Below are 115,343 nucleotides of genomic sequence, written 5' to 3' on the forward strand. Positions count from 1 at the left end.
TTGTAAAGGACCAGCCAGTTTTAATAAAATGGTTTTCATTTTATTCACCTACTCTTAAATTAACTGTGACACTTCTTTAGAAAAATCACTCAACAGTTCGGATACAGAATTCTTTTCAATACCTTCAATGTTTTTTAATTCTTCTACATCTTCCAAAGTAATATAGAAGGTCAGCATTGGTTTATTGACAAACTTCTCTACCTTAACGAATTCATTTGCTAATTTTTCAATGGATTGAACCACATAGCCTTCTGTTGATTTCACCGGTTTTTCAAAGGCACTGACAAGACTAATTGGACGGTCATTTCTCAACGTCACAACCAGAGCTTGCGGTAATGTTTGATTGGCAAATGATGTTACCTTCCCTGTCGGAAGAGACTTAACAAAGGCTTCAATAAACAGACTTAAAGAATTAACGAGACTTTCCTTATCACCTAGCTGCTTCATCAAGTCGTGAACAGCTACATTGGCATAACGGTATAAAGTTGAGGAGTTAAACTCAATCGTTCCCAGCATTCCGGCTCCCGCATTATTTTCGGGAGCTAAATCATCCACTGCCGTATAGAAGTCAAATTCCGTCTGCACGGCATGTGTCGAAATGGCGTGAGCAACCTGTGATGAAGCGTCTTCATTCAAAGATGGATCATCTGCCACCATTCGGCCAAATAGAGCGATATCAACAGCTGGAGTGGATTTCATGATTTTTTTCAATTCTTTTTTGTCAGTAATATTATCAATTGCAGCTTGAGCTAATTTTTTGGCTTGAACATCACTTAAAAAGAATAATGCTTTTGCTTTAAAGTCTTTAGTCTTAATCCCTGCTCCATCGTGTAAAATCTTATTAGCTTTGTTCAAAGCATCTTCATCAACAATTGATGAATCCAGTCCAATAATCTTATCTGCTACATATCTAACGATATCCTTAGTTCTCACACCAATATTGTTTTGTTCACTATTATCAGAAAAATACTTTCTAATTGCTCTCTTCCACGATTGCGAACTAACTCTGGCACGTCTGACACCGCCATATTGAGCTGTTTTAGGGCTTCCTGTATCATCTCTGTTAATATTTGATGGTGGAAGTGTTTGAATAGCATGAATGTCTAAAAATAAGTGTTGGTTAGTTGTCATTGTCTTTTTCTCCTTTAAAATTGCGTTTATAGTAGTCCCTTGCCCAAGATAAGCGGACTCTTTCCTGATAACCTCTTAAAAACCAATATAGATCTTCTGATAACTTGGCATAAGCCACCTTGGTTTCAGGTGATTTTGATTTTAATAAGGTGATTAGATGTCTTAAATGATAAACTAATTCTTCAAATGTCGATGATGTTGTTGTGACATTAAATCTTCTGTCTAGTGCTGTCGTATCCTCACCTTGACGAAGCTGTCTAAATGAACAGCCAATATTTTGATACTTATTTTCGTCTCCAGCAAGTACGCTGTAAGATAGACTTTGTTGATGCAAGGCATAGAGTTGTAGTGTGGTCAAAATAGCCCATTCTTCATAGCTAGTATGTCCATTACATCCTAAAAATTCCTCTGGTAAATCTTCAAACAAAATAGGCCAAACAGCCACTGTCTCACTGATTGGCTTTCCAATAGATTGACGCAATCTTGCCAACATAGCTTTTCCTGATGATGTATTCTTTTGCTTACTTAATTTTATTAGAATTTTACTCGTTGTTGAAGCAACCTTTACTTTCTTTTGTTCTGGCATCTTATCCCTCCTTTATTTTAAATTTTGACTGAGCCAATAACTAAATTCATTGTAGGCTGTTGCGATATTCTTCACAGATTTACCTTCAACAATTCCGATATAATCTCTATTTCCGCCATTAGACAACAGCGTCTTGGCTTCATCTTCTACAAGATTTTTTAAGGTTTTTCGCCAATCCATCACTTTCACATCTTTTTCATCATTAGGCTGAATACTGGCTAGCCACTGTCTGAAAGGCTGATCAATTTTGAAATATAACTCTTCGATTTTCTGACTTGTAAATGAATTTGAGGAGATATTGCGTATTTCCTTTATATCATCAATATATTTTTTATAAGTTTTGGAGATGACTTTTTTAGTTTCTTCCACAGTATCATTAATTCGAGGAACCCAACCGCCTTCCTCTAAATCAGCCAGTACAAGTTCATTGATGGAAAGATAGTCAGTGATTTCGTCAGTGGGAACCCATGATGTAGCATTACCATCTTCCTGCATACTAACAGCATAAATAATGATATTCTTATTTCCAATTTCTTTTTCAATCCCCTTTAGCCAATCAATTATTCCAGGCTTTCTTAAATTACTTGCAGTATCTTTAATTGCCAAAAGCCCAAAAGAGCGCCATAAAGATTGATTTAATGAATGTTTTTGCGGTGTATAAGTATCTTTATTCCCACCGGTCTGATTATATCTCCATAGACTCATAGGTTCCAAAAAATTATCTTGATGATTAATATCTGGTAATTTTACTATCTCAAATGAAAACGGAGAACTTAAATCTATATCAGGATTAATATAGACCCCTCTACTCCAAATTGTATACAAGCTAGCAATATTGCTCATTTTATTATGGTAAAGATAACCATCTATTAAATCACTGCTGCTGTTTTCCCAGCAAGGCAGCTGAATATGAATAAGATTATCCTTTTCGTCATAATCCAAAATACAGTTTAGCATCAAGGTTTCAAATAAACTATTTCCTTTAATATAAAGCCCTCCGATATCAAACAGCCAGCCTTTTGAGGATTTATATTTTTCCTGTCCAAAAATAACTTTATCAGATAATCCTGAATATCCTTGAAAAGTAAGCAGCCATCTTGCTACTTCAGACGCCCTTAATACTTCCTTATTTTTATTAGTTTTAGGAGAAAACAGGGCAATTTTATTTCCACTTTCTGAAATTGTTCTATCAATATTTTTACCTGAAATAGAACTTGCCTTCGCTTTGCTGATTTTATCTTTATCAATATCCTCTTTCCTCACCTGAAAAAAAGGATGGTCTTCATCAAAAAGATAAAATCGGTCACGCCACTTTTCTAAGTATTGGCTGACAATTTCTGGGAATTGTCCTTGTTCCCAAAGATTTACCCAAGTTTCATACAAAGCATCGCTGTAGTCCTCAATATCTTCCTCATCAACTTTTTCAATTTGTCTTAAACGCTCATCTACTTCGAGACAGTCATAAGGGTTCCCATCTGCATCAAATCTTGAGAAAACTGTATGTAAGACGGCCAAAAGAACTCTCAACACAGCAAAATCCTGCGTTTTTGTATCGCCAGCTAAGTCCTTATATTGGTGAGCATGAGCAAATAATTCCAAGAAAGACACCTCTTTGGTATGTCCTCTCTCATCATAAACAACTGAAATCCAAGGCTCATCTAGTAAATTAAAGCGGCTCAAACCCATCACACCCTTTCTGCTTGCAGCCCATATTTTTCGTCATATTTTAACCTAAAACCATTTAGCGTAAACTCATTATCTTCGTTAAAGATAACCCCCAGCGAACCTTTTAGCCATGAAGAGTTGCTCCAATCAGGCAAATGTCTCATATGATATTCTTCAAGCTCTTTAATTGTTTTATCAGCATTATAAGATTTGGATAAGGCTAAAGGTAATCGCAATGTATTCTGTGCGACCTGTTTGGCTAGATTAGAGGCCGTAATATCAGCTGAAATATCTTTATTTTCTCCAAATAAACCATACCCACTCTCCACTACTTTTAAAGCAACAACTTCAATGGTATCTTCACTATCTCTGACCTGCGCATATGCTTTTTCCTCACTCTCGTCAGGATTAGGTTTTTTTAGCCAGCCTATAAGATTTTCTGGACGTCTTCTAGACGGCTTCAAAACGGGATTGTCAATTCGATAATTCTTAGCCTTGGTTTCTTTACTTTCAATTTTAACTTTGTATTCCTTCTGTGCCTCAATGTATCTGACATTTAATTTATCCCCGAAGTTAATCTCTTGTTCAAAATCATATGCCTTCTGAACAAGTGGAGAAATATCTGCGGGTAAATGGATAGAATCTGGCAAGAAATACTGTGTTCTGGCTAAGAGATAATCACCGTAAACAAAGGAAGACCCTTCTTCAAAATCCAAACTCTCACTAGTTCCCAATACATAGAATCGAGGCTCTTTGTGCTTTGTTGGCCTTTTTATATCATGTCGGTGCAGTCGTCCCACCCGCTGAATTAACAAATCCATCGGTGCTAAGTCACTAATCAATACGTCAAAATCAATATCTAAAGACTGCTCAATGACCTGCGTTCCAATAATAATTTTTCGTTTAGGCCTTTGGGCTTTTTTGCCAATTATCTTCAGGAGTTCCTTTTCTTTTTGCATTCTCTGTGTTGCAATAAAGCCTGAGTGCAAGAGATCTACCATATCTTCACCAAATTTTTCTGCAAAAGTTTTGGCTAGTTCCTGAGCTCTCTTCACTGTATTGATAATAAGACCAAGGACTCCTCCATCCAGAAGTTCTTTTTCTACGGTCTCCAGTAACTCCTCTTCTTTCAGCCTTTCAACTGTAATCGTTTTGTTTTCACTCTGTCGGAAGTCTTTTATTTGATAAACGTCATTCCCATCGTTATAGGTAACCAAAGGGTAAGCATCGGTTTTTAAATTTTCAGCTAGCTCTTTTCTTTCTTTTTTATTAAACTCTTTCCCCAGACCAAGCATATAGTTTTTTAACAGTTCCACTCTTCTTTCAGCAGGCAAGGTTGCCGATAAAATGATAACTGGTACACCATAGGCACCCATCCAGCGGATTGCTTCCAGCAAATACTGGTTCATGTAGGAATCATAGGCATGCACCTCATCAATAATCACGACTTTTTTACTAAAGCCCAAGTGCCGTAAAGCAAGATGTTTTTGTTTTAAGGCTACCATCAAAAACTGATCAACTGTACCGATAACAAAGTCATCTAATGAAGCAGTCTTTCTGCCGGAAAACCACTGATTAACAATAACGCTACCATTCTCTTCAAAGTAATCGCTATTGATATTACTAGCAGTTGGTAACTCTGAAAAGGCTTCGTTCAGTTGGGCTTTACCATGCACGAGATGAATAGAAACATTTTCATTTTCTTCTAGGTCTTTTCGGATGCTTTCAAGCCACTTTTCTATTCTGCGAAAAATCCCATTGGAAGTTGCTTGAGTAGGTAAGCCAAAAAAGATCCCATTTCTTCCTGTTTTAGCTGCCAGCTGTTCTGTTGCTATTAAAGCGGCTTCTGTTTTCCCTACACCCATCGGAGCTTCTAAAATAAAGATCCCAGGTTTTCTTGTATTAACGATCGTATCCGCAAGTACAGTCTGCACATCTCTAGGCTTAAAACCAAAACGGCTTTTATAAACCTTTTCAAAGTCAATAAGATCTGCGGGTTCCCACAAACGCGTTTTCTTCCACTCAGAAAAACCAATTTGTATTCTGTTTGATGGATCACTTACTTCTGCATCATCAACCGATAACAAAGGAAAATAATCTTCATTGCTAGCAATCCAGTCAGCCATAATGAGAACTCCAGATAAAATAACCTGAGCAGGCTGTTTAACCTTAGGCAAATCCTCAACGCTTGTAAAGCCGCTAACCTCTAATCCCCAGTTAAAAATATTTCTCTGGGCTTGCTCCCATTTTTGATGAATTTTATTCTCCGAGTCTTGAATTTGAAAATAATTAGTTGGATACGATTGACCCTGACTTTTATAATCTTCAGTAGAATCAATCGGTTTGCCATGGTGGCCGCCAATGATGGTCGCAAGGTCTTCCCTGACTCCATATCTATATAAAAGGTACTGACCGGCAATACTATGGTGACTTTGCCTAGGTTTAGCCAATTGAAGAGAACTGATTCCTTCAAAACCCGATCGTTCTAACTTTTCTAAAAGTTGCAGATCTAAATCCTCAGAATTTGAATAGCCTTTTTGAGTCTGAAAAGCTGGTGTAGCCTTTCCTATGTCATGCACTGCAGCTAAAAATTGAGCAACTCGTTTGCCTAAATCTTCTGCTTTATAAGCACTTTCTAATGACTCTTCAATCAATCGCTTTTGCCCGTCTCCTAACCAATGTTCCCACAACAGGCCAGCTACATTCTTTGTGTCTTCTAAATGCTGCATCAGAGAAAGCCAAAGCAGTCGACCGCTGTCTTCACGCTTTTTTGCCCAAAAATAAGACTTTCTTTTCATAGATAAAAATCCTTTATCCTTTATAATATCAACTAGTCAGAATATTACAAAAATTTCTATTCTGCTACGATTATACCATATAATACCACATAAAAAACAGTTTTTTATCCCAATTTGTATAATTAAGCTAGACAGAAAAAGCCATCTATGTTAGGCTCAGATAAACTACCACATTTGTCTGAAAGGAACTAACATAAATGACCTACACTCATCTTACCACAAATGAACTCGTAATGATAGAGGCATATTACCAAGCAGGGAAGAAAGTTTGCGATATTTCCAAGTCACTTGTCAGAGCACGTCAAACGATTTATAATGTTCTTTCTTTCCTAAAAGCTGGTCATTCGGCTTATGACTATTATGAACGCTACAAAGCCAACAAGAAGCGTTGTGGTCGGAAAAACACCCAACTCACAAAGCCAGTACAAGACTTTATCCAATCACGTTTAGAATTGGGGTGGAGTCTCGATGTGATAAAAGGGACTCATCCTGATAAAATTCCTTGTTCTATGAGAACCCTTTATTGCTTAGCTGACCGGGGTATCATCGATAAAAAAGATTTACCTTGGCAAGGGAAACGAAAGTCCAATGGGAAGAAAGAAACTCGCGGAAAACAAGCGTTTCGCAGAGATATTCGTCAACGTGCTGAAATGTATCCAGAGTTTGATACTGAATTTGGTCATCTTGAAGGGGATACCATTGTTGGTAAGAATCACAAAAGTGCCGTTATTACGCTAGTTGAGAAGCAGTCAAAACGATTATCACACTTCAAACCAATGGACGAAAAGCTAGTGATATTGAGTATTCAGTCAGTAAGTAGATGTCACAGTTTCCAAAACATCTCTTTAAGTCCATTACTTTTGATTGCGGGAAAGAATTCTCGAATTGGCAGTCCATTTCCAATAAACATGACATTGACATATTCTTTGCGGATCCAGGATGTCCGGGTTAACGCGTTCTAAATGAACATTCTAATGACTTATTAAGACGACACGGACTTCCTAAGCAAATGGACTTCAGCGGCATTTCTCAAAAATGTTTATCAGCTATAGCTGATAAGAGAAATAGAATTTCAAGAAAATCATTGAACTACAAAACACCTTATCACGTTTTTCTGACTAACATCAAAATGTCTAACTTAATTTGACAAATGAGGTATTTAAAACAATCTTATAATTTGGCTCTATAATTTCTGTAGTGGGGACACCCCGACAGAGATTGTGGAGTCTTTTTGACTACACAAAAAATCCCATATAATCTATAACTCAAAGCAACCGAACACACATTGAAATCCGTTCTAAGTCAGACTATGCTATACTTCTGTATCTTACCCTCCTTATCAAAGACAAACGGCAAAGTCTGGCTTTCTAAAGCCGCCATTCGTAAGCTGAAGGAATTAACCTTTAAGCCTGGGCTTTCCTTCCTTTCACTTTCAGGAGAAAAATCTGACTGCTTCTTTGACTTAATAGGCGATAGCTTTGAAGCGGTCAATCCAGTTTTTCAGACTGTCTTTAAAACGTTTAAAAATAGGGACTCAAGATAATCAATGCCTTTGGACAGTCTTACTCCAGCGCTAAACCTAGAAGTCACAAACAATCTTATTAAGGTCATCAAACGCATATGTTTGGCCTTAGGAAGAGGCATACTTTAAGACACGGCTTTTAGCGCCCTCAACATCAAAAGAGAGAACCAATCTGGCCCTCTCTCTAGTCTTATGATTAAATCACTTGTCATCTAGTCTCTACAGTTGATAATGAGCCGTTTTTTCTTATCAGTATGGCATGACATCGTAGGATTCAGTGTGCAGTGCTTGTTCTCTGCACGTATTGTTACCGATAAGTGCCTACTCGATACCAATTTCTGCTTGAACTACTTCTGCGATAGTATCGACATAATAAGCGACTTGTTCGTCTGTCGGAGCTTCTGCCATCACGCGCAGAAGCGGCTCAGTTCCGCTTGGCCTGACCAAAATCCGGCCGTTGCCGCCCATCTCTGCTTCCATTTTTTCTATAACAGCAGCAATAGCAGGCACTTCTGTCGCTTTTTCCTTCATTTTGTTATCGACACGGATATTGACAAGTTTTTGCGGATAGATGGTCACTTCTGCAGCTAGTTCAGATAATTTTTTACCTGTCTCCCGCATGACTTTTGTCAGCTGAATAGCCGTCAGCTGGCCATCACCGGTTGTGTTGTAATCCATAATAATCACATGGCCTGACTGTTCACCGCCAAGATTATAGCCTGATTTACGCATTTCTTCCACAACATAACGGTCACCCACTGCTGTAATCACTTTATTGATTCCTTGGCTGTCCAGAGCTTTATGGAAGCCCAGATTAGACATGACCGTTGTCACAATGGTATTTTGAACCAGCTCACCTTTTTCTGAAAGATATTTGCCGATAATATACATGACCTTATCGCCGTCAACAATCTGACCGTTCTCATCGATTGCTATAAGGCGGTCGCTGTCTCCATCAAAGGCCAGACCAACATCAGCAGCTGTTTTTTGAACTGTTTCCTGAAGCTGTTCAGGGTGGGTAGAGCCGATGCCGTCATTGATATTGAGGCCGTCTGGTTTTTCCCCGATCACTGTAATATCAGCGTTTAAATCGAGAAAAATATCTCTGGCTGTCACAGCAGCAGCTCCGTTGGCAGTATCCAGAGCCACTTTCATACCGGCTAAGTCACTGCCTGTTGAAATCAGAAATTTTTCGTACTTACGCAGACCTTCCGGATAGTCGACTACTCTTCCCAGTCCCTGAGCTGACGGACGCGGCAGAAGATCAGTCTCGGCTTCTAAAAGCGTTTCGATTTCCAGTTCACGGTCATCATCCAGTTTAAAACCGTCACTTCCAAAAAATTTGATACCGTTATCCAAGGCCGGGTTATGGCTGGCAGAAATCATGACACCCGCACTGGCTTTTTCAGTACGCACAAGATAAGACACACCTGGTGTCGCTAAAACACCTAACTTGTAGACTTCTATCCCAACAGACAGCAAACCTGCAACAAGGGCAGATTCCAACATTTCACCCGATATTCGGGTATCGCGTGCAACAAAAACACGCGGACGGTCTGCTTCGTGCTGGCTGAGAACGTAGCCGCCGAAACGTCCGAGTTTAAAAGCTAATTCCGGTGTCAATTCCACATTAGCTTCACCGCGTACACCGTCTGTGCCAAAGTATTTTCCCATAATTTTTCAGCGAATTTTTCGCTTCCTCCATTCAATAGTCTTTGTTATTATCTATTATTTTTTCTTGGTTGTCAACTCAACAGTAACCGCCGAAGGATCGACAGTGACATTATCAGCAGACAGATTGAGTGTCTTGCTGGTATCCTTTGTCACATCAGAAATATCAATTTCAGCCACAACCTGATCAACAGCATCCAAAGCTTCCTGAGTCCCCGAAATCGTTACTGTATCCTGACTTAGTTTATAGTCAACGGACTCTAAATTACTGGCCAAGGTCCCTGTAGTTTTGACCGTCAGCGGCACCGTTTTGGTTAATTTCTTAACATTGACTGTCAGAGTAGCCTTAGCAGGTTCAATAACACTGGCTAAAATTTTTCCGTCTGAAGCAACGGCCTGCAGCGTAACTCTGCCGCTGTAGTCACTGTCCAGCACCTCATCTTCCGGGAGACGGGCAATGACATGGTCAACCTGTTCGATAGTGGTTTCGTCGCTGGTCACCTCTACTTCTGTCAGATTAACCGAAACTTTTTTCAGAGCATAGCCAGCAGCAAATTGATTGCTTTCCACCTGGCCCTGAACAGGGAAGGTTTTTGTCTTTTTTTTGCCAATGGTTACCGAGATATTCTCCGGTAAAACCGCTGCTGTCATTCCGGAAGGCAAATCGGTCACCTGCAGGGGAGCAGTTGTCGTCCCAGTTGAAAGTCCTGTTAAATCAGCCACAACTTTGAAACTTCTTGTATCACTGTTTATTTCAGAATCTAGTTTAACACGGTTGGTTGAGGTTAAATAGACCTCTGCTTCGTAGGAATAACCGCTGATAAAGTACTGATCACTGTCATACTTGATATCTATCGGAACATCAGACAAGGTATGCGTATAGGTTTCCGCAAGACCGGAGGTCTGAGTGCCAGAATTGTTATACTGACTGGCAGCAGCTGTTAAAAAAAGAAGCACAGAGAGAAAAATGGAAACAAGCGCTAGCCAGACATGGCTGTTAAAAAGCTTTTTCATCTTTTTTTCCTCCTTCTTAATAACCGTTTATACCACGTTTTTTGTTCGTCCTGCTCAACCATGAATTGGGTTCGCAGAACAGCCGCAAAATTGTCCAAACTTAAATCATGCAGAAACTCCCCTTTCGCAGCAACTGATATGGCACCTGTTTCTTCGGAAACAATAACTGTCAGGGCATCAGAATGCTCGGATAAGCCGATTGCTGCCCGGTGACGTGTCCCAAATTCTTTTGAAATGGCTGTTGATTCGGACAAAGGGAGATAGGCTGAAGATACAGCAATTTTATTTCCCCGGATAATCACCGCTCCATCATGAAGCGGTGTGTTGGGAATAAAAATATTGATTAACAATTGGCTGGAAATATCTGCATCCAACGGTATCCCAGTCAAAATATATTCTTGCAGGGTCTGCGTCCGTTCAATTGAAATCAGAGCTCCGATTTTACGGGGGCTCATATAAGCCGCAGCATCAACTAAGGCCTCAATCATTTTCTCTTCATCACTGAGCTGCTGCTTCTGCAGAAAGACCTGTGTCGTCCGTCCGAATCTCTCTAAGCCTGAACGGATTTCCGGAGCGAAAATGACAACTGCGGCAATCACACCGTAAGTGATAACCTGATTCATCAAGTAGGTAATCGTTGTAAAGCCAATCCACTCTGCCACAAATCTAAAAACAATAAACAGTAAAACTCCCTGAACCAGAGACATAATCTTAGTACCGGCCAAAACCTTAATAAATTTGTAAATCAGCCAAGCGACAATTAGAATATCCAAGACATGAATGACAAAAAGCCAGGGGCTTTCAAACAGGCTCGCCCAAAACTTAGCGTCAATAGATGTTAAATGACTCATACGTTTATCTCTTTCTTTTAATATGCATTTCTATTATAACACGATATGTTGAGATTTTCTGTATCAACAAATATTATTTTGTGATAAAATGAAATTATGAAGTTAAATACTATTATGGGAATAACGGCTGGTCGGGCAGCCAATTTTATTTTGAAAAAATTAGGACGCGGTTCAACTTTTCCCGGTCGTCTGGCTCTTAAATTTGATAAACACATTTTAGATACTATTGCCAAAGATTATGAGATTGTTGTCATAACCGGTACTAACGGCAAAACACTGACAACTGCACTGACTGTCGGTATTTTAAAAGAGGCATTTGGCAGTATCGTCACCAATCCAAGTGGTGCCAACATGATTTCAGGGATTGTTTCAACCTTTTTGACCGCTAAAGCGCATGCCGGTGCCAAAAAAATAGCTGTATTAGAGATTGACGAGGCTAGTTTGGCTAAAGTGACACAGTACATCACACCCAGCCTCTTTGTATTTACTAATATTTTTCGTGATCAGATGGATCGTTATGGGGAAATTTACACAACCTACCAAATGATTTTAGCTGGCGCTGCAAAGGCTCCTCAGGCGACAATACTGGCTAATGGGGACAGTCCGCTCTTTAATTCTCAGAAGCTGATTAATCCTGTTAAATATTATGGTTTCGCAACAAAAATGCAGTCACCCCAGCTGGCTCATTATAATACCGAAGGAGTGCTCTGCCCGAATTGTCAGCATATTTTAAAATTCAAACTCAGCACCTATGCTAATTTAGGCGATTATATCTGTGAAAACTGCGGTTTCCGGCGACCTGAACTGGATTATAAACTGACTGAACTAACAGCAGTTACCAATACCAGCTCTGAATTTATCATTGATGGTCAGACCTACTCGGTCAATGTGGGCGGGCTTTATAATGTCTACAACGCTTTGGCTGCCGTTTCTGTTGCAGAATTTTTCGGTATTGAGCCAGATCAGATTAAATCCGGTTTCAATAAAAGCCGGGCAGTATTTGGCCGGCAGGAAACATTCAAAATCGGTAATAAATCTTGTACCCTTGTTCTTATTAAAAATCCGGTCGGAGCCAGTCAGGCTCTTGAAATGATTGAGCTGGCTCCTTATCCCTTCACACTTTCTGTTCTGCTAAATGCGAATTATGCAGATGGTATCGATACCAGCTGGATTTGGGATGCAGACTTTGAGCGCATTGTGAAGATGCCTATTCCCCAAATTTTTGCCGGCGGTGTCCGCCATTCAGAAATCGCCAGACGGCTGCGAGTCACCGGTTATGCCGAGGACAGTATTACAGAAGCGCCTCAGCTGACCGATATTATAACACTTATTGAAGCACAGGACTGTCAGCATGCCTATATTTTAGCAACCTATACGGCGATGCTGGAATTCCGCGAACTGCTGGCCAACCGACACGCTGTAAGAAAGGAGATGGACTGATGACCTACACTTCTCTGCAGTCTCCTGATAACAAGGAATATCTTTATGAATTAAGGCTTGCCCATCTTTACGGTAACCTTCTTAATACTTACGGAGATAACGGCAATGTTCTCATGCTCAAATATGTTGCTGAAAAATTAGGCGCTAAGATGACTGTTGATATCATCTCCTTAGGGGATGACTTCCCAGCCGATAAGTATGATTTAGCTTTCTTTGGCGGCGGTCAGGATTATGAACAGGCCATTGTTGCTCACGATTTACCGTCCAAGAAAGAGTCTATCAGCCGCTTCATTCACAATGACGGTGTGATGCTGGCAATTTGCGGCGGTTTTCAGCTGTTGGGACAGTATTATATACAAGCTGACGGCCGAAAAATAGACGGTATAGGGGTAATGGGGCACTATACGCTTAATCAGGATAATAACCGCTATATCGGTGATATCAAAATTTATAATGACGAGTTTGATGAAACCTATTACGGTTTTGAAAACCATCAAGGACGCACTTTTCTGGCCGATGATGAAAAACCGCTAGGCATGTGTGTCTACGGCAAAGGCAATAATCATGAAGACGGTACTGAAGGGATGCACTATAAGAATGTTTTCGGCAGTTATTTTCACGGTCCCCTTCTGTCGCGCAATGCAAACTTGGCTTACCGTCTTGTGACCACTGCGCTGAAAAATAAATACGGTCAAAACATCGAGTTGCCGTCTTATGATACTGTTTTGGCTAAAGAAGTCCCTGAAGAATATGCTGACATCAAAAACAAAGCTGACTTCGAATAATTATTATAGCAAGATACAAAGCCCGTTAAAAACACAAAGTGAAAATGGCGGTAAGCCAGAAATCTCTGATTTCGTCTGCGCACCCCTGCCAAAACGACTAGAAGGGTGCGGCAGGCTGTAAAGACTGCAAAGCCTCAGTCATCTGGGGCCCTCTAATTGATTGCTGCCATCATGATGACAGCAATCTTTTTACTGTTACCATATCAAAAAACTTCTGTTTAGTTAAAATTAAAACAGAAGTTTTTTGATATTAAGAATTTTAGAAAGTCTATAGTTAGTAATTGAGTCTGTAAGGGAACAGCTTACCTAAGAGGAAGCATTTCCCTTTACTCCGTTTTGAGTAATGCTGCTAATGTAGACCAAAGCATATAGGTTTGGGTAGGAAAAGACATGATCAGGCTGTTTAAATCCTTAGCAGTCATCCTCTTCTCAATAACTGGCGCTAACCAGTCTAACCATGCCCCAACCTGACTTGAAATAGCTCCTGCTCCTACTAGATAGGATTCATTGTCAAAAATCAAAGCCAACTCTGAATCTAATTCATGATTATTGACCCAATCCTTTTGTTTGCCCCATGGAATCTCAACCAACTTATATTTATCTGGCTTGGCCTTTGCTTGGGCAATAGTAACCCCTACTTGTCCGATTCGAGGAAGAGTGAATACCAGATTTGGTATAACTGGATAGTGGATTTCAGGACCTTGAGGATTTAAGATATCGCGCCCAATATAGTTCGATTCAAATTCAGCAGTTGGTGTCAGCTTAGGAATCGTTTTATCTACAATATCACCGGAGGCATAAATAGTTGGCACAGATGTCCGCATATGGTTATCAACCTTAATTCCGCGAGGACTGGCCTCAATCCCCAATTCTTCTAAGCCTATATTTTCAATATTTAACACACGGCCTGTCGCGTCCAAGACAAAATCACCGACTGCGCGTGTGCCATCTTTAGTTGATACGCGCAAACCACCTTCTACTTCTTCAACTGACGAGACCGCTTGTTCAAAATGGAAGGCTGCGCCTTGCGATTCAAATTTATCCACAATCACTTGAACATATTTTTCAGGGTAGGCCAGCAGTGGACGGTCCGCATATTCAAAGAAAGTAACTTTTTTACCTGCTAACAAAGCCATTGAAGCAAACTCCATTCCAATGACTCCTGCTCCAATCACTATCATGTGTTCAGGCAGCCGGTCTAAATCTAAAAATTCCGTACTGCCTTTTGTTAATTCTTTTCCAGGAATATTCAGTTTGGCATTGCGCGCGCCTGTTCCGATAACAATATTTTTGGTCGAATAGGTCTGACCATCGACAGAAACAGTGTGTTCATCTTCAATACGTCCACGCCCATAAATGATATCAATTCCAAGGGATTTAAACATTGCAGCTGCCCCAGTTTGGAAACCTGCGAGAGTCTTCCTCTTGTGAGCCATAAGCTGCTCCCAGTCAATGTGCACATCTGCTTTAAGACCTAAGTCTTAATAATTGAGCAGGCCATCTAAAAGCTCAAATGGCCCATCTAAAAGAATTTTCGCATCGCATCCATAGTTAGTACAAACTCCGCCGATTTTGTCAGCTTCAACCATAGCAACCTTTTTCCCTGCTGCCGCAAGAATACGGGCTCCGTGATTATTAGCATGACCACTTCCGATAAAGATGACATCATAGTCCATATTGGTATCCTCTACTTCTAATTAGCTTATTCACTGCCAATTTTCTCAATTTACTGCTTGTCTTTAGCTTCAGCTTACAGCTGTATTTTCTTCTAATAGTTTGACAAGGCTTCCCTGATCTGCTTAATATCCTCAGCCGTCCCGGAACCATTGACCTTAGCAAGCACCGGAACATGGTAGGCCTCACTAATTTTATCTGCCGCAAAGCTAAAGGTTTCCGCATGGTTTTCCAGACTCCCGCTTCCTACTACAGCCTTAACCCCAGGGTTAGCCTCTAGGAAGGTCCTAACGGGCTTTGGAACAGCACCCTTTCCTGTTGAATAAGTAAAAATCACATAATCGCCTTCTACCCTTTCGGTACCGTCTGTAATCTTAAGACTATCATCAGTCCAGTTAAGTGATTTAACAATCTTTTCCCCATTCCCGCTGCGTGTTGCATATACGATTCTAACCATTTAAACAACTCCTTTATTTTCATATTTTAACAACATTACACTTTACTTTTTCGTCTATTTTGAAAAACCGTCACCATCTGCTGAAGCAACTGATTCAGTTCTTCTTTTTGCTTAATCTCTGAAAACAATTGCCTCATGCCCTCAGGAAATTCTTGAGCCTCTTTTTGCATGGCTTTTCCTGTTTCCGTCAGTGTGACCACTACATCTCTCGCATCGTTTTTTGATCTTTCTTTAGTGACTAAACCTTTTTCTTCAAGCTTTTTCAAAACAGGCGTTAATGTTCCGCTATCGAGAAATAGTCTTTCTTTTAGATGCTTTGTCAATGCTTGATGCTCTTCCCACAGTACCGTCATTGTCACATACTGTGTATAGGTGAGATTAAGCTTTGAAAGAAAGGGATCATAAGAATTGATAAACTCACGCGAACAGACATAAAGCGAAAAGCAAAGGTGATTATCCAATGTAAAAGAAGAGCTCCAATTATCATCTTTTTTCCCAACCATAACTTTCCTCCTTTTCAAACCAATTTTGCTAAATCGATTTAACAAAATTAGTTTACCTCATCTATTTCGATAAAACAACTATTCTGCCCAAAAGCATTACTGAGATTAAAAAAAATAACATGCAGCAGCAAAGAGCTATGCATGTTATTTGTGATATCAAGGCCAGTTTACTGCATACGAGAAAGAAGATTCTTTAAATTGACTTCAGGATATTTTTTCTCTCGCCAGCTTAGACCTCTATTTTCTTCAATAGCAAAATAGTTAAAAAGAAGACAGGTAAATATCAGACAGCTAACCCCGTAGTCCTCAATCATGGCTGTCAAAAAAGCAGAAAGAATCAGAATGGCGTGGTAAAGCTTAAAGCGCCTCCCCAGTGTCTGCAGGGCAATCAAAGCAGGGAAAAGACAATAGAGAAGCAAACCTTGGCGCAGAAGCGAGTCAACATAAAAATTTTCATTGAAAATCGTCGCTCCATTAGCATAATGCAAGGAATCGATGCTTCTAGGGAAAAGGGAGAGACCGTATTCCTCCAAATAGGTATGAGCATTGCTGAGACGACTGGAAAAAATACGGTTAAAAAAGGTCAAAACAGCAGAATTTGGACTGTAGACAGCAGATAAGAGCAAACCTAACAGAAAAATAGTCAGAATGGCAATAAATAAATCACGGCCCAAAATTTCGTAGTCATTTAGGGGATGGTAAAGTACCGTACAAAACAGAATCAGCAAACCAGCAATAAATCCGGTTCTTGAGTCAGTAACGGCATACAGCATCATGACTGCCAAGGCAAAGATTAGTGTCTCTAAAAAGCGAAACGGTTTTTTTCTAATCAAAGATAAATCCAAGAAAATACTCGTCATAAACATACTTAGAGAATTAGGATGACCGAAGCCGTATGAATGACGGACAAGCTCCTTAGCCGGCCTAAAAAGTGTCACATCAGGGATTTTCCCATTGATATAAAGCAAAAAGACAGCTAAAGCTAAAAACAGTTTAGCATATAAAACAAAAGAGACAAAATCCTCCTGCTTAGGATCAACCGAAACAGAAAGCAGAAAGAAAGAAAGCACGGAGAAATCTGATACAAAAGTCTGAAGATAGGCTTGATGGGGCATAAGCAGAGCAAAAAGCCCCGCACTTATCAAGGCTAAAACACTTTGCCGCGACCAGCCGCATAGGTAGGTGTGCCAAACAAAAACAGCCACATTCAGCAGCAAAGCCATGACTGTAACGATGATATAATCAGCATCTACCAGATAACGTTTGATAAAGTAAGCATAAATAGAAAACATAAAAGCAACAGTATAAACAATCTGATAGGTTTCTTTGTGCCGTAAAAAATTAAAGGTCATATATTTCATTAGCTATCTCTCCCAAAACTATCACACTTCAATCATATCATAAAAAGAAAAGCTAAGCAAAAGGAGAAAAAAATAAAAGCTGCTGGATATTGCTACTGTAGCCCTAAGTTTGAGACTTGCTTTTTTCGAAAGACTCAAACAAAAAAGAGGCTTTGTCCCAACCTCTTTTCTCTTTTGAATGAAGGACTGCAGAATTTTGTCACTGGAATTTTACTATATTCAGTAAAAAATGATATCCTGTTTTCTGATTGTTTCGATAGCATTTAGGCTACAATGGCTCTAGCGACTTCTTCTTCAGTCATTCCTGCAAAATAGTCAGTGATTGTGACCGTCTGAAGTTTAGCTAGAACAGTCTGATAGTCATAGCGTAAACCAACCAGAAGCTTTTCAATATCGGCTGCATCTTTGACACCGAAGAAATCACCATACAGTTTGACACTCTTAATAAGGGACTGATCGACATCAGCATAAGTCGAAATCTTACCTGCTGGATAGCGTACGGCACGTGAAATCGTATACTGCGGTGATTTCCCGAAAGTCCACTCCCAGGTTCCAAATTGTTCAGCAGCTGATTGCTTAATTGCAGCTAATTCGGATTCTGAAAGCTTATATTCTGTCATATCGGGATAAGTCTCTTTCATTTGGCTAAGAAGAGCGTCGCTGAATTCTTGAACAGTCATTTTTTCCGGCAGTTCATCTAAGATATTCGTCACACGCGCTCTAACAGATTTGACTCCTTTGGACTCAATCTTATCTTTGCTGACTTTTAACGCATTGCCCAGTACGGTCATATCAACATCAAATAAGAGACAGCCATGGTGCATCATGCGTCCTTTATAATAAGCTTGAGCATTGCCGCAGAATTTCTTGCCATCAATTTCAAGATCATTGCGGCCTGTAAAATCAGCCTTAACCCCCATTTTAGCCAAGGTATCAATGACAGGTTTGGAAAAAGTTTTAAAGTCAAAAGCTCCCTCTTCACCTGATTTAGCAGAAATAATAGTGTAATTAAGGTTATTGAGATCATGGTAAACAGCTCCGCCGCCGGACAAGCGGCGTACAATCTGGATACCGTGCTTATCTGTATACTCTTTATTAATTTCCTCAATTGCGTTTTGATGACGGCCGATAATGATGGCTGGTTTGTTAATCCAAAGAATAAAAATTTCTTCTTCATCCATTAGTTCTTTAAAAGCATAGGCTTCCAGAGCAACATTGAAAGCCGGATCATGACTTGTATTAACAATATATTTCATAGTTTCTCCAAAAAGCGAGAGTCCGGGAAAAATTCCAGACTTCTTTGATAGGTTAAAATTAGTAAAAAGGCGACATAGGACATCAACCCTTAAATCCTGTAAGAGCCAGTCAAATCCCCAGCGGCACACTGCAAAAGCAGGTGATGCCACTGGGAACAAGAAAATGATAAGGTGACAGCAGTATACTGGTCTTCTGTCTTTTGAATCATTTATCAACAAATTGCCTGCTAACTGTTTATTTGCTTTGACAGCTTGCTGAACTAATCAAATGTCTAAAACAGCCTGTTTGCAGATAATATTTTTTTATGACTTAGCGACGTTTAGGCGGATTATGGATTGCTTCACCCAGCACGTCCATAATAGCTTCGTACATGTTTTCTGAAAAAGTAGGGTGGCCGTGAATAGATTGTGCGACATCATCTACCGTTAATTCGGCTTCCATGATTGTTGACGCTTCGTTAGCCAATTCTGCTGCTGCCGGACCAATGATGTGTATGCCTAAAATTTCGTGGTATTTAGGATCAGCAATCACCTTAACAAAACCTTGTGCTTCACCGGAAGCGATAGCCCGACCGTTACCGGCAAAATTAGAACGGCCGATCAAGACATTGCCATACTGTTCACGGGCCTGTTCTTCTGTTATTCCGACCATAGCTACTTCCGGATGCGTGTAAACAGCTGCCGGCGTGTATTTAAGGTTTGCCTTGCGGACATTGCCGGAAAGAGCATTTTCAGCAGCAACTTCCCCCATTCTGTAAGCAGCATGGGCCAGCATCTTTCGGCCATTAACATCTCCCGGAGCATAGATACCTGGGATAGACGTTTCTTGATAGTCATTAACCTTGATTCGGTTGCCATCCATCTCAAGATTAAGATTCTCCAAACCATTCATCTGCGGCACACGGCCGATTGAAAGCAGGGCTTTTTCAGCAACCACTTCCGATCCATCATTCAGTTTCAGGGTCAGCTGGTTATTGGCTTCAATAATTTCAGAAACACCGACTGATGTTTTAATGTTCATGCCTTTTTTAGTCAGAATTTTTTGCAGCTCCAGTGAGACTTCCTTATCCATAGCCGGAATAATGCGATCAGCCATTTCAATGACGGTCACTTCAACGCCGTAAGAAGCCCAAACCAAGCCGAGCTCGATACCGACAACACCGCCTCCCATAACAGCGAGCGATTTTGGTATTTCTTTTAAATCCAGGATATCATCAGATGTCAGTACAAGCTGGGAATCAATGCCTGGAATATTGATACGAGAAACTTTAGAACCGGTCGCCAACACAATGCTGCGGCCTTTGATTGTTGTGCTGCCGATTGAAACAGTCTTATCGGGATTAACCTGTCCAAGTCCGTTAAACATAGTGACTTTGTTGGCTTTCAAAAGACTGGCGACTCCACTGGTTAATTTTTTAACGACTGTGTTTTTAAAATCAATCGTCTTATCCATATCGATGGAATAGTTGGTGGACGCTAGGTTGATACCCCGTCCGGCTGCTTCTTTCAGACCATCAAGAATTTCAGCATTTTTCAAATAAGTTTTGGTCGGGATACAGCCGACATTCAGGCAGGTTCCGCCATATTCTGATTTTTCTACAATGGCCACCTTACCGCCAAGCTGAGCACCGCGAATAGCAGCATAATAGCCCGCAGGACCGCCGCCTACAACAATAAGATCATACTCATCATCAGCTAAAGCCGTTTGTTTTGTCTGTACTGGTTCAGCAGCTGCTTTAGGGATTTCAAGTCCGGCTGCCTGTAAATCAGCGGCAGCCTGCTTTGCTTCTGCAGGGGCTCCTGCATCATCAACAACTTCGCCTTCAGCACCAATATAACCGATAATTTCTGTGACAGGAACCACTTCACCTGCTTTGCGGGTAATTTTCAAAAGCACGCCTGAGTCTTCAGCTTCTAATTCCATATTGGTTTTATCTGACATGATTTCCAAAAGGATATCACCTTCGTTGACAGAATCGCCTTCTTGTTTTTTCCACTCAATGATTTCGCCTTCCTGCATGTCGACGCCGAGTTTAGGCATAATAATTTCAACAGCCATAATTAAGATCCTAAGGACCGCTCAGTTTTAAAAAACTTCTTTTTTGTCCAGCACGGTTTAAAGCCGATCTCTGACTTCTCGGAGGAGACGTCCGTGGCTTTTGCCCGCGGACAGATGATGAGCGGTCTGTCCTTTCTGTTTTTTATATAAGATACAAAGCCCGTTAAAAGAGCAAAGCAAAAATAGGAAAATTGACGAAGAGTCGTTAAGACTCTAGGAAATTTTATCTTTTTTGCACAGCTCTTAGGGCGTGTTCAGTTCAATAAGATACAAAGCCCGTTAAGAAATCCGTATGAAAATAGGGACAGACGAGCGATGACTTGCATCGCGACGGATGTCATCTTTTTCACTAGGATTTTAGGGTGTGTTCAGTTCAATAATAGACTAAATTAAATCAATAATTCCATTGGGTTTTCTAATAAATTTTTGAGATCGACCATAAATTTGGCACCATTCATGCCATCGACCAGGCGGTGGTCAATGGTCAGGCTCAGTCCCATAATCGGCCGAATAGCCACCTGGCCGTCGAGAACAACTGGAGTCTGAACCGTTGCCGATACACCAAGAATAGCCGAATTAGGCTGATTGATAATCGGATTAAATGATTTTGTCCCAAACATTCCCAAATTGGTAATCGAGAAGGTCGATCCGGACATTTCAGCCGCTTTGAGTTTCCCAGACTGAGCTTTTTTGATGACCTCTTTTGAGGCCACAACAAAGTCTGACAAACTCATTTTATCTGCTCCGTGGACAACAGGAACAATAAGCCCGTCATCTAAACCAACAGCAATACCAAGATTAACAAATTGATGCAGTTCGATTTCCTGTGCGTCGTTGATTAAGGAAGCATTCATATAGCGGTGTTCAGGCTTCATCAAGGTTTTAACAGTCGCCATACCGATCAAATCGGTGAATGTGACCTTAAAGCCTGTTTTGTTCATTATCGGCTCAAGTATCTGTTTGCGCAGTGCCATGAGATTAGTCATGTCAATATCATAATTGAGCGTAAAGGTGGGAGCAGTTAGGTAAGAATGCGTCATGCCTTTAGAAATCGCCTTGCGCATAGCAGACATTTTGATAATTTCAACCCCTTCTGGGAGCTCTGCTTCTTTTTTCTCAACCGCTTTGGCCGGAGCTGCTTCTTCTTTCTGCTCAGCTGACAGAACAGCTAAAATATCGTCTTTTACAATTTTACCATTAACGCCGGTTCCCTTAATAGTGTCAAGTGCGACGCCCTTATCTAAAGCGATTCTGTGAGCAAGTGGAGTTGCTTTAGGCTGGGCAGATTTGAAGTTTTCAACATCTTCCTTATGAATACGACCGTTAGCGCCGGTTCCCGGAACCAATTCAAGCGCCAGACCGAGCGTTTCGGCAGCTTTACGTGCAGCCGGTGTCGCACGGACACTGTTCTCATTGCTGTGAAGCTCTGGAGCAGCCGGAGCTGGGCTGACAGGTTCTTTAACTGCAGTTGTCAGGCCATCTTCTGCCGCCTGATCTTTTTGAGCAGGGACAGAATCCGTCTCAGTCTCTACCGTTTCGCCTTCGGCTCCAATATAGCCGATGACTTCTGTAACCGGAACTACTTCGCCTGCTTTGCGGGTTATCTTTACCAGCACACCCGATTCTTCAGCTTCCAGTTCCATGTTTGTTTTATCTGACATGATTTCAAGAAGAATATCCCCTTCACTGACGGCATCACCTTCCTGCTTTTTCCATTCAATGATTTCGCCTTCTTGCATGTCAACGCCTAGTTTAGGCATTATAATTTCGACAGCCATTTGCATTTCCTTTCATGTGATTTGCTTTTAAAGCCTAGTTCCCTTTGTTTATCATCTTATAGATAGCAGCTTTAATTTTAGAAACATCCGGCAGAATGCCTTGCTCAAGCACACGTGCATATGGTACCGGCACATCCTCTGAAGCCAAGCGTACAATTGGATAATCAAGGTAGTCAAAGGCCTCGCTTTCCGTTACCATCGCTGCAATTTCACCGATAAAGCCGCCGGTTTTATAAGCATCGTTGACAAGCATAAGTTTGCCGGTTTTCTTGACAGAATTAATAATCAATTCTTTATCAAGCGGAATTAGCGTACGCGGATCAACGACTTCAACTTTGATGCCTTCTGCAGCAACTTCTTCAGCTGCTTGCAGCACTCGCTCAAGCATACGTCCGTAAGAGACAATCGTCAAATCAGTCCCCTCACGCTTAATCTCTCCTGTTCCAAGAGGAATATAGAAATCCGGATCTTGACTGACTTCTTCTTTTTTGCCATAAAGTGCCTTAGGCTCCATAAAAATAACAATATTGTTGTCTTGAATGGAAGATTTTAACAGGCCCTTAGCGTCATTGGCATTCCCCGGAGCGACCACCTTTATGCCCGGAATATGTGTCAGCCAAGCTTCCAAAGACTGAGAGTGCTGAGCTGCAGAGCCAATGCCAGATCCGGAAGCAACACGGAAGGTCACCGGTGTTTTTAAACCGCCGCCAAACATATAGTTATTCTTGGCGCCATTATTGACAATGGCATCAAGTGCTATTGTAATAAAATCCATAAAAGTCACATCGACAATCGGACGCAGTCCAGTAATGGCTGACCCGATAGCAGCACCTGCAATAGCTGCTTCCGAAATTGGTGTATCTTTTACGCGTTTTTCACCAAATTCAGCCAGCATTCCGACAGATGTTCCGAAGTCACCTCCGTAAACACCGACATCTTCTCCCATTAAATAAATGCTGTCGTCTTTCCGCATTTCTTCGCTCATTGCAAGATTGACCGCCTCACGCAAGGCCATTAGTTTTGTTTCTGTCATAGTTGATTTTCTCCGAAATAAATAATTTTTAAATAGTGATTACATGGGTTTATTTAGCTTATTTGCCAAAGAGGGAAATGGTCTCTAGTGCCTGAGCCTTAAACGACGGCATCGGCTATTATCAGCAGCTTTAACAAGATGGCAGCAGCACTCTCTAATCGACCCAGACATCCTCAAAAGCTACCGATAAGTCGGGATCTGGACTGTTTTGCGCAAACTCATAAGCATCATCAATTTCTTTGACAACTTGCTCACGGATAGCATCTAATTCTTTAGCATCGGCTATGTTTTCAGAGGTTAAATAATCCCGGTATTTAAGGATTGGATCTTTAGCTTTCCATGTATCGACTTCTTCTTTCGTACGATATTTGCCCGCATCCGCTGTAGAATGTCCAAACCAGCGATAGGACTCAACCTCAACAATTGCCGGCCCCTTGCCGCTCCGAACATAGTCGACAGCTTGACCCATCGTTTCATAAACTGCAATAACATCATTGCCGTCTTCACAGTAGAATCCGGGGATACCGTAAGCTTCAGCCCGTGTATAAAGATGAGGTGTATTGGTAGCTTTAGTGATATCCATAGAGATACCGTACCGGTTGTTGATAATGAAAAAGATTACTGGCAGTTTCCACACCGCTGCCATATTGACAGATTCATGGAAAGACCCTTCATTAGTCGCTCCGTCACCCGAAAAAGCAACAACAATATTGTCAGTTCCTTTATACTGTTGGGTCAAAGCTGCTCCGACAGCCATAGCATAGCCGCCGCCGACAATACCATTGGTGCCGTAATTCCCCTTGGCAAAATCTGCCAAATGCATCGACCCGCCGCGTCCTTTGGAAACGCCAGTAACTTTACCGGCCAGTTCCGCCATCATGCCATTTAAATCCATATCTTTAGCGATTGACTGACCGTGTCCGCGATGGTTGGAAAAAATAAGATCATCGTAGCTCAAATGGGCAACAGCCCCGACATTGGCTGCCTCTTCACCCACTGAAAAATGGGTCATCCCCTGAACAAAGCCGCGCCTTACTAATTTATTGATACGCATATCAAATTCACGGATGCGCTCCATTTTTAAATACATCTCCAGATGCTGTTCTTTTGACAGAGTTACCATATTGTCCTCCAAAAATCTTTTTTACTCTTACATTCTAGGATATTTTTTCACAAAGTGCAACTAATTGAACCGCTTTCCAACTGCCTTATAACAGTCTTTTCCTTTTATATAAAATATTTTATTCACAAACTTTTTTGAGCCAGTATTCCCTAACAGAATAGAACAGGCCCAGTGCTAGAGAGCCATATAAACTAAGGTCTCGCATCACTCTTTGCCAGCCGTAGATGTCGGGAAATGGGACAGATGTCAAGAATAAAAAGTTCGATGCCCCACCCCCGCAAGACTTAGTAGGCTTTTTAAAGCTTTATTGTCTTGACAGAGGGGCGCCTACGAAATCAAAGATTTCTGGCTTACCGTCATTTTTGCTTTGCTCTTTTGACGGGCTTTGTATCTTGTCAATTGAACACGGCCTAAGAGCTGTGCAAAAAAGACAGGGTTAAGTTGAAAATCGATTTTAAGTTAGCCAGCCGTAAACGTCTGAAAGCTTTGTCTCCTTAACAGTCGACCGCACCTTTCTAGTCGTTCTGGCAGGGGGCGTCTACGAAATCAAAGATTTCTGGCTTACCGTCAGCCGTAAACGTCTGAAAGCTTTGTCGCCTTAACAGTCGACCGCACCTTTCTAGTCGTTCTGGCAGGGGGCGTCTACGAAATCAAAGATTTCTGGCTTACCGTCAGCCGTAAACGTCTGAAAGCTTTGTCGCCTTAACAGTCGACCGCACCTTTCTAGTCGTTCTGGCAGAGGTGCGCCTACGAAATCAAAGATTTCGGACTTACCGTCAGCCGTAAACGTCTGAAAGCTTTGTCGCCTTAACAGTCGACCGCACCTTTCTAGTCGTTCTGGCAGGGGGCGTCTACGAAATCAAAGATTTCTGGCTTACCGTCAGCCGTAAACGTCTGAAAGCTTTGTCGCCTTAACAGTCGACCGCACCTTTCTAGTCGTTCTGGCAGGGGTGCGCCTACGAAATCGTAGATTTCGGACTTACCGTCTTTTTGCTTTGCTTTTTAAGGGTTTTTGTATTTAAAAAAAGAAGGAAAGTCGCTTTCCTTCTGATTATTTTATCCAGTTATTGTAGCTTATTATAAAATCTGTTATACAGCAGGGCAGTCTTACCTAAAATAAAACAGCGATATAATTTCTGCAAGGCAAGCTGTCAAGTCGTCTAATGCGTTTTGATAAAAGTTTTTGACACTATTCTTCGGCCTGCTCGCTTAGCAGTGTCCATTCTTCAATCAGCTGCTCTTCCTCTTTGCCGATTTCTTCCAGTTTTTCCTGCAAGTCTGCCAGCTCATCCGCTTCATTTGTGGCAGCCATCTGAGTCTGAACGGCTTGGCCTGCTGCCGCCAAACTGTCCAGCTGCTGTTCAAGGTCACTGATGCGCCTTTTTATCCTGCGCTGTTCTTTTTGACTGGCTTTCTGTTTTTGATAATCCACAGAGGCGGATGATTCAGAGCTCTTGTCAGAAGCATCTCTTGGTTCTTTTTGTGATTCTGATTCTGCCTTTTTGCTGAGATAATAATCATAGTCCCCCAAATAAAGTTGGGAGCCTGCCGCAGAAATTTCTAAAACTTTAGTGGCCACACGATTAATAAAATAGCGATCATGGCTGACAAAGATTAAAGTTCCCTCAAAATCAATAAGAGCATTTTCCAAAACCTCTTTGCTGTCAATGTCTAAATGATTGGTCGGCTCATCAAGAAGGAGAAAATTATTATTTTCCATAGACAATTTAGCTAAAAGCAAGCGAGCACGTTCACCGCCTGAAAGCATGGCTACTGATTTTTTGACATCCTCACCTGAGAAAAGAAAGGCTCCCAAACGGTTTCTGATTTCCAGTTCAGAACTGGTCGGGAAAGCTTGCCAGAGCTCCTCAAGGACTGTATTTGTTTTTGTTAAATGCGACTGGTTTTGATCATAGTAGCCTGTGCTGACATTCGCTCCGTAACGGGCTCCTCCCTTTAGAAAAGGAATCTCGCCTGCAATGGATTTGATAAAGGTGGACTTCCCGATACCATTTGGTCCGACAACTGCAATGGCATCAAGCTTGCGGACTTCCAAATTAAGCGGCTGGGATAAAACCTTGCCGTTATAGCCAATAGCGGCATCACTTACAGTTAAAACAACATTTCCCGAGGCCTTATCTGCCCGAAAGGTCATATTAGCTGATTTTTGAGCAGATTGAGGCTTTTCCAGAGTTTGCATTTTTTCTAATTGCTTGCGTCTGGCTTGGGCACGTTTGGTCGTAGAAGCACGCACGATATTGCGCTGAACAAAATCTTCTAACTTAGCAATCGTTTGAGACTGTTTTTCATAACGTTTCGTCTCAGCGGCCAGCCTTTCAGCTTTCAAATCAACGAACCTAGAATAATTGCCTGCATAACGATCCAGCGAATGGCGTGTCAGATCCAGTGTTGTAGTTGCCACTTTATCCAAAAAGTAACGGTCATGACTGACGATAAGCAGAGCCCCCGGATAAGTGCTCAGATAATTTTCTAGCCAGGCGATTGTTTCAACGTCCAGATGATTCGTCGGCTCATCCAAAACCAGTAACTCAGGCTTTTCCAGAAGCATTTTAGCTAAAGCCAAACGTGTATTTTGACCGCCGGACAAGTCAGAAATCTTCATCTCCCACATTGAAGCATCAAATTTAAAACCGTTAAGAATCGTTTTAATATCAGCTTCATAAGTAAAACCGCCCTGGGAACGGAAATCTTCTGTCAGCTGGTCATAATCAGCCATCAGCTTTTCTAAATCACTGCCGGACAGCTCTTCCATTTTAGTTTCCATGGTGCGCAACTGCTGCTCTGATTCCCGTAAACCAGCAAAAACCTGCAGCATTTCTTCAAAAATTGTTTTCTCAGATTCAAAACGGCTGTCCTGGGCCAAATAGGAAACCGATAAATCTCGCTTTCGGCTGATTTCCCCGCTGGTCGGTTCTTCCTCACCGACCAGCATTTTAAGCAAGGTTGTTTTTCCAGCACCGTTGCGGCCAACCAAAGCTAAGCGATCCCGTTCAGCAATCCGAATAGTGATATTATCAAAGAGCAGCTCACCAGAAAATGAGCGCTCCAGCTTATTCCCTTGTAAAATAATCATATCTTTATTTTATCAAAACTTCCATATTTAACAAGGTACAGAGACCATATGCCAATGATGTCTGGTCACACAAGAAATTAAATTTTCCGCAATATTCCATTCACCATTCATTATTTAGTGCAATCTGGCACAGAATTTTGGCTGTATTTTTAGAAAGCAAAAAAGCCAGACTTCCATTTGGAAATCCGACTCGTACAGCGGCACTCAGTCAGCATACAATTGCTGTACAGCTGAAATATCAGCTTCCTGAATACCGTAGTAAGAACCCGATGACTGCATAACCGATGTTTCACTGTCATCGTGAGCCAAACCGATAGCATGACCCAGCTCATGCTCAGCAGTATGGATAATCCGATCCAGAGTGTAGCTGTAACTATCATTTAATAGGTAATAAGTATTTAACTTCACCTCAACATGGCTAATCTGATTCGTCACCGCATTGATTTCTGTTTCAGCAAGTCCGGCCGCTTGGCTGCTGCTGTCTGAATAATCAGTAGCTATAATATCAGCTTCTTCCGGATTTGTTACAATGGTAAAAGTGAAAGCTCCTGTAGCATTCCAATTGGCAATCGCTGTCTCATAAGCATTTATTAGTGTTGGTACTTCTGTGTCTATGTAGACTGTGGCTGAATTTTGCGCCCAGCGGGCACCGCTGTAATAGGTAAAATCCTCTGTTGACAAATTAGCCAGCTTATTCTGAAGACCATCGCTCTTCGTATCAGCGAAAAATGCTGCGACATTGTCCATCATACCTGAGAAACTCTGAGCTAAGTCAGACCCACTGTGGTTGGCATAATAGGCTAGGGCAAACAAGATAATGGCAATGACAAGGGCTGTTTTAACAATCCCCCAGAAGAGATGCCAAATCATCCGGAAAATCAGTCTGGGAATAAATAAAATCATTCTAAAAAGGTTTTTCATGACCTACCCTCGCTTCTTCATTGAAAGATCAAAACTCCTAAAACCTTAGAGCTTCAGTATAACAGGCAAAAAGGCAAAAAGCAAGCCAAAATCAGACTGTTACAAAACTGTAAACAGAAGCAGCAACAGCTGTTGATTATCCTAAAAAAACGGAGCTCTTTCAGCTGTGCTGAATTTTTTCGAAACGAAAAACCGAGAAACAGTTCCCGGCTTTTATCAGTTATTGGTTATTGGTTTTGTAATTCCTGAAACTTATTATCGCTTACTTTTTCAAAACCTGCATTTTTTAGGTTTTCTTCGGTTTGCTTAATACTGAGATAATCTGCCTGTTTTAAGTCAGGATTCTCATCGGCATCCGCCAACTGACTGAGATCAACCTTTGTATAATCAAGAACCATCGTCATGGTGGCTTTTGTATCACTGTAATCAAAAGAAAGATCAACACCGTCTAGATTCTTATAAGCCCGATAAATGTCATTCTCAAAAAGATCTTTAGCCTCGTCTTTACCAGCTACTTCCATTCCCTGATAAGTGACTGTATAAACTGTAACCTGTTTAATCATTTCATCGCTTCCCTCTTTAAAATAGAGCGTTTCCCGCGAATCATCATTGTCACTGATCCTTTGATAAGACACCGATTCAGTTTGCTTGCTTCCGCAGGCCGTCAAAGTAAAGACCGCCAAAAGAGAAAGAGCCAGACCTAAAAACAAGTATAATCTTTTTTTCATCATAAAACCTCACACAAGATACAAAGCCCGTCAAAAGAGCAAAGCAAAAATAGGAGCCTGACTGATGAGTCACTAAAGACTCAAGGGAGGGCTATCTTTTTTGCACAGCTCTTAGGGCGTGTTCAATTCTCAAGATACAAAGCCCGTCAAAAGAGCAAAGCAAAAATAGGAGCCTGACTGATGAGTCACTAAAGACTCAAGGGAGGGCTATCTTTTTTGCACAGCTCTTAGGGCGTGTTCAATTCTCAAGATACAAAGGGCGTGAAAAACGCAAAAGGAAAATGGCGGTAAGTCCGAAATCTACGATTTCGCAGACGCACCCCTGCCAAGACGACTAGAAGGGTGCGGTCGACTGCTAAGGCGACAAAGCCTTCAGACGTCTACGGCTGGATAGTAATAATACAGCACTCAGCTTGACTAGTTTTTCCCGCAGCGTTTAGCCCGTGTTCAATTCTCAAGATACAAAGCCCGTCGAAAGGCAAAGCTTTCAGACGTCTAGGGATTCCTAAACAATTGTACTAAGTAAGCGTATCTTTTATTCTAAATTTCATCATACGTTATTTAGGTTGCTTTGTAAAGCGCTTCCTTCATTTTGTTATAAAAAAGTTACCTAATGGTAACTTTTAAATCAGTCTTTCTTCTTTCACATAATCAATAGGAAGCCACTCAAAAAGCTTATCCAGCTGCAGATTCCAGTAATACCACTCATGCTTGCCGTGACTGGTATGATAATCGATATCCAGACCGAGTGCTGTCAGTTCTTTTACTGCCGTTTCATTGGACTGGTAAAGGTAGTCTTCATAACCGCACCAGGCATAAAATTTTGTTTTTTTATCTGACTTTTCAGCTACATGCGTCAAAAGGTGCTGAGCCGTTTTTTCTGATTTCAAATCACCAAAAATCCCTTCCCAGTAGGCCTTTTTCTCTCCTGTGTTTTCAGCAATTTCCTGCCCGTCCAGGCCTAATCCCAAAGCTCCGGAAAAAGAAGCGGCATAAGAAAACTTATCTGTAGCCAGAGCGATTTTATAGGCACCGTAGCCGCCCATGGAAAGACCGGCAATAAACGTTTTTTCCCGCTTCTTGCTCATATAGGGAAAGAAACGCTGCAAGACCTGCGGCAGTTCAACAGCAATAGCTGTAAAGTAGGACATCCCGTAGGCTGTGTCGGTATACCAGCCTAAATCAGTCGACGGCATCACAACAATTAAATTAGTATGCCGCAGGAGGCGTTCAATATTAGTTCGCTTCTGCCAAGAATTCTCATTGCCCCCCATACCGTGCAGCAAATACAACACCGGTATATCTGTGTCTTTGGCTTCAGTCTCAGAGAGTTCAGCAGCATCGGGATAAATCACATTGACCTGCCGTTCCATGCCTAAAACCTGAGAATGGTATTCAATTTGCAAAAAAGCCATCGTTATTTCCTTTCTTCATCGCGGTTTCAAGAAAGGCCCGGAACATGATTCCAAGCCTTGAGCCAATTTTAAACTGTCAGCGGACTTCCATAACAACAGGAAGAATCGCTGGCCGGCGTTTGGTCTGTTCAAACAGGAAGCGGCCGACTTCGTCGCGGACAATACCTTTAAGTTCACCCCAGTCAAAACTGTCTTTCGCTAAATAGTCAGCAACTGCTCCATTGACCAGCTCCGCACTTTCACGCAGAATATCCCGGCTTTTCTTGATATAAACAAAACCTCGCGTATTAACTTTGGCCCTGGAGACAATTTTCTTTTCCTTTTTATTAACCGTGATAGCGACAATGAAAATACCGTCTTCAGAGAGAACCTTGCGGTCACGCAGGACAATATTGCCAACATCGCCGATGGCATTACCGTCAATCATGACATCACCGGCTGCTACCCCACCTTCATGCAGGAAACCTTGGTCACCGAGCGTCATAATGTCCCCCCGCTTCATAATATAAATGTTTTCAGGGAACATGCCGATTTCTTCTGCTAATTCGGCATGGGCGGCCAAATCACGGTATTCTCCCTGAACTGGGAACAAATACTGAGGTTTAAGCAGATTCATCAGCAGCTGCAAATCGCGGGCATTGGCATGACCGGATACATGGAGATTCTGGGTAATCAATTTGACCGACCCGCCGGCCTTGTAAATCAAATTTTCAACACGGGCTACAACGGCTTCTTTAGCAACACTTGGTGTGGTGACAATATAAACCAGATCACCTTCTTTTATCTGTACATAGCGGTGGCGGCCGACAGCCATTTTTTCCAGACTGTTGATAGGCTCACCCATCCGTCCGGCTTCCAGCACAATCAGCTCACGGTCAGCAAACTTGCCGATATCTTTAGGCTTGACAATCAGCTTTTCATCGGCAATACGCAGTTTTTTCAGCCGGATGGCGGTCCGCACAATATTCTCAGCATCAAAACCAGTCAAAACCACACGGCGGCCGTGGTCAGCAGCCGAATCAAAAACTTGCTGAATTCGCACAAGATTGGAGGCTACCGCAGCAACAATAACTCGGCCGTCTGCATCCGATATGACACTGTCAATTTCCTTGCCGACTTCCGACTCGCTGGCTGTCTGAACCCTGCTGCCGGCATTAGCCGAATCAGCAAGAAGAGCCAGTACGCCTTCACTGCCGATTTCAGACAGCCGCCCTAAATCCGTTTTGTAGGCTGCTCTGGCTGCTTGGTCAAATTTAAAATCACCGGTATAAACAATGTTTCCTTGATCAGTACCGACAACAACACCCAGACTTTCCGGAATAGAGTGGGTTGTTTTGAAAAAGGAAACAACCGCATCACCGAATTCGATTTCTGTGTTGCTGTCCACCACATGAAAATTATGGAATTTTTTCGGTCCGTTATTTTTGACAAACAGTTTAGCCAGTTCAATTGTCAGCTCTGATCCAAAGACAGGGGCCTTCACTTCGGAAATCAAATAAGGCAGAGCACCGATCGCATCTGCGTGCCCATGTGTCAGAAAAATTCCCTGCACGCGCCGCTTATTTTCAATTAAGTAGTCCAGATTAGGAACAACGAAGTCAACCCCAAGCTGCTCATTTTCGGGATATTTGAGACCCGCATCAAGCACAAAAATAGAATCGTTGACTTCTGCTATGTAAAAGTTCTTCCCGTTTTCACGGACACCGCCCAAGGCGATAATTTTTATATCACTCATGATACTCCTTTAATTCTTTAGTTGTCATCGTTTCATTGTTTTTTTATTATAGTAGCTAATCTCCTATAGTATAACATATTTTTTTATTTTTTTCCGGGATAAAGCCGGATAGCTTAAAGCTTAATAGTGGAAGCGGTATAACTTGCTTTTTAAGCGGCCAAACAAAAAAGGGCTGTCTCTGTTCAATACAGAACACAGCCCTTAGACCAGTTAATTTTTACAGAACAAAATGAGTGGTTATCAGCTTGATTCTACTCTGCATGCAAAGCTTCAACCGGATCTTTTTTCGCAGCAAAGCGTGAAGGGATAATCCCTGCTGTGACAGTTAAAAAGATGGAAATTGCAATCAGCACGGCTCCTGCCCAAATAGGCAGGACAGAGATATGGGCAACATCGGTGATATTTTCAATAACTTTATTAATGGGAATATTAAGAAGCAGAGTGATTAAAATTCCCATAAGACCGGAAATAAGGCCTTCAATTGCCGTTTCAGCCGTGAAAATACGGCGGACATCTTTTTTCGATGCTCCAATAGCACGTAAAATTCCGATTTCCTTGGTCCGCTCCAGAACCGAAATATAGGTAATAATGGCAATCATAATAGAGGAGACAACCAAGGAAATGGCTACAAAACCGATTAGGACATAGGTTATCATATTAATCATGGTGGTCACCGATGACATCACTAAGGCGATGTCATCAGTATAACTGATAATCTGCGCCTCCTTGTCAGCCTTTTTCATCTGTCTGTTATAATCATCAATCAAGTCTTTTAAGTTTTCCTTATTCTCAAAAGAAGCAGCATAAAAGTCGATACTGGAGGGAGCATTTAAATCAATGATACCAATCGTTTTTAGATTGTCTTCATAGCTGGCATCGGCATTTTGATTGTACTGAGACACATAAGCGGCTAATTCTTCTGCCGTCATTCCCGCCAAAGCCTGCCTTTGTTCGTCAGTCAGATTTTGTGAAGAAAATGCAGCCACATCAGCAGAAAAAGGCTGTCCGGTAAAAACATTTGTTCCCTTATCATCTGTTTGTTCCTTGGCAATCTGGCTGGCATTAACAGCTTTTGAAATATGCTTTGTCAGCGCCTGCGTATAGCCAATTCCCCCAACAGAAGCGTTATTAGATGTTCCTTCCTGCGGTTTAACAATACCGACTATTGTGATGTCTTTTCCCTTATTAATAAGATCTGTCATATAGGCTGTATCCGACGATTTATCCACCCAGAGACCATTTTCCTTTTGAAAAATATCGGATTGGATAACCAGCTTAAAGGACCGTCCGAGCAAGTCATCGTAGGTGTAAGTCTGTTCATCGTCTTTTGTTTCTTGGGATAAGCGGCTGAGTTCGTCCCTATCTTCCAGTCCGAGACTATAGAGCACCAAGTCATTGACATTATGGTTTTCATCAACCATCAAAATGACCTCATCAGCTTTTTGGGGCAAATGACCGGCGAGAAGCTGATACTGAGACTTGAGCATCTCTTTGTCACTGCTGATTTCTGACCAAATTTCCATGTTATCAGCCATTGTTTTAACCATCACATTATCAGTATCTAATTCCTGACTCAAATCTGATGGATTGACAGCTTTGACGCCGTTAGATGTGTCTGCGGCATAGATCTGCGGAGACAGGTCATAAGAATAATGAATATCTTTAGTGAGTGTGTCAAAGTCTTTTTGATGATTCTCCAAATAAACTTTAAAGGCTTCTAAATCATTATCCGACGTTTCAGAGGTCAACAGGCTTTTTAAGGTGTCGTTAACGCCAATATTTTCCGACTGAGAATGGTCTGATCCGTCTTCAAAGGCCTCCATTCTGGCTGAAAAAAGACTGGTCAGAGAATTGCTATCATTCTTTTTTAAAGATAAAGGATAGGCTACCAAGGTATCTTCCTGCACCTGATCAATATAATCCTGAACACCGTTGGACAGAGACAAAATTAAGGCAATTCCGATAATGCCGATAGATCCTGCAAAAGCCGTCAGGAAGGTTCTGCCCTTTTTAGTCAGAAGATTATTAAAAGACAGGTTCAGGGCTGTCCAAAAACGCATTTTGGTTTTCTTAAAAGCAGCCTTAGCTCCTGCCGCCTGCAGTCTGGCAGGGTCGTAAGGGTCTGAATCACTGATAATATGACCATCTAATACTTTTATAATACGGGTCGAATACCGCGCAGCTAAATCAGGATTGTGCGTCACCATGATGACCAGACGGTCTTTGGCTATCTCCTTAAGCAGCTCCATGATCTGTACCGACGTTTCCGAATCTAAGGCACCTGTCGGCTCATCTGCCAAAAGAATATCCGGATTGTTGACCAAAGCTCTGGCTATGGCAATCCGCTGCATCTGACCGCCTGACATTTGGTTGGGCCGTTTATGAGCCTGTTTTGCTAAACCGACATGCTCTAAGGCCTCCATAGCGCGTTTGCGCCGCTCAGATTTTGCCACCCCTGAAAGGGTCAGAGCCATCTCTACATTACTCAAAGCTGTTTGGTGGGAAATCAAATTGTATGACTGAAAAACAAAACCGATGGTATGGTTGCGGTAAGCATCCCAGTCGCGGTCCTTAAATGTCTTGGTAGACTGCCCGTTAATCAGCAAATCACCTGATGTATACTGATCCAGTCCGCCAATAATATTAAGCAGAGTGGTCTTGCCGGAGCCGGACTGCCCTAAAACAGAAACAAATTCATTGGCACGAAAAGCCAGATTGATGTCCTCAAGAGCAGCAAGGCTCTGCCCGCCCGTTTGGTAAATTTTTGTAACATGCTGCAGTTCTAACATAACCTCTCCAATAAAATAACCAAAAACATTTGCCGATAGTTTCTTGGTAACCAAGGAACACAGCCCGTTTAAACTTTCTAAACGGCTCTATTATACCACCAGCCTGTCACTTTGTCTTAAAAAAAGAGTTAGTTGATTAAAAGCAGCTTTTTCGAATATAGTAATAGACTCTTAAACTTTAGTCATTATCCTGTTGCTTTTTAAGTATATCTTAAGTTGTAGAGGAGTAAAATATGGTAACGGTAAAAGCAAGAAAGGTTGGTAACTCAATGATTGTAACGCTTCCAAAAACGTTTGATATTAAAGCAGGAACAGAATTTTTCGTTTATAAAGGTGTTGATGGTGCCCTTGTTTTGGCGCCTAAAATAGAGAATCCTTTTGATGGAGAAGCAGATTTAACGATGACAGACGATTTTAAAGAGGTCGTTTTTCTAGATAATGAGTAAGGCTTACATTCCTAAAAAGCAAGACCTTGTTTGGATTGATTTTGACCCAGCTGCTGGAAGGGAAATTCAAAAGCGCCGACCGGCTTTAGTCATTTCAAGTCAAAACTATGCCAAACAAACCGGATTTGTAGCTGTCTGCCCCATCACTCAAGGCCAGCAAAAACTAAAAGACAGAGGACTCTTGGTGACTGTCCGTCACAAAGCAATCCGAGGGGCAGTCAATCCCTTTCAACTGCACACTTTTAATTTTCGGGACAGAAATATCCAAAAAATCGGTCAGCTTGATACCCAGCTCTTTCAAAAGGTAGCACAGCTCTATCCTTATATTTTTGGAGAATAAATCGTAAACAAGAATGTAAGACCCACTCCAGTAAAGAGACTAAGCTATTTAATAAAAAATACTCAGGACCGAAATGTCCTGAGTATTTTTAATAGTAATAGTTATTATCGGATAAGACTTTACTCAAACAATTGATAATAATCAGCAATGGTCATCTGGGCTTTTTCTTCCTGGTTTAAGTCCTGTATGATGGAGCCGTCTTTCATAACAATCAGACGGTTGCCGTATTTGAGAGCATCTTCCATATGGTGGGTAATCATCAGGCTGGTCAGCTTTTGCTGTCTGATAAAGGTATCCGTCAGCTCCATCAGCGCAACACTGGTTTTAGGATCCAGTGCTGCTGTATGCTCATCAAGCAGGAGAAGCTCCGGACGTTTCAGCGTCGCCATCAAAAGACTGAGAGCCTGGCGCTGACCGCCTGAGAGAAGACCGGTAGGAGTATCCAGATGTTTTTCCAGTCCATTGCCGGTTTGACCGGTTAAGTCTGTAAATTTTTCGCTATAATGGTGGATTTTCCGAGCGGCCAGTCCCCGCTTCTCACCGCGGTGCAGGGCTATCAGAAGATTTTCAGCAACGGTCATGCGCGGAGCCGTTCCCATTTTAGGATCCTGAAAGACACGGGATAGATATTTAGCTCTCTTTTCAGCAGGAAGAGCAGTCACATCTTCGCCTAAAATGGTGATACTGCCGCTGCTTAAAGGCAGGGTTCCGGCGATAACGTTAAAGAGTGTTGATTTCCCGGCGCCGTTGCCGCCCAAAATCGTTAGAAAATCATGTTCATATATTGTCAGACTGACATCATCAAGAATCGTTTTGACATCAGTAAAGCCGTTATTGACTTGGACGGTCGCTTTTTTTAATTGAACAATTTCTTTCATCGCGACAAGGTCACCCCCTTGAAGAATTTATCTTTGAGAACCGGTATGATCAGGCAGGTAGCCAGGACAACTGCACTGAAGAGTTTCAGATAATTCGTATTGAAACCGAGGGCAATAACAGCCGCAATCAAAAATTGGTAAAGAATAGAACCGACAATGATAGCAATCAAGCGCTCCAGTAAGGTCAGGCCGGTAGAGTAAAGAACTTCTCCGATAATGATGCTGGCTAAGCCGATGACAATAACACCGATTCCTTTTGAAACGTCAGCGTAGCCGTCCTGCTGGCTGACCAAGGCACCGGACAGGGCGATTAAGCCGTTTGAAATCACCAGTCCCATAACTTCCATACGATCGGTATTGATACCGAAACTCTTTGCCATATCCGGATTGTCCCCTGTAGCAATATAAGCCTGTCCCAGATGCGTATACAAGAAATAAATCAAGAGACTGATAACCAAAACAACAGTTAAAAATCCAATAATCAGTAAGTTTATATCTGTACTAAAAGGAAGCAAATCCTGAACAGAGCGGATATCCAAAAGCCCGAGATTGGCGCGGCGCATGATAAGGAGCATAATGGAATTGCAGGAAGTCATCACCAAAATTCCAGCCAAAATAGTCGGAATTTTCCCTTTGGTATAGAGCAGACCAGTTATAAGTCCAGCCAAACAGCCGGCAATCATTCCGGCAGCAGTGGCCAAAAGCGGATGGCTTCCGTGATTCATGAGCGTCACGGCTACCGCTCCTCCCAAGGGGAAAGAACCTTCTGTTGTCATATCAGGAAAATTCAAGATACGAAAAGTCAGATAAATTCCCAAGCCCAAAATTCCCCAGAGCAGACCTTGCGATACGGACGAAATAATCATATTTTTACCACTCCTTTATTGACTTTGTCAGCTGCAAGTATCAAGCCGGCAGACTGACTAGTCTGTTTAATCATTGGCTGCAATCACAGTATCCGCCTCAGAGATTACACTGTCAGGAACTGTGATATCCAGTGTCTTAGCCGCTTGAAGGTTAACTATCGGAGTACCGCTGTCAACGATTTTAACTGGAACATCTTTGACTTCCTTTCCAGCTAAAAGCTTAACCACTATTTTAGCTGTTTCGACTCCCAGTTCATATTGGCTTTGCGCAACTGAAGCGATGCTGCCCTGCTCAACCATCGTGTCAACACTGGAGTACACCGGCAGTTTTGCGGCATTAGCAGCTGACACGACTGTCGTAAAGGCACTGGCGATTGTATTGTCCTGAGGAACAAAAACAGCATCCACTTTGCCAGTCATAACAGACATAGTTGTTGAGATTTCGTTCGTTGAAGGTACTGCATATTCCGCAACCGTCAGGCCTGCCGCTTCTGCTTCTTCCTTGAATTCTTTAACCTGCGAGGCTGAATTGTCTTCGCTGCTGGCATAAAGAACACCTACCGTTTTAACCTCAGGAGTAATATCTGTTATCAGCTTGACAGTCTGTTTTGTCGGTACCTGATTAGAAACACCTGTTACATTGGCTTCAGGCTTTTCCAGATTGGCAACAAGTTTGGCTCCTACAGGATCCGAAATTGCCCCCATAACCACCGGAATATCTTTAGTGGCGGAGGCCAGTCCCTGTGCAGCTGGTGTAGCAATACCAACCAGCACATCATTATCGCTATTGGCCAATTGTTTACTCATGGTCTGAATCTTACTTTGGTCGCCTTCGGCATTCATATCGGTAATCTCAATATTGTCTCCGGAGTAGCCCGCCTCTTCAAGACCGTCAACAATTCCCTGATGAATTTCATCCAGAGCATCATGGGTCACATACTGCAAAATCCCTACCTTGACAACCTTCTTATCATTTGTTCCAGCCTGATTGTTCACATTCTGATAAATCAGCGCTCCCGCAGCTAAAACCAGAAGTGCCGCAAGCGTAACCATTAAACCTTTATTTTTCATACAACTCCCTCACACAAGATACAAAGGGCGGTAAGAACGCAAAAGGAAAATAGGAGACTGACCGATGAATCCAAAAAGATTCGAGGTCAGGCTATCTTTTTCCCGCAGCGTTTAGCCCGTGTTCAATTCACAAGATACAAAGCCCGTCTAAAAATCCGTATGAAAATAGGGGATGGCAAGTGATGCCTAAGCATCACGCTGACAGCCATCTTTTTCACTAGGATTTTAGGGCGTGTTCAATTCATCAAGATACAAAGCCCGTTAAAAGAGCAAAGCAAAAAGGCGGTAAGCCAGAAATCTATGATTTCGTAGGCGCACCCCTGCCAGAACGACTAGAAAGCTGCGGTCGACTGTTAAGACAACAAAGCTTTCAGACGTTTACGGCTGGCGGTAAGTCCGAAATCTTTGATTTCGCAGACGCACCTCTGCCAAGACGACTAGAAGGGTGCGGTCGGCCGCAGGACGATAAAGCTTTCAGACGTTTACGGCTGGCGGTAAGTCCGAAATCTTTGATTTCGCAGACGCACCTCTGCCAAGACGACTAGAAGAGGGCAATAAAAGTTTCTAACTTTCAAATTGTTTCTAACCTACTCTGCAGATCTCAGATTTTGCTAAGCAGGCAGAGAAAGATTTGCTGCCCGGGGTAGGCAGAATCCGCAGCAGCTGTCCTTCAGCCTTGCTCCCTCCGGCTTCTGTTTCTTTTTTCAACAAGAACAAGTCTTTGCCAAAAAGAAAAGCGCTCAGTAAGAAAATCTCACCACGCGCTTCTGTTTTCAGACTAAGACTCAAAGCGCATAGATACCATTTAGAATGTATTCTAAAAGCTGTATCTATGCTGTTACATAAATACAAGCTTACCTATGCCAACTTTGCCACGCTGTTAACGTTTGAATCGCCATCGCCTTAGTCTTCCTTTCTGCCTTTTTTATTATTATATCCTAAATTCTGAAAATTGCAAGCGGTTTTTCAAATGTTTCTAAAAATCGGACTAAAGACAGCTAAATAAGTATTTTGGCTGGTCTTATGATATAATAAGACCAGCTAAATTTTAGAGAGGAAAGATGGTCAGGCCTGATTGTCGTCACTTTTTGTCAGTCAGGACAGATAGCTTTTCACAAGAGCTTTCGCCATATTTTTGGTGCCCTAATTATGTCTTTTGACGGCTTTTTTTTACATCATCTAACAAAGGAATTACAGGAGCAGCTCCTTAACGGCCGTATCCAAAAGGTTAACCAGCCTTTCGACCGGGAGCTTGTCTTAACTATCCGCAATAAACGGCAAAATTACAAGCTTCTTCTGTCTGCTCACTCGGTATTTGGGCGTATTCAAATCACTCAGACAGATTTTCAAAATCCCCAGACTCCCAATACTTACACCATGATTATGAGAAAATATCTGCAGGGAGCGGTTATTGAACGGATTGAGCAAATTGAGAATGACCGTATATTAGAAATCACTGTTTCAAATAAAAATGAAATCGGAGATGCCAGCAAAACAACGCTTATTGCTGAAATTATGGGCAAGCATAGTAACATCATTCTGGTTGATAAAGGCCAGAATAAAATCATTGAATCCATCAAGCATGTCGGTTTCTCTCAAAACAGCTACCGGACAATTCTGCCCGGTTCAGCATACATTGCACCGCCAAAATCTAATCAGTTCAATCCTTATGCTATTTCCGATGAAAAGCTATTTGAAATTCTGCAGACAGAGGACCTAACTGCTAAAAATCTGCAAAAGCTTTTTCAGGGTTTGGGACGTGACACAGCTGAGGAATTGTCAGCCTCCCTCACAACTGATAAGCTGAAAACATTTCATGCCTTTTTTCAGCGTAGTTTAGTTCCTAATCTGACTAAAAAAGGCTTTTCTGCCGTTCTTTTTACTGACTCAAACCAGACTTTTACCAGTCTTGGTGAGCTGCTGGATTATTTTTATCAGGAAAAAGCAGAACGGGACCGAGTAGCAAAACGAGCTGGAGAGCTCATTCACCGCGTCCAAAATGAAAAAGATAAAAATAAGAAAAAACTTCTTAAACAGCAAAAAGAACTGGCTACAACCAATGAAGCAGAAAGCTACCGGCAGAAAGGGGAGCTGCTGACAACCTATCTCGGTCAGGTTCCAAACAATCAGGATTATGTTGAGCTGGATAATTATTATACAAATGAGAAAATCAGAATTGCTTTGAATAAAGCCCTGTCACCCAGCCAAAATGCTCAGCGTTACTTCAAGAAATATCAAAAATTAAAAGAAGCTGTCAAGCATTTAAAGGGTGTGATCCAGCAGACTAAGGACACTATAACCTACCTCGAAAGTGTGGAAACAGCTCTTAATCAGGCATCTCTAAATGATATTGCAGATATTGAAACAGAGTTGGCACAAACCGGCTTTATCAAAAAACGGCGGGCAGCTAAGCAGCAGAAGCGGAAAAAACCTGAACAGTACTTAGCTTCTGACGGCCAAACAGTCATTATGGTCGGCCGGAATAATCTGCAAAATGATGAGTTGACCTTTAAAATAGCTAAAAAAGGGGAGCTTTGGTTTCATGCCAAAGATATTCCGGGGAGCCATGTCCTTATTAAAAATAACTTACAGCCCAGCGATCAGGTTAAAACCGATGCAGCGGAACTGGCGGCTTATTTTTCCAAAGCCAGACTGTCCAATCTTGTGCCAGTCGATATGATTGAAGCCAAAAAACTCAAGAAGCCGGCCGGCAGTCGGCCAGGTTTTGTCACCTATACCGGACAGAAAACACTGCGGGTCACACCTAATCAGGATAAAATTGCTAAAATGAAGCTGAAATTCGACAGCTAAAACTAGTAAAACACCGGTCTAACTGCTTTTTTGAAAAGCAGTTAGACCGGTGTTTTAGTTGGCAATATGAGGATTTGTTTCAAAAAGAAATCAAGCCAGCCAAAAACATTATTCTGATTTATCAATGTCCTCTTTTAATTCATCCATATTCAGTTTAGCAAAAAGGTATTTACGGTCCTGAACAGGAAAACGCTGATCCAGCTGATCAACTGCCCCTACTTCAACCGTTCCTTCAGAAATCACAAAATCAATGACATGGCCACCAAAACTGAAATCATCTGAAATAAAGTGCAGGTGATACCCGGCAACACTGACACCATGAAACATTTCCGGTGTCCAAAAACCGACAATCGTCCCTGACAAATTTTCCCGTGTATACTCGGGCTGATGGGTTGCTACCTCAGCAAACTTCGTATCAGGAGCAGATTTGGGAATCATCCGAACATGCATTTTAGCGAAGTCACCCTTTATCTTTATCGAGCGAAAAAGATTGACCCCATCATAGTAAGATTCAATCCGTTTCTCAAGCTCTTTCGCCGTCATAGCAAAGCGCTGACGAAAGATGACCTCTGCCTTATGCGGAACAACCGCTGCATAAGGAACCGTCACCTCGTTTGACAGCTCGACAACCTTAGGCACACCATCAGACCCCTTAGCCTGATAGGCCTTACCATCAAGGACAATCAATTCACCATCGATTGAGTCCAGAGTCCCAATCCCTAAATCCCCATGCTCCAGCAGCTCGCCGATAGTCAGAGTGCCGCCGTACAAACCAGCCATCAAAGCTCCTAGGGTATTGTACTGAAATAATTTAATCGCTTCAACCATAAAGTCACCACACAAAAATACAAAGCCTGTATAAACCACAAAGGAAAATGATGGTAAGCTAGAAAGCTGCGGCAGACTGTCAAGACTGCAAAGCCTTCAGACATCTGCCGCTCTCATGAAATGAAATAGCTAAGCAGAGCATGCTCTTTTTCACTAGGTTTTTAGGCCATGTTCAATTAACAAGATACAAAGCCCGTTAAGAACGCAAAAGGAAAATAGGAGACTGACTGACGAATCACCAGATTCTAAGTCAGGATATCTTTTTCCCGCAGCGTTTAGGGCGTGTTCAATCAACAAGATACAAAGGGCGTCTCAATATAAAAATTTCGCTGGATTCAGTAAAATTCATCAGGCAGAATCGTTTCTCCCAGCTTGATATTATCCTTGTAGTCAATCGGGACATCAATTAAAACCGGACCGCTTTTCGAATCGCTGAGGGCCTGCCTGAACAGCTCCTCAAAATCCTTTTTGCTCTTAGCACGGTAGCCTTTGGCACCGAAACTTTCTGCATATTTAACAAAATCAACCGAACCCAAATCAACCCCTGATGACCGGCCGTATTTCATTTCTTCCTGAAAGGCCACCATATTATAACTGCCATCATTCCAAATGATATGAATAATCGGCAGCTGCAGCCGAACAGCTGTTTCCAGTTCTTGGGCTGAAAAGAGAAAGCCACCGTCTCCGGATACGGATATAACTTTGGTATTAGGGCGGACTAAGGCCGCTGCTATGGCCCAAGGAAGAGCCACACCTAAGGTCTGCATCCCATTAGAAAAAAGGAGGTGGCGCGACTCATAGGATTTAAAATAGCGGGCCATCCAGATATAGTGGCTGCCAACATCAACTGTTACCGTCATAGTATCATCGGTATGAGTCTGCAATACTTCAATGACATCAAGCGGATGGACTAGATTCTCTTTAGAAGAGCGATGAAATTTCACGTCATCGACAACATTGTCTCTCAAACCCTTGAGATAGGCTATTGAACCTTCAGGCAGCTGGTAGCCGGATACTGCAGGAAGAAGCAAATCCAATGTATCTTCAATACTGCCAATCAGCTCGCGTTCAGGCTGAAAGTAGGTATCAATCTCAGCTTGGGCAACATCTATTACAATGATGCGGGCCGAAATTTCAGCATTCCAGTTGCGGGCTTCATATTCAATCGGATCATAACCGATAGCTATCACTAAATCAGCTTTTTTCAGCAGCATATCACCGGGCTGGTTGCGAAACAGACCCACACGGCCAAAAAAGGTATCGGCTTCCAAATCCCGTGAGACAATTCCGGCCCCCTGAAAGGTTTCAACAACCGGGAGTTTAACCGCAGTCAGCAGACCCCGGATGGCCGCTGTGACATTTGCTGAAGAAGCACCGTTACCCAGCAGTAAAACCGGTAAAACAGAATTGCGGATCGCCTGAGCTAAATAATTGATATCAGCTACCGAAGCTGACCCCAGCTGCGGATCCGTTAACGGTTTGATAGCCTTAACGGTCACCTGGCTGTCTGTTACATCCTGCGGAACTGAAATGAAACTGGCTCCGGGTTTGCCTGCTTTTGCTATACGGTAGGCATTGGCAATGGTTTCCGATAAGGTATCGGCATCATGCACTTCAGCAGCGTATTTTGTTATGGGCTCAAGCATGGCCACATTGTTCATAGACTGGTGAGACCGCTTAAGGAGGTCGCTGCGCTTAACCTGACCGCCGATAGCAAGAACCGGATCACCCTCATCAGTTGCAGTGACGAGACCTGTTGCTAGATTAGCAATCCCCGGCCCGCTGGTAACCAGAACTAGTCCAGGCTCTCCTGTAATACGTCCGATTCCTTGCGCCATAAAAACAGCATTTTGTTCATGCCGGGCAACAATCAGCTCCGGACCCTTATCCTTAAGAGTATCAAAGACACGGTCAATCTTAGCACCCGGAATACCAAAGACATACTTGACATTATGATTAAGAAGGCTGTCTACAATCAAATCAGCACCATAATCCATATTTTCTTCCGACATTCTTCATCCCTTCTTTACAACAAGGCTAAATTCATTATATCACAGTTTAATAAAAAGCGGCTTTGGAGCTGTCTTTCAAAATGAAATCCACTATTTTCTTAGCCTTTTATAATAACTGCTGTCCCCAAGGCAATTCCTGTCAGAGAAATTCATCATCTAAAAACCGAGCCATATTAACATCATCAGGAACCAGCTCTAAATAACGTTTAGCATAGTTTGCTGCCTGCTCTTGCTGGCCGCACTCTTTCAGCAGATCAATATAATCCTGCAGAAATTCTGGATTATCCCCTAAGTCTCTGGCTAAATCCTGATAAACAGCCAGTGCCTGTTCAAGCTCTTCTAAAGCATGGTAGGCCTTGGCAAGATTCCATCTGGTTAACACACTGACAATATCCTGATCTGAGGCAAGAGCAATTATTTCTGCGAAACGCTCTTCCTCGAGATAGAGATTAGTCAAACGCAGCAAAACTTCTTCTTGATCTTCTGCTACTTCTTTTGCTTTTAACAAGTAGCTTTCTGCCTGAGACGGCTCATGCAGTTCATAAGAAAATTGAGAGGCCGCCAATAAAAGTTCTTCATCAAACTGGTTTTTAGCTAGACCCTGCTGGATAATCCGGAGCGCTTCTGCCGTTTTATGTTCAGCATGAAGAGAAAGAGCATAGCGATATTCATAGCCCTCAAAATCGGGATTCATCGTATCCAGCTGCTTAAAATAAAGACTTGCCTTTTGATAGTCGGATTCTTCATAAAGGATAGAGGCCAGCTCAAAAGCTGTCTGGTCATCGTAGTCAATCTCCAGCGCTTTTTCTAAAAATTCAACAGCAGCCTCAAATTTGCCTAAATGCGCATAAGAACGGCCAATACGCTGATAGGTAGAAAGGCCTGTTTCGGCAAGCGTGTCACGGTTGTCCAATTTCGCATACTCTTGAATAGCCTGCTGGTAATTTCCTAATTTAAATTCAATTTCTGCTAAAGCCAAGACAACTAAGGGTTCCTGACTCAGACTTCTCGCCTCTAAAAGTTTTTCTCTTGCGACTTCTGTCAGGCCTTCCATATCGTAAAGATCAGCCTTAACCAAGAGGGCATTGACATAGTATTCGCTGTGAGGCTGGATTGCCTCTACATATAGAAAAGCATCTTCGATATCACCATCTTCAGCAGCAATTTGAGCCAGATTCAGATAGCTTTCAGGATAATCGTCCTTGATCTGCAGGTAAATCTGCTTTGCCTGCGGTAAAAAACCAATGCTCTCCAAATATGCAGCTAATTCAAGCAAAACAGCTGAACTGTCTTCTTTTAAAGCTTTTTGTAAATAATTATCAGCTTCTAGCAGATTTTGCTGTTCAATAGCAGCAAGTACTTTTTCACTGTTTAACATCTTATCCGTCACTGTCCTCCTTATTGGCCGCTTCATCAGTATACAAACCGCTGATTGACTTATACCAGTCAAAAATCTCTTTGATTACTACCTTTAACGAAGCATAAATTGGAATACCTAAGAAAACACCCCAAACCCCGAACATGGAACCTGCTGTCAGTAAAATAAACATAATCGTAATGGGATGAATATTTAATTTGCTGCCGATAACCAGAGGTGTCACAAATCGCCCCTCAATAGTCTGCTCAACCACAAAAACCAGCAAAGCTTTAATCAGCATCAAAGGTCCCTGAACCATTGCCATTATCACTACTGGAATCATAGCCAGAAAACTTCCTAAATAAGGAATCATATTTAAAAGACCGGCGATTATCCCAAAAGTAAGCGGATAGCGCAGACCAACTAAACTGAACATGACAGAAAACATCAGCCCCACAACAACTGCTACAGTAACCTGACCCTGCACATAGCCTGACAACTGCTTATTGATATCTCCCATAACACGGGAAATCGGCTGGCGGGTTTTTGTCGGCAGCGCTTTTAGCAGCCCTTCCTTCATCTTCTTGCTGTCTCTGAGAAAATAAAAGAGGATAAAAGGTGAAATTATGATAGCTACTGTAACTCGGGCAATTGTACTGGCAAAATTGCTGGCCCAGTCTAAGGCATTTCTTGAAAAGCTTTCTGCATAATCAATCGCCTTGCTGCTGATGTTGCTGAGCATCTCCTCCAGCTCTGCCTGATAATTGCGCAGCCAGGGATTTTCCAGCAGCTTATTGGCTTCTTTATTTACAGTTTCAACATAATCCGGTAAATTTTCGACAAAAGACAGCAGCTGGTCCCGGACAGTCGGCAGAAATCCTGATACGCCCCAGGTGATGAGGGCCACAATAGCAGCGAATACGATAAAAATAGAACTGGTCCTGCCTATTCCCCTGGCTTCCAGAAAATCAACCATCGGTTTGGTCAGATAGTAAAGCAAAGTCGAGATAACTACTGGCAAAAGCAAAACAGCACCAAATGACAAAACCGGAATAAAAAGAAAAGAAATTTTTGTAAAAACGTAAAGAGTCAGAAAAACGAGTAGGGTAATCAAAGTCACAATAACGGCTTGATTATTTAAAAACCACTTAAAAAACCAGCTATCTGTAAATTTTTTAGGATTTGAATGATTCATAGAAACTCCTTAAATACGAGGAACAGTCACTTCTCAAAATTTTAGGCTGACTGACAGCCATCCTAACAGACTAAAATCTAAAACACAGTCCTGTTCAAATATTATACCATTTTTGCCTGTTTGGACTGATGAATAAACATTTAAAATTAGCAGCCATTCTATACAGCAAAACAAATACGGCTGACGCTAAGAATAACTAGCGATCATAAAAAGTGACAGAACGATCGATTAACTGCTGTTTTTGATTGTAGGTAAATTTAGCTGAAAAGAAGGGAACATCATCCAAAATCCATTTAAAAAGCTCGTAATCGCCTTCCCAGGTTGGCTTAGTTAAAACCTGATCATAGGGAACCCACTCAAGAGTCCCTTCCCGAGAGTCTTCATCAGCAATCAAATCCCCTGTAAAATCCGTCACCTTAAACACATAGGTGTACCAGTCATGACCCGGAGTAAACTCAGGAAAAGTTACAACTCCCTTGAAATCCATCTGTTTGACCAGCAAGTGAGTTTCTTCCAGAATTTCCCGTTTAGCACATTCATCAGGCGTCTCCCCCTGCTCCAACTTTCCTCCGACAGAAATCCATTTCCCCGCATGGACATCATTTTCTTTTTTATTGCGATGAAGCAGTAAAAGCTCCCTGCCATTATCAATATAACAAATCGTTGCCAACTTTGTCATTCACATCCCCCTAACACCAAGATACAAAGGGCGTTCAAGCTCACAGCAAAAATAGGAGCCTGACCGCTGAGTCACTATAGACTCAAGGGAGGGCTATCTTTTTTGCAAAGAGCTTAGCCCGTGTTCAGTTCTACCAAGATACAAAGCCCGTGAAAAAATCCGTATGAAAATAGGGGATGGCAAGTGATGCTGGCATCACGCTGACAGCCATCTTTTTCACTAGGATTTTAGGGCGTGTTCAATTCACAAGATACAAAGCCCGTGAAAAAATCCGTATGAAAATAGGGGATGGCAAGTGATGCTGGCATCACGCTGACAGCCATCTTTTTCACTAGGATTTTAGGGCGTGTTCAATTCACAAGATACAAAGCCCGTGAAAAAATCCGTATGAAAATAGGGGATGGCAAGTGATGCTGGCATCACGCTGACAGCCATCTTTTTCACTAGGATTTTAGGGCGTGTTCAATTCACAAGATACAAAGCCCGTTTAAAGAGCAAAGCAAAAATGACGGTAAGTCCGAAATCTTTGATTTGACAGACGCACCTCTGCCAAGACGACTAGAAGGGTGCGATCGGCCGCAGGACGACAAAGCCTTCAGACGTCTACGGCTGGCGGTAAGCCAGAAATCTTTGATTTGACAGACGCCCCCCTGCCAAGACGACTAGGGAGCGAGACAGAACCCAGACCGTAAAATTCGATGTCTCGCCCCCCTCAAAGCCTAGCAGAAATTCTAAAGCTTTGAAAAAGCGACTAAAATGCCGCTAGATAACTAGCGTCTTGTTTATACTACAAGCAATGATTTGGGAAGCTAGGATTTTTGTCTGTTTTAAGACGGCTACGGCTGGCAAGTAAGAAGGAAAATCTCAAATTATAGATTCCTCTCATTCTCCAATTTTCAAGTTCGGGCTAACTCACTCACTAGATAAGCTCACTCTCGCAGTTTTTCAGGCCGTGTTCTGTTTTTACTATTCTTTTATTATAACAAAATCTTATGGTATAATCTCTTTAAGAATAGGAGGGCGATTATGGAAACTATCTATTTTGGGACCTATACAAAGCGTCAGTCGCAGGGGATTTACAGGGCTGACTTCGATACCAAAGACGGCAGTCTCAGTAAGCTTCAGCTGGCCGCAAAAGAAACCAATCCGACTTATTTGGCTTTTTCTGATAGCAACTGCTACAGTGCAGGAAGCTGTAACGGAATGGGAGGAATGGCTAATTTTGACAGTCGCTTCCAACTCATTAATCACGTCGTCGAAGAGGGGCCGGCTCTTTGCTATGTTGCGGTGGATAAAGGACGCCGTCTGGTTTATGGCGCCAACTATCACAAAGGCGAAGTACTCATCTATAAGCAAAACAATCAGGAGCAGCTGACCTTAGCCAATAAAATACACCATCACGGATCAGGGCCTCATAAAAATCAAGCCAGCCCCCATCCTCATTTTGCTGACTTGACGCCTGATAATTATTTAGTGACATGTGATTTGGGAACGGACTCGGTCACAACTTATGCCGTTACTGATTCAGGGCAGGCAGAGAAAATAGCCAATTACCAAGCTGCCCCCGGTGCTGGCAGCCGGCATTTAGCTTTTCATCCTGATGGCAAAACTGCTTACTTAGTCTGTGAACTTAATGCCAGTGTTGAAGTGCTTAATTACAGCGGACAGGGAAAATTTGAAAAACAGCAGACAATCTCTACTCTGCCTGCTGATTATAAAGATTTTAATGCCTGTGGGGCTATCCGAATAACAAAAGACGGACGGTTTTTATATGTTTCCAATCGTGGCCATGATTCTATTGCTGTTTTTGCAATTCTGCCAGACGGAAGACTTGAAAACCGGCAGATCATTTCAAGCGCCGGCCAAACACCGCGTGATTTCTGTCTGTCTCCCAACGAAGACTATCTTATCGCTGTTCATCAGGATTCGGACAATGCCGCTGTTTTTAGACGCGATTCAAAAACAGGACTGCTGGTTGAAAAAAGCCGTGATTTCACTGTGCCGGAAGCTGTCTGTGTTCTCTTTAATGACTGGAAGGAAAAATAACAGGGCAGGCTTGTTGTCTTCTGAAGCAGACCACCCAAAAAACAAAACGCTTGGTTAAGCTGAGGCTGCAACAGTTCGCTTTTCTTTAGCTTATGAATCGTGAGTTTATCTCCATAAGTTAATTTCATACAAAAAAGCACCCCAATCGTTAGATTTGTTGTCTAACTTTTGGGGTGCAGTTCAGTTTACAGCTCGGTTTTTTATATTATTTAATCACTTCCTGTGTTTTAGCATAGTTAGCTTCAACTGCTTCTTTTTCAGCCTGCCACCAATCTTTATGTTCTGTATACCACTTGATGGTATCTTCCAAACCTTGTTCAAAATTAGTGAATGCCGGCTGCCAGCCGAGTTCCTCACGTAATTTTGTCGAGTCGATAGCATAGCGCAGGTCGTGTCCGGCACGATCTGTTACATGATCGTAAGCATCCTTTGGCTGACCCATTTTTTCAAGGATAAGCTCGAGAACTTCCTTATTATTCTTTTCCCCGTCAGCACCGATTAGATAGGTTTCGCCGATACGGCCTTTGGTCAGAATGGCCCATACCCCTGTTGAATGGTCATTGGTATGAATCCAGTCTCGGACATTTTTTCCTTCACCGTAAAGCTTAGGCTTGATCCCGGACAAGATATTAGTAATTTGGCGCGGTATGAATTTTTCAATGTGCTGATAAGGCCCATAATTGTTGGAACAATTAGAAATGGTAGCTTTGACACCAAAAGAACGGACCCAAGCCTTTACAATTAGGTCTGAGGCGGCCTTGGTTGAAGAGTAAGGTGATGAAGGATTGTATTTGGTTTCAGCAGTGAATTTTTCACCCGGACCGTCACCGTGGCCCGGCAAGTCCTCACGCAAAGGCAAATCGCCATAGACTTCGTCAGTTGAGACATGGTGGAAACGAATACCGTATTTGCGTGCGGCTTCCAAAAGCGTATATGTTCCGATGAAGTTGGTATGAATAAAAGGACTGGGATCATTGAGGGAATTATCATTGTGGCTTTCTGCTGCGTAGTGGACAATCGCATCTGCTTGGGCAGCCAATTTATCAACTAATTCAGCATCAGCAATATCACCAACAACTAATTCCACACGGTTGCCAAGGATTTCTTCAATATTGGCACGGTTGCCGGCATAAGTAAGTTTATCAAGGACAGTCACATGTACGTCCGGATGGTTATTGTAAATATAGTGAACAAAATTTGAACCGATGAAACCGGCCCCGCCAGTTACGATAATATTTTTAAATTCTGACACGGTTATCTCCTGTAATTGTCTTTTTAAATAGTCGATTTTACAAAATCTTTGTGGTTTTTTTATCTGCCCGGTAGGAAGCGTGGGAGATTTTCAAGTATTGCTCAAGTGTCGGTAAATAATAGCAGACAGCTTGAGTTTCAATTTCTTATAAATTTTCTAACTCCGCCTCCACAAATTCAGGGAGGATGAATCCCACCAAATTCAACAGACAGGCCATCCTTTTGAAACTCATATTCATGGCGGTCAACTAGCTGAAAGTCTAGTCTTTCCATGATAACATTGAATTCATCAAAACGGTAAATTCGCTCCTCGTCTGGAGCTTGCCAATCTCTGGGGCACTGGAAACGTGAATGTCCAGGTCCTGTACTTGCCAATATCGGCCAGTCCGCCTTTCCAAACCAACAGAACTCAGTAAGAAAGGCCTGATTCCTAGCTTATTTAACTGTTCTGCCATTTCCAAAAGAACTCGGATATTAGAGGTCTTCTTCCCCCAAAGGCTTGACATCCTTCAAGAGCGGATGATTTTTATCTGCTTCTGACACTTCCGCTTGTTCCAAGTTTTCCCATTGGATATCAAGATTTGGATCAGCAAAATTGACAAAGGCATACTTCGGCTTAAGCTCTAATGCCCAGTAATCGTTAACCAAATAACTATAGGCAACGTTATCGGACAGGACTTGAAAGCCGTTGGCTACACCGCGCGGTACAAAAATACCTTTGGACGCATCAATAACTGTTTGATAGGTGTGGCCAAAAGTCGGTCCCTGACGCAAATCAACCCAAGCTCCCAGCACTTTACCGTCATCAGCTACAGAAATATACTTGTCCCACGGTTCAGCGTGAAGACCGCGCAGAACATTTTTACGCGAAAAGGACACATTATTCTGCAGTTTTCCTTCTGCAAAAAAACGTTCAGGGAAACCGAGAGGCAGCATTTTTTCCTTTTGGAAATTTTCTTTAAACCACCCTCGGCTGTCCCCGTGAACCGGAATATCAAATTCAATCATTCCCGGAATTGCTTCAATCTGACGGGCCGCTAATTCTTTTTCAAAAAACTGTTCTGTCATTAAGCTTCTCCAATCAAGCGGAGCAGATACTGTCCGTATTCATTTTTCTTAAGCGGCTGTGCCAGCTCACGAACCTGTTCCTTTGTAATGTAACCCATGCGGTAGGCAATCTCTTCAAGGTTGGCTACTTGCAAATTTTGCATACGCTGAACGGTTTCAATATATTGAGATGCTTCCAGCAAACTTTCGTGTGTCCCCGTATCCAGCCAGGCAAAACCGCGCTCCATCACTTCTACTGATAAGTCGCCGCGCTCCAGATAAGCTTTGTTAACATCTGTAATTTCAAGCTCACCGCGAGGCGACGGTTTGATATTTTTGGCAATAGCCACCACATCATTATCGTAAAAATACAGACCCGTCACGGCAAAATTAGATTTCGGCACTGCCGGCTTTTCTTCAATAGAAACGGCATTCATCTTCTCATCAAATTCGACAACCCCAAAACGTTCAGGATCCTTAACCTGATAACCAAAGACAGTTGCACCTTTTTCTTTGGCCGCTGCTTTCTGCAGCATTCGTGACAGACCCGGCCCATAATAAATATTGTCCCCCAAAATGAGAGCCACACGGTCATCTCCGATAAATTCTTCCCCGATAATAAAGGCTTGAGCAAGACCGTCCGGACTGGGCTGTTCAGCATAGGACAGTTGAATTCCAAATTCTGAACCGTCTTGCAGCAGTTCTTGAAAACGCGGCAAGTCCTGCGGTGTTGAAATAATCAAAATTTCCTTGATTCCAGCCAGCATCAAAGTTGAGAGCGGGTAGTAAATCATGGGCTTATCATAAATCGGCATGAGTTGCTTTGAAGCCGCACGAGTCAGCGGATAAAGACGCGTCCCTGAACCGCCGGCAAGAATTATTCCCTTCATAAAAGTTCCTCTCTTTGTCATTTCTGTCACTTTATTCTAACATAAATAAAAAAGGCTGTCACTCACTATCTGACAGCCGGCCCGCTAAACAGATAAAAAACAGATGAACTGCCTAATCTTTTAAAAAAACCGGTTCTTTTGAGCAAAGCCTTATTTTATAAGTGAACGATCAATGCTTTTTGGCAATATAATTCTCTGCAGCGTAGTCCTTGGGATGCAAAAGCAGTTCCTGGCCTTGAAGCAGCCGAGCCAGCTGGCAGCCAAGCAAAGGCCCTGTGGTCAGGCCTGTTGATCCAAGACCGCTTGCAGTGTAAACATTTTCCAAATTCGGTACTGGACCGAAAAATGGCGAAAAATCGCTCGTATAAGCGCGAATCCCCACTCTCTCGTTAAAAAAAGAGGCTTTTTTTGAGGTGAGGAAGGTAATGTTGTGCCTGAACTCGGAAATCATCCAGCAAAGCCCTATCAACTGATAAGTCAAAACCCTTATGATTTTCATGCGTCGCTCCGATACTGATTTGACCAGCAGGAAAAGGAATAATGTCCAGTTCTCCTTCTGGCATGACCACCGGATAGGAAGCTGTCTCCAAACCTGTGAAATAATAATCGCAAAGCTCCCCTTTTTGAGGACGTAAATCAAGTGTATAGCCTAATGGAATCAAAATGGAACTGAGCCAAGCTCCGGCAGCAAGAATGACCGCATCAAAATTCTGCCCGCCTAATCTATACTGCCTGCCGGCTAACTCCAAGCTGACTTTCTCTCTAATCACTTCAGACTGACTGGCCTCAAGCAGGGTTTTGACCAACCCCGCCCCATCAACACGGGCACCCCCGCTGGCATAGAGCAGGTTTTCAAAACCTTGCAGACCAGGGAAATGCTTGGCCGCCTCAGCTTTTGACAGTAAAGCTAGTTTTCCTATCAGCGGAGCTTCCTCCCGGCGTGAAAGCGCTAAGTCATAGAGTTCCTGCAGCTTGCTATCATCTTTTCTAAGGACATAAACACCTGTTTGCTGGTAAAAATCTGCCCGATAGCCATCTGCCTGCAAATCAGCAGTTAAATCCTGATAAAAATCCGCCCCCAATCGAGCCAGACGGTACCAGGCCCGATTGCGCCGCTTGGAAAACCAAGGGCTGATAATACCGGCCGCTGCCTTAGTAGCCTGACCCCTCCCTTCATCAAAAACGGTCACACTGATACGCTTATTTTTAGCCAGATAATAAGCAGCCGCAGCTCCGACTGCCCCGGCACCAACCACAGCAACTTTCAAACCTCTCTCCTTCCATCAAGATACAAAGGCCGTTTAAAAATCCGTATGAAAATAGGGGATGGCAAGTGATGCTGGCATCACGATGACAGCCATCTTTTTCACTAGGATTTTAGGCCGTGTTCAATTCCATCAAGATACAAAGGGCGTTTAAAAATCCGTATGAAAATAGGGGATGGCAAGTGATGTCTTGCATCACGATGACAGCCATCTTTTTCACTAGGATTTTAGGCCGTGTTCAATTCCATCAAGATACAAAGGCCGTTTAAAAATCCGTATGAAAATAGGGGATGGCAAGTGATGTCTTGCATCACGATGACAGCCATCTTTTTCACTAGGATTTTAGGCCGTGTTCAATTCCATCAAGATACAAAGGCCGTTTAAAAATCCGTATGAAAATAGGGGATGGCAAGTGATGTCTTGCATCACGCTGACAGTCATCTTTTTCACTAGGATTTTAGGCCGTGTTCAATTCCATCAAGATACAAAGGCCGTTTAAAAATCCGTATGAAAATAGGGGATGGCAAGTGATGTCTTGCATCACGATGACAACCATCTTTTTCACTAGGATTTTAGGCCGTGTTCAATTCATCAAGATACAAAGGCCGTTTAAAGAGCAAAGCAAAAATGGCGGTAAGCCAGAAATCTTTGATTTCGTCGGCGCACCCCTGCCAGAACGACTAGAAAGGTGCGGGCGGCCGCAGGACGACAAAGCTTTCAGACGTTTACGGCTGGCGGTAAGTCCGAAATCTCTGATTTCGCAGACGCACCCCTGTCAGAACGGCTAGAAAGGTGCGGTCGACTGTTAAGGCGACAAAGCTTTCAGACGTTTACGGCTGGCAGTAACTAAGTAACGACACAGACTTCCGGCCCCCTCACTCTCCCTTTTCTGGGTTCGGACTGCTCTTTCTGATAGGAAATATTTAGCCCCAAAAAATTCTAAATCCTAGATATGGCTAAATGGATTGGTGTCAGCCTGACTGCCGATAACAGTAATGTCCCAGCTGTTTTCATGCTGCCAAGCTTGAAATTTTTCTGTTAGCTTCTCTACAAAAAGAACTTCAATATGGTGCCCCGGATCAATAGCTAAAAGACCGTTTGTCAGCATTTCCTGAGCTGTGTGGTAATAAATATCGCCGGTAATGTAGACATCGGCACCTTTTGCCAAAGCATCATGATAGAAGCCCGATCCGCTTCCGCCGCAGATAGCCACTCGCTGAATACGTTTTTCAGCACTGCCATAATGAATGAGACGGACCGCATCCAAATGAAAAGCTTTTTTGACCTTGCTGGCTAATGCTGCCAGTGTCTGCGGTTCAACCGACCCGATACGGCCGATTCCATAGCTCTTATCAGTAGGCGTGAGGATATCTGTATCAAAAATCCCAAGTGCATCACAAAACCAGTCATTCAGGCCGTCAGGAACCACATCAATATTCGTATGGCTGACATAGACAGCGATATCATGCCTGATTAAGTCCAGATAGATTTGATTTCGCGGACTGGCAGTCAAATCGGTCAGCGGCTTAAAAATCGGTGCATGTTTGACAATAATTAAATCAACTTTCTTAGCTATCGCCTCGGCAACCGTCGCTTCACGAATATCCAAAGCCAGCATCAGGGTTTTGACCTCCTTATCGGGTCGTCCAATCTGCCAACCTGAGATATCACCTTCCAAAGAAAGCTCTTGTGGGCAGTATGCTTCATAAAACGCTGTAATATCACTTGCTTTCATTGACAACCTCCTTAATAGCCTTTATTTTCTGGCTGACAACCGCCCGCTCAGTATGTTCTTCCGGAAGTTCTGATAAGACAGTTTCCAGCTTTCTTAGTTCGGTCAGCCATTTTTCCTTAAACACAGCCGGCTGCTCCCGCCGGAGAATGGGACCAAAGCGCAAATCCTGTGAAGACAGTTCCATTTTCCCCGGTTCAGCCACTAAAATTTCATAAAATTTTTGACTATCTTTGATCAGTTTCTCGTCTTTTAGCAGAAAACTATTTGCTGCAAGCCAAGAGCGCACAGTATCTTCACAATTATTGGGCTGCAAAATAAGCCGGGATACAGGAGCTAATTTCTGCTTTCCAGCCTCCAAAATAGAGGTAATGAGACGGCCTCCCATACCGCAAATGGACACAACTGAAATCTGGTCGGAAGCGTCTAAAGCTGCTAAACCGTCCGCCAAACGAACAGCAGCCTTATCCGCTAAACCATATTCAGTCATATTTTTCAAAGCTGCTTCATAAGGCCCGGCAGCTACCTCACTGGCGACTGCAAAATCAAGCTGGTGATTTTGCAGCAGAAAGATTGGCAAGTAGGCATGATCGCTCCCGATATCCAAAAGCCTGCTGCCCTGAGGAACACACTCAGAGACTGCTTTTAAACGCGGTGATAACCTTAATTCCATCCTTAATCCTCATTCAATGTATTTGTCTGCACATAAGAAAAAGTCCCCAATATCTATTCTAAGCTCAGCTCAACCTGCTGCCTGCTGCAAATCAGCATTGACTAAAACCTCAGCCCATTCTAAACAGATGACTCTTAAATCAATGAAAAGGAGCTGTCAACAGATTGCTTTGAATCCGAAAGACAGCTCCCGAATAATAACCAGCCTCAAGCAGGAACAGCTGCCTGGCCTGCTAATCGCCCCAAAGATCCATGGCCTGCAGGAAATCATCAGAAACAGCGACATCCGCCTCATTGTTTTCCTGACGCTTGCGGCGATGCTCCTCGACCTGTCGGAGTGTTGTCAGGCCTTCGCGGCGCCAATTGCGCAGAATCGCATTGATATAGTTCCAATTAGTTTTCCCATTGAAGACAGCCTCCCGCAAAGCGGCCCGCACCAGATCAGGATCTGTTTTATCTTCTTCAACCGTCTTTTGCAGATCCTCTAGTTCAAAGGGACTGAGGAGCCGGCCCAATTCACGCTCAAAGTCCTGAATTAAATCTTTAAGGGCATTGACAGGCTGAGCCTGCTTCTTCGGTTCAGCATTTTCCTGCAGCAGGCTGTCCAGCTTTGCAAAGGCCGGACTAGTATCAAAAATGACCTCAATCTCTCCGTCAAGCTCTATGGTTTTCATATCCAGCAGTTCCTGAGCGGTTAAAGCAGAGATGGAGCGGTTAATTTCAGCAACTGTTTTTCCTAAAGCTGAAGCAATCTGACTGGGGGCTAAGTCATCCATTTTACTTGTATTTTGCAAATAAAAAAACTGCCAGACCACAAAATCATCAGCCTTGGGAAAGATATCCTTAAAATGAAATAATAAGGCCCCAGGCAAGACTAAGTTCCCCGTTTTATAATATTCTGAAAAACCCATAGTTCTCCCCTCCTGCTTTAAAATGAAAAAGAACAGGGGCAGTGCAGCTTGACGGCTATCGACCTCTTTCATTCCAGACAGCCTGCTTCCTTCTCATTATTTTTTCAGTTCTTCTAAGCGATAAGGTGTTTCCTGATAGACCGCATAATTAATCCAATTGCTAAAGAAAGTAGTTGCGGCTAAATTCCAAGTCATGACAGGGTTTTTTTCTGGATTGTCATTAGGGAAATAATGTTCCGGTACAAAAGCCGGTTTGCCGGCCTGCACATCACGCTGATACTCTTTTTGCAGCGTATCCCTGTCATACTCCAAATGGCCAAAACTATAGACCTCACGCAAATCTTTGCTGGCTAAAATAGACAAGCCGACCTCTTTGCCGGCAGCTAAAATATCCAAATCTGTCTGGGCTGCAATTTCCTCAGCTGCAACTTCTGTATAACGTGAATGCGGTGCAGTAAAGACATCATCAAACCCGCGCATTAGCGGATTCTGTGCTTCCAGTACATCCTGCTGATAAATACCGGATAATTTCTTTTTCAGCATCACTTTATCAAGACCGTATTTATAATAAAGACCGGCCTGCGCCCCCCAGCACAGGTGCAAGGTAGAATAAACATGCCTTTTCGCCCAGACAAAAATCTGGCAGAGTTCCTGCCAGTAGTCCACCTCTTCAAAGGGCAGCGTTTCTACGGGTGCGCCGGTAATTATTAAGCCGTCATAATAGTTATGCTTAATATCGGCAAAGGTTTTGTAAAAAGCCGTCAGATAGTCCGCTTTGGTGTTTTTGGACTTATGGCTGGTCATATGCAGAAAATCAATATTTATTTGCAGGGGGGTGTTGGCCAGCAGACGCAGAAGCTGTGTTTCAGTCGCTTCTTTAGTCGGCATTAAGTTAACAATAACAACCTCTATGGGTCGGATATCCTGCTGAAGAGCCCTTTTATCATCCATGATAAAGACGTTTTCGGAACGTAGGGCAGCGAGCGCTGGCAAATCTCTATCAAGTTTAATCGGCATAACGGCATCTCCATTTCTATAATCTGTTACTTAAGATTATAAGATATGCCGATATAGTTTTCAATTATGTTATTTTTCTAGTCAGATATAGCTTTAGGCTATAACCTAGCTGGGGAATTTCATTAAAACCTTAGTGTCATAACCGGAAATCGCCTCACGGCCATTCAAGCCATCCAGCTCAATCAAAAAAGCACAGCCTGCCACGACACCGCCCAGCTTTTCAATCATTTCAATCGTCGCTTTGACTGTTCCTCCGGTTGCCAGCAAGTCATCAACTATCAGGACACGCTGTCCCGGTTTAATAGCATCTGCATGCATAGTCAGCGTATCCAGCCCGTATTCTTTCTGATAATCTGCAGAAACCACTTCACGCGGGAGTTTTCCGGGTTTACGAACAGGCGCAAAACCGATACCTAGCTCAAAAGCAACAGGACAGCCGACGATGAAACCGCGTGCTTCAGGTCCCACAACCATGTCAATTTTCTTATCCGTTGCATACTGGACAATCTCGCGCACAGCATAACTGTAAGCATTGCCGTCAGCCATCAGAGGGCTGATATCACGGAAAAGGACACCCTTTTGCGGGTAATCCTTAATTGTTGCAATATAATTTTCTAAATCCATTATCTTACTTTCTAGGACATCTGCCAAAAAATCATTTACTCTTTATTATAGCACGAAATCTTTTTTTACACATCTTTAATGTAAAAAATCAGTCTTTTTCTGTTTTCAGTATAACCCCTAACAAAAGTGCAGGGCCGGTTTGAAACAGCTCAGCAAATAATTTCAGCACAAACCTAAAACCTGAAAGAGGAAAAGCTGCAGCTTTCTTGCTTCTTCAGTTTAATCATCTTCCTTTAAAAAGGCATACATTTCCTGCGGCGTTCCTAAGGCCATCAGCTCCTGAAGTTTAACAAGTTTTTTTAGGTCCTGATAAATACGGCTGTCAGTAATTTCATGTTTTTCTGCCTCCTTATTGACAGTCATCACACCGTCTGTGATGGCTACAAAATGGAGTTCCGCAAAAATCTGAATCATTTTAACCAGAAGAATATCTGGGATTTTAAGGTAGCCAGATAATTCTTTTAATTTGTAGCGGATATCAAATTCAGGGAAACGGTAAATTGTCTTATAAAGCTTAGCAAATTGTTCCCGAGTGCCGTAGCCGGTCAGGTAGTACTGATGCTTTATGCGATTTTTAAAATAAATGACATCAAACTCTTTACCTGCAAAAAGAGCTTTTAATTCTGCTGGATTTTCGGGTATATCCAGCAGAACGACTTCTTTGCTGTGGCTGTCAGCAGTCAAAATAGGAACATCAGAAGGGAGCGGGGTCTGATTTGAGCGAATATCCAGCAGCTGAATACCCTCTACTCTTGCATCCTCCAGCATAAGCTGCAGGCTGGTCTGGCCGTTCCATTGGTTAATTGATAAGGTCACAGCCAACTCTAAATTCTGAGCCTGCTGAAATTCCTGCAGGAGATTGCCTCTATTAAAAGCCACAAGGTCAAACTCTTCCTTGCCTTGAGCAATTTTAAGCTTTAAATGCTGACTCTTTTGCCCCATCGTCCGTGCCTGTTTAACTGAAAAATCAGTCAAATGAAAAACAGGCTTTTTATTATCCATACCAAAGGGGGCCAATCTGGTCAGACTGGTGACTGTTTCAAGGCTTAAGGCTGATAAATCAAGAGAGGCATCGAGCTGTAAGGCCTTTTTTTGACTGAGATCAATCGCTTTAGCAGCAATATATTCCCTTAAAGCACCAGCCAGCTCCTGAACCTTATCAGCCTCTAAGGTCATGCCGGTAGCACCGCTGTGGCCGCCAAAGGCCATAAAAAGATTGTGATGCTCTGTCAGGGCTTGAAAAATATCGACTGTCTCCACACTTCTGGCACTGCCCTTAGCTATACCGTCTTCAATATTAAGGACTATTGCCGGCTGATTTAGCTCTTCTACTATCCGACCGGCCACAATACCCAAGACTCCGGGATGCCAGCCGGATTTAGCCAGAACCTGAACAGGCTGACTTTTATCGACCATTTGCAGCGCTTCACGAAAAATCGTCTCAACAATCTCTTTTCGTTCTTCATTTTTCTGATAAATCATAAGCGCTAAATCCTCTGCCTCTTCTTCATCGAAACCGGTTAAAAGTGCTACAGCAGGATTGGGATCATCTAAACGTCCCAGGGCATTGAGCTGAGGAGCTAATTTAAAAGCAACTGTTTCTTCATTGACTTGTCCGCTGTCAGCCTGCGATAAGCGCAGGAGTTCCTGCAGGCCAAAGCGTTCACCAGACTTTAAAATCTGTAGGCCCAGTCTTACCATAATACGGTTTTCACCAGTCAGGCTGACCATATCTGCTATAGTTCCTATAGCAACTAAGTCCAAAAGTTCTGCCGGAACAGATTCCAACAAGGCACAGGACAATTTAAAAGCGACACCGCAGCCGGCCAAATCTTTAAAAGGATAGGTGCTTTTGGGATGCTGCGGGTGGATGATGGCATAAGCTTTCGGCAGCTCATCAGGGATACTGTGATGATCGGTCACAATGACATCGATTCCTTGCTGCTTTGCATATGCAAGGGCCTCATGACCAGCCACACCGTTGTCAACTGTAATAATCAGAGAAACCTTTTCCTGCTCAATAAAATATTTATAAACTGATTGGTTGGGACCGTATCCATCTGTAAAACGGTTCGGCAGATAAACTTGAACATCGCCTCCCAGCATTTCCAGAGCTTCTTTGAGTACAGAACTGGCTGTCATGCCGTCAGCATCATAGTCCCCATAAATCAGGATAGATTCTCCCTTTTCAATTGCCTGGCGAATCCGTCCGACACTTTTTTCCATATCATAAAGCAGATAAGGGTCGTAAAGGTCTGACAAATCAGCGCTTAAAAAAGCCTTCAGTTTTTCAGCACTGTCAATACCTCGCCGATAAAGAACTGTGCTGGCTTCTTTGCTTAGCTTTTCTTTTTGCGCCAGCTTCAAAAAATCAGCATCAGGTTCTTGAACAGCGATTTCCCATTTGTACTTTGCTGAAATCATTTATAATTAAACACCTTTCTGGCTAAAAAATCTGATATTCTGGGGAAAAGGACATAAAGTTTATAGCTGAGTGCTAAAAACCAGGGTAAATTGATCTCCCGCTTATTTTTCCCGAATGACTTAACCATTTTTTCAGCCACAACAGCAGCCGGCAGTGTATATTTTTCGACACTTTTTAAATAAGTGCCTGTGGGATCAGCAAAATCAAAAAATTTCGTTGCCACAGGTCCGGGATTAACTGTTGTGACATAAACATTCTTATCAGCTAATTCTAAACGCAGTGCATTGGAAAAACCGATAACAGCAAATTTACTGGCAGAATAAACACTGGCCTTGCTGGTTGCTATCAGTCCGGCCATGCTGGCAATATTAATCAGATGTCCGTTGCCGGCCTCTGCCATCCTAGAGCCGACTAGGCGCGAAAAAGCCATGGTCGCAAAGGTGTTAACAGCAAACATCTCCCTAATCTCTTCAGATTTGTATGATTCAAATGGCCTAAAGTCACCAAAACCCGCATTATTGATAAAAACATCAATCTGCCCAAATTCCTGATAAAGGTAATCGACCATCTGTTCTATAGCGTGATCATCTCTAATATCCAGAGCCAGGCAAACACAGTTTTTCCTCTGTTTGTACAGAGTCTCCAAGCGCTCCTTGCTGCGGCCTAAAAGAATCAGGAAATCGTCAGCAGGAATCTGGCAGACAAGCGCCTGAGCCAGGCCGCCGCTCGCTCCTGTTATCGCAATTATCCTCATACCGTTACCTCTTCAAAGTCCTTCACCAAATGCGTATTTTTAAAAATTGTTTTGGCATCTGCTTCCAATTTGCGGCAGTCGCGGGCCAGAAAACGGGCGCTGATATGATTGAGCAGGAGGCGTTTGGCAAAAGCCTCCTTAGCGACATCCGCTGCCTGCATATTAGTAGAGTGCCCGTGAGCCTTGGCCAGCTTTTCATCCCCTTTGCCGTAGGTTGACTCGTGCACAAGAACGTCAGCTCCCAGTCCCAGACGGACACTGGCATTTGTCTTGCGGGTATCTCCTAAAATGGTAATCACCTTACCTTTTTTAGGAGCCGAAATATAGTCGCTGGCAACAATTTTACGGCCGTCTTCTAGGACAATGTCCTGTCCTTGTTTCACCTTGCCAAAAAGCGGCCCAAAAGGAACACCGGCTGCTTTCAAGGCTTCTGCGTCCAGACTGCCCTCCAAGTCTTTTTGCATGACCCGATAACCGACACAAAAGATACTGTGATCTAATTTTTCAGCATAGACCGTAAATTTTTCAGTTTCCATAATTTTTCCAAGTGATTTTTCACCCAGTTCGTGAAAATGAAGACGGTAAGGAAGGCGGGTTTTTGCTGTCTTTAAACTGGCTGTCACATAACTTTTAATTCCGACAGGTCCATATATATCGATAGCTGTTTGTTCATCATTGGCCTGAAAAGCCCGGCTTGACAAAAAGCCCGGCAAACCAAAGATATGATCACCATGCAGGTGGGTAATAAAAATTTTTTTAATCTTACGGGGTTTTATGGCTGTCTCTAAAATTTGCCGCTGCGTGCCTTCGCCGCAGTCAAACATCCAGATTTCATTAATTTCATCCAATAATTTAAGCACCAAGCTTGATACATTGCGCATCTTAGCCGGCTGTCCTGCTCCTGTTCCTAAAAATTGCAATTCCATACGTTCTAAACTTTCTATTTTTTGATATAAATAATGGCTTGATGCTGAGCAAAGCCATAGTATCTTTGTCCTGAAAAAGGAGCTGCCAACTCTAAAAGTTCTTCTTGATTAAAGCCGGTCAGTTTAATCACCTTATCTGCCAGCTCTGATATCTGGCTGAGCTGGCTGGACTGAGGGGTCAAGTCTCTGCAGACAGTCTCTGAAAAAGCAAGGGGGGCCATCTTGATTTGGCCGGCATCACAATAAATGCTGTACTGGGGAAAAATCTGTGCTAATTCAAAAAGGAGTGATTCGGTTATCTTCTCTGACTTTTCCGAAAAAACAAGGGCCTGTTCTGCTTCGTTTTCATAAACAAAACCGTAAGACTTCCCCGATAAATTCAGACGGACAAAAGGCTTTTCTTCTTTAAAAGAGGGGCTGTCTGTCAGCAAACCTAAGGCCTTTGACAATTCAAAATAATAGCCAGTAGCCGCTTGTGGAGACTGTTTTTGGTAGATTTCCGCAAAATAGGCGTTGATAACACTGGGCGGAGGCGTAATAAAAGCCATTTTTTCCTGATGAGACGAAAAGCGAGACAGCACATTGTTCAAGTAAATGCGGTCCAGCTGTGTAAACCCTCCGTATTTCAGGCCTAAAGCAATATAGTCAGTCATAAAAGTCTTCTAATCTCCATTTATTTTCTGGGGCAATATAGGCGCGGACTGTTTGAGAGCCGCTGCTATCGGCAGACCCATAGTTCAAAAGAGCATATTTCCCCAGCTCGTAAAGCTTGCCATGACGATCAGCAGAAAGGTTCAAATCAAAAACTGTGAACTGTTTTTTGATTTCTGCTATGAGCTGCTGCTGCAGTTTTTTCTTGCTCTTTTGTTCCCTTGCTGAAAGCTGGATATAGGGAAAAAGAGTGGGACTGAAGTGTTCAGCTAAGTCGATTTTATTATAGACCGTCAAGCGCGGAATACTCATCATATCTAATTCTTCCAACAGCTTTAAAACAAGACTCTCCTGCCTCTCATGCTGCGGATCACTGGCATCAATAACATGCAGAAGCATATTGACATGCCGGCTTTCTTCCAAGGTTGACTTAAAAGCTGCAATGAGTTCTGTCGGCAAATCCTGAATAAAACCGACAGTATCCGTCAAAGTTGCCTGAAACTGTCCTTGCAGATAGAGCTGTTTTGTTGAGGAATCCAAAGTGGCAAATAAACTGTCAGCAACATATTCGTCTCCTCTGGTTAAAAGATTCATAATGGTTGATTTACCGGCATTTGTATAACCGACTAAACCGATTTTAAAGGTATCAGCTCCTAAGCGCTCCTCCCGAAGAAGCTGCCGGTTTTGGCTGATTTTTCGGAGTTCTCGTTTAATCGTTGTCATTTGGCTGCGAATCAGACGGCGGTTAAGCTCTAATTGACTTTCTCCCGGCCCGCGGCTGCCAATTCCCCCAGCCTGCCGACTTAGAAAGGCACCTTTCCCAGTCAGTCTGGGCAGCAAATAATCCAGCTGTGCCAGCTGAACCTGAAGCTTGCCTTCATAACTCCGGGCATGTAAGGCAAAAATATCTAAAATCAGCTGCATCCGGTCAAGAACCTTCAGGTTAAGGGCTGATTCTAAATTATTATGCTGTCTGGGACTGAGCCGGTTATTAACAATCAATGTGTCAATATGCTTTGCCTTGATTATGGACTGTAAATCAGCTAATTTCCCAGAACCAAGCAGAAACCTGCTGTCATACTGAGAACGCTTTTGGCTGCTTCTGGCTGCCACATGGGCCCCTGCAGTCTGAGCAAGTCTGGCTAATTCATTCATAGAGGCAGCAAAATGACGCGATTCCGGCAGCTCTACACCAAAGAGCAGTACACGTTCCTGTTTCGGCGCTGTTGCAAGCATTTCACACCTCTTTTCCAGCCTTTGTGACAGCTTATATTATACCATAAAACACAGCGAAAAGAAGACTCTCAGCTACCAAAATCACAAGCAAAAAAGACTGAAAAAGGTTATCAGTCTCTATCATCAGCTTTCTAAAAAATCTGTTACAATTTGGTTAATTTTAGCTTCAGTACCAGGGACAGATAAATCATAAAAAGGCACCTGCATTCTGTTTCTAAACCAAGTCAGCTGGCGTTTAGCGAAACGGCGGCTGTTTGTTTTAAGTTTATCGACTGCCTGCTCCAGACTCTCTTCTCCGGCAAAATAAGAAAAGAATTCCTTATAAGCAATGGCTCGGCTGGCCTGGACATGCGGGTAATTATCATAAAGCCACTGAGCCTCCGTCAGCAGCCCCCTCTCCAGCATATCATCCACCCGCTGATTAATACGGCGATAAAGTTCTGCCCTATCGGTATTTAAACCGATGAGCAGGACATCGTAGTCAGCCGGTTTATTTTGCAGCTGTTTCTGTCCAAAACGCTTTAATTCCAGAGCACGGATAGCCCGCCTGCGATTAAGCTGAGGGACAGTCAGTTTCTGTTCAGCTATTTTTGCAAAGAGAGCAGCATCAGATAAGCTTTCCAGCTCTTTACGGTAAGTCAAAAGGGCTGTTTGATTAAGAGAACCGCCCAAGTGGTAGCCTTCAAGGAAACTTTGAATGTAAAGTCCTGTCCCGCCGACAATAAAAGGAATTTTTCCGCGTTTTACTATATCTCTGACCGCAGTTTGAGCCTCCCTGACAAAGTCATAGGCCGAATAGGTCTGTGTAACATCACGCACATCAAGCAAGTGGTGCCGAACCTGTGCCTGCTCTTGAGGGCTGGCCTTGGCTGTTCCGACATCGAGCTGACGGTAAACCTGCTGGCTGTCGCCGCTGATGATTTCCCCTTTAAAGGCTTGGGCCAATTTAATTCCCAGAGCTGTTTTTCCCACTGCTGTAGGACCAACAATGGCCAGCAGTTTTTCTGACATTTTCCTTTACTCCTTTTAATTTTTACGCAGCAGCTAAAAAACTTTTCACTTGCTATTTCCGTTTTTTTTCGCTAGTATATATTATAACACAATGAGGGGGGCTTTTAGGTTGGCCTAAACTCATAAACAAAAGGAGACATTACTATGGCTAAAAAATTTGCATTTGCTAAAGGTCTTGCTACCGGAGTGCTAACGACTGCGGCTACTGTTGCCGGTGCTGTTTTTGCAGTGAAAAAGACTATTATTGACCCTGAAGAGGAAAAAGCAGCTTTCATTGAAGAAAACCGTAAGAAAGCAGCACGCAAGCGTGTCGCACACTAATATTAACTATCTTTAAATCAAATAAGAGCCCCCGGAGAATCAGAACAATCTGGCTTTCCGGGGGCTCTTATTTTAATTAACCTTTCTCTGTCTTAGTTGTATTCTTTACTGCTTCAAATACATCTCTTCACCACTTCTCCCACTCTGTCACGACCTTGACATGACCATAATCAGCAGGAGAATAGTTACTGTCATAGATCGCACACCAGTCAGTCAGCACTTTTTGATTGATAATCTCATCATAGTAACGGTCCAAATCGGCTGCCGTGATGCCATAGTCAGCCAAATATTTCTTGACTTGTGAGGCTTTATCAATATATTTGTCAGGGTCACCTTGTTTGATGATTTGAACACTTTTTCGGAATCTTTTTTCTTTCAAAGAATATCTGCCAAAAATCCAAATTCGTATATCTGGTGCCAGCTCTTTTTCAAAAGAAAGAAAAACTGTCCTAGTATCTTGAGTAAAATGAAAAATTAATTCGACATTTTTATAAGTATCGGGAAGGTATTTATTACTGTATACAATATCAGAGTAAAAATGAGAATCATCGTACTCTTGATATTTTCGTACATCTACACCATTCAAACTGCTAAAAATATTTTTATTTTTATAGCTTTTTTTCGTTTCTTGATACATTTCGTCAAATATATTTTGCGGCTGTCTCATATAGTGATAGTAGAGCCCCGCTGAGAGAACCATCAAAACAAGAGCTGTCATTAAGATTGTTTTTTTCATTTGTAAGCCTCTTTGCACTCTCACATCGCTTGTGTCTGTTTATACAGGCATCATTACCACTTCTCCCACTCTGTCATGACCTTGACATGGCCATAATCAGCAGGAGAATAGTTACTGTCATAGATTGCACACCAGTCAGTCAGAACTTTCTGGTTGATAATCTCATCATAGTAACGGTCCAAATCGGCTGCCGTGATGCCGTAGTCAGCCAAATATTTCTTGACTTGTGAGGCTTTATCAATATATTTGTCAGGGTCACCTTGCTTGATGATTTGAACTTTTTTTTCAAATGTTTTTGACTTTGCGATATATTTGCTAAAAACCCATATTTCTACACCTGTTCCTATTTCTCTTTTAAAAGAAATGGACATTGTACGGTACCGCCTTTCAAAATTAAAACCGACCCTTATTTCAGTATACTTATTTGGTAAACTTTTTTCATTGTATCTTCCAAAAGGAGTATATTTAGAATATTCTCCATCACTCGGCCAAGAACCTCTGATATCGAAACCTTCAATATCCTCCAAAATATTATGACTGCGGTAAGTCTTTTTCGTTTCTTGATACATTTCGTCAAATATATTTGCGGCTGTCTCATATAGTGATAGCAAAGCCCTGCTGAGAGAATCATCAAAACAAGAGCTGTCATTAAGATTGCTTTTTTCATTTATAAGCCTCTTTGCACTCTCACATCGCTTGTGTCTGTTTATACAGGCATCTTTACCACTTCTCCCACTCTGTCATGACCTTGACATGGCCATAATCAGCAGGAGAATAGTTACTGTTATAGATCGCACACCAGTCAGTCAGCACTTTCTGGTTGATAATCTCATCATAGTAACGGTCCAAATCGGCTGCCGTGATGCCATAGTCAGCCAAATATTTCCTGACTTGTGAGGCTTTATCAATATATTTGTTAGAGTCTCCTTGTTTTAGAGCTATTTTAACAAATTTTTTCAATGTTCTATCTTTATGAGTATATAATCCCCATATTCTTACTCTAATCTTAGAATTGATGTCCTTTTCAAAAGCAAGAAAAATAAGCTTAGCATCACTTTGAAAATTAAAACTGATAGCAATATCAGAATACCCATTAAACGTGGTTTCTTCACTATATGTTCCGAATGGTGCTCGCGCAATGTTGGGATCATCACTCGGCCAAGAACCTCTGATATCGAAACCTTCAATATCCTCCAAAATATTATGACTGCGGTAAGTCTTTTTTGTTTCTTGATACATTTCGTCAAATATATTTTGCGGCTGTCTCATATAGTGATAGTAGAGCCCCGCTGAGAGAACCATCAAAACAAGAGCTGTCATTAAGATTGTTTTTTTCATTTATAAGCCTCTTTGCTATTTAGCGGCCGCTTCTAAACGATCCAAAAACTGTGAAACATCGCTGTAATGCTCGGCAATATAGGCCCTGCTTTCTGTCTCACCTGCTATCAGAATATCTGTCGGAACCAGACTGCTGTATATCGTTTGTTTGACTTCACACCAGTCCTCGTTTTGAAGAAATTCTTTTTCCCTTACAGTATCATCTTTCGCCACATCCCTATAGTAGGACGACATAGCCTTATCATAAGACTGCCCTTGTTCTATCCGGCCGGCAATATTAACGGCATCCAAGTCAGCCTTATAGTCATCTTCACCGATACTGGGAGTCATATCGTTAGCATTATAGGTGGTATCACCTTCCCAGCCGGATAAATCTTTAACATTCTCCCGACCGCCGTAAAGATCAGATAATTGGAAAAATGCTGGATTTAGATGGGTGGCCATAGTGATAGACTGATGGGTAAAATCCGCATTTCCCGCGCCATTATTGGAATAAGCCTGAAGCTTTTCATTCCAGAATTCATCAAAGCCTTTACCTGTCCCATAAGCTTCTTTGTAGTTTTTTTCAGCCGAAACCCCACAAGCGCTAAGGATTGTCTTTGTTTTTCGGAAAGTCTGCTCTTTGCTATTATCTGTAACAACTGCCGAAATAGCTGCTGGCAGTTTCGACAGCTGTTTACTGACAGGGTCAAAAATAGGGGTGCAATAGCTGCAATTGAGCAGGTTTTAAGAACGACTTCTCTTGTTTTCTTGTTTCAAGACTTGGATTTCTTTGTCAGCTGTAATAAGAATGCGGTCTCCTCGCTTGATGTCACCATTAATCAGCATAGTGGAGAGTTTATCCTCGATCAAGCGAGTAATACCGCGTTTCAGCGGTCTGGCACCGTTAATAGGATCTGAGCAGGTGCGGGCAATAAAGGCTGCAGCTTTTTCATCAAAACAAGCGTCAATCCCTTGGTCAGCAATGAGAGCTTCCTCTTCTTTTAAGAGGAGTTTGGCAATCTCAAAGAGCGCCTGCTCATCAAAAGGCTTGAAGGTGACAATTTCATCAATACGGTTTAAAAATTCGGGCCGAAAATAACTTTTTATGGCAGACTGAGCATTATTATTAATGTAGTCATAATCCAGCTGTGAAGCCAACTGGCCAAAACCGATTCCTGAGGTCTGCTGACTGTCTCCCATGCCTAAATTAGAGGTCATAACAATAATAGTCTCTTTAAAATCGGTCGTCACCCCATTGCCATCGGTCAAGATGCCGTCATCAAAGACTTGCAGCAGAATGTCAAAAATTTTCGGATGAGCTTTTTCAATTTCATCGAATAAAATCACCGAATAAGGTTCTTGACGCACTTTGTTGGTCAGCTGTCCGCCGCCTTCAAAACCGACATAGCCGGGCGGTGCGCCAATCAGTTTAGATACTGTGTGCTCTTCCTGAAACTCCGACATATCAATACGAATCATGCGATTGTGCTGGCCAAACATCTCGGCTGCCAGTGTCTTGGCTGTTTCTGTTTTACCAACACCGGTCGTCCCTAAAAACAGATAAACACCGACCGGACGGTGGGGATTGCGAAAGCCGGTTTTTGAACGAATAACGGCTCTTGAAATGGCATCAATCGCTTCTGACTGACCAATAATTTTTTTGGAAAGACGTTCCGGCAGCCGTTTCAGTCTGTCCAGTGAATCGGCTCTGTCTGCTTCTTTTGTGGATACCTTGATATCTTTAAGGGGAATGCCTGTTTTTAAAGCTACCGCTTTTTTAACATCTTTGACACCGACCCGCAGATTGTTTTGAGGATTGGAGGTCATTTTGTTTCTTGATTTTTGAAAATCTGCCTGAAGGTCTGACATTTTTTGCCGCACTTTGTCAATCTGTTCCCTGTCAGGAAATTCTACCGCTTGAAGCTGTTTTAGCTTATTCTTTAATCTCTTTAGCTTGGCATCATAAGCCTGATTAGCCTTTGAAACTGTCCCGCCCTCAATACTGACCAGAGCACCGGCATTGTCAATAACGGTAAAGGCGCTGTCAGGCAACCTTTCCTGCAGCAAGTAGCGCTTGGCCAGTTTAACAGCTCCGCTGATAGCTCCTTGGCTATAGCGCAGGTTATAATGATTTTCGTAAACCGGAATTAAGGCTTTGATTATTTTTTGAGTATCTTCAAGTGACGGCTCGGCAACCATTATTTTTTCAAATCGCCGAACTAAGGCAGAATCACGCGCAATGTAATCCTGCCACTCTCTGGGAGTGGTAGCGCCGATAATCCGGAAATCACTGCGGGCCATAACTGGCTTTAAGGAATCTGTCAGAGATTTTCCTTCCCACAGCATATGAATTTCATCAATAAACAGGATAACATTTTTCTCCCGCGCCATCTCGTCAATAAATCTCAAAACACCTCGATTATATTCCCAGCGAAGAGCTGCATTTAAATCTTTAAGACTGAACTGCAGAATTTTTTTCCCCTTTAGCGAAGGGATTTCCTGATTGACGATTTTTATCGCTAAGCCTTCAACAATGGCTGATTTCCCAACACCGCCTTCACCCAAAAGGGCGACATTGTTTTTATCCCGCCGAACCAGGGCCACTTCAATATTCTTAAGTTCTTTTTCACGACCGATAACCGGCTGCAGCAGGCCTTTTTCCGCTTTTTCTGTCAGATCTGTAGCAATATCCTCTAAGATAGAATAATCGGGATTATCCAGTTTATGAGAGATCTGTTCTGACTCCGCCTCTCTTTTTTGCTGTTCTTCTTCAGCACGTCCATCACGAAAGTCACTCCAATGGTAATAGCCCTCACGAACCGAAAAACGGGACTGAATATCTTCCAGTGACAGCATCAGATGGGGGTCATATTTCAGCATTAATTTTTCGATAACCTGACAGGCATTGGAGGTTTCATCCTGCACCATGCCTATCAGTATCCAGTAACTGTCAATACCGCCTTCCGGGACATTCTGAAAGCGCATCTCTTCAGCGAACTCAAGGATTTGTTTAACATTCTCACTCAGAAAGAGATCCTGGGCATACTTAACTCGCGTCTGCGTTGCTGCTTCCTGCAGGAATTGCACCGGATTAGCTTTCAGCCATCTTGCCCGGAGCTGCCGCCGACGCCGCTCTGGATTGCTTAAATAATCGTCACGCTCATCCAGAACGATTTCCATCCGCTCCTTTACTAAATCAGCCGCTTCAATTTCTTTTAGAATTTTGGTTTTTGTAATTGAATAGCGCCCCAAAGCATAATTAGCTCCTGAATCAACAGTCGAAGCCAAAGCGGACAGTAAATCCTGCGACGTCATCAGCTCTCTCTTATCTGCTTTAACCAGTTCAGCCGCTGTTTCTAAAGCTTCTTTTGTTTGTTTGGTCAACTTGTATTCAATAATATGGGAATTATTGGACATCAGACTTCCTTTCCATACCATGATTTTTTCGTTTTTTTCATTATAACAAAAAGAGATTCTTTTCTCTTTATTTTACAGTTTTATTCTTTTTAAAGCAAAAAAAACACTGTTACTCTTTACTGTCAGATAAACTGTTAACTAATTGTAAAATTTTTTGTCTTTCTTTTATTTATCAGTTTTCTATCGCAACAGCAGAATGAAAATTCAGACTTTTTCTTGACTAGCCAAAATCTTTGTGCGAAAATATTAGCATATAATGAAAGGGGTTACACTTATGATTATCGGTATACCTAAAGAAATTAAGAATAATGAAAACCGTGTGGCTATTACACCTGCGGGAGTTTTGGCCTTCAAACAAGACGGTCACGATGTTTGGATTGAAAAAGACGCCGGCAGCGGTTCAGGTTTTACAGATGCACAGTATGAAGCGCAGGGAGCTGTCATCAAAGATAAGGCCCAAGACGTTTGGCAGGCTGAAATGGTGCTGAAAGTCAAAGAACCGCTGGCAAGCGAGTATGCCTACTTCCGTCCCGGACTTCTCCTTTTTACTTACTTGCATTTAGCTCCTGCTCCTGAGCTGACTCAGGCTCTTATTGACGGAGGAGTCATTGCGATCGGCTATGAAACGGTTGAAGATCATGGAACCCTGCCTCTCCTCAATCCTATGAGTGAAGTGGCCGGCCGCATGGCAACCCAACTCGGTGCACAGTTTTTGACAAAAATTGAAGGCGGATCCGGTATTCTTTTAGGCGGCGTTCCTGGGGTGAAAAAAGGCCGTGTCGTTATCATCGGCGGAGGAAATGTCGGTGTTAATGCCGCCCAAATGGCTGTCGGGCTCGGAGGAGATGTCACTATCCTTGATGTCAATCCTCAGCGTCTGGCCCAATTAGATGCGCAGTTTGGCGGTAAAGTCCAGACTTTGATGTCCAATGCACTCAATATTGAGGACAGTGTAAAAGAAGCTGACCTTCTTATCGGAGCCGTTCTCATTCCGGGAGCCAGAGCACCAAAACTGGTAACAAAAGAGATGATTGCCCAAATGAAGCCAGGGTCAGTTGTCATTGATGTTGCTGTCGATCAGGGCGGAATTATCGAAACAGCTGACCGCGTAACCACACATGATCAGCCGACCTACCTTGTAGACGGAGTGGTGCACTATGCTGTAGCCAATATGCCCGGTGCTGTAGCCAGAACTTCTACTCTGGCACTGACAAATGTTACGCTGGGCTATGCACTGGAGTTGGCCAACAAAGGCGCTGACAAAGCTCTGGCTGAAAGCCGTCCGCTGCGCACAGGACTCAATATTTACCGAGGTAAAGTCACCAACAAAGCAGTCGCCCAATCACTAGGACTGACCTATACAGACATATAAAAACAAGATACAAAGGCCGTCAAAAGAGCAAAGCAAAAATAGAAGACTGGACGAAGAGCCATAGGGCTCTAGGACAGGCTGTCTTTTTTGCACAGCTCTTAGGCCGTGTTCAATTCATCAAGATACAAAGCCCGTTAAGAACATAAAAGGAAAATAGGGGACTGACTGAGGAATCGCCAGATTCTAAATCAGGACATAGTTCACAGAGCAGTCACATTCCTAGGTCAGCTTCCTACGACTGCGTCTTTTCCCCCGCAGCGTTTAGGCTTTATCAAAAGAACAAATTAAGAGGCTAGGACAACAGTGTCCTGCCTCGTTTTAGTTTTATTAGACATATGCGTTTGACGCAGTGGTTGATTGGAAGTTCTCATTCCTTGTCAAGCAAAGGATAGCGACCTTCCTAGTCAACTGTCCCACTCTCTTTTATCTGTTTGAGAAACTTTCTGATAATCACCGCTAATTCCTCGGGGCAGTCACGGTTGAGCTCATGACCGCCCTGAGGTATAAGTGCAAGGTCAGCATCTTCCGGCAAGGCTGACATGGCTTTAGCTGCCGGCAAATTGAAGGTATCTTTCTCCCCGCAGATAATCTGGACTGGGAGTTTGGTTTCTGTCAGCTCCCGACTGAGATCAAAATCTGACAAACTGCTGTAAAATGAATTAAGACCTTTCTTATCCATTCCTTGTTTTTTCAGAATAAAAGCAGGCATGACTTTAAAAATTAAGCGCTGCAGCTGATAAAAACAATTACTTTTCAGCTTATACTGACCGGCAATAAGTACCAGGCCTTTTAGATTAGGCAGATTGTATTTAAGCATAGCAAGTGCCAAAACGGCTCCTAGTGACAGGCCAATTAAAATAATATCCTGATCCTTTTTTTGCTCCAGTTCCTGCTTCAGTCTGTTTTCTATTTGATAAAAATCAGTCGGCAGTCCCTCATCAGCAAATAAATTAACAGTTATAGTCTGATAGTTGGGCAGAGCCTGAATAACCGGCTGCCAGACTTTTTGATTCTGTCCCAGTCCGTGTAAAAAAATCAGCTGCATGTCTCATCTCCAATTAACTGATCAGCGGAGATACCGTATTCGTCCAATATCTTTTGAATGTCTGAGAAGTGCAGTCTAAAGTGCTCCAGACGGTGCCCGTCTGAACCGACAGAATATCTGTCACAGCCCATTTTTTTAAGCAGCCCCAGCGCGTAGCGGTAGAGAGGCTCGTGATGGTAAAGATACATGCTTTTAGCGTTCAGCTCAAAAGCTAAACCGCAGTCAATCATCTTTTGGAAAATGCGGCAGAGCTGGATTTCATAGGCTTTTAGTTCTTCAGCTGAGATATCAAACAGACGAAAACCATAGTCAAAATGGGCTAACACATCTGCTTCTACACGGCCAATGGCATATTCCAGTCGGTCCAAATAATCTTGGATAACAGTAGGTCTGTCCATAAGGGCTACTTCATCATCAAGATAATCATTAATGCCATTGTGATGAACTGAGAGAAGCTTTAAATCGTAGTCCTTATCAGCCAAATACGCCAGAATATCGGCTTCACGAGGCTGATAATAGCCAATCTCAATGCCCCGCCTGATACGGTTGCCATAGCGTCGCTTAAGTTCCTCTATTTCCTTAGAATAGGCTTCATAATCAGGGATATCATCTTGCTGGCTGTAAGGATTGGATAAGTCATAATGCTCAGTCGTTACAATTTCACCATTATAATGTTCCAAATAATCACGAAAATTTGCATCTGAATCGTAAGAAAAATGAGTGTGTAAATGATTATCGCGCATATTTCCCTCCCACAAAATATAAGAGTTTAGCCGTGTTGAGTTCCATTAAGATAGAAAGCCCGTGAAAAGCTTACAGCAAAAATAGGAGCCTGACCGAGGAGTCACTAAAGACTCTAGGGAAGGCTATACTCACAGAGCAGCCACATTCGTATGTCAGCTTACGCTTCCTACGACTGCGTCTCTTTTTTGCAAAGAGCTTAGGGCGTGTTCAGTTCACCAAGATACCAAAGACTCTTTAAAAATCTATTGCAGTCTTTACTTTATTTTAACATAGGATATGAACAAAAGCATCTGAGTTTTAAGATATAGTTTTAAACTATACCTCCTTTGTAAATTTAACTATTTTTCAAACAGGCTTTCTTTCGTTAAAATGGTAGCAACATATTATAGGATTGAGGTGTTCATTATGAGTCAATCGAAATTTCAACTGGTAGGGTCTCTTCTGAGGCCGTCTGAGCTCCGCCGCTATAAGACGGCTATTGAAAAGCGGGATGATATTACCTACCCTTTTTATGACCATTTTACCGGTTATCAGGAAACTGAAAAAGCGGCTATTCAGGCTGTTATTGCCCAGCAAAAAGAAAACGGTATTGATATACTGACTGACGGTGAGTATTCTAAATCGATGTGGCATCTGGATTTTATCTGGGGGTTAAAAGGTATTGAGCGCTATATCGCAGATCATGGCTATACTTTTAAGGATCATGACGGAGGCCAATACGAAACACGAAAGGATATCGGCATCCGCATTACAGAACCGCTCTCGGGCAAGAATCACCATTTTCTGGATATTTACAAATTGCTCAAAGCTGAAGCCGGAGAGACTGATACTAAGCTGACTGTCTGGGGGCCGGCTCATGCTTATACAGAATTGGCCATTTTTGATGGTTTGGCTGGACCTGGCCAAGTTTATGAAAGCAATGAAGCTCTCAAAAAAGGATTAATCAAAGCTTATAAAGAGTTTTTAACAGAATATAAGGCAGCAGGAGGCGAAATTATCCAATTTGATGACTGTTTGTGGGAACTGTTTGACCAAAGTAATCCAACAAGCTTTTTTGCAGACGGCAATGCTGCTTTAACGGATTTGGCTGATGAATTTATCCAAATCAATAATGAAGTAGTCGACTTCGGGCACCAATTAGGACTTAAGGTTTGGACCCACAATTGCCGCGGCAATTATGAAAGCCGTTCTGCTTCAGGCGGAAGCTATGAGGCGATAGCAGAGAAATTCCTGCATGATCAGCATTATGACCGCTTCTTTTTGGAATGGGACAGCGATGTTTCCGGTGATTTGAAAGCTCTTGCGTCCCTTAAAGATTCAGATGCTGAAGTGGTTTTGGGTCTGCTTTCCAGTAAAACGACTGATTTAGATGACGAGGAACGCGCTTTGCGTCTGCTCGAAGAAGCCAGCCAAATCTTGCCTAAAGAACGGCTCCTGCTTTCGCATCAATGCGGTTTTGCTTCCTGCGATTCTGGAAATGAGCTGGCTATCCCGCAGCAATGGGCTAAAATCAGGCAAGGTCAAGAAATTGCTGAAAAATTCTGGACTTAAACAGGATTGCTGCTGAGCTTAAGAGACAAAACTCAGTTTTGCGGCTTACTTAAAAGAAAAAACTGAGACAGTTCTCCATGATTGCCAAGCAATTATGGAGAACTATCTCAGTCTTTTTTATTAAAACAAGTGTCAGGAGTTTTGCAAGAAACGAATCAGCATCTTCTTTTCTGTATCCGTCAAATCATGAAGATGTCCTCTGTTTTTCAGTTCATAGCAATTACAGTGGGGGAGAAGAATTTTTGCCTGAGCAAGGATGTATTGACTTGGGAAAAAACAGTCCTTCTCAGCTGCAATGACCAGAACCGGAGCCTTATAGACTTTTAAGACAGCTTTACTGGTATTTGGCGGCATTTTGATTTTTATTTTGACATGGTCAAAACTATCTTTCAAAGAAGCCAAAAAGGCTTCATTCTTTGAAAAGCTGCTCTGAGTCATGATATGAGCAGCTTTTTTAAGATAGCTGTCTTTTTTTGTAAACTGGTACAAGCTTAGGGGCAGAGCCATTTGAAAAAGAGCACCGCTCATTTTATTATTAATAGCTGAAGGCATTTCTAAAACAGCTTTTTCCGGGCTGGCCTATAATATCGACAGAATAGATATGAAAGTCCGAGAATAAATTCTCCTGCAGCAGGAGATTAAAAGCAGCTGACATGTTTCCGCCGTGAAAAAACAGAAGCGGCCGGCCTGAAATATTGCCCGTTTCAATAACATGCGTTCGGCCGTACGATGTAGAGATACTGTAGTCCTGTTATGCGGCTGCTAAGAAGGGGCAGCTGATAATCATACAGGTCATGTGAGAGTTTACGGCTTAAGGCACTTTTATAGACAGCCATCCCAAACCTCCTTTAAACAAGATACAAAGCCCGTTAAAAACGCAAAGTAAAAATGACGGTAAGCCAGAAATCTTCGGTTTCGTCGGCGCACCTCTGCCAGAATGACTAGCTAACTCGAAATCAATTCTAAACTGAGATATATCTTTTTTACACAGCGTTTAGGGCCTGTTCAATTCAGGCTGCTCAACCTTAAAATCAGAGTTTAAGAACCTCCAATTTTTCTCCGCCCAGCAAAACCAAATATTGATCAACACATTCCATGCTGTAGGATCGGCTTAAGGCCTCTGCATACAGAGCCATCTGGCCTTGGTAGCGCTGCTTAATGGTCTGCGGATTTGTGAATTTATCGGTTTTGTAATCAAAGAGCACCAGACGGTCTGATAAAAGGATATAGCCGTCAATAATTCCGCGGACAACAAACTTTTCTTGACTGGCTGGATCATCTTTAAGCATAGCAAACGGAGCTTCTCTGTGCACCTTATCGGCATTTTTTTGGATAAGCTGACCAAGTTCTGTCTGTTCAAAGAAGGTTAAAATTTTATCAACTTGAATACTGTCCTTTACCGCCTGATCGACATTTAATTCTGCCATAGCAGCCGTCATATCGGACATTGTGACTTTTTTAGAAAGAGGCAGGCGCTGCAGGAGTTCGTGAACAGCAGACCCAAGCGCAGCAGCATCTGCCTTCTGCCGCTGTGAAAAATCGGGGAGCTTAAATGTAGGAGAGGTTTGGTAAAGACTGTCAGCCACAGCCACTCCTTCTCTGTCCAAGACCGGCTCATAAAGTTTTTTAATCTGACTCGGTGTCCGAACTGTCGGCAGTGTAATGGCAGCTTCATAGCGCTCGTTTAATTGTTCAACGGTTTCTAACATGGCTAGAGCTTGCTGCAGCTCTTCAAGTCGGGTGCTTTTTGCCTTTTTCGAGATGAGATCTGAAGATGGTTTTTGAAGCCTTCCAATCGGCTCCGTTTTTAAATCCTCATCTGTTACAAATCGTATTTTCAGATGCAGATCTTCTTGACTGTAGGCTGCCTGAACAGCAAGAACCCAGTCCTGAAAACTTTTGGCCTGTTCGCGATCAGACACTGGTAAAAACTGTCCTTGAGGGCTGTCAGCTGACCAGCGGCTGTCCCATTTTTCCTGACTGCCCTTGCCGACCAAATAAAGTTTCTGCTCTGCCCGAGTCATCGCGACATAGAGAAGCCGCATTTGTTCTGACAGTGCTGCGAGTTTCAGTTCCTGCTGATTGATTTGATAAGGTAACGTTTCCATGCGAACTCTGACAGAGGGCAAACTGTTTTCTTCTAACTCTTGCTTCATGTCTGCAGTATATTTGATACCAGCCCCATTTTGACGGCTGAGTATAATAGGGGAGCGGGAATCAGCCGGACTGAATTTTTTGTCCATATTGAGCAGAAAAACATATTTGAATTCCAGCCCTTTACTCTTGTGGATTGTCATCAAATTCACAGCATGTTTAGGAGCCGCGACTTCGACATCAGCCAAATCATTATCTGTCTCCAAAATTTTATCAATCATTGTGATAAAGCGGGACAAACCTTTAAAACCATTTTTTTCAAACTGGTCAGCACGCAAAGCCAAGGCATATAAATTGGCCTGAGCCTGCCTGCCGTTTGGATAAGAAGCGACATAATCATAGTAAAAACAATCATTATAGATTTTCCAGATTAAATCATAGAGCAGATGCAGTCCGGCAAAATCGCGCCAGCTGCGAAAGACTTTGAGAAAAGCTTCCACTTTCATCTGCAGTTCAGGGTAAATAAGCTCCATATGCTGACCGCGCCTGCCGGAAACATTTTCAATTTTTTCATAGAAATTCTGCTGCTGTCCGTCCTTGAGTGTCTGTAAGGACAGACGTGCCAATTCGTCCTCATCGAAGGCAAACATTGGGGAACGCAAAAGAGCGACTAGGGCATAGTCATTAAGCGGGTTGTCAATACTGCGCAAGGTGTCCAGCATCACCATCACTTCGACAGATTTCAAATAATTCTGCTCTCCGCCGTCAGCAACCAAAGGAATACCAAATTTGTTAAAGGTCTGCACAATATCATCATTGCGTGTTCTGGCAGCAACCAGCAGACTGATATCTTCAAAAGCAACCCCTTGCTCATTATGCAGACGGATAATTTCCTGAGCAACCAATTTAACTTCTCCGGGACTTATCAAATCATCTGACAGCTCTTCTTCTGCTTGTGTTTGACTGTCTGTATCATAAATCAAAAATTCTGTCTCATTCTGCGGACGTGAAAGCTGCTGTCCTGCGCTGCCGGCAACCAATTTGTGGTTTTTATCATAAAGAATATCACCGATCTGTTCATCCATCAGATGGCTAAAAAGGCTGTTAACAGAGTCTAAAACGGTTACATGGCTGCGGAAGTTCTCTTTTAAAATAATGAGACGCCCTGTGTCCGGATTTTCCTGAAACTCCTTAAATTTTTGATTAAAAATTTGGGGATCAGCCTGCCGAAATCGATAGATAGACTGTTTCATATCTCCTACCATAAAACGGTTGCAACCATTAGATAAGAGCTCCAGCAGCCGCTCCTGCATATGATTGGTATCTTGATATTCATCCACCATGACTTCATAATAGTTATCCTGATAAGCACGGCGAATCGTTTCATTTTCTTCCAAAATAGCAATAGCAAAATGGGCAATATCAGTAAACTCAAAAACACTTTCCTGAATTTTAGCCTGCAGATACTGCTGAGAAAAATCAAGGACAAAAGCCTGTAACAATTCCAGCAAAGGCAGACTTTCAGCTTGATAACTTAAGACAGTCTCCAAGTGCCGAAAACTGTTCAGTCGGCTGTGCAATTCCTTAAAAACCGGGTACTTTCTGCCGGCAACTGTTACGGCAGAACCGGCAGGAAGGAGGTCAGTAACATCGCCTATAAAATCAGGCAGACTGCCCCTGCCGTAATTCTCAGCAAAATGCAGAGCCCCATTCGATAGATGTTCTATAATACGGAGATGCTTTTGATAGGCCGCAGTCAACTTTCCTTTGCTCGTATACTTTTTATAATCTTCTAATTCTGTCACATCTCGCAGACTGTCTGCAGCTTCCTGCATCGCAGCAAGCAAATTGCTGATAAACAGTTCGGGGACAGAATCAGTATCGGTATAAGTCTGAGCCCCTTTTAAAAAGACGTCCTGCAGCCATTTCTTAGGATTACTGGTCGACTGACTGAAAGCATGAATCTGATAGACAACCTGTTTAAAGGCCTGCAGATCTTTACGATAGCCGGAGAAATTTTTAACTAATTTACGGAAAAGATGAGCCTGCCTGCCTCGGCTGTAGTCGCTGAAGAGATCGCTGAAGACTTCATCTTTAAGAATATCCTGCTCGCTTTTATCCTGTATAATCCGATAGTTAGGTGCAATCCCCAATATATAGCCATAGCGATTAAGAATTTGCTGAGTAAAAGCATCCATTGTTCCAATATCAGCAACAGGAAGACTGGAAAGCTGCTCACTCAAATACTGTTTAAGCGCCTTATCATCTGTTTCCTGCAAGGCTTCTCTCAGTTTTTTTTCCAAACGTTCTTTCAGTTCTCCGGCAGCTTTTACTGTAAAAGTGGAAATAAATAAACGATCCACACTTATCCCGCATAAAATTTGGCTGATAATCCTCTCAACCATTACGAATGTTTTTCCGGAACCTGCAGAAGCAGAAACAAGAATATTGCTGCCTTGTGTATAAATAGCCTCAATCTGCTCAGCTGTACGCTTTTGACTGCGCTGAGACTGAGCTTCCCTAAGCTGCAGCTCTTTAATCTCCTGATCTGTCAAAAATGACTTAAAAGACATTCCCCCTCCTTTTACACACAAGATACAAAGCCCGTTAAGAACGCAAAAGGAAAATAGGGGACTGACTGACGAATCACCAGATTCTAAGTCAGGCCATCTTTTTCCCGCAGCGTTTAGGGCTGACGGTAACTAAGCCGGCCCATTAACATGGGGCAGCGTCTATTTCTTCTCTTCTTTATCCTTTTCATCTCGCATTAATTTCAGAAATCCTTCCCGCTTTTCTTTCTGCGGTAATTTCAGAAGCCGTCTGGCATATCCTAAATCCTGATCAGCACTGAAACGTGTAATTGCCTTGAGCTGATCGCCCTGAACGGTGCGGCCGTCCTCACTGTAAGGATTAATGAGAAACTTGCCTTGCCGGATTCGGTCAGCAGCTTTAAGATATAAGGATTTATTATACTGAAGCAAAAGAGCTAACTCTGATTGACTGTAAAGAGACTGATGCAGGTGGTAGAGATTTTTAGGAAGTTTTTCACTTTCACTATCTAAAAAAAGGCCTCTGTAGGTTAATTCCTTATGCAGTTCTCCCACAATACCGCCAATAGCTTTCACCTTGTTCAAATCAATCTGAGGTTCCTGCATTTGCAGGTACATAGCTCCAAAAACAGACTGACCTGCTGCTAGCTGCTGATTATCATATAAAGCTGCCAGATAAGTGACCAGCTGAGGACTCAAACCATTATAAAAACGGCCGATATCAAAAGAATTTCTACTGGACTTATAATCCACAATCCCAAGGCTCCCGTCTGCCAGAGCATCAATTCGGTCAATGATGCCCTGAACAGTAACCTGTCTGTCCAGTGTAAAACTAAAGTTCTGCTCCTGGCTTTGAACGCTGAAAGGACTGATTTGTGCCAATACAGCACCTGTGCTTTTGGCAATGTCTTCTAAAACAGTCAAAATATAACGGCTCTCCGCATTTTCTTCATAAACATCCCGGAAACGTTTATCTTGGTTAACGACTGTCAGCGCCTCTTCTAATTTTTGGTCAAAAGAACGGTCTGATTTGTCCTGCATCAGCAGTTCAAAAACTTTGTGCAGGTAAGTGCCATGATAGCGCACATCAGGGTGAATGCTGTCCTGCTCCTGCAGTCCTAGCACATACTGTAAGAAGTATTTATACTGATTAGTATAAAAAACAGTCAAAGCTGACGCTGATAAATTAAGCGGCTGATTGTCAGGAAAACGCAGCCGCATCACTTCATCAGCAACCGTCTTAGTGCTCAGATGATGAAGCGGTTCTGGAAGAGTCAGATTATCCTGATTCAGCTGGCTCTGTATGTACTGTGCGGCTTCTGACCAGAAGGAAGGCGTTTTCTCAAGAAGATCTTCCTTAATCAAAATGTTGTCAAAGCCAAGCAGACTGGACAGAACTTTTTTATGATAGCTAATAGCAAACGGACCGGTTAACTGCTCTGCCGGTCCTTTTTCCACAATTGGGACACCCATTTCCGCTAACTCAAGCAGGTAAGGCGATATGTCATCTGCAGCTTCATTTAAAATCTGCGGCATACTGAGGACCAATTCCTGCTGAGCCGCTGCAAAAAGCGACAAGGCAAGAAAATGGTTTTTCTTCATATTTTCCTGACTGACAATGGCAAAATGCCGGCCTTCCGGCGCAGCCGCATTAACTCTTCCTCTTTCTTCATCTGAAATAAGACTGAAATTACGGGACATTTTAGGAAAATTTGTCCGGGTCATGCCCAAGGCAAAGACAAACCTGTTGCTGTGGGGCTCAATTAAGTCATAAGATTTAACATGAACCACATCAAGAGTTGCCGGCACTAAACGGTACTGGGCAGTCAGTATACCACTTTTCAACAGTGTCAAAAATTCCGCTAGGCTGAGTTTTTCCTGACCGAAAACAGTCTGAAACTGCTCTAAGATCTTAGTAAAAGTCTGCCAGACCTGCTCATGCTGTTCAGCTTCTGCTTGAGGTAAATCAATCGTCAGTTTCGTAAAATTATCAGTAAAATGGGCAGTATCCAGCAAAGACAGAAATTTTTTCAGGAGCGATTTTCCCTGCTGCTTCTGACTTTTGAAAAAGGTCTGCAAAGGCGCAGTAAGCTGCTGCCGCATTGCATTTAAAGCAGCTAAAGAGTACTTCCCCTGATTATTGCTGGTGAAATCTTTGGTAAATCTGGCCTGCCCTTTAATATCCGCATAGAGAAGATACTGAACAAATTTATCGGAAGCCTCCTGACTCAAAGTTCCGAAAAGTCTCGACTGAAGCAGATTAATCATATCTTCTGTTCGCCAATTATAACGTTTAAGGCGTTCTAAAGATTCAATAAAGCGAACAAGCGGGTGGCTGCTCATGGTCTCTGCCTTGCCAAAATAATATGGGATTTCATATTTATCGAAAATCTTGCCCAGCTGTAAGCGGTAAGCATCGACATCACCCAGCAGCACAGAAATATCTTTGTAGCGGTAACCCTCAGATAATTTCTGCCGGATAGCCAGAGCCAGATGCTCAACCTCTTCTTTTTGGTTAACAGCCTGCCAAATGCTGACATGCTGTTTATCTTCCTCATTTAAAACAGAAAAAGGACTTTCGGTAAAATCATGCTTTGCCTCAAAGAGACGGGAAAGACGAGCTAAGCTGTCCAGTCCTTTAGCAGGTCCTTCAGTATAAGCTGGCTCAGCCTGAAATTTCTCAGCTAAGGCAGCCAAAAAACTCAGACTGGCTTCGTACACATTGCCGGCTGTAAATGAGGCTCTATAGGCCTTTTGGCTGATATAAGTTCCAATAACAATATCAGCGCATTTACCATGCAAGAGTTCAATTAAGTGCTCTTCTTCTGCAGAAAAACGAGTAAAGCCATCTATAATCAGCACAGTGTTCTTCAGACTTTCATCTACAATCCCAGACTCCACTTTTTGGGCAAAATAAGCCAGAGGACTTTGATTGCTATAGCCGCCAAGTTCCAAAAGATCTTCAGCAGCTGTTAAAATCTTCCGTAAATCCTCCTCTTTCTCCGGTGAATCCAAATCTCTTAAATCTGCAGCTGCTAAGTTAGCTGTCTTTAATTCTTGATACAGTTCCACCAGCTGCCGGATAAAATTAGGATCCTGCCGTAAACCGCTGTAAACTTTCAAATCTTCCGGCGCAAAGGCCGTTAAGGCGCGGTAAAACAGCATAGACAGGCCCGTATCATCAAGTGCCTGCTGGGGTTTATAGTCATTTAAAGTAAAATAACGAGCCATTTGCACAAAACGTGTTACTGTAATAGCAAAGGAGGCCTGAGCAGGCAAAACCTGCAAAACAGCTCTTTCTTTTTCAAAAGACAGCGAGCTGGGGGCAATGTAAAAAACACGCTTCCCTTCTTCCGAAAAAGCATAGGCCTTTTGTGCCAGAATGTCTGTTATATTATATTGAATATCTGTATAAAGCAGCTGCATAATACTCCTTTGCCCTGATATCTGTTTTGTTCTTGAAACCTGCCTAACTCTCGTTTAAGACAGGATGCGGCTTAAAAGAATAAACAGATATATTACTGTCGCCAAACAAAATCTGAAAATCACTGAAACAATCTCATTTAAGAACAGAAGTCAAATAAAGAGACAGCCAATTTCGGCCCTATCTCTTATAAAAGGTGAAATTTAAGGTTTTCCTGTCTTTTTATTATATCAAAAAGACAGCCTGACTGCTTTGTTTTAGCTAGGGCTAGTCAGAAAAACTCTACAGGGCAGCTGAGCATTTCAGCACCGAAAGCCTTACAATATAGAAGACCGCTTAGACCAACAGCCGCCTCTAACAGCTAAATAGCATAAGGCTTTGGGAGCGGCTCCCCTAGGTGCTCTCACTCCGCACTCAGAAATTAAAATCTATGGATTTGAAACTCTGCTTCACTGACCTCTGTAGGTTTTGCCGCCTTAAATGATGACTCCTCCCTTCTGGTTGTTCTGGCAGAGGGGCGTCTGCGAAATCACAGATTTCGGACTTTCCGTCTTTTTGTTTTGAGTCTTGTAGCTTGTAAAAAAAAGATTGGGAGCACCCAATCTTTTTTCATTTCTCAGCTGCTGAAAAAGCGGTTAGCACTGTTTCTTTTACCGCAGTCTTGTTTTGCAGGGTTTATTTTAGCGAATCTCTGCACCGATACGCTCAGTCAGGGCTCCTGTGATTTTTTCCATATATTTGGCAACATCATCATCGGTTAGATTTGCTGCAGGATTTTGGAAAGTCAGATTGTAGGCCATCGATTTCTTATCCTTTTCAATATGGTTCCCCTCATAGACATCAAAGAGTTTTACTGCCGATAAATATTTGATATTTGCTGATGCAATCGTCTCAAGCACTTCTTTATGGCTGACGGTTTTATCCAGTAAAAGCGCAATGTCCCGTGAAACACTTGGAAATTTGACTATCTCTTGGAAGACTTTAGCGGGCTGAATTTTAGCCGAAAGAGCGTTTAAACTCAATTCAGCCACATAGGTTTCCGGGATTTCATAGGCTTTAGCGGTACGCGGATGAACCTGACCTAAATAGCCTATTGTCTGACCATCTAATAAAATCAAGGCTGTACGGCCGGGATGCATACTGCTGAGCGCCTTGCTGGCTGCAAAATCGAAATGAAGGCCCAGTTTATCGGCCAGTGTTTCAATGATTCCTTTTATATAAAAGAAATCAACAGGAAGAGTGGGTGTTTGAAAATCTTTTTGAGCAACTAAACCAGAGACCGCCACTGCAAATCTGTCGACCTCCTTTGGCAGCTCTTCCTTAGGACTGCCGGTTTGTTCAAAGATCTTGCCAATCTCATAAACAGCAATATCGGTATTTTTACGAGCCGCATTATAGGCGATTGTATCAAGCATTCCGGCAACCATATTCTGCCGCAGAGCAGATCGCTCTGTACTCATCGGCCACATCAGTTCTGTCAGCTGACTGGGCTGAACAGTGAATTCCAGAGCCTTATCAGGTCTTGTCAAGGCATAAGAGATAATTTCTGATAAGCCGGCTCCTTCGGCAATCGTCCGTACCTTGCGGCGCAGTTTCTGCACTTGTGTCAGCTCTCCAAGCGTTCCGGCTGTTTCCGGTAAGGTCGTAGGCAGTTTATCATAGCCGTAAATACGAGCGATTTCTTCTACTAAATCAGCTTGAATCCTAATATCCCAGCGACGTCTAGGAACAGCTACCGTAAAGGCCTCTGCACCGCCGCTCACAGCAAAACCAAGCTGGTCAAAGATAGCTTCAATATCTCTGAAGGTCAGTTCTGTTCCCAAGCGAACATTAACATAGCCAAGACTGCTGGAAACGGCTACCGTATCTGTCGGAAGAAAGCCTGCTTCAACACGGCCCTTAAGCACTGCCCCGCCTGCAATCTCTGCCAGCATAGCTGCAGCAAAGTCAAGGGCTTCTGCAACAGTGGCATAATTAACCCCTTTTTCAAACCGAGCGGAAGATTCCGAACGCAGATTCAGCCGGCTCCCTGTTTTCCGAACCGCTCCAGCATCAAAAACAGCCGCTTCAAGAACAAGACGTTTTGACTGCTGATTAATTTCGGTAGAAAGTCCTCCCATCACACCGCCAAGTGCAACTGCCTGGTCAGCTACAGAGATGACAATATCATCAGAGACTAATTCACGTTTTTGACCGTCCAAAGTCACCAAACTCTCACCGTCACGTGCATCACGCGCTACAATTTCTCTGCCTTTGAATGTATCCAAGTCAAAGGCATGCATGGGCTGGCCAAAATAAAGCAGGATATAATTTGTAATATCAACAATATTATTAATTGGACGGATACCTGCATTCATCAGCAGATTTTGCAGCCACTGAGGGCTGGGGGCGACTGTTACATTTTCAACTACCCGCGCCTGATAGCTTAAGACCTTATCAGATTCAATAGCAACCTCAATCAGATCTGCTGCCTTTTTTTCTGTTTCAATCAGTCTTTTTTCTGGAAAATGAACTTTCTTGTTATAAATGGCTGCCACTTCGTGAGCGACACCGCGCATAGACAGAGCATCTGCCCGGTTAGGTGTGATGGCCAATTCGATAATCTCGTCGTCCCAGTCTAAATAAGGGAAAACACTGCTTCCGGGAACAGCATCATCCGGCAGATAATAAATACCGTCAGCATAAGCTTTGGGGACAACAGAAGCAGAAATCCCCAATTCTTGAAGGGAACAAATCATCCCTAAGGATTCCATGCCGCGAATCTTGCCCTTTTTAATTTTATAGTTGTCAGCAATACGGGCACCGGGAAGAGCTACAATGACCTTAATACCGGCTTTAATATTGGGTGCACCGCAGACAATCTGGCGCAGTTCATCTTCTCCGACATTGACCTGACAGCGGTAAAGATGAGTCTCTGGCACCTTTTCACAGCTGATAACTTCGCCAACCACAATTTTCTTAAGACCTGCGGCTGGGCTTGTAACACCTTCTACTTCAATGCCTGTCACCGACATTTTATCTGAAAGTTCAAGGGCTGTCACATCTAAATCAACAAGTTCCTGCAACCATTTATAACTAACTAACATAATAACCTGACTTTCTTTTTATTTTAACGCTTTTTTCAATAACCAGTCTTTATCCAGCTTATCCCCAACTGCAAACAGATGCTCAGAAAATTTGACAAAACCATACTTAGCATATAAAGACTGGGCTTTTAGATTCTTTTCCCAGACCCCCAGCCATGCCCAGTCGCAGCCGGAAGCCTGAGCCAGCTCAAGTGCGAACTCAAAGAGTTTTTTTCCTAATCCCCGACCTTGAAATTTCCGTAAAATATAGAGACGCTGAATTTCAAAAGCTGAAGGCAGAATTTGCTCAGTCTGAGCTGATCCCCAGTTCACCTTTAAAAAACCAGCCTCCTGACCGTCAAGCAGAAGAAAATACGTATCAGATTCATGACTTTGAAGCTCTTCCTGCAAGACCGGCAGGCTGTAGGCCTGATTAAAAAAGGCTTGAAGCTGTTCCGGACTGTTATCAAACGCAAAGGTTTGACAGAAGGTTTCAATCGCTATTTCCTGCAATAAAGGCAGTTTCTCCGGACTGACTTTATTTATTTCAATCATCTTACACCTCACAAGGTCTGTTTTAACCGGTTGCATCCACTGCAGTTTTGCAGCTCTTTCACTGACCGATCCGGTGGAAACATAGGACACTTATTATATAAATCCGCTCTTAGTCGTTTTAAGACAGGCTCTGTTTGATCAAATCTGTCTGAACCTGCCATTTGCTAAAACAGACAACTGCCCTACTTAAACTGCTGGATGAAACGGATATCTCCTTGGTAAAAATCGCGGATATCATTGATACCGTAGCGCAGCATAGCAATCCGCTCCTGCCCCAGACCAAAAGCAAACCCTGAATATTTCTCAGCATCCACACCGCTCATTTCCAGTACAGACGGATGGACCATACCAGCGCCGAGAATTTCAATCCAGCCCGTTTTCTTACAAACATTGCAGCCCTCTCCCCCGCACTTAAAACAGGAGACATCTACCTCAACTGAGGGTTCGGTAAAAGGGAAATAAGACGGACGCAGCCGAATACGGCGATCCTGTCCAAACATTTTTTGGCTGATTAATTCTAATGTTCCCTTTAAATCTCCCATTGAAATTTGTTCACCGACAACCAGCCCTTCAATTTGATGAAACTGGTGCGAATGGGTCGCATCATCAGTATCCCGGCGAAAAACCCGGCCAGGCGAGATCATCTTCAGCGGTCCCTCGGAAAAATCATGGCTGTCCAGTGTCCTAGCCTGAACAGGACTGGTATGGGTCCGCAGCAGGATATCCTGACTGATATAGAAGGTATCCTGCATATCACGTGCCGGATGGTCTTTGGGCAGGTTCATGCGTTCAAAATTATAATAGTCTTCTTCAACCTCAAGACCATCAACAATCTGATAGCCCATACCTAAGAAAATATCTTCAATTTCTTCACTGATCTGACTGAGAATATGCCGGCTCCCCAGTTTAATCTGCCGCCCCGGAAGCGTAACATCCAGACTTTCAGATTCTAACTGAGCCTGAATTTTAGCCGCCTCAATTATTTTAGCCTGCTCTTCAAAGGCTTTTGTCAGCACATCGCGGACTTCATTTACCTGCTTGCCGACAATCGGACGAGCCTCAGCAGATAATTCTTTCAGCCCCTGCAAGAGTTCCGTCAAAGAGCCCTTTTTCCCTAAAACCTGAACGCGCAGTTCCTGCAATTCCTTAGCATTATCACCGCGCATTTTTGCCAGCTTGGCTTGTGTTGAATTTTTTAAATCTTCTAATCGTTCTTGTAATTCCATCGTCTTTCCTTCCTGTCGGTTAAGTAGGATTATGCTGCAGCATTTTGCCATCAGCTGCCGGACAGCCTGCTGCCATAAAAAAATGCCAACGCTCCTTCATTTCTGCGGAGCGTTGACACGCGGTACCATCCGTTTTCTGCCTGATATTTTACCAAGCCTTAATTGCTAAAGTCCCTGTCTTTGAGTGAATTCACCTTATTTTCATTTAGGAGGTTTCCAGTCGCAGCCCCCTTTCCCTGTCAAACTGCCATAAGGTTACTAGTCTCAGTGACTTCGAATCCTATTCAATTACTATTTATTCTAACAAAATTTTAAAACGTTGACAAGATTAATTCACTAGGATTTCACCCGAATAATAATTGACAGTCAGACCGCTTTGGACATTAGGGACAAAAACATTAAATTCTAAACTGCCGTCCGCTGATTTGGCTTCAAGCTGTGTTCCACTGGCCAAAATATTGTCTCCATCGTAAATTAAAGTCACTCGGTAACGGACACGTTTATGACTGTCCAGAGCTTTTCTGACAAGACTTTCATAATAGTTTTGCCCGGTTGCGTCTGCTGAAGAAGCCTGATTAGCCCAAGCAAGCTGTGTGGCAATATTATCTGGATTGCTTGTTGAAGCATCATAGCCCCGAAGCCCTCCCACCAGAGAATAAGCCAGCAAATGCCCCCGGTCGACAGCGTGATCGTAAGGACCAGATAAATTTTGAATTTGATGCCAGCCCGGAGGTGTCCAAGAATTTGTGCGATTGCCAGTCTCCTGCCGGCTTTTATACTGTCTGGTTGATTTTGTCAAAAGAGCATTGGCAACTGTCGGAACCTTTTCCCCCTGAACGGTCTTTGTTTTATTATTGGCATAAGGGGCGCTGGAAACCCTGGCATTTAAATCGGTCTGGTTATTATTGATAATATAGGCGCCTGCGCCATTCCATTGGATGGAAGAGCCGAGCTGCTTTTTGACATTTTCTGTTAAGACCGTTTCTGCTAAAGACTGATCCGGTCTTTTAGCCTGTAGATCTGAACCGTTGGAAGAAGGAGCTGAAGACGGTTCAGCAATAAAATCAGTCAGCTCCTTAAAAAACGGATTATTGGAAAGTGGTGTTCCGCCCGCTAACAGGCTTCCGCCTAAAAGAAGCAGAAAAAGTAGGAGAGAAAGGATAGACTTTTCTCTTCTCTTATTCTTCAATGCAGTCCCTCCTCCATCAAGATACAAAGCCCGTTAAGAACGCAAAAGGAAAATAGGGGACTGACTGACGAATCGCCAGATTCTAAGTCAGGACATCTTTTTCCCGCAGCGTTTAGGGCGTGTTCCGTTTCAACAGGAAAAAGCAGGCCCAGCCTACTTTCCCGTGAATTTACTGATAAGTTCCTGCCATTTGTCAGGCGACAGCAGGGCAAAAGGATTTTCGCCGTCTCCTATAAAACTGTAGCCAAGCATCAGACCGACAGCAAAACATAAAAGACATAAAAGAGCAATAAAGAAAACAAGCAGTAACTGTTTAAGGACATATTTCCAGCCGCTATTCATAATGATTAACCTGTAACTCGTTGAATTTTAGCACCTAACTGAGCTAATTTTTGGTGAAAATGGTAGTAGCCGCGATCCAGATGTGTCAGCTTCCCTACAGTTGTTCTGCCTTTAGCAACCATTCCTGTAAGAATCAAGGCAGCACTGGCCCGAAGATCTGTTGACATCACAGGTGCCCCCTGCAGTTCTTCGCCGCCGTGAATCATCGCTGTATCACGTAAAATTTCTGAATGCAGCCGCATCCGGCGCATTTCTTCTAAATGCTGGAAGCGGTTTTCAAAGACTGTCTCAATCATAGTAGACTCGCCTTTGACAACAGCCATTAAAGCTGTAAACTGAGCCTGCATATCTGTTGGGAAACCAGGATGGGGCATCGTTTTAACAGTCACCGGTCTCAGTTTTTTGACATCGGACTTCACCCGAATACCTTTCTCCTCATCTGTCACTTCCACTCCCATCTCACGAAGTTTCGAAATCAAGGGCCGATTATGTTCCCAGACAGCATCTCTGATTAAAACATTGCCTGAGGTCATCGCTGCTGCGACCATAAAAGTACCTGCCTCAATCCGGTCCTGAACCACATCATGATCGGCACCGTGAAGCCGGTCAACCCCTGTAATCACCAGAGTTTCTGTCCCGGCTCCTTTGACATTGGCTCCCATTTTATTCAGCAAAAGGGCTAAATCAACAATTTCGGGTTCCCGTGCAGCATTTTCAATAATGGTTACACCTTCAGCCAAGGTTGCTGCCATCATCAGATTCTGCGTTGCACCTACAGAAGGAAAATCCATATAAATCGTTGTGCCATGGAGTCTGGAAGCCGTCGCAGTGATATCTCCTCCTGACTGGCGAATCTCTGCTCCCATCGCTTCCAAGCCTTTCAAATGCAAATCAATCGGCCGGCTGCCGATGGTACAGCCGCCAGGCATCGACACTTTAGCATGCCCGTTACGGGCCAAGATAGGGCCGAGAACGACAATCGAAGCCCGCATCTGACTGACATACTCATAAGGAGCAACATCTAAAATATCTCCGGAAGCATCAACAGTCACCATATTCTGATCTTCATCAAAATCAACAGAAATATTCAGACCTCTGACGACATGATTCATGGTAAAAACATCTGAAAGAATGGGAACATTTGTTAATCTCGTTTTGCCTTCCGTCGGTAAAATGGTTGCAGCCAGCAAAGGAAGCACAGCATTTTTTGCCCCCTCAATGACGACTTCACCTTCTAAGCGGGTATGACCGCCTTCAATTATTATCTTATCCACCTTTTTCTCCATTTCTTAAGACCTAATACTTAAAATTATATCATAGTTTGGAGAATTCTGCCCTTATTGTAGTATAAAAAAGAGGTTCTGACTGATTTCAATAACTTCCAGCATTAAGTGACTGACCAGATAGCCTAAGGCGGCGCTTAACAAAATCACAAAAAGCCTGAGACGCCTGATATTTTCAGGCGTCATTTTAATGGCATTATGCCAGTCAAAAACACTGGTCAGCAGCTGGAAAAAAAGAATAGTAAAAAAAAGATGCGACGCTAAAGCGATAATATTATTAATGATTTCCATAAGAGTTATTATAACAAAAAGTCACACTTACTGCAGTATTTCTAATGACATCAGACAAACTGCAGTTTTAACTTCTGAAAAGTCTGCTAATTTTGAAACAAAAACGCTATAAAAAAGTTGTTTAGCCTATCAATAGCTAAATTCCATTCATCTTGCTTATGCTAAATACAGCAGTTCAGCACACAAAGCTTTTAGAAAGGAGAAAATTCTTATTTTTTCTTTCTTAAATAAAAAGATTGAAGAAAACCATTCCTTGAGTAAAGGTGAATTTCTTCAATCCAGCTATTATTTATTTCCGACACTAATACGGTTAAGAGCACGTCGTAAAGCGACCTGAGCACGGCGGACTTCATCGATATTATCAGTACTCTCTGCTTCTTCAATTTCACGTTCGGCCCGCTGTTTAGCCCGCTCAGCACGGCTGATATCAATATCCCGGGCCCGTTCAGCTGAATCGGCCACAATGGTTACCAAATTATTTTTAACTTCTATGATTCCGCCATGTACGGCTACCCAATCTTCATGTTTTTCATCATCAATCCGCTGGATTTTCATCTCATGGACGTCAAGCGGAGCAATTAAATTGATGTGATCCGGCAAAATGCCCGTTTCTCCATCCAAAGTCTTCACAGAAATAAATCTGGCATGGTGGTCATAACGGATACCATCCGGAGTTACGACCTGAACTGTCATATATTTCATGAGATCACCTCATTAAAAGCCCATCTTTTTAGCTTTTTCAACAACATCTTCAATCGGACCGACACTGCGAAAAGCATCTTCAGGCAGATCATCGTATTTTCCTTCAAGGATTTCCTTGAAACCGCGGACTGTCTCTGAAACAGGTACATAAGAGCCTGGGAGGCCGGTAAATTGTTCAGCAACATTGAAATTTTGCGACAGGAAGAACTGAATCCGGCGGGCTCTGCCAACCAGTGTTTTCTCCTCATCGGACAGTTCATCCATCCCAAGAATAGCAATAATATCCTGCAGCTCTCGGTAGCGCTGCAGTACACGCTGAACTTCTGTTGCCACATCATAATGCTCTTGGCCGACGATTTCCGGAGCTAAAGCCCTAGAACTTGAAGCCAAAGGATCAACTGCAGGGTAAATCCCCATCTGAGTCAGGCGTCGTTCAAGATTGGTTGTTGAATCCAAGTGGGCAAAAGCTGTCGCCGGTGCTGGATCGGTATAATCATCAGCAGGCACATAAATAGCCTGAATAGAAGTGACAGAACCCTTCTTTGTCGAAGTGATGCGCTCTTGGAGCTGTCCCATTTCCGTCGCCAAAGTCGGCTGGTAACCAACAGCTGACGGCATACGGCCAAGAAGAGCTGAAACTTCTGAACCTGCCTGGGTAAAGCGAAAAATATTATCAATGAAAAGAAGCACATCCTGCCCTTCAACATCACGGAAATATTCAGCGATTGTCAGGCCGGTAAGCGCCACACGCATACGCGCTCCGGGCGGTTCATTCATCTGGCCGAAGACCATAGCAGTCTTTTCAATAACACCCGATTCTTTCATTTCCCAGTAGAGGTCATTCCCCTCACGTGTCCGTTCACCGACACCGGTAAATACAGAAATCCCGCCGTGTTCCTGAGCAATATTGTGAATCAGCTCTTGAATCAAAACGGTTTTACCAACCCCTGCACCGCCAAAGAGTCCGACCTTCCCTCCTTTTAGGTAAGGGGCCAGCAGATCAATCACCTTGATTCCTGTTTCCAGAATTTCTGAGGCCGTAGATAGCTCATCAAACGCTGGAGCCTTTTTATGAATCGGCTGACGCTCTGCCGTTTCTGCAAAGGGTTCAGCCAAATCGATTGTATCGCCGAGCACATTAAAAACGCGGCCTAAGGTCTCTTTGCCGACAGGAACACTGATGGCACGGCCAGTATCAAAAACCTCCAGCCCGCGCGTCAATCCGTCGGTTGACTCCATGGCAATTGTCCGAACTAAACCTTCTCCAAGTTCAAGAGCCACTTCAAGAACAATTCTTTGTGATTTGTCACTATTTTTGTAAACTACCAATGCATTATTAATCTCAGGCAGTTTGTCGTCCTTTGCAAATGCAACATCAACAACCGGGCCGACAACCTGAGCAATTGTGCCAGAACTCATGTCTTTCTCCTTAGTCAAGATACAAAGGCCGTTTAAAGAGCAAAGCAAAAATAGGAGACTAGACGAAGAGCCCAAAAGCTCTAGGACAGGCTATACCCACAGAGCAGCCACATTCGTACGTCAGCTTGCGCTTCCTACGACTGCGTCTCTTTTTTGCACAGCTCTTAGGCCGTGTTCAATTATCAAGATACAAAGGCCGTGAAAAAATCTGTATGAAAATAGGGGATGGCAAGTGATGCTGGCATCACGCTGACAGCCATCTTTTTCACTAGGATTTTAGGCCGTGTTCAATTATCAAGATACAAAGGCCATGAAAAAATCTGTATGAAAATAGGGGATGGCAAGTGATGCTGGCATCACGCTGACAGCCATCTTTTTCACTAAGATTTTAGGCCGTGTTCAATTTATCAAGATAGACAGCAACGAAAATTTTTATTGCCGTTTACCTTTTATAGTGTTTTAGATTTCTATCTTAGCGGATTTAAAAATCTCTAGTATGATTTTAAGCCATTAAAACTTGCTGTTTCATTCAGTCAAAAGGGTTTTCAGAAAGGCAGACAGCAAAACTACTGTCGAACTTCTTTATTCCCTTTCTGCTGCTATTCCAAAGCATTAGCACCGGCAACAATTTCTGTAATTTCCTGCGTAATCTCTGCTTGTCGGGCACGATTATACTGAATGGTCAAATCCTCAATCAGATTTTTTGCATTGTCCGTTGCTGTCTGCATAGCTGTCATTCCAGCAGCATGTTCTGCTGTCTTAGCATCAACAATAGCACCGTAAATCAGGCTCTCTGTGTACTGAGGCAGGAGCTGTTCTAAGATAGTATTGCGATCAGGCTCCAGCTCAAAATCGCGCAGCCCTTCTTCTGCCGCCTCATCGGCATCTAATTCAGTAATCGGCAGCATCTGCTGGACTCGAACCTGACTGGTCAGGCTGTTAACATGATGATTATAACAGACATAAAGTTCATCAAACAGTTCATTGGTATACATTTCAATGGACTGAGAAATAATCCGGCCGACCTGATCGAAACTGGGCTGATCTTCTAAACCTCGCAGTTCAAAAGCAACATTCATCTTTCGGCCCTTAAAAAAATCAGAGCCGACACTGCCAATTGAAATAATTGTATAGTCATCATTGGCTGCATGGTATTCGTTAATGATATCCATAACAGCTTTTAAAATTTTAGAATTATAGCCGCCGACTAGACCCTTATCAGAGGTAATAACGATATAGCCGGTTCTTTTCACCGGTCTGGCCAGCAGCATAGGATTGCGGCTGCCCCTTGTCAGCTCCGTTTTCAGCAAATCTGTCGTAATCTGACGAATCTTAGCCGCATAGACTTGAAAATTTCTGGCCCCTTGTTCTGATTTAACAAGTTTAGCTGATGAAACCATGCGCATCGCACTAGTGATTTTACTGGTTTTCTCAGTCGAAATAATTTTGTTTTTAATTTCACTAAGAGAGCCTGCCATACTGGAACCTCCCTATTATTTGAACTGTGATTGATCTTTAAAGGCCTGAATAGCTTTATCCAAATCAGCCTCATCCGGCAGATCCTTGGTTGTGCGGATAGTATCAAAAATAGCCTCATAATGCAGATCAAAGTAATCATAAAGGGCTTCTTCAAAAGCCAAGATATCATCTACCGGCACATCATCTAAGAAACCATGCGTCAATGCATAGAGTATCAGAACCTGTTTTTCAACCGGGAGAGGCTTGTGCAGAGGCTGCTTCAGCACCTCAATAGTACGCCGGCCGCGGTTTAGCTTGGCCTGAGTAGCCGCATCCAGGTCACTTCCGAATTGGGTGAAAGCTTCCAGCTCACGGTAAGAAGCCAAATCCAGCCGCAGGGTTCCTGCTACCTTTTTCATTGCCTTAATCTGGGCAGACCCACCGACACGGGATACTGAAGAACCCGCATCAATAGCCGGACGGATTCCCGAATTAAACAAACTTTCCTGTAAAAAAATCTGCCCATCGGTGATTGAAATAACGTTTGTTGCAATATAGGCTGAAATATCACCTGCCTGAGTCTCAATAAAAGGCAAAGCAGTAATAGACCCGCCGCCAAGAGCATCAGAAACTTTAGCTGACCGCTCTAAAAGACGACTGTGCAGATAAAAGACATCCCCCGGATAAGCTTCACGGCCAGGCGGACGGCGCAAGAGGAGAGAAAGCTCCCGATAGGCTACCGCTTGTTTGGATAAATCATCATAAACAATTAAAACATGTTTGCCCTTATACATAAACTCTTCTGCCATTGCCACACCGGCATAAGGAGCTATGTAGAGCAAGGGTGAGGGCTGTGATGCTGAGGCAGTCACAACAATAGTATAATCAAGTGCCCCGTACTGGCGCAGTGTTTCAACTTGTGTACGGACCGTTGATTCTTTCTGGCCGATAGCGACATAGATACAAATCATATCTTGACCCTTCTGGTTCAAGATAGCATCAATAGCCACAGAGGTTTTCCCTGTTTGTCGGTCTCCGATAATCAGTTCACGCTGTCCGCGGCCAATCGGCACAAGGGCATCAATAGCCTTAAGTCCAGTCTGAAGCGGCTCAGAAACAGACTGCCGCTGCATAACACCCGGTGCAGGAAACTCGACTGGCCGGCTCGACTGGGTTTGAATACTGCCCAGACCGTCTACAGGCTGACCGAGAGGATTGACAACACGGCCGATCAGCGCTTCGCCAACCGGTACTTCCATGATTTTACCGGTACGTTTGACCTCATCTCCTTCGCGAATAGCCGAAAAATCCCCCAAAATGATGATCCCGACATCATCAGATTCAAGGTTTTGTGCCATCCCAAAGCTTCCGTCAGAAAATTCAAGGAGCTCGCCGCTCATGGCGTTATCCAGACCGCGTGCCCGGGCAATACCATCACCGACATAAGTGACTATTCCTGTTTCTGTGACATCAAAACTTGGCTGAAAATTCTCAATTTGCTTTTTAATTAAAGCGCTAATTTCTTGTGCATTAATTGCCAAAAGTCACACCACTTTCTATTTTAAATTCATTTTAAATTCCCGTAATTGACGGCGAATACTCATATCAACAACCTGATTATCTGCATCGATAATCAAACCGCCGATAATGGATGGATCGATTTTCTCAACAAGCCTGCCTTTGCTGACAGCTAATTTATCAGCAGCTATTTTTAGAACCCGCTCTTTTTGCGCTTGGGTTAAAGCAACCGCTGATGTGACGACAATATCATAAGTATTGGTCACGTCAGACAGTTTTTCTAAGACAAGCTGCAGTATCTCATACAGATAAGCTTCTCTTTCATTTTGTATAACAATTTCAAGAAAATTACTGAAATAGACTGAGGCAGATTTCTGAAAAGTTCGGATAAGATCTGCCTTATCCGATTGGCTGATACCGTCATGTTTCAGAACCGCAGCCAAATCTGTTTCAGCAAAGACTGTTAATACAGTCCTGATTTCTTCAGCCATTATTTCCGTCTGCTGCTGTTCCACGGCTACTTCAACAAGACTTTTGGCATACCGTTCAAGCACTGTCTGTGTTTTTTTGTTCATCAGACTTCTCCTAGCTCATCAAGATAACGGTCAATGAGTTCGCTTTGTGCCTCCTTGTCCAAATTAGCCGTCATAATTTTTTCAGCTAAAAGGACTGTTAAGTCACCTACTTCTGCTTTAACATCAGACAGGGCTTCTGCTTTATCCTGAGCGATATCCTGACTGGCCTTTGTCTTCAGCCGGCCAGCTTCTTCTTCTGCCGCAGTGATAATCTGGTGACCCTTAGCTGTGCTCAGCTCTTTAGCATCATCAATAATTTGGCTGGCTTCTCCCTTTGCCTGAACAAGTTCATGTTCACGCTGATCGGCCAGATCCTCTGCTTTCTGCCTTGCAGCTTCTGCACTGTCAATATCATTAGCAATCTTTTCTTCACGGTTTTTTAATATGCCTGTCAGTTGTCCCCAAACATATTTTCTGATAAGAACAAGCAAAAGAAGCACTGAACCTGTAATAATAATGATATTACCAATCGTTGTACTGTTAATCAGTATCTCCATCTCTTTTTACTCCTTTCTTATTCTTCACTGCTGCCGTTAACTTTGTCTCCGATATAGGACGATGCCAACATGGTAAAAACATAAGCCTGAATCGTTGAAATAAACATTGAAAAGGCCGTCCAGGCCAAATTGATACCAAAGGCAACCGGAGCCATAAAAAGCTTCCAATTAGCCAGCTGCACTAAAAGCGTCGTGACCACTTCACCTGCATAGATATTACCGAAAAGCCGCAGCGCTAGTGAAGCTATATTAGTCAGTTCACTTAAAATATTCATGGGCAGCATAATCGGCTGAGGAGCCAGATAGCCTTTCAGATAATCCTTAATCCCATTTTTTCGAATGCCTTCAACATGAACAACACAGGCTATCATCAAAGATAGAGTCAGGTCAACTGAAAAGTTGGCTGTCGGAGATGTCCACAGATTATAGTCACCAACTTCAAGCTTGGTAACTAAACCAATATTATTAGCAATCAAGATGAAGAAAAAAAAGGTAAACAGAAGCAGACTGTAATTTTGTGTATAAGCTCCTAAATTTGGTTTAATGGTATTTATGACAAATTCATAAAGATACTCTAACACATTTTGCCTGCCCTTAGGTTTCAAAGTCATACGGCGGCTGGCCCAGAAAAGAAAAGAAAAGGCAGCAAGCACAGTCAAGAGAGACATTGCAAGAATTGTTAAATCGAACTCAATGCCCAAAAATTGTAGGGTTGGATTTTCTAATGTTTCCAACGTTACCCCTCCTTCTTAGTTGGTTTTACAGTAAAAACCAGCTGCTTAGTTGACAAAGAAGGTTGCTGCAAGAAGAACGAAAAAGGTTCCTTCAATAAAAGCGACACCAAGAATCATCAGTCTTTGCAGTTTACTGTACATCTCCGGCTGACGTGCTGCAGATTTGGCAATGTTAGAAACCAAAAAACCTTCTGCCAGGCTGACACCCATAACAGCAATTCCAAGCGCTAAGATATTTAAATTCAACATAAGAGTTCTCCTTAAAAAAATTTTACCTTGTTATTTTAGTCTTATTTTTAGGGAATGTCAATAAATTACTTGCTTTTCTGCTCTCTTTATTAAACCATTCTTAACCATTGTTCTTCTCTGCTTTCAGCCTTTTTTCAGCTGATGGCTTTTTAAAAATTCAGAACTAAGAATCCACTGAACTCATTTAAAAATTTCCCCCTTTTCTTCCCTTCTATGCTAAAATCAATTTTTCACATTGAAGCAAAGAAACTGCCGCGATTTTAGCTCCAGCACAGGCAAAAAAGATATGGTTAAATTTAGACTTGATTTCAAATTAACCAGCCGTAAACGTCTGAAAGCTTTGTCGCCTTAACAGTCGACCGCACCTTTCTAGTCGTTCTGGCAGGGGTGCGTCTGCGAAATCATAGATTTCGGACTTACCGTCAGCCGTAAACGTCTGAAAGCTTTGTCGCCTTAACAGTCTACCACACCTTTCTAGTCGTTCTGGCAGGGGTGCGTCTGTCAAATCATAGATTTCGGACTTACCGCCATTTTGCTGTGAGCTTGAACGGGCTTTGTATCTTAGTGAATTGAACACGGCCTAAAAGCTCGGAAAAAAGATGTCCCTCTCTCGTGTTTTGCAACACATCGTTGGGCCCCTATTTTTCAGTCGCTTTTTTAACGGGCTTTGTATCTTAATAAAAAACGGCCTGAGCCGTTTTTTATCTATAGGGAAGGCAGAAAGAGAAGCCTTATTTGCGCAAATTCCAGATTTCTTCAGCATAAGCTGTAATCGTGTCATCCGATGTAAACTTATCCGAGTTAGCAATATTAAGAAGGCTCATACGCGCCCACTTTTCCTTATCACGGTACAGCGCATCAATATACTCCTGAGCAGCAACATAAGAAGGGAAATCTTCCAGCAAGAAATATTCATCGTTGTAAGCGATAAGCGACTCATAAATTTCGCTTCCTTCGCTCTGCGCATTTGGAATCGTTCCATTAACAAAAGTATCGACAACACGCTTAATAACAGGGTTGTTCTCATAGACACCGCGGGAATAATAGTCATGCGCTTCATAATGGTGGTAGACAGCATCTTTATCCATACCAAAGATGACAATATTGTCATCGCCGACTTCATCCTTAATTTCGATATTGGCACCATCAAGAGTAGCCAGTGTAATCGCACCTGTCATCATGAATTTCATGTTTGAAGTGCCTGACGCTTCCTTGGAAGCCAGTGAAATCTGTTCAGATACATCAGCTGCCGGAATAATCAGCTCGGCCAGACTGACATTATAGTTTTCTAAGAAAACTACTTTCAGTTTACCTTGGAGACTGGCATCATTATTAATCAAATTGGCCAATTCATTAATCAGTTTAATGACCGATTTCGCAAAGTGATAGCCCGGCGCCGCTTTGGCTCCGAAAATGAAGACACGGGGAACCATATCCTTATCAGGATTGTCTTTTAAGTCCCAATACAGTTTGATGATGTGCAAAACATTGAGCAGCTGCCGTTTGTAGGCATGGAGCCGTTTAACCTGTACATCAAAGATAGCATCTGTAGATACTTCAATTCCTGTTGTTTCCAGAATATAAGCCGCTAATTTTGCCTTTGCTTCTTTTTTCACTTGATAGAACTGATCAAGAACAGCTTTATCATCTGCAAAGTCATTTAATTTTTGCAGTTCATGAATATCTCGGCGCCAGCCTGTGCCAATGGTGGCATCAATTGCTTCCGACAGTTCCGGAGCAGCAATTTGAGTCCAGCGCCGCTGAACGATACCGTTTGTTTTATTATTAAATTTATCCGGATACAGGGTGTAAAAATCACGCAGCGTATCTTCTTTGAGCAGTTCTGTGTGAAGTTTGGCTACACCATTGACCGAATGGCCGCCGATAATGGCCAGATTAGCCATGTGAATCTGATTGTCCTTGACAATCCGAGTATTTTCAATAATATCGGTAGCCACATTGTTCTGAGTCATTTCAGCAACGAAACGGCTGTCAATCTCAAGGACAATCTGATAAACACGCGGCAAGACTGTCTTAAACAGGTTGGCATCCCATTTTTCAAGCGCCTCAGACAAAATCGTATGGTTGGTATAGCTCATAGTCTTCACAGTAGCTTCCCAGGCCTTATCCCAGGACAAACCATAGTCGTCGATCAAAAGGCGCATAAACTCAGCTGGAGCAACAGCCGGATGGGTATCGTTAATATGAACAGAAACCTTTTCATAAATAGTCTCAAGCGGACGGCCGAGTTTGAGATAAGACTTAATGATAGTCTGCAGTCCGGCACTTGTCATGAAGTATTCCTGAATCAGACGCAGTTCCTTTCCTTCATAGCTGGAATCATCAGGATAGAGTGTGGCTGTTATATCCTGAACACGACGGCGATCTGCAATCGTCGGATAATTCAGTTCATATTCTTCAGGAATTTCAACGTCCCACAGACGCAGATTATTGATAACACCATTTTTAAAGCCAATCTGCGGAACATCGTAAGGGACAGCCCGCAGAACCTGTGCATTTTTGTAGACTGGAATAATCCGGCCTTCTTCATTAGCCTGCAGCTGGACGTCACCGAATAATTTGACATCTACAACATCATGGTCCTTGCGAATTTCCCAGACGTTGCCAGTTGAACCGAACCAAGAATCCGGCAGTTCTACTTGATAGCCGTCAACAATACGCTGTTTAAACAGGCCGTATTTATAGCGCAGACCGTTCCCAAAACCGGGGTAGCCGGTCGTTGCTAAAGAATCCATAAAAGCAGCAGCCAGACGGCCCAGACCGCCGTTCCCCAAAGCCATATCGTGCTCTGCATTTTTGACTGCATTGAAATCGACATCCAAATCAGCAAAAGCCTCTTTTACCAAATCCAAAATCCCTAAATTAAGGAGATTTGTTTCCAGCATACGGCCCGGCAAAAACTCAATAGAAAAATAATAAGCAATTTTTTCCTGATTCTCAGAGAGTTTGCGGTTGCGGTCAATCCAGGTGTCGGTGTAATATTTACGAACCAATTTTGCCAAGGTCGCAAATATTTCAGTCGGCGTTGCTGCCGGCACCTTTATCAGTTGTTCTTCGTGAAGGGTATCTTTAAAATCACGAATAAATTGTTCTTTTGTGAGTTGCATTTTTTTCCTTTCAAATGGCTTTTTTAAAGCTCTTTGTACAAGCTTTCATAAACGAGACTGGCAGTATCCCAGGAAAAATCCTGACTCATGGCATTTCGCTGAATAGCCTGCCAATCTTCCTTGTGATTATAATACACATCGAGCGCAAAGGCAAGTGTATTGTTCAGCCAATAGCCGGAAAAATTATTAAAACCAAATCCTGTCCCGGATTTTTCCAGCGGATTGTATGGGATAACCGTATCCCGCAGTCCGCCTACTTCATGCACAAGCGGAAGTGTGCCGTAACGCATGGCCATCATCTGAGAAAGTCCGCACGGTTCAAAAGCACTCGGCATCAGGAAAAGATCACAGGCTCCGTAAATTTGCTGAGCCAGTTCCAAATCAAAGGTGATATTAGCAGATACTTTATCAGGATAGTGCAGACCAAACCATGAAAAGGCATTCTCAAAATCCGCATAACCGGTTCCCAATACAACAAGCTGCAAGTCATGCTGCAGCATCGCATTCAGCTCATTAACAACCAGATTAAAACCTTTCTGATCGGTCAGACGCGATACGATACCAATCAGCGGCACATCATCACGAACAGGCAGTCCCACACGTTTTTGCAGAGCTTCCTTATTTTTTGCTTTTCCGGATAAATCATCAATTGAAAAATGCGCTTCTAAATAAGGATCCGTTTCCGGATTTAAAAGCTCAGTATCGATACCATTGACAATGCCAGATAATTTCCCGGCTTCCATCCGCATAATCTGATCAAGCCCCTTCCCAAATTCAGGGGTTTGAATTTCTTCAGCATAAGACGGTGAAACAGTAGTTACACGGTCAGCATAGAGAACGCCTGCTTTCATCCAGTTCAGGGCATCGTTCCAGCGCAGCGTCCCATCAGCATAGCGCTCATCGCCTACGCCAAATAAATTCCCCAGCATACCGGGCTCAAACTGCCCCTGAAATTCAATATTATGAATCGTAAAGACTGTTTTAATGCCTTGATAGGCCTTAATCCAATGATACTTTTCTTTAACCAGAAAAGGAATCATAGCCGTGTGGTAGTCATGGACATGAAGGACATCCGGAATGAACTCAATTTTCTCCATCATCTCTAAAGCAGCCAGCTGAAAGAAGGCGAAGCGTTCTCCGTCATCCCAATCTCCGTAAATATGCCCGCGGAAAAAGTAATCGTGATTGTCAACAAAATAGAAGGCAACCTGATCACGGACTATTTTTTTGACACCGACATACTGACGGCGCCAGCCCACATCGACGTAAAAATACAGAACATCTTCAATTTCATCGCCGAATTTGGCATCAATACTATCATAATAAGGTAAAACAACAGCTACTTCATTTCCGTTTTTCACCAGTGATTTAGGCAATGCGCCGATGACATCGCCTAAACCGCCGGTTTTAGCAAAAGGTGCGCCTTCTGCTGCTACAAACATTATCTTCATTGAATAATATCCTCAACAATTTCAACTGACTTAGCTATGACGACTGGTTTTTCCTGTGTTCCCCGGATAGTGACACCGTCTGCAATTTGAACATTTTTACCGACAATGGCATTCTCAATAACTGTCCCTTGACCGATTTTCACTTTAGGGAAAAGAATACTGTTGATAATTTTCGAATTTTCAGCAAGGTAGCAGTTGCGGGAAACAATAGAATGCTCAACATCTCCTTTTACAATACTGCCAGATGCAAACTGAGCATTTTTGACAACAGAATCTGCTGCATAATAAGTCGATTCTTCATTTTTAACTTTTGTATACACTCTTTGGTTCGAGTAAAGCAAAGAATAGAATTTTTGGCTGTCCAGCATATCCATATTAGCATCGAAATATGACTTAACGGAAGAAATGTTAGCAAGGTAGCCTGTGTATTCAAAAGCTAAAGCCTGCTCACTGACCGCCAAATCTCTCAGCAAGAAACGCAGTTTTTGCGGTTTGTCTTTCTGAGCTTCTTTTTCCATTTGATCAATCAGCCAAGGCGTATCAATGATGTAAATGCCAGCTGACATTTTTTCCGTCTTGCTGCCTTCCTCAAAACCGTCGCGGCGGCCGACAACAATATCAGATTCATCAATTTCCAAAATATCATTAGCCTGAGAAATGGATTCCCTCGGCAACTTCTTATAAACGACTGTAATATTGCGTTTATTAGCATTGTGCAGATGAATAACCTGCTGCAAATCAATATTGCAAAGGATATCGCAGGACATGTAGACGGTTTGATCAGATCCTGAACGTTTCAGATAAGTCAGTATTTGATCATAATAATCATGGTCAGCCACCGTTCCGTCCTCACTTGTATTGTAAAAACCAAGGAAATAATGGCTGAGAAGGGTATTTAGTCCCCACTCCCGGCCGCTGCGGATATGATCAAAAACCGAGCGAATATTTTGGCCGCGGAAAATACCGTAAACACTGCGAATACCGGCATTAGCTAAATTGGACAGCTGAAAATCAATTAGGCGGTACTTACCATCAAAGGGGAGACTGGCTAACGGACGCACAGCTGTCAGTCCTTCCATCTCTGGAAAGCCGATGGCATTTCCGAGAATTGCAGAATATTTATCAATCTTCATTTGGTACCCCCACTACTTCATTGTAACCAACAACTTGCACTTCCTCAGTGCCGTCAATTTCTACACCTTCACCAATAATAGCGCCCTCACCGACAATAGCCCGTGTAATTTTTGCACCTTCACTGATAACAGCACCGCTCATGATAAAGGAGTCTTTAATTTCAGCGCCTTCTTTGACCTGAACATTTGTAGACAGGATGGAATGCTCAACTTTACCTGAAACAAAGCAGCCATCCACAACAAGTGAATCTTTGACGCTGGCTTCGTCTGTAATAAAGTTCGGCGGTGCGATCAGATTTTTGGAATAAATTTTCCAAGAGCGGTCACGGCTATGCAGTTCATTATCTTCGCCGATGTATTCCATATTAGCTTCCCAAAGCGATTCGATAGTGCCGACATCCTTCCAGTAGCCTTGGAAATTATAGGTATACACCCGTTCACCGGATTCAAGATAAGCCGGAATAACATTTTGACCAAAATCGGACATTTCAACATTATTTTTTTCTGCATCAACCAGCATCTCGCGCAGACGCTTCCAGTCGAAAATATAAATCCCCATAGAAGCTTTGGTCGATTTAGGGTTTTTCGGTTTTTCTTCAAATTCAACAATCCGGTTATTGGAGTCAGTGTTCATAATACCAAAACGACTGGCTTCTTTAAGCGGAACATCGATAACAGCAACTGTTAGACTGGCCAAATTATCTTTATGGGTTTGCAGCATGTCGTCATAGTCCATCTTATAAATATGGTCACCGGATAAAATCAAAACATATTCCGGATTGATGGAGTCGATATAGTCAATATTCTGATAAATCGCATGGCTGGTCCCTTGGAACCAGCGGTTTCCTTCAGTTGCCGAATAAGGCTGAAGGATTGTCGCCCCTGAGTTAATCCCATCAAGCCCCCAGCTTGAACCATTCCCGATGTGGCTGTTGAGAGCCAACGGCTGATACTGTGTAATCACACCAACATTATTAATTCCTGAATTGGCACAGTTTGACAGTGCAAAATCAATAATTCGGTAACGGCCGCCAAACTGTACTGCCGGTTTGGCAATACTTTGTGTCAATTTCCCAAGACGTGTCCCCTGTCCTCCAGCGAGAATAAGGGCTAACATTTCATTCTTCATTTAGTTTTCCTTTCGTAACTTGTTAAAAGCAACCGCCAATTGATTGCCAAGGCACATGTGCAGGCACCTTGGTGAATCAGCCAAAAACCTCACACAGACTGCGCAAGGAGAGACTGCGGGCCTTTCGTACTGAACAGCCGAATAAAGGGGATAAACAGTAAAATTCAAAACAAATTTTTGATAATCCTCTTACTTCTTATTCTTTAAACGGCGTTTAATTTTCCAGATACTGGCACCTAAAGCCGGGAGAGTAAAGGTCAGTGTGTTTTGATAATCTTTCCATAAACCTGACTGCGTCCGTGTCTGCGGGTTATGCTCTTTCCAGACACCGCCATGCTCTTCCATTTCGGTATTGAGAACTTCTTCGTAAATCCCCGCCAGAGGCACTCCGATTGTAAATTCTCTGCGTTCAACCGGGGTCATATTAAAGACACAGACCAGCATATCGCCTTTATCATTTTTGCGGATAAAGCTCAAAACACTTTGAGCTGTATTATCTGCATCAATGATTTCTAACCCTTCATAGGAATCGTCCATCAGCCAAAGAGCCTTATTGTCCTTGTAAAATTGGTTCAGATAGCTGGTGAAATCCTGCATTTTCAGATTCAGGCCATCAGCTTCATCCAAGTTCCCCCATTCCAGTTGGTGATCATACTTCCACTCAAGAAACTGGCCGAACTCACTGCCCATAAAGAGCAGCTTTTTGCCCGGATGGCAAATTTGATAGGTATAAAGATTGCGCAAACCGGCAAACTGGTTGTAGCGGTCTCCCCACATTTTATGCATCATGCTCTTTTTGCCGTGAACCACTTCGTCATGAGAGAAAGGCAGAATGAAATTTTCATCAAAAGCATACATAAAGCTGAAGGTGACCAAATTAAAATCATACTGGCGATAGACAGGATCTTCCTCATAAAATTTAAGGATATCATTCATCCAGCCCATATTCCACTTGTAATCAAAGCCCAAGCCGTCCTGATCAATCGATCTGGTAATAGGTGTTGAAGCTGTAGATTCTTCAGCAACCATCATCACATCCGGATGGCGGTACTTAATAATGCCGTTTAGTCTGCGCAGAAAATTATAACCCTCGATATTGCGGTTGCCGCCAAACTGATTTGGAGACCATGGACCATCATCATAGTCCCGATAAAGCATGTTGCTGACCGCGTCCACTCGAATGCCGTCAATATGGTACTGCTCAATCCAAAACAGGGCACTGGAAATCAAGAAAGACTGAACTTGAGTTTTTCCTAAATCAAAATTAAGAGCTCCCCAGCGGTAATTATGAGCGCGGTGGTGATCCTGATACTCATAAGTAGGCGTTCCGTCAAAATAGGCAAGTGCATCATCATTTTGTGTAAAATGCCCCGGTACCCAGTCGACAATAACCCCAATATTGTTTAAGTGACAGGCTTCAACAAAATCCTGAAACTCCTCAGGAGTGCCGTAGCTATGTTCGAAGGCAAAGTAACCCATCAGCTGATAGCCCCAGCTCATGCCGAGCGGATGGGCCATAATCGGCATGAACTCCACATGTGTGTAGTTCATTTTCACCAGATAGGGAATCAACTCATCTTTAAGCTGAGCAAAAGTGTAAGGCTGACCTGAATCAGTCCGCTTCCAAGAGCCTGCATGAACCTCGTAAATATTGACTGGACGCTGTTTGAAACCAAAACGTTTGCGGCGGCCCATCCACAGAGAATCTTTCCACTTCTTCTCTGCAATAGTTTTAACATAGGCCCCAGTACCCGGCCTGTCTTCTAAATAAAGAGCAACAGGATCCATCTTTTCAACAACCTGTCCCCCCTGTCTTTTGACAAGGTACTTATAGAGCTGACCTTCTTTTGGAAGACTGGTAAAGACTTCCCAGACCCCTGCCTCATTTTTTGTCATTTTGACAGGAGCGTCCTTCCAGGAACTAAAGTCTCCTATGACATGCACCTCTTCGGCATTGGGAGCCCAAACACGAAAAATATAGCCTTCTTGACCGTCCTGCACTTCTTTGTGAAGGCCAAAATAGTGCTGAATGTGAAAATTCTCTCCGGTTCCAAAGGTGTAAAGCGCTTCTTTTGTGTCCATAGCACCATCCTTTCCATCTTTTTTCTGAAACACTGACAAAATAATAATCCGGCCGTAAAAAAACAAAAATAACCTGAGAAAATCTCAGGTTATTTCGTAATATCAAGGACCATCGCTGTCAAATTTTCAATGTCTAATTCATTTCGTTGATAGCTTTTATTTGTCTCTATCATTATATCATTCACATGAAGGTTTTGCAAGCGTTTTCCGGATAGAGAGAAAATCACTTTCAGAGTTGTCAAATCATCGATTTCAAAACTGATAAAACCGCTCCCGCTGTTTGCCTCAGTCACATAAACATGGCTGCGGATTTCCTCAAAGCTTTCGTAAGAAAAGAAACGTGTCTTAGTTTTTAAGGCAATGACTCTTTTTACAAAATCAACAGTTGGCTTATGGTAGGTTACATAACGCCAATTCACTTGGTTTACCTGATCGGGAGCATTATAAGAATTCATGGCCCTTTCCTTATCAGACCAGGTCAATTCGCCGTCTTTTCCGGTTGGGTAGAGTTTGGTCCGCAAAAACTCCTGCCCGATCTGCATAAAAGCCATCCCTTGAGTCAGCAGCCCCATTGCTGTCGCCAATTCAACACGCTTGATATGAGTTATTTTATCGTCCTCAGGGTGCAATTCCAAAAGCAGATCATTAAGATTATAATTATCGTGGGCTTCAACATAATTCAATACTTGGCTGGGGGTAATATAGCCGACAATTTCATCACTCCCCAAAATCGCCTTAGCTACCTTATCTTCCTCAGGTGCACCGGATATAAAGCCTTTTTCAAAGGAACCGTAAACTTCTGCACCCTTGATAGCATTGCGCCCGTCATCATTGAAAAAGCCGATACGGGGCAGCTGATAGGCATTTTCTTTTTTGGCTTTCTGCTCCGGCTGCAGTCCTGTCCCCATATCCCAGCCTTCGCCATACATCAGGATTCGGCGGTCAATTTTATCCAGTTCTGCCCGAATGAGGTTCATTGTATCAATATCGTGAATGCCCATCAAATCAAAACGAAAGCCGTCAATATTGTATTCTTTGGTCCAATACAAGATGGAATCCACCATATATTTACGAAACATTTCCTTTTCACTAGCCGTTTCATTACCGACGCCGGTTCCGTTCTGAAAGGATCCATCTGCATTCATTCGGTAGAAATAATCCGGGACAGACAGCTGAAAAGCAGAATCCTGTGAAGAGTAGGTGTGGTTGTATACCACATCCATAATGACATTGATTCCGGCATCATGGTAGGCCTGAATCAGCTCTTTCAGCTCTAAAATACGTGTAGCCGGCTCCTGCGGGTTGCTGGTAAAACTGGCTTCGGGAACATTGTAATTTTCTGGATCATAGCCCCAGTTGTAGGCGTAATTTCCCTTATCATCAAAGGTCTGATGATGGTCAAAAACCGGCTGCAGCTGAATATGCGTGACACCAAGCTCTTTAACATAGTCAAAACAGGTTTTGTCGCCAAACTGATTCTTTGTTCCCTGCTCGAATACTCCCTTAAACTTGCCGCGGTTCTCCGAACGAACTCCCGATGTTTCAGAAACGGAAAAATCACGGACATGCATCTCGTAAATAACAGCCTGATTAGGATTGTCCAGACGCCAGGTCGCTTCCTGTCCCTGTTTGACTGAAAAGCCCTCCGGCTGCAAATACTCAGGTGCAATAACAATAGAACGCCTGCCATCTGCGGTTGTCGCCAAAGAATAGGGATCTCTTGTATCATTGAAGGTTCGGCGGCGGTAATATACCCGATAGCGGTAAGCGCAGTAGTTTAAATCGCCTGAAACCGTGACAAACCAAACACCCTGCGTGTTTTTCCGGTGATCTTCCGGGCAGCTTCTGTCCCCGCGTTCCATAGCAATAACTTCAGCAACACTGGCCTTTTCATCTGTTGAACTGTAGAGAATCAGCTCTACATGCTCAGCTGTTGGCGCCCATAAGCGAAAGGCGGTCTCCTGCTCTTGATACTGAAAGCCCAGCCAGCCGCTGAAGCCCCATTTTAAATCAAAGGCCCGACTGTTTACCGCCATATCAAAAGCACGCGGCTGACGGCGGCGGTAAGCGTGGCTGGCCACTGCGGCCTGTCTGGAATAATAAAGCGTATCATCTCCGTCCACAATCCATACTTCTGTTTTAGGGACACCGCTGTTGCGATTAATACGAAAATCTGCTGTCTTATAAGACCAGTGTGGGCTTTTAACACTAACATAGACATGGCTGAGAAAATAGGGAGCCGAGTATTTCAAATGAGCAACAGCACCAAAACTGTCAAAACGTGAAAAATACGCATCTTCTCCCCATTGTCCATCCCGCCACTTCCATAGACTCAGCTCAAAATAATTTCCGCGTTGGCTGTGATAATGCACAATGACAGTATTATTCATTTCCAATTACTCCTCTGCCTTCTTTTTTAAATCTTCTACTTCGTGTCTGAATTTTTGAGCAATGGCTTCCAGAGCCAATTTTTCTTGATCTAAAACAAGAGCATCGTCAGCAATTTCATCGGTATCTGCATAAAAAGTGATATGATTATTCAGATTTTGCAAAGCAATGGGGGCATCACCACCATATTCTCCGTCTAAATTAATCATCATACGTTTGTCAGATAAAGGCTGAATTTCCAGATAACTTGTCTTCATATAGTCCACACGCTTATCATAAATATGTTTGCCGCCATCTAGGATTTTGCGGATCAGCTGCAGTATTTCAATCAGATTAGCTGTTTTAACTAAAATCAGGGTGAAATTCCCGTCATCCAGCTTGGCATCTGGGGCAATTGTTTCAAAACCGCCGACCGAATTGGTCAAAGCGACAAAAATCATGGACACATCGCCTTCAAACACGCCTTTATCATGGGTAATACGGACTGGGACTGTCCGAACGCCCGGCAGCAGCTCCACCCCCTTTGCCAAATAAGCCAGATAGCCAAAGGTCGTTTTTAACTGACTGGGAACACTGTAAGTCAATTCCGTAAATGAACCAGCAGCGGCAATATTGATAAAATAAGAGCTGTCATAAGCCTTGCCGATATCCATCTGAATCGTCTGATTTTTGCCAATAAGCTGAGCTGCCTTTATGGGATTGCCGCGCGGTATCTTCAAAGCACGCGCAAAATCGTTGGTTGTCCCAGTCGGAATAACGGCCATTTGCGGGCGCTTCTCCAGAGGAGCAATCCCGTTAACAACCTCATTGATTGTCCCGTCACCGCCGGCAGCAACAATAAGATCAAATCCTGCTTCTGCTGCCCGCCTAGCTTCTTTTTTAGCTGAGTCTTTGCCGGGGGTCGTCTGAAAGGCCGAAGCCTCGTAGCCAAAACCTTCTAAAATATGCAAGACTTCGACAACGTTTTTTTTCATAATTTCCTGACCGGATGTTGGGTTGTAAATCAGCCGAGCCTTTTTTTGTTTCGTCATTTTTATTCCTCGCTTACAAACTCAGCAGCCATTTTTCATCTTTTATGGCAATTCCTAAGTTTTGTGCCTTTGTTAATTTGGAACCGGCGTCGCTTCCCGCAACAACAATACCTGTTTTTTTAGAGACACTGCCTGTCACTTGGGCACCCAAACGCTGCAATTTCTCAGTCGCCTGACTGCGCGTCAGCTCTGCCAGCTTCCCGGTTAAAACAACTGTCATTCCTGATAGGGGGGCATCCTGCACCCTTTGAGGACCCAAGTAAGTGAAATTTAAACCTCTCTCTTTTAATTCAGCAAGCAGTTTTTTGACCTCATCTTTAGCAAAATAACTGCTTAAAGAAGCAGCGATAACTTCTCCCAAACCTTCAATAGCAGCCACAGCAGCAAAATCAGCCTCTGCCAGCGTCTCAATATCACCAAAATGTTCTAACAGCTGTCGGCTGACTTTAGAACCGACATGCCGTATACCTAAGCCAAAAAGAAGTCTTTCAGCAGAGTTCTCCTTTGAAGCCTGAATCGCCTTAAAAATTTTAGCTGCCGATTTTTCCTTAAAACCATCTAAAGTCAAAAATTGTTCTCTTTTAAGCCTGTATATATCTGCGACATCATTAACTAACTCTGCCTGAAAGAGTTTTTCGACCAAAGCCGGTCCTAAACCGTTGATATTCATGGCATCTCTGCTGGCAAAATGGACTAATTTTTCCTTAATTTGACTTGGACACAGCGGATTGATACAGCGCAGGGCGACCTCATCCTCAAAATGGAGCAGTTCACTCCCGCAAGAAGGACAGTTTGTCGGAATGGGCAGCGAATCCTGCCTGTCTGCTTGTCTGTCGGCAACCCGCAAAACTGCGGGAATAATATCACCTGCTTTATAAACAATAACGGTATCGCCTATACGGATATCTTTTTCAGCAATATAATCCACATTATGCAGCGTTGCCCGGCTCACTCTGGTTCCCGCCAGCTGAACAGGTGTCAGATTGGCTGTTGGGGTGACAACGCCCGTACGCCCCACTGTCCAATCCACAGACAGCAGTTCTGCTGGCTTCTCTTCAGCCGGAAATTTATAAGCAATCGCCCAGCGCGGGGCCTTGACCGTAAAGCCCAGCTCTTCCTGCATCGCTAAGCTGTTAACCTTAATGACAACTCCGTCAATATCATAGGGAAGACTATCGCGCTCTTTGGCAATATCTTGAATAAAGTCCCAAATCTCATCCATTGACGCACTTAGCAAATAGCGGGAATTAACTGAAAAGCCAAGCTCAGCCAAGCCTTTCAGCACAGCAGCCTGACTGGGTTCATCAGTTGGACTGGCCTGCTGATAAAGAAAAGTCGCTAAACGGCGTTTGGCCACTACAGCTGTGTCTAATTGCCGCAAGGTTCCTGCAGCGGCATTTCTGGGATTGGCAAATTCTGTCTCACCGTTTTCCTGACGCTCTTTGTTGATTTTAGCAAAGGAAGATCTAGGCAGGTAGCATTCACCGCGGACAGTGATATCCACATCTTTCTTAAGATTCAAAGGAATATCTTTAACTCTTTTTAAATTTTCCGTAATATTTTCACCGATACGGCCGTCGCCGCGAGTTGCACCTGCCTGCAGGCGGCCGTCAGAATAAGTTAAAGAAATAGACAGACCATCGATTTTTAATTCAGCAAAATAACTGGCAGCAGGGAACTCTGATTTTATACGGCGGTCAAATTCTAACAATTCGGCGCGCGAAAAAGCATCCTGCAGAGAAAAGAGCGGATACTCATGTTCATATTTTTCAAATCCATCTAAGACAAGCCCCCCCACCCGGTGTGTAGGGCTGTCTGGCTGGATGAGCTCAGGATACTGCTTTTCCAAATCCAGCAATTCATGATAAAGCTTATCATAATCGCTGTCTGATACGCTGGGACTATCCTTAGTGTAATATTCTTCAGCATATTGATTGAGCTGCCCAACCAGTTTTTTCATTCGATTTTTCATAGGTCTATTTTACCATAATTAACTTCGAAGGAAACAGGGAAAACTCATTTTTATATTTTTTCCATGTAAGAAAGCACTGAACCTTTGCTATGATCGGCAATAACTTGGTCAGCCAGCTCCTTGATTTCTTTTCTGGCATTTTGAGGAGCAACTGCAAGACCGGCATAATCCAGCATTTCATAGTCATTGAGATTGTCGCCGAAAGCCAGCACTTGATGAGGCTGAATACTGAGTTTTTTGCATAATTGCTCAACGGCAGTTCCCTTATTGATATTTTTCGCAATTATATCGATTGCCCCAAAACCGGTTGTTACTGCAGCCAGCTCTGTCAGCCTTTGATTAATGCGCTTTTCACTGATATCAGTATATTCCAAAGGAAATTTTGTATCAATCTTTAAGACAGTGTCAGTGATGCCTGTAAAGTCATCTACTCTTTTGAGGTCTCCATAGTAATAAGACATCCGGCTGAAAAAAGACCGGTCGGCCTGAGTCAGGATATAAGCGCCCTCTCGGCCTGATAAAATCACATTTTTTGGATTAAAATGGGGAATCTGCTGCAAATCCTCTAAAGCCGTCAAATAGACTTCCCTTGGAATCGCTCCTTCAAAAACAATATCCGTTCCATGGCTGACTAAGGTTCCGTTTTCTGCAATGAAAGCCATATCATTTTGCACTTCTGCAAAAAGCGCTTTTAAATTATTTAAACTTCTGCCTGAAGCAGCTGCAAAAAGGATGCCTCTGCTTTTATAGCTTGCTATGACCCTTTTTAGCCTTTCCATACTGAACTCTCCCTGATGATCCAGAAAAGTGCCGTCCATATCCGCCGCAACTAATTTAAATGCCTCTCTCATCCTTGTTTCCTCCTCTTTATTTTTATTATAAAACAAAAAAAAGAGCAGTGAAAATAAAAAGCCAAGTAGCACTTACACAAAAACTGCTGCCAACCAGCCAAAGGCACTGGCAGCAGCCCAGAACTATGCAAAAGACGGTATATAAAAAGCGGAGCAAGCCGTCCGCCTCTTT

Annotated in this window: 93 protein-coding genes and 5 pseudogenes (1 of these 98 running past the window's edge); 16 read left to right on the forward strand and 82 right to left on the reverse strand. The window is 42.9% G+C overall.

Features of this window, described 5'->3' with window-relative positions:
* The 5 genes in view from cas5e to A0O21_RS05675 are tightly spaced (at most 15 nt apart) and all read right to left on the reverse strand, a layout consistent with a single transcriptional unit that may run on beyond the window.
* On the reverse strand, positions 1–39 hold the 5' portion of the coding sequence (gene cas5e / locus A0O21_RS05655) for a type I-E CRISPR-associated protein Cas5/CasD (protein WP_067062611.1). Its footprint begins 690 nt before the window's first position; only the first 39 of its 729 coding nucleotides appear in the window; the start codon lies at positions 37–39; its stop codon lies beyond the left edge, outside the window.
* A gap of 15 nt (positions 40–54) precedes the next feature.
* Positions 55–1,131: a type I-E CRISPR-associated protein Cas7/Cse4/CasC gene (gene cas7e / locus A0O21_RS05660; RefSeq protein WP_067062614.1), complete on the reverse strand. Its 1,077-nt coding sequence runs from the start codon at positions 1,129–1,131 to the stop codon at positions 55–57.
* Positions 1,121–1,717, reverse strand: coding sequence for a type I-E CRISPR-associated protein Cse2/CasB (gene casB, locus A0O21_RS05665; protein WP_067062618.1), 597 nt, complete (start codon positions 1,715–1,717; stop codon positions 1,121–1,123). Before casB ends, cas7e begins: the two co-directional genes overlap by 11 nt.
* A gap of 12 nt (positions 1,718–1,729) precedes the next feature.
* Positions 1,730–3,397, reverse strand: a complete 1,668-nt coding sequence (locus A0O21_RS05670) for a type I-E CRISPR-associated protein Cse1/CasA (RefSeq protein ID WP_067065173.1) — start codon at positions 3,395–3,397, stop codon at positions 1,730–1,732.
* 5 nt (positions 3,398–3,402) lie between these two features.
* A complete protein-coding gene (locus A0O21_RS05675) occupies positions 3,403–6,180 on the reverse strand; it encodes a CRISPR-associated helicase/endonuclease Cas3 (RefSeq protein WP_067062622.1) in 2,778 nt (925 codons plus the stop codon).
* Between the two features lie 197 nt (positions 6,181–6,377).
* Between A0O21_RS05675 and A0O21_RS05680 the strand changes: the two are divergent.
* Positions 6,378–7,327 (forward strand): annotated as a pseudogene (locus A0O21_RS05680) (IS30 family transposase).
* Between the two features lie 277 nt (positions 7,328–7,604).
* A pseudogene (locus A0O21_RS11130) lies at positions 7,605–7,898 on the forward strand (transposase); the annotation flags it as partial.
* Between the two features lie 125 nt (positions 7,899–8,023).
* Here A0O21_RS11130 and glmM read toward each other — a convergent pair.
* The 3 genes from glmM to cdaA are packed head-to-tail and all read right to left on the reverse strand — an operon-like array spanning position 8,024 to position 11,238.
* Positions 8,024–9,376, reverse strand: coding sequence for a phosphoglucosamine mutase (gene glmM, locus A0O21_RS05685; protein ID WP_067062626.1), 1,353 nt, complete (start codon positions 9,374–9,376; stop codon positions 8,024–8,026).
* 54 nt (positions 9,377–9,430) lie between these two features.
* The gene (locus tag A0O21_RS05690; RefSeq protein WP_067062630.1) at positions 9,431–10,387 is read right to left on the reverse strand and encodes a CdaR family protein; all 957 of its coding nucleotides are present in this window, start codon (positions 10,385–10,387) and stop codon (positions 9,431–9,433) included.
* On the reverse strand, positions 10,384–11,238 hold the full coding sequence (gene cdaA / locus A0O21_RS05695) for a diadenylate cyclase CdaA (protein ID WP_067062633.1): 855 nt from the start codon (positions 11,236–11,238) through the stop codon (positions 10,384–10,386). The genes A0O21_RS05690 and cdaA overlap by 4 nt, the downstream gene beginning before the upstream one ends.
* A gap of 96 nt (positions 11,239–11,334) precedes the next feature.
* Between cdaA and murT the strand changes: the two genes are divergently transcribed.
* Positions 11,335–12,678: a lipid II isoglutaminyl synthase subunit MurT gene (gene murT, locus A0O21_RS05700; protein ID WP_067062637.1), complete on the forward strand. Its 1,344-nt coding sequence runs from the start codon at positions 11,335–11,337 to the stop codon at positions 12,676–12,678.
* Positions 12,678–13,463 (forward strand): lipid II isoglutaminyl synthase subunit GatD, encoded by a 786-nt coding sequence (gene gatD, locus A0O21_RS05705; RefSeq protein WP_067062640.1) that lies wholly within the window; start codon positions 12,678–12,680, stop codon positions 13,461–13,463. The genes murT and gatD overlap by 1 nt, the downstream gene beginning before the upstream one ends.
* Positions 13,464–13,789: 326 nt before the next feature.
* Here gatD and A0O21_RS05710 read toward each other — a convergent pair whose 3' ends face one another.
* The 16 genes from A0O21_RS05710 to A0O21_RS05780 all read right to left on the reverse strand — a co-directional run bounded on the left by A0O21_RS05710 (position 13,790) and on the right by A0O21_RS05780 (position 35,389).
* Positions 13,790–14,899 (reverse strand): dihydrolipoyl dehydrogenase family protein, encoded by a 1,110-nt coding sequence (locus A0O21_RS05710; RefSeq protein WP_227806858.1) that lies wholly within the window; start codon positions 14,897–14,899, stop codon positions 13,790–13,792.
* Positions 14,900–14,944: 45 nt separating this feature from the next.
* Positions 14,945–15,139, reverse strand: a complete 195-nt coding sequence (locus A0O21_RS11005; RefSeq protein WP_227806859.1) for a hypothetical protein — start codon at positions 15,137–15,139, stop codon at positions 14,945–14,947.
* 92 nt (positions 15,140–15,231) lie between these two features.
* Positions 15,232–15,594: a class Ib ribonucleoside-diphosphate reductase assembly flavoprotein NrdI gene (locus A0O21_RS05715; protein ID WP_067062643.1), complete on the reverse strand. Its 363-nt coding sequence runs from the start codon at positions 15,592–15,594 to the stop codon at positions 15,232–15,234.
* 35 nt (positions 15,595–15,629) lie between these two features.
* On the reverse strand, positions 15,630–16,097 hold the full coding sequence (locus tag A0O21_RS05720) for a MarR family winged helix-turn-helix transcriptional regulator (RefSeq protein ID WP_067062646.1): 468 nt from the start codon (positions 16,095–16,097) through the stop codon (positions 15,630–15,632).
* 167 nt (positions 16,098–16,264) lie between these two features.
* Positions 16,265–17,458 (reverse strand): hypothetical protein, encoded by a 1,194-nt coding sequence (locus tag A0O21_RS05725; RefSeq protein WP_067062651.1) that lies wholly within the window; start codon positions 17,456–17,458, stop codon positions 16,265–16,267.
* A gap of 263 nt (positions 17,459–17,721) precedes the next feature.
* Positions 17,722–18,714, reverse strand: a complete 993-nt coding sequence (locus tag A0O21_RS05730; RefSeq protein WP_067062656.1) for a lipoate--protein ligase — start codon at positions 18,712–18,714, stop codon at positions 17,722–17,724.
* A gap of 310 nt (positions 18,715–19,024) precedes the next feature.
* Positions 19,025–20,773: a dihydrolipoyl dehydrogenase gene (gene lpdA / locus A0O21_RS05735; protein ID WP_067062659.1), complete on the reverse strand. Its 1,749-nt coding sequence runs from the start codon at positions 20,771–20,773 to the stop codon at positions 19,025–19,027.
* Positions 20,774–21,162: 389 nt separating this feature from the next.
* Positions 21,163–22,551: a dihydrolipoamide acetyltransferase gene (locus A0O21_RS05740; RefSeq protein WP_067062663.1), complete on the reverse strand. Its 1,389-nt coding sequence runs from the start codon at positions 22,549–22,551 to the stop codon at positions 21,163–21,165.
* A 34-nt stretch (positions 22,552–22,585) separates the two neighbouring features.
* The gene (locus A0O21_RS05745; protein WP_067062668.1) at positions 22,586–23,584 is read right to left on the reverse strand and encodes an alpha-ketoacid dehydrogenase subunit beta; all 999 of its coding nucleotides are present in this window, start codon (positions 23,582–23,584) and stop codon (positions 22,586–22,588) included.
* Positions 23,585–23,738: 154 nt separating this feature from the next.
* Positions 23,739–24,707 (reverse strand): thiamine pyrophosphate-dependent dehydrogenase E1 component subunit alpha, encoded by a 969-nt coding sequence (locus A0O21_RS05750; protein WP_067062672.1) that lies wholly within the window; start codon positions 24,705–24,707, stop codon positions 23,739–23,741.
* 1,189 nt (positions 24,708–25,896) lie between these two features.
* Positions 25,897–27,801, reverse strand: a complete 1,905-nt coding sequence (locus tag A0O21_RS05755) for an ABC-F family ATP-binding cassette domain-containing protein (protein WP_067062676.1) — start codon at positions 27,799–27,801, stop codon at positions 25,897–25,899.
* 204 nt (positions 27,802–28,005) lie between these two features.
* A complete protein-coding gene (locus tag A0O21_RS05760; RefSeq protein ID WP_067062679.1) occupies positions 28,006–28,722 on the reverse strand; it encodes a M57 family metalloprotease in 717 nt (238 codons plus the stop codon).
* Between the two features lie 227 nt (positions 28,723–28,949).
* Positions 28,950–29,453 carry a DUF1307 domain-containing protein gene (locus tag A0O21_RS05765; protein WP_082854421.1) on the reverse strand — a complete coding sequence of 168 codons (504 nt, stop codon included), beginning with the start codon at positions 29,451–29,453 and terminating at the stop codon, positions 28,950–28,952.
* 620 nt (positions 29,454–30,073) lie between these two features.
* Complete coding sequence (locus tag A0O21_RS05770) at positions 30,074–30,865, reverse strand: alpha/beta hydrolase (protein ID WP_067062687.1); 792 nt, start codon at positions 30,863–30,865, stop codon at positions 30,074–30,076.
* A 76-nt stretch (positions 30,866–30,941) separates the two neighbouring features.
* Positions 30,942–32,600: a ribonuclease J gene (locus A0O21_RS05775; RefSeq protein ID WP_067062690.1), complete on the reverse strand. Its 1,659-nt coding sequence runs from the start codon at positions 32,598–32,600 to the stop codon at positions 30,942–30,944.
* A gap of 251 nt (positions 32,601–32,851) precedes the next feature.
* Positions 32,852–35,389, reverse strand: a complete 2,538-nt coding sequence (locus tag A0O21_RS05780) for an ABC transporter ATP-binding protein/permease (RefSeq protein WP_067062694.1) — start codon at positions 35,387–35,389, stop codon at positions 32,852–32,854.
* Positions 35,390–35,622: 233 nt separating this feature from the next.
* Here A0O21_RS05780 and mazE point away from each other — a divergent pair, with 233 nt between their 5' ends.
* Positions 35,623–35,835 (forward strand): type II toxin-antitoxin system PemI/MazE family antitoxin, encoded by a 213-nt coding sequence (mazE, locus tag A0O21_RS05785; protein WP_067062698.1) that lies wholly within the window; start codon positions 35,623–35,625, stop codon positions 35,833–35,835.
* Positions 35,828–36,175: a type II toxin-antitoxin system PemK/MazF family toxin gene (locus A0O21_RS05790; RefSeq protein WP_067062702.1), complete on the forward strand. Its 348-nt coding sequence runs from the start codon at positions 35,828–35,830 to the stop codon at positions 36,173–36,175. Before mazE ends, A0O21_RS05790 begins: the two co-directional genes overlap by 8 nt.
* 119 nt (positions 36,176–36,294) lie before the next feature.
* Here the strand turns inward: A0O21_RS05790 and A0O21_RS05795 are convergent, their stop codons facing one another.
* The 3 genes from A0O21_RS05795 to trpX all read right to left on the reverse strand — a co-directional run bounded on the left by A0O21_RS05795 (position 36,295) and on the right by trpX (position 38,990).
* Positions 36,295–37,053 (reverse strand): ABC transporter ATP-binding protein, encoded by a 759-nt coding sequence (locus A0O21_RS05795; RefSeq protein WP_067062707.1) that lies wholly within the window; start codon positions 37,051–37,053, stop codon positions 36,295–36,297.
* Positions 37,050–37,919, reverse strand: coding sequence for an ABC transporter permease (locus tag A0O21_RS05800; protein WP_067062709.1), 870 nt, complete (start codon positions 37,917–37,919; stop codon positions 37,050–37,052). The genes A0O21_RS05795 and A0O21_RS05800 overlap by 4 nt, the downstream gene beginning before the upstream one ends.
* A 66-nt stretch (positions 37,920–37,985) precedes the next feature.
* On the reverse strand, positions 37,986–38,990 hold the full coding sequence (trpX, locus tag A0O21_RS05805) for a tryptophan ABC transporter substrate-binding protein (RefSeq protein WP_067062712.1): 1,005 nt from the start codon (positions 38,988–38,990) through the stop codon (positions 37,986–37,988).
* Between the two features lie 1,149 nt (positions 38,991–40,139).
* Here trpX and A0O21_RS05815 point away from each other — a divergent pair.
* Positions 40,140–41,801, forward strand: coding sequence for an Rqc2 family fibronectin-binding protein (locus tag A0O21_RS05815; RefSeq protein WP_067062718.1), 1,662 nt, complete (start codon positions 40,140–40,142; stop codon positions 41,799–41,801).
* A gap of 108 nt (positions 41,802–41,909) precedes the next feature.
* Here A0O21_RS05815 and budA read toward each other — a convergent pair whose 3' ends face one another.
* From budA to A0O21_RS05840, 5 genes are all read right to left on the reverse strand, one after another.
* Complete coding sequence (gene budA / locus A0O21_RS05820; RefSeq protein WP_067062720.1) at positions 41,910–42,629, reverse strand: acetolactate decarboxylase; 720 nt, start codon at positions 42,627–42,629, stop codon at positions 41,910–41,912.
* 335 nt (positions 42,630–42,964) lie between these two features.
* On the reverse strand, positions 42,965–44,641 hold the full coding sequence (alsS, locus tag A0O21_RS05825) for an acetolactate synthase AlsS (RefSeq protein WP_067062723.1): 1,677 nt from the start codon (positions 44,639–44,641) through the stop codon (positions 42,965–42,967).
* Positions 44,642–44,780: 139 nt separating this feature from the next.
* Positions 44,781–46,019 carry a tetratricopeptide repeat protein gene (locus A0O21_RS05830; RefSeq protein ID WP_067062726.1) on the reverse strand — a complete coding sequence of 413 codons (1,239 nt, stop codon included), beginning with the start codon at positions 46,017–46,019 and terminating at the stop codon, positions 44,781–44,783.
* A gap of 1 nt (position 46,020) precedes the next feature.
* A complete protein-coding gene (locus A0O21_RS05835; RefSeq protein WP_067062728.1) occupies positions 46,021–47,193 on the reverse strand; it encodes an AI-2E family transporter in 1,173 nt (390 codons plus the stop codon).
* Positions 47,194–47,389: 196 nt separating this feature from the next.
* Positions 47,390–47,872: an NUDIX hydrolase gene (locus A0O21_RS05840; protein WP_067062731.1), complete on the reverse strand. Its 483-nt coding sequence runs from the start codon at positions 47,870–47,872 to the stop codon at positions 47,390–47,392.
* A gap of 176 nt (positions 47,873–48,048) precedes the next feature.
* Between A0O21_RS05840 and A0O21_RS11070 the strand changes: the two genes are divergently transcribed.
* The 4 genes from A0O21_RS11070 (at position 48,049) to A0O21_RS05845 (ending at position 49,918) form a co-directional block, all read left to right on the forward strand.
* Positions 48,049–48,171 carry a hypothetical protein gene (locus A0O21_RS11070; protein ID WP_257722072.1) on the forward strand — a complete coding sequence of 41 codons (123 nt, stop codon included), beginning with the start codon at positions 48,049–48,051 and terminating at the stop codon, positions 48,169–48,171.
* Complete coding sequence (locus tag A0O21_RS11075) at positions 48,161–48,283, forward strand: hypothetical protein (RefSeq protein ID WP_257722072.1); 123 nt, start codon at positions 48,161–48,163, stop codon at positions 48,281–48,283. Before A0O21_RS11070 ends, A0O21_RS11075 begins: the two co-directional genes overlap by 11 nt.
* A complete protein-coding gene (locus A0O21_RS11080; RefSeq protein WP_257722073.1) occupies positions 48,273–48,407 on the forward strand; it encodes a hypothetical protein in 135 nt (44 codons plus the stop codon). The genes A0O21_RS11075 and A0O21_RS11080 overlap by 11 nt, the downstream gene beginning before the upstream one ends.
* A 491-nt stretch (positions 48,408–48,898) precedes the next feature.
* Positions 48,899–49,918 carry a lactonase family protein gene (locus A0O21_RS05845; protein ID WP_173644630.1) on the forward strand — a complete coding sequence of 340 codons (1,020 nt, stop codon included), beginning with the start codon at positions 48,899–48,901 and terminating at the stop codon, positions 49,916–49,918.
* Positions 49,919–50,123: 205 nt separating this feature from the next.
* Here the strand turns inward: A0O21_RS05845 and rfbB are convergent, their stop codons facing one another.
* The 16 genes and pseudogenes from rfbB to miaA form a co-directional block, all read right to left on the reverse strand.
* The gene (gene rfbB / locus A0O21_RS05850) at positions 50,124–51,170 is read right to left on the reverse strand and encodes a dTDP-glucose 4,6-dehydratase (protein WP_067062737.1); all 1,047 of its coding nucleotides are present in this window, start codon (positions 51,168–51,170) and stop codon (positions 50,124–50,126) included.
* A gap of 9 nt (positions 51,171–51,179) precedes the next feature.
* Positions 51,180–51,675 (reverse strand): annotated as a pseudogene (locus A0O21_RS11045) (phosphoribosylanthranilate isomerase); the annotation flags it as partial.
* The gene (locus A0O21_RS05860; protein ID WP_067062742.1) at positions 51,644–52,237 is read right to left on the reverse strand and encodes a dTDP-4-dehydrorhamnose 3,5-epimerase family protein; all 594 of its coding nucleotides are present in this window, start codon (positions 52,235–52,237) and stop codon (positions 51,644–51,646) included. The gene A0O21_RS05860 and the pseudogene A0O21_RS11045, both read right to left, overlap by 32 nt.
* Positions 52,237–53,106 carry a glucose-1-phosphate thymidylyltransferase RfbA gene (gene rfbA, locus A0O21_RS05865; RefSeq protein ID WP_067062744.1) on the reverse strand — a complete coding sequence of 290 codons (870 nt, stop codon included), beginning with the start codon at positions 53,104–53,106 and terminating at the stop codon, positions 52,237–52,239. Before rfbA ends, A0O21_RS05860 begins: the two co-directional genes overlap by 1 nt.
* Positions 53,107–53,275: 169 nt before the next feature.
* Positions 53,276–54,374 (reverse strand): annotated as a pseudogene (locus A0O21_RS05870) (NAD(P)/FAD-dependent oxidoreductase).
* Between the two features lie 943 nt (positions 54,375–55,317).
* Entirely contained in the window at positions 55,318–56,106 is a 789-nt protein-coding gene (locus tag A0O21_RS05880; protein ID WP_067062750.1) for a Nif3-like dinuclear metal center hexameric protein, read from the reverse strand.
* Positions 56,093–56,776, reverse strand: a complete 684-nt coding sequence (locus tag A0O21_RS05885) for a tRNA (adenine(22)-N(1))-methyltransferase (RefSeq protein WP_067062752.1) — start codon at positions 56,774–56,776, stop codon at positions 56,093–56,095. Before A0O21_RS05885 ends, A0O21_RS05880 begins: the two co-directional genes overlap by 14 nt.
* Before the next feature lie 232 nt (positions 56,777–57,008).
* Positions 57,009–57,686, reverse strand: a complete 678-nt coding sequence (locus A0O21_RS05890; protein ID WP_067065176.1) for a DnaD domain-containing protein — start codon at positions 57,684–57,686, stop codon at positions 57,009–57,011.
* A 96-nt stretch (positions 57,687–57,782) separates the two neighbouring features.
* Complete coding sequence (gene metA / locus A0O21_RS05895; RefSeq protein WP_067062755.1) at positions 57,783–58,703, reverse strand: homoserine O-acetyltransferase MetA; 921 nt, start codon at positions 58,701–58,703, stop codon at positions 57,783–57,785.
* Between the two features lie 105 nt (positions 58,704–58,808).
* Entirely contained in the window at positions 58,809–59,327 is a 519-nt protein-coding gene (locus A0O21_RS05900; protein WP_067065177.1) for an adenine phosphoribosyltransferase, read from the reverse strand.
* Between the two features lie 219 nt (positions 59,328–59,546).
* Positions 59,547–61,751 carry a single-stranded-DNA-specific exonuclease RecJ gene (gene recJ, locus A0O21_RS05905; protein ID WP_067062758.1) on the reverse strand — a complete coding sequence of 735 codons (2,205 nt, stop codon included), beginning with the start codon at positions 61,749–61,751 and terminating at the stop codon, positions 59,547–59,549.
* The gene (locus A0O21_RS05910) at positions 61,748–62,506 is read right to left on the reverse strand and encodes an SDR family NAD(P)-dependent oxidoreductase (RefSeq protein WP_067062762.1); all 759 of its coding nucleotides are present in this window, start codon (positions 62,504–62,506) and stop codon (positions 61,748–61,750) included. The genes recJ and A0O21_RS05910 overlap by 4 nt, the downstream gene beginning before the upstream one ends.
* Positions 62,503–63,432, reverse strand: a complete 930-nt coding sequence (gene rnz / locus A0O21_RS05915; protein ID WP_067062765.1) for a ribonuclease Z — start codon at positions 63,430–63,432, stop codon at positions 62,503–62,505. Before rnz ends, A0O21_RS05910 begins: the two co-directional genes overlap by 4 nt.
* A 14-nt stretch (positions 63,433–63,446) precedes the next feature.
* Positions 63,447–64,085, reverse strand: a complete 639-nt coding sequence (locus A0O21_RS05920; protein ID WP_067062768.1) for a cystathionine beta-lyase — start codon at positions 64,083–64,085, stop codon at positions 63,447–63,449.
* Entirely contained in the window at positions 64,078–65,319 is a 1,242-nt protein-coding gene (gene hflX, locus A0O21_RS05925; RefSeq protein ID WP_067062773.1) for a GTPase HflX, read from the reverse strand. The genes A0O21_RS05920 and hflX overlap by 8 nt, the downstream gene beginning before the upstream one ends.
* Before the next feature lie 123 nt (positions 65,320–65,442).
* Positions 65,443–66,330, reverse strand: coding sequence for a tRNA (adenosine(37)-N6)-dimethylallyltransferase MiaA (gene miaA, locus A0O21_RS05930; RefSeq protein WP_067062779.1), 888 nt, complete (start codon positions 66,328–66,330; stop codon positions 65,443–65,445).
* A gap of 144 nt (positions 66,331–66,474) precedes the next feature.
* Between miaA and A0O21_RS05935 the strand changes: the two genes are divergently transcribed.
* On the forward strand, positions 66,475–66,651 hold the full coding sequence (locus A0O21_RS05935; protein WP_067062780.1) for a DUF3042 family protein: 177 nt from the start codon (positions 66,475–66,477) through the stop codon (positions 66,649–66,651).
* 127 nt (positions 66,652–66,778) lie between these two features.
* Here A0O21_RS05935 and A0O21_RS05940 read toward each other — a convergent pair whose 3' ends face one another.
* The 5 genes and pseudogenes from A0O21_RS05940 to A0O21_RS05960 form a co-directional block, all read right to left on the reverse strand.
* Complete coding sequence (locus tag A0O21_RS05940; RefSeq protein WP_067062781.1) at positions 66,779–67,387, reverse strand: TipC family immunity protein; 609 nt, start codon at positions 67,385–67,387, stop codon at positions 66,779–66,781.
* A 53-nt stretch (positions 67,388–67,440) separates the two neighbouring features.
* The gene (locus tag A0O21_RS05945; protein WP_335740065.1) at positions 67,441–67,956 is read right to left on the reverse strand and encodes a TipC family immunity protein; all 516 of its coding nucleotides are present in this window, start codon (positions 67,954–67,956) and stop codon (positions 67,441–67,443) included.
* Positions 67,957–68,107: 151 nt separating this feature from the next.
* Positions 68,108–68,725, reverse strand: a complete 618-nt coding sequence (locus tag A0O21_RS05950) for a TipC family immunity protein (RefSeq protein WP_067062784.1) — start codon at positions 68,723–68,725, stop codon at positions 68,108–68,110.
* 15 nt (positions 68,726–68,740) lie between these two features.
* Positions 68,741–69,295: pseudogene (locus A0O21_RS05955) on the reverse strand (T7SS effector LXG polymorphic toxin); the annotation flags it as partial.
* Between the two features lie 156 nt (positions 69,296–69,451).
* Positions 69,452–72,145 (reverse strand): AAA family ATPase, encoded by a 2,694-nt coding sequence (locus tag A0O21_RS05960; RefSeq protein ID WP_067062792.1) that lies wholly within the window; start codon positions 72,143–72,145, stop codon positions 69,452–69,454.
* Between the two features lie 253 nt (positions 72,146–72,398).
* Between A0O21_RS05960 and ald the strand changes: the two genes are divergently transcribed.
* On the forward strand, positions 72,399–73,496 hold the full coding sequence (gene ald / locus A0O21_RS05965) for an alanine dehydrogenase (RefSeq protein ID WP_067062797.1): 1,098 nt from the start codon (positions 72,399–72,401) through the stop codon (positions 73,494–73,496).
* 400 nt (positions 73,497–73,896) lie between these two features.
* Here ald and A0O21_RS05970 read toward each other — a convergent pair whose 3' ends face one another.
* Entirely contained in the window at positions 73,897–74,541 is a 645-nt protein-coding gene (locus A0O21_RS05970) for an alpha/beta fold hydrolase (protein ID WP_067062800.1), read from the reverse strand.
* Positions 74,532–75,284, reverse strand: a complete 753-nt coding sequence (locus tag A0O21_RS05975) for a PHP domain-containing protein (protein ID WP_067062804.1) — start codon at positions 75,282–75,284, stop codon at positions 74,532–74,534. The genes A0O21_RS05970 and A0O21_RS05975 overlap by 10 nt, the downstream gene beginning before the upstream one ends.
* Positions 75,285–75,690: 406 nt before the next feature.
* On the opposite strand from A0O21_RS05975, the gene A0O21_RS11195 reads away from it, so the two are divergent.
* Positions 75,691–76,836, forward strand: a complete 1,146-nt coding sequence (locus tag A0O21_RS11195; RefSeq protein ID WP_067062808.1) for a cobalamin-independent methionine synthase II family protein — start codon at positions 75,691–75,693, stop codon at positions 76,834–76,836.
* 132 nt (positions 76,837–76,968) lie between these two features.
* Here the strand turns inward: A0O21_RS11195 and A0O21_RS10645 are convergent, their stop codons facing one another.
* From A0O21_RS10645 to atpD, 12 genes are all read right to left on the reverse strand, one after another.
* The gene (locus A0O21_RS10645; RefSeq protein ID WP_082854422.1) at positions 76,969–77,388 is read right to left on the reverse strand and encodes an alpha/beta fold hydrolase; all 420 of its coding nucleotides are present in this window, start codon (positions 77,386–77,388) and stop codon (positions 76,969–76,971) included.
* 479 nt (positions 77,389–77,867) lie between these two features.
* Positions 77,868–81,503: a helicase-exonuclease AddAB subunit AddA gene (gene addA / locus A0O21_RS05990; protein WP_067062813.1), complete on the reverse strand. Its 3,636-nt coding sequence runs from the start codon at positions 81,501–81,503 to the stop codon at positions 77,868–77,870.
* A 159-nt stretch (positions 81,504–81,662) separates the two neighbouring features.
* The gene (gene rexB, locus A0O21_RS05995) at positions 81,663–84,905 is read right to left on the reverse strand and encodes an ATP-dependent nuclease subunit B (protein WP_067062818.1); all 3,243 of its coding nucleotides are present in this window, start codon (positions 84,903–84,905) and stop codon (positions 81,663–81,665) included.
* A 678-nt stretch (positions 84,906–85,583) separates the two neighbouring features.
* Complete coding sequence (gene pheT / locus A0O21_RS06000) at positions 85,584–87,989, reverse strand: phenylalanine--tRNA ligase subunit beta (RefSeq protein ID WP_067062821.1); 2,406 nt, start codon at positions 87,987–87,989, stop codon at positions 85,584–85,586.
* Positions 87,990–88,007: 18 nt separating this feature from the next.
* A complete protein-coding gene (locus A0O21_RS10740) occupies positions 88,008–88,523 on the reverse strand; it encodes a GNAT family N-acetyltransferase (protein ID WP_067065179.1) in 516 nt (171 codons plus the stop codon).
* A gap of 182 nt (positions 88,524–88,705) precedes the next feature.
* Positions 88,706–89,749: a phenylalanine--tRNA ligase subunit alpha gene (gene pheS, locus A0O21_RS06010; protein ID WP_067062826.1), complete on the reverse strand. Its 1,044-nt coding sequence runs from the start codon at positions 89,747–89,749 to the stop codon at positions 88,706–88,708.
* 328 nt (positions 89,750–90,077) lie between these two features.
* Positions 90,078–90,938, reverse strand: coding sequence for a DNA/RNA non-specific endonuclease (locus A0O21_RS06015; RefSeq protein ID WP_099092218.1), 861 nt, complete (start codon positions 90,936–90,938; stop codon positions 90,078–90,080).
* A gap of 153 nt (positions 90,939–91,091) precedes the next feature.
* On the reverse strand, positions 91,092–91,280 hold the full coding sequence (locus tag A0O21_RS06020) for a DNA-directed RNA polymerase subunit beta (protein ID WP_067062834.1): 189 nt from the start codon (positions 91,278–91,280) through the stop codon (positions 91,092–91,094).
* Between the two features lie 5 nt (positions 91,281–91,285).
* Complete coding sequence (gene murA / locus A0O21_RS06025; RefSeq protein WP_067062838.1) at positions 91,286–92,554, reverse strand: UDP-N-acetylglucosamine 1-carboxyvinyltransferase; 1,269 nt, start codon at positions 92,552–92,554, stop codon at positions 91,286–91,288.
* Positions 92,555–92,617: 63 nt separating this feature from the next.
* Entirely contained in the window at positions 92,618–92,854 is a 237-nt protein-coding gene (locus A0O21_RS06030; RefSeq protein WP_067062842.1) for a DUF1146 family protein, read from the reverse strand.
* A gap of 285 nt (positions 92,855–93,139) precedes the next feature.
* Positions 93,140–93,556 (reverse strand): F0F1 ATP synthase subunit epsilon, encoded by a 417-nt coding sequence (locus A0O21_RS06035; RefSeq protein ID WP_067062845.1) that lies wholly within the window; start codon positions 93,554–93,556, stop codon positions 93,140–93,142.
* A gap of 12 nt (positions 93,557–93,568) precedes the next feature.
* Complete coding sequence (gene atpD / locus A0O21_RS06040; protein ID WP_067062849.1) at positions 93,569–94,975, reverse strand: F0F1 ATP synthase subunit beta; 1,407 nt, start codon at positions 94,973–94,975, stop codon at positions 93,569–93,571.
* A gap of 225 nt (positions 94,976–95,200) precedes the next feature.
* On the opposite strand from atpD, the gene A0O21_RS11085 reads away from it, so the two are divergent.
* Together A0O21_RS11085 and A0O21_RS11090 are read left to right on the forward strand one after the other, a co-directional pair.
* Complete coding sequence (locus A0O21_RS11085; protein ID WP_257722074.1) at positions 95,201–95,323, forward strand: hypothetical protein; 123 nt, start codon at positions 95,201–95,203, stop codon at positions 95,321–95,323.
* A complete protein-coding gene (locus A0O21_RS11090; RefSeq protein ID WP_257722075.1) occupies positions 95,313–95,438 on the forward strand; it encodes a hypothetical protein in 126 nt (41 codons plus the stop codon). The genes A0O21_RS11085 and A0O21_RS11090 overlap by 11 nt, the downstream gene beginning before the upstream one ends.
* A gap of 136 nt (positions 95,439–95,574) precedes the next feature.
* Here the strand turns inward: A0O21_RS11090 and A0O21_RS06045 are convergent, their stop codons facing one another.
* From A0O21_RS06045 to A0O21_RS06115, 15 genes are all read right to left on the reverse strand, one after another.
* On the reverse strand, positions 95,575–96,453 hold the full coding sequence (locus A0O21_RS06045; RefSeq protein WP_067062852.1) for a F0F1 ATP synthase subunit gamma: 879 nt from the start codon (positions 96,451–96,453) through the stop codon (positions 95,575–95,577).
* 15 nt (positions 96,454–96,468) lie between these two features.
* Positions 96,469–97,974, reverse strand: coding sequence for a F0F1 ATP synthase subunit alpha (gene atpA, locus A0O21_RS06050; protein ID WP_067062857.1), 1,506 nt, complete (start codon positions 97,972–97,974; stop codon positions 96,469–96,471).
* Between the two features lie 15 nt (positions 97,975–97,989).
* Complete coding sequence (locus A0O21_RS06055; RefSeq protein ID WP_067062861.1) at positions 97,990–98,526, reverse strand: F0F1 ATP synthase subunit delta; 537 nt, start codon at positions 98,524–98,526, stop codon at positions 97,990–97,992.
* The gene (atpF, locus tag A0O21_RS06060; protein ID WP_067062866.1) at positions 98,526–99,023 is read right to left on the reverse strand and encodes a F0F1 ATP synthase subunit B; all 498 of its coding nucleotides are present in this window, start codon (positions 99,021–99,023) and stop codon (positions 98,526–98,528) included. Before atpF ends, A0O21_RS06055 begins: the two co-directional genes overlap by 1 nt.
* A 17-nt stretch (positions 99,024–99,040) precedes the next feature.
* Positions 99,041–99,757, reverse strand: a complete 717-nt coding sequence (gene atpB, locus A0O21_RS06065; protein ID WP_067062871.1) for a F0F1 ATP synthase subunit A — start codon at positions 99,755–99,757, stop codon at positions 99,041–99,043.
* Positions 99,758–99,802: 45 nt separating this feature from the next.
* The gene (locus A0O21_RS06070) at positions 99,803–100,006 is read right to left on the reverse strand and encodes a F0F1 ATP synthase subunit C (protein ID WP_067062875.1); all 204 of its coding nucleotides are present in this window, start codon (positions 100,004–100,006) and stop codon (positions 99,803–99,805) included.
* A 731-nt stretch (positions 100,007–100,737) separates the two neighbouring features.
* Positions 100,738–103,134 carry a glycogen/starch/alpha-glucan phosphorylase gene (locus A0O21_RS06075; protein WP_067062880.1) on the reverse strand — a complete coding sequence of 799 codons (2,397 nt, stop codon included), beginning with the start codon at positions 103,132–103,134 and terminating at the stop codon, positions 100,738–100,740.
* 23 nt (positions 103,135–103,157) lie between these two features.
* Positions 103,158–104,585, reverse strand: coding sequence for a glycogen synthase GlgA (gene glgA / locus A0O21_RS06080; RefSeq protein WP_067062883.1), 1,428 nt, complete (start codon positions 104,583–104,585; stop codon positions 103,158–103,160).
* Entirely contained in the window at positions 104,582–105,718 is a 1,137-nt protein-coding gene (gene glgD, locus A0O21_RS06085; protein ID WP_067062886.1) for a glucose-1-phosphate adenylyltransferase subunit GlgD, read from the reverse strand. The genes glgA and glgD overlap by 4 nt, the downstream gene beginning before the upstream one ends.
* Positions 105,708–106,847: a glucose-1-phosphate adenylyltransferase gene (locus tag A0O21_RS06090; RefSeq protein ID WP_067062890.1), complete on the reverse strand. Its 1,140-nt coding sequence runs from the start codon at positions 106,845–106,847 to the stop codon at positions 105,708–105,710. Before A0O21_RS06090 ends, glgD begins: the two co-directional genes overlap by 11 nt.
* A gap of 189 nt (positions 106,848–107,036) precedes the next feature.
* The gene (gene glgB / locus A0O21_RS06095) at positions 107,037–108,929 is read right to left on the reverse strand and encodes a 1,4-alpha-glucan branching protein GlgB (protein ID WP_067065184.1); all 1,893 of its coding nucleotides are present in this window, start codon (positions 108,927–108,929) and stop codon (positions 107,037–107,039) included.
* Positions 108,930–109,018: 89 nt separating this feature from the next.
* Positions 109,019–111,319, reverse strand: coding sequence for a type I pullulanase (pulA, locus tag A0O21_RS06100; RefSeq protein ID WP_067062894.1), 2,301 nt, complete (start codon positions 111,317–111,319; stop codon positions 109,019–109,021).
* A gap of 6 nt (positions 111,320–111,325) precedes the next feature.
* A complete protein-coding gene (locus A0O21_RS06105) occupies positions 111,326–112,348 on the reverse strand; it encodes a diacylglycerol kinase family lipid kinase (RefSeq protein WP_067062898.1) in 1,023 nt (340 codons plus the stop codon).
* 13 nt (positions 112,349–112,361) lie between these two features.
* Positions 112,362–114,320, reverse strand: coding sequence for an NAD-dependent DNA ligase LigA (gene ligA, locus A0O21_RS06110; RefSeq protein WP_067062902.1), 1,959 nt, complete (start codon positions 114,318–114,320; stop codon positions 112,362–112,364).
* A gap of 50 nt (positions 114,321–114,370) precedes the next feature.
* Positions 114,371–115,171: a Cof-type HAD-IIB family hydrolase gene (locus A0O21_RS06115; RefSeq protein WP_067062905.1), complete on the reverse strand. Its 801-nt coding sequence runs from the start codon at positions 115,169–115,171 to the stop codon at positions 114,371–114,373.
* Positions 115,172–115,343: the final 172 nt, after the last annotated feature.

This window comes from Streptococcus pantholopis (genome assembly GCF_001642085.1).
Classification (GTDB): Bacteria; Bacillota; Bacilli; order Lactobacillales; family Streptococcaceae; genus Streptococcus; species Streptococcus pantholopis.

What these genes read in the sequence shown, in the direction of transcription:
- cas7e (WP_067062614.1), bottom strand. Translation starts at nt 1,131, where the DNA reads ATGACAACTAACCAACACTTATTTTTAGACATTCATGCTATTCAAACA.
- casB (WP_067062618.1), bottom strand. Translation starts at nt 1,717, where the DNA reads ATGCCAGAACAAAAGAAAGTAAAGGTTGCTTCAACAACGAGTAAAATT.
- A0O21_RS05675 (WP_067062622.1), bottom strand. Translation starts at nt 6,180, where the DNA reads ATGAAAAGAAAGTCTTATTTTTGGGCAAAAAAGCGTGAAGACAGCGGT.
- glmM (WP_067062626.1), bottom strand. Translation starts at nt 9,376, where the DNA reads ATGGGAAAATACTTTGGCACAGACGGTGTACGCGGTGAAGCTAATGTG.
- A0O21_RS05690 (WP_067062630.1), bottom strand. Translation starts at nt 10,387, where the DNA reads ATGAAAAAGCTTTTTAACAGCCATGTCTGGCTAGCGCTTGTTTCCATT.
- cdaA (WP_067062633.1), bottom strand. Translation starts at nt 11,238, where the DNA reads ATGAGTCATTTAACATCTATTGACGCTAAGTTTTGGGCGAGCCTGTTT.
- murT (WP_067062637.1), top strand. Translation starts at nt 11,335, where the DNA reads ATGAAGTTAAATACTATTATGGGAATAACGGCTGGTCGGGCAGCCAAT.
- gatD (WP_067062640.1), top strand. Translation starts at nt 12,678, where the DNA reads ATGACCTACACTTCTCTGCAGTCTCCTGATAACAAGGAATATCTTTAT.
- A0O21_RS05710 (WP_227806858.1), bottom strand. Translation starts at nt 14,899, where the DNA reads ATGGCTCACAAGAGGAAGACTCTCGCAGGTTTCCAAACTGGGGCAGCT.
- A0O21_RS11005 (WP_227806859.1), bottom strand. Translation starts at nt 15,139, where the DNA reads ATGGACTATGATGTCATCTTTATCGGAAGTGGTCATGCTAATAATCAC.
- A0O21_RS05715 (WP_067062643.1), bottom strand. Translation starts at nt 15,594, where the DNA reads ATGGTTAGAATCGTATATGCAACACGCAGCGGGAATGGGGAAAAGATT.
- A0O21_RS05720 (WP_067062646.1), bottom strand. Translation starts at nt 16,097, where the DNA reads ATGGTTGGGAAAAAAGATGATAATTGGAGCTCTTCTTTTACATTGGAT.
- A0O21_RS05725 (WP_067062651.1), bottom strand. Translation starts at nt 17,458, where the DNA reads ATGAAATATATGACCTTTAATTTTTTACGGCACAAAGAAACCTATCAG.
- A0O21_RS05730 (WP_067062656.1), bottom strand. Translation starts at nt 18,714, where the DNA reads ATGAAATATATTGTTAATACAAGTCATGATCCGGCTTTCAATGTTGCT.
- lpdA (WP_067062659.1), bottom strand. Translation starts at nt 20,773, where the DNA reads ATGGCTGTTGAAATTATTATGCCTAAACTCGGCGTCGACATGCAGGAA.
- A0O21_RS05740 (WP_067062663.1), bottom strand. Translation starts at nt 22,551, where the DNA reads ATGGCTGTCGAAATTATAATGCCTAAACTAGGCGTTGACATGCAAGAA.
- A0O21_RS05745 (WP_067062668.1), bottom strand. Translation starts at nt 23,584, where the DNA reads ATGACAGAAACAAAACTAATGGCCTTGCGTGAGGCGGTCAATCTTGCA.
- A0O21_RS05750 (WP_067062672.1), bottom strand. Translation starts at nt 24,707, where the DNA reads ATGGTAACTCTGTCAAAAGAACAGCATCTGGAGATGTATTTAAAAATG.
- A0O21_RS05755 (WP_067062676.1), bottom strand. Translation starts at nt 27,801, where the DNA reads ATGATTATTTTACAAGGGAATAAGCTGGAGCGCTCATTTTCTGGTGAG.
- A0O21_RS05760 (WP_067062679.1), bottom strand. Translation starts at nt 28,722, where the DNA reads ATGAAAAACCTTTTTAGAATGATTTTATTTATTCCCAGACTGATTTTC.
- A0O21_RS05765 (WP_082854421.1), bottom strand. Translation starts at nt 29,453, where the DNA reads ATGATGAAAAAAAGATTATACTTGTTTTTAGGTCTGGCTCTTTCTCTT.
- A0O21_RS05770 (WP_067062687.1), bottom strand. Translation starts at nt 30,865, where the DNA reads ATGGCTTTTTTGCAAATTGAATACCATTCTCAGGTTTTAGGCATGGAA.
- A0O21_RS05775 (WP_067062690.1), bottom strand. Translation starts at nt 32,600, where the DNA reads ATGAGTGATATAAAAATTATCGCCTTGGGCGGTGTCCGTGAAAACGGG.
- A0O21_RS05780 (WP_067062694.1), bottom strand. Translation starts at nt 35,389, where the DNA reads ATGTTAGAACTGCAGCATGTTACAAAAATTTACCAAACGGGCGGGCAG.
- mazE (WP_067062698.1), top strand. Translation starts at nt 35,623, where the DNA reads ATGGTAACGGTAAAAGCAAGAAAGGTTGGTAACTCAATGATTGTAACG.
- A0O21_RS05790 (WP_067062702.1), top strand. Translation starts at nt 35,828, where the DNA reads ATGAGTAAGGCTTACATTCCTAAAAAGCAAGACCTTGTTTGGATTGAT.
- A0O21_RS05795 (WP_067062707.1), bottom strand. Translation starts at nt 37,053, where the DNA reads ATGAAAGAAATTGTTCAATTAAAAAAAGCGACCGTCCAAGTCAATAAC.
- A0O21_RS05800 (WP_067062709.1), bottom strand. Translation starts at nt 37,919, where the DNA reads ATGATTATTTCGTCCGTATCGCAAGGTCTGCTCTGGGGAATTTTGGGC.
- trpX (WP_067062712.1), bottom strand. Translation starts at nt 38,990, where the DNA reads ATGAAAAATAAAGGTTTAATGGTTACGCTTGCGGCACTTCTGGTTTTA.
- A0O21_RS05815 (WP_067062718.1), top strand. Translation starts at nt 40,140, where the DNA reads ATGTCTTTTGACGGCTTTTTTTTACATCATCTAACAAAGGAATTACAG.
- budA (WP_067062720.1), bottom strand. Translation starts at nt 42,629, where the DNA reads ATGGTTGAAGCGATTAAATTATTTCAGTACAATACCCTAGGAGCTTTG.
- alsS (WP_067062723.1), bottom strand. Translation starts at nt 44,641, where the DNA reads ATGTCGGAAGAAAATATGGATTATGGTGCTGATTTGATTGTAGACAGC.
- A0O21_RS05830 (WP_067062726.1), bottom strand. Translation starts at nt 46,019, where the DNA reads ATGTTAAACAGTGAAAAAGTACTTGCTGCTATTGAACAGCAAAATCTG.
- A0O21_RS05835 (WP_067062728.1), bottom strand. Translation starts at nt 47,193, where the DNA reads ATGAATCATTCAAATCCTAAAAAATTTACAGATAGCTGGTTTTTTAAG.
- A0O21_RS05840 (WP_067062731.1), bottom strand. Translation starts at nt 47,872, where the DNA reads ATGACAAAGTTGGCAACGATTTGTTATATTGATAATGGCAGGGAGCTT.
- A0O21_RS11070 (WP_257722072.1), top strand. Translation starts at nt 48,049, where the DNA reads ATGGCAAGTGATGCTGGCATCACGCTGACAGCCATCTTTTTCACTAGG.
- A0O21_RS11075 (WP_257722072.1), top strand. Translation starts at nt 48,161, where the DNA reads ATGGCAAGTGATGCTGGCATCACGCTGACAGCCATCTTTTTCACTAGG.
- A0O21_RS11080 (WP_257722073.1), top strand. Translation starts at nt 48,273, where the DNA reads ATGGCAAGTGATGCTGGCATCACGCTGACAGCCATCTTTTTCACTAGG.
- A0O21_RS05845 (WP_173644630.1), top strand. Translation starts at nt 48,899, where the DNA reads ATGGAAACTATCTATTTTGGGACCTATACAAAGCGTCAGTCGCAGGGG.
- A0O21_RS05860 (WP_067062742.1), bottom strand. Translation starts at nt 52,237, where the DNA reads ATGACAGAACAGTTTTTTGAAAAAGAATTAGCGGCCCGTCAGATTGAA.
- rfbA (WP_067062744.1), bottom strand. Translation starts at nt 53,106, where the DNA reads ATGAAGGGAATAATTCTTGCCGGCGGTTCAGGGACGCGTCTTTATCCG.
- A0O21_RS05880 (WP_067062750.1), bottom strand. Translation starts at nt 56,106, where the DNA reads ATGAAAGCAAGTGATATTACAGCGTTTTATGAAGCATACTGCCCACAA.
- A0O21_RS05885 (WP_067062752.1), bottom strand. Translation starts at nt 56,776, where the DNA reads ATGGAATTAAGGTTATCACCGCGTTTAAAAGCAGTCTCTGAGTGTGTT.
- A0O21_RS05890 (WP_067065176.1), bottom strand. Translation starts at nt 57,686, where the DNA reads ATGGGTTTTTCAGAATATTATAAAACGGGGAACTTAGTCTTGCCTGGG.
- metA (WP_067062755.1), bottom strand. Translation starts at nt 58,703, where the DNA reads ATGCCGATTAAACTTGATAGAGATTTGCCAGCGCTCGCTGCCCTACGT.
- A0O21_RS05900 (WP_067065177.1), bottom strand. Translation starts at nt 59,327, where the DNA reads ATGGATTTAGAAAATTATATTGCAACAATTAAGGATTACCCGCAAAAG.
- recJ (WP_067062758.1), bottom strand. Translation starts at nt 61,751, where the DNA reads ATGATTTCAGCAAAGTACAAATGGGAAATCGCTGTTCAAGAACCTGAT.
- A0O21_RS05910 (WP_067062762.1), bottom strand. Translation starts at nt 62,506, where the DNA reads ATGAGGATAATTGCGATAACAGGAGCGAGCGGCGGCCTGGCTCAGGCG.
- rnz (WP_067062765.1), bottom strand. Translation starts at nt 63,432, where the DNA reads ATGGAATTGCAATTTTTAGGAACAGGAGCAGGACAGCCGGCTAAGATG.
- A0O21_RS05920 (WP_067062768.1), bottom strand. Translation starts at nt 64,085, where the DNA reads ATGACTGACTATATTGCTTTAGGCCTGAAATACGGAGGGTTTACACAG.
- hflX (WP_067062773.1), bottom strand. Translation starts at nt 65,319, where the DNA reads ATGCTTGCAACAGCGCCGAAACAGGAACGTGTACTGCTCTTTGGTGTA.
- miaA (WP_067062779.1), bottom strand. Translation starts at nt 66,330, where the DNA reads ATGTCAGAAAAACTGCTGGCCATTGTTGGTCCTACAGCAGTGGGAAAA.
- A0O21_RS05935 (WP_067062780.1), top strand. Translation starts at nt 66,475, where the DNA reads ATGGCTAAAAAATTTGCATTTGCTAAAGGTCTTGCTACCGGAGTGCTA.
- A0O21_RS05940 (WP_067062781.1), bottom strand. Translation starts at nt 67,387, where the DNA reads ATGAAAAAAACAATCTTAATGACAGCTCTTGTTTTGATGGTTCTCTCA.
- A0O21_RS05945 (WP_335740065.1), bottom strand. Translation starts at nt 67,956, where the DNA reads ATGTATCAAGAAACGAAAAAGACTTACCGCAGTCATAATATTTTGGAG.
- A0O21_RS05950 (WP_067062784.1), bottom strand. Translation starts at nt 68,725, where the DNA reads ATGAAAAAAACAATCTTAATGACAGCTCTTGTTTTGATGGTTCTCTCA.
- A0O21_RS05960 (WP_067062792.1), bottom strand. Translation starts at nt 72,145, where the DNA reads ATGGTATGGAAAGGAAGTCTGATGTCCAATAATTCCCATATTATTGAA.
- ald (WP_067062797.1), top strand. Translation starts at nt 72,399, where the DNA reads ATGATTATCGGTATACCTAAAGAAATTAAGAATAATGAAAACCGTGTG.
- A0O21_RS05970 (WP_067062800.1), bottom strand. Translation starts at nt 74,541, where the DNA reads ATGCAGCTGATTTTTTTACACGGACTGGGACAGAATCAAAAAGTCTGG.
- A0O21_RS05975 (WP_067062804.1), bottom strand. Translation starts at nt 75,284, where the DNA reads ATGCGCGATAATCATTTACACACTCATTTTTCTTACGATTCAGATGCA.
- A0O21_RS11195 (WP_067062808.1), top strand. Translation starts at nt 75,691, where the DNA reads ATGAGTCAATCGAAATTTCAACTGGTAGGGTCTCTTCTGAGGCCGTCT.
- A0O21_RS10645 (WP_082854422.1), bottom strand. Translation starts at nt 77,388, where the DNA reads ATGCCTTCAGCTATTAATAATAAAATGAGCGGTGCTCTTTTTCAAATG.
- addA (WP_067062813.1), bottom strand. Translation starts at nt 81,503, where the DNA reads ATGTCTTTTAAGTCATTTTTGACAGATCAGGAGATTAAAGAGCTGCAG.
- rexB (WP_067062818.1), bottom strand. Translation starts at nt 84,905, where the DNA reads ATGCAGCTGCTTTATACAGATATTCAATATAATATAACAGACATTCTG.
- pheT (WP_067062821.1), bottom strand. Translation starts at nt 87,989, where the DNA reads ATGTTAGTTAGTTATAAATGGTTGCAGGAACTTGTTGATTTAGATGTG.
- A0O21_RS10740 (WP_067065179.1), bottom strand. Translation starts at nt 88,523, where the DNA reads ATGATTGAAATAAATAAAGTCAGTCCGGAGAAACTGCCTTTATTGCAG.
- pheS (WP_067062826.1), bottom strand. Translation starts at nt 89,749, where the DNA reads ATGGAATTACAAGAACGATTAGAAGATTTAAAAAATTCAACACAAGCC.
- A0O21_RS06020 (WP_067062834.1), bottom strand. Translation starts at nt 91,280, where the DNA reads ATGAATAGCGGCTGGAAATATGTCCTTAAACAGTTACTGCTTGTTTTC.
- A0O21_RS06030 (WP_067062842.1), bottom strand. Translation starts at nt 92,854, where the DNA reads ATGGAAATCATTAATAATATTATCGCTTTAGCGTCGCATCTTTTTTTT.
- A0O21_RS06035 (WP_067062845.1), bottom strand. Translation starts at nt 93,556, where the DNA reads ATGAAATATATGACAGTTCAGGTCGTAACTCCGGATGGTATCCGTTAT.
- atpD (WP_067062849.1), bottom strand. Translation starts at nt 94,975, where the DNA reads ATGAGTTCTGGCACAATTGCTCAGGTTGTCGGCCCGGTTGTTGATGTT.
- A0O21_RS11085 (WP_257722074.1), top strand. Translation starts at nt 95,201, where the DNA reads ATGGCAAGTGATGCTGGCATCACGCTGACAGCCATCTTTTTCACTAGG.
- A0O21_RS11090 (WP_257722075.1), top strand. Translation starts at nt 95,313, where the DNA reads ATGGCAAGTGATGCTGGCATCACGCTGACAGCCATCTTTTTCACTAAG.
- A0O21_RS06045 (WP_067062852.1), bottom strand. Translation starts at nt 96,453, where the DNA reads ATGGCAGGCTCTCTTAGTGAAATTAAAAACAAAATTATTTCGACTGAG.
- A0O21_RS06055 (WP_067062861.1), bottom strand. Translation starts at nt 98,526, where the DNA reads ATGAACAAAAAAACACAGACAGTGCTTGAACGGTATGCCAAAAGTCTT.
- atpF (WP_067062866.1), bottom strand. Translation starts at nt 99,023, where the DNA reads ATGGAGATACTGATTAACAGTACAACGATTGGTAATATCATTATTATT.
- A0O21_RS06070 (WP_067062875.1), bottom strand. Translation starts at nt 100,006, where the DNA reads ATGTTGAATTTAAATATCTTAGCGCTTGGAATTGCTGTTATGGGTGTC.
- A0O21_RS06075 (WP_067062880.1), bottom strand. Translation starts at nt 103,134, where the DNA reads ATGCAACTCACAAAAGAACAATTTATTCGTGATTTTAAAGATACCCTT.
- glgA (WP_067062883.1), bottom strand. Translation starts at nt 104,585, where the DNA reads ATGAAGATAATGTTTGTAGCAGCAGAAGGCGCACCTTTTGCTAAAACC.
- glgD (WP_067062886.1), bottom strand. Translation starts at nt 105,718, where the DNA reads ATGAAGATTGATAAATATTCTGCAATTCTCGGAAATGCCATCGGCTTT.
- A0O21_RS06090 (WP_067062890.1), bottom strand. Translation starts at nt 106,847, where the DNA reads ATGAAGAATGAAATGTTAGCCCTTATTCTCGCTGGAGGACAGGGGACA.
- glgB (WP_067065184.1), bottom strand. Translation starts at nt 108,929, where the DNA reads ATGGACACAAAAGAAGCGCTTTACACCTTTGGAACCGGAGAGAATTTT.
- pulA (WP_067062894.1), bottom strand. Translation starts at nt 111,319, where the DNA reads ATGAATAATACTGTCATTGTGCATTATCACAGCCAACGCGGAAATTAT.
- A0O21_RS06105 (WP_067062898.1), bottom strand. Translation starts at nt 112,348, where the DNA reads ATGACGAAACAAAAAAAGGCTCGGCTGATTTACAACCCAACATCCGGT.
- ligA (WP_067062902.1), bottom strand. Translation starts at nt 114,320, where the DNA reads ATGAAAAATCGAATGAAAAAACTGGTTGGGCAGCTCAATCAATATGCT.
- A0O21_RS06115 (WP_067062905.1), bottom strand. Translation starts at nt 115,171, where the DNA reads ATGAGAGAGGCATTTAAATTAGTTGCGGCGGATATGGACGGCACTTTT.